Origin of the sequence: Nonomuraea sp. NPDC005650, from assembly GCF_040605375.1 — a bacterium.
Lineage (GTDB): Bacteria > Actinomycetota > Actinomycetes > Streptosporangiales > Streptosporangiaceae > Nonomuraea.
Window position 1 is genome coordinate 1 of sequence record NZ_JBEXCR010000026.1, and the last position, 112,580, is coordinate 112,580.

The 112,580-nt window shown below is 69.9% G+C and carries 109 protein-coding genes and 1 pseudogene (1 of these 110 running past the window's edge); 56 read left to right on the plus strand and 54 right to left on the minus strand.

Annotated elements, in window-relative coordinates; genetic code table 11:
• Positions 1–601: 601 nt before the first annotated feature.
• The 3 genes from ABZS69_RS38200 to ABZS69_RS38210 form a co-directional block, all read right to left on the minus strand.
• Positions 602–2,287: a ribonuclease J gene (locus ABZS69_RS38200; RefSeq protein WP_355380740.1), complete on the minus strand. Its 1,686-nt coding sequence runs from the start codon at positions 2,285–2,287 to the stop codon at positions 602–604.
• Positions 2,288–2,341: 54 nt separating this feature from the next.
• Entirely contained in the window at positions 2,342–3,259 is a 918-nt protein-coding gene (dapA, locus tag ABZS69_RS38205) for a 4-hydroxy-tetrahydrodipicolinate synthase (protein WP_355380742.1), read from the minus strand.
• A gap of 962 nt (positions 3,260–4,221) precedes the next feature.
• Positions 4,222–4,665 (minus strand): GNAT family N-acetyltransferase, encoded by a 444-nt coding sequence (locus ABZS69_RS38210; RefSeq protein ID WP_355380744.1) that lies wholly within the window; start codon positions 4,663–4,665, stop codon positions 4,222–4,224.
• Positions 4,666–5,393: 728 nt separating this feature from the next.
• Between ABZS69_RS38210 and ABZS69_RS38215 the strand changes: the two genes are divergently transcribed.
• Positions 5,394–6,110 (plus strand): GntR family transcriptional regulator, encoded by a 717-nt coding sequence (locus ABZS69_RS38215; protein ID WP_355380746.1) that lies wholly within the window; start codon positions 5,394–5,396, stop codon positions 6,108–6,110.
• 817 nt (positions 6,111–6,927) lie between these two features.
• On the opposite strand, the gene ABZS69_RS38220 is transcribed toward ABZS69_RS38215, so the two are convergent.
• Entirely contained in the window at positions 6,928–7,926 is a 999-nt protein-coding gene (locus ABZS69_RS38220; protein ID WP_355380748.1) for an NADP-dependent oxidoreductase, read from the minus strand.
• Between the two features lie 130 nt (positions 7,927–8,056).
• Between ABZS69_RS38220 and ABZS69_RS38225 the strand changes: the two genes are divergently transcribed.
• The 6 genes from ABZS69_RS38225 (at position 8,057) to ABZS69_RS38250 (ending at position 12,743) form a co-directional block, all read left to right on the plus strand.
• On the plus strand, positions 8,057–8,617 hold the full coding sequence (locus ABZS69_RS38225) for a TetR/AcrR family transcriptional regulator (protein WP_355380750.1): 561 nt from the start codon (positions 8,057–8,059) through the stop codon (positions 8,615–8,617).
• A gap of 99 nt (positions 8,618–8,716) precedes the next feature.
• Positions 8,717–9,373, plus strand: a complete 657-nt coding sequence (gene radC / locus ABZS69_RS38230) for a DNA repair protein RadC (RefSeq protein ID WP_355380752.1) — start codon at positions 8,717–8,719, stop codon at positions 9,371–9,373.
• A gap of 893 nt (positions 9,374–10,266) precedes the next feature.
• The gene (locus tag ABZS69_RS38235) at positions 10,267–10,743 is read left to right on the plus strand and encodes a GntR family transcriptional regulator (RefSeq protein ID WP_355380754.1); all 477 of its coding nucleotides are present in this window, start codon (positions 10,267–10,269) and stop codon (positions 10,741–10,743) included.
• Between the two features lie 41 nt (positions 10,744–10,784).
• Positions 10,785–11,273, plus strand: coding sequence for a winged helix-turn-helix domain-containing protein (locus tag ABZS69_RS38240; protein WP_355380756.1), 489 nt, complete (start codon positions 10,785–10,787; stop codon positions 11,271–11,273).
• Positions 11,274–11,743: 470 nt separating this feature from the next.
• On the plus strand, positions 11,744–12,232 hold the full coding sequence (locus tag ABZS69_RS38245; protein ID WP_355380759.1) for a GntR family transcriptional regulator: 489 nt from the start codon (positions 11,744–11,746) through the stop codon (positions 12,230–12,232).
• Between the two features lie 40 nt (positions 12,233–12,272).
• On the plus strand, positions 12,273–12,743 hold the full coding sequence (locus ABZS69_RS38250; RefSeq protein WP_355380761.1) for a GntR family transcriptional regulator: 471 nt from the start codon (positions 12,273–12,275) through the stop codon (positions 12,741–12,743).
• 10 nt (positions 12,744–12,753) lie between these two features.
• Here the strand turns inward: ABZS69_RS38250 and ABZS69_RS38255 are convergent, their stop codons facing one another.
• Genes ABZS69_RS38255 through ABZS69_RS38265 form a run of 3 tightly spaced genes read right to left on the minus strand, consistent with a single transcriptional unit; the run spans position 12,754 to position 15,278 of the window.
• Positions 12,754–13,158, minus strand: coding sequence for an ASCH domain-containing protein (locus tag ABZS69_RS38255; protein WP_355380763.1), 405 nt, complete (start codon positions 13,156–13,158; stop codon positions 12,754–12,756).
• An 11-nt stretch (positions 13,159–13,169) separates the two neighbouring features.
• Positions 13,170–14,192: a hypothetical protein gene (locus ABZS69_RS38260; protein ID WP_355380765.1), complete on the minus strand. Its 1,023-nt coding sequence runs from the start codon at positions 14,190–14,192 to the stop codon at positions 13,170–13,172.
• 45 nt (positions 14,193–14,237) lie between these two features.
• The gene (locus tag ABZS69_RS38265) at positions 14,238–15,278 is read right to left on the minus strand and encodes a DMT family transporter (protein ID WP_355380767.1); all 1,041 of its coding nucleotides are present in this window, start codon (positions 15,276–15,278) and stop codon (positions 14,238–14,240) included.
• On the opposite strand from ABZS69_RS38265, the gene ABZS69_RS38270 reads away from it, so the two are divergent.
• The 9 genes from ABZS69_RS38270 (at position 15,178) to ABZS69_RS38310 (ending at position 26,781) form a co-directional block, all read left to right on the plus strand.
• A complete protein-coding gene (locus tag ABZS69_RS38270) occupies positions 15,178–16,584 on the plus strand; it encodes a PLP-dependent aminotransferase family protein (protein ID WP_355380769.1) in 1,407 nt (468 codons plus the stop codon). The genes ABZS69_RS38265 and ABZS69_RS38270 overlap by 101 nt on opposite strands.
• Positions 16,585–16,702: 118 nt before the next feature.
• Positions 16,703–17,311: a GNAT family N-acetyltransferase gene (locus tag ABZS69_RS38275; RefSeq protein WP_192790985.1), complete on the plus strand. Its 609-nt coding sequence runs from the start codon at positions 16,703–16,705 to the stop codon at positions 17,309–17,311.
• Positions 17,312–17,328: 17 nt separating this feature from the next.
• Complete coding sequence (locus ABZS69_RS38280) at positions 17,329–18,204, plus strand: 1,4-dihydroxy-2-naphthoate polyprenyltransferase (RefSeq protein WP_355380771.1); 876 nt, start codon at positions 17,329–17,331, stop codon at positions 18,202–18,204.
• 10 nt (positions 18,205–18,214) lie between these two features.
• Complete coding sequence (locus ABZS69_RS38285) at positions 18,215–19,222, plus strand: adenosine deaminase (protein WP_355380773.1); 1,008 nt, start codon at positions 18,215–18,217, stop codon at positions 19,220–19,222.
• A gap of 90 nt (positions 19,223–19,312) precedes the next feature.
• Complete coding sequence (locus ABZS69_RS38290) at positions 19,313–20,548, plus strand: P-loop NTPase fold protein (protein WP_355381094.1); 1,236 nt, start codon at positions 19,313–19,315, stop codon at positions 20,546–20,548.
• Positions 20,549–20,663: 115 nt separating this feature from the next.
• A complete protein-coding gene (locus ABZS69_RS38295; protein WP_355380775.1) occupies positions 20,664–21,542 on the plus strand; it encodes a hypothetical protein in 879 nt (292 codons plus the stop codon).
• The gene (locus ABZS69_RS38300) at positions 21,535–24,234 is read left to right on the plus strand and encodes a hypothetical protein (RefSeq protein ID WP_355380776.1); all 2,700 of its coding nucleotides are present in this window, start codon (positions 21,535–21,537) and stop codon (positions 24,232–24,234) included. Before ABZS69_RS38295 ends, ABZS69_RS38300 begins: the two co-directional genes overlap by 8 nt.
• Positions 24,235–24,248: 14 nt before the next feature.
• A complete protein-coding gene (locus ABZS69_RS38305) occupies positions 24,249–25,526 on the plus strand; it encodes an FxsB family cyclophane-forming radical SAM/SPASM peptide maturase (RefSeq protein ID WP_355380778.1) in 1,278 nt (425 codons plus the stop codon).
• Positions 25,501–26,781: an HEXXH motif domain-containing protein gene (locus tag ABZS69_RS38310; RefSeq protein ID WP_355380780.1), complete on the plus strand. Its 1,281-nt coding sequence runs from the start codon at positions 25,501–25,503 to the stop codon at positions 26,779–26,781. Before ABZS69_RS38305 ends, ABZS69_RS38310 begins: the two co-directional genes overlap by 26 nt.
• 6 nt (positions 26,782–26,787) lie before the next feature.
• Here ABZS69_RS38310 and fxsT read toward each other — a convergent pair whose 3' ends face one another.
• The gene (gene fxsT / locus ABZS69_RS38315) at positions 26,788–29,310 is read right to left on the minus strand and encodes an FxSxx-COOH system tetratricopeptide repeat protein (RefSeq protein ID WP_355380782.1); all 2,523 of its coding nucleotides are present in this window, start codon (positions 29,308–29,310) and stop codon (positions 26,788–26,790) included.
• 190 nt (positions 29,311–29,500) lie between these two features.
• Between fxsT and ABZS69_RS38320 the strand changes: the two genes are divergently transcribed.
• Positions 29,501–29,698 (plus strand): hypothetical protein, encoded by a 198-nt coding sequence (locus ABZS69_RS38320; RefSeq protein ID WP_355380784.1) that lies wholly within the window; start codon positions 29,501–29,503, stop codon positions 29,696–29,698.
• A gap of 222 nt (positions 29,699–29,920) precedes the next feature.
• Here the strand turns inward: ABZS69_RS38320 and ABZS69_RS38325 are convergent, their stop codons facing one another.
• The 7 genes from ABZS69_RS38325 to ABZS69_RS38355 form a co-directional block, all read right to left on the minus strand.
• On the minus strand, positions 29,921–30,433 hold the full coding sequence (locus tag ABZS69_RS38325; RefSeq protein ID WP_355380786.1) for an MFS transporter: 513 nt from the start codon (positions 30,431–30,433) through the stop codon (positions 29,921–29,923).
• Entirely contained in the window at positions 30,349–30,822 is a 474-nt protein-coding gene (locus ABZS69_RS38330; RefSeq protein ID WP_355380788.1) for a GNAT family N-acetyltransferase, read from the minus strand. The genes ABZS69_RS38325 and ABZS69_RS38330 overlap by 85 nt, the downstream gene beginning before the upstream one ends.
• A gap of 150 nt (positions 30,823–30,972) precedes the next feature.
• Positions 30,973–31,710, minus strand: coding sequence for a 4-hydroxy-tetrahydrodipicolinate reductase (dapB, locus tag ABZS69_RS38335; RefSeq protein WP_355380790.1), 738 nt, complete (start codon positions 31,708–31,710; stop codon positions 30,973–30,975).
• 89 nt (positions 31,711–31,799) lie between these two features.
• A complete protein-coding gene (locus tag ABZS69_RS38340; protein ID WP_355380792.1) occupies positions 31,800–33,068 on the minus strand; it encodes a pitrilysin family protein in 1,269 nt (422 codons plus the stop codon).
• 121 nt (positions 33,069–33,189) lie between these two features.
• The gene (locus ABZS69_RS38345) at positions 33,190–35,538 is read right to left on the minus strand and encodes a polyribonucleotide nucleotidyltransferase (RefSeq protein ID WP_355380794.1); all 2,349 of its coding nucleotides are present in this window, start codon (positions 35,536–35,538) and stop codon (positions 33,190–33,192) included.
• Between the two features lie 305 nt (positions 35,539–35,843).
• Complete coding sequence (rpsO, locus tag ABZS69_RS38350) at positions 35,844–36,113, minus strand: 30S ribosomal protein S15 (RefSeq protein ID WP_111180641.1); 270 nt, start codon at positions 36,111–36,113, stop codon at positions 35,844–35,846.
• A 210-nt stretch (positions 36,114–36,323) separates the two neighbouring features.
• Positions 36,324–37,250, minus strand: coding sequence for a bifunctional riboflavin kinase/FAD synthetase (locus ABZS69_RS38355; RefSeq protein ID WP_355380796.1), 927 nt, complete (start codon positions 37,248–37,250; stop codon positions 36,324–36,326).
• 82 nt (positions 37,251–37,332) lie between these two features.
• On the opposite strand from ABZS69_RS38355, the gene ABZS69_RS38360 reads away from it, so the two are divergent.
• Positions 37,333–38,352, plus strand: coding sequence for an SAM-dependent methyltransferase (locus tag ABZS69_RS38360; protein WP_355380798.1), 1,020 nt, complete (start codon positions 37,333–37,335; stop codon positions 38,350–38,352).
• A 16-nt stretch (positions 38,353–38,368) separates the two neighbouring features.
• Here the strand turns inward: ABZS69_RS38360 and truB are convergent, their stop codons facing one another.
• The 8 genes from truB to rimP form a co-directional block, all read right to left on the minus strand.
• Positions 38,369–39,241 carry a tRNA pseudouridine(55) synthase TruB gene (truB, locus tag ABZS69_RS38365; RefSeq protein ID WP_355380800.1) on the minus strand — a complete coding sequence of 291 codons (873 nt, stop codon included), beginning with the start codon at positions 39,239–39,241 and terminating at the stop codon, positions 38,369–38,371.
• A complete protein-coding gene (locus ABZS69_RS38370) occupies positions 39,223–40,266 on the minus strand; it encodes a DHH family phosphoesterase (RefSeq protein WP_355380802.1) in 1,044 nt (347 codons plus the stop codon). The genes truB and ABZS69_RS38370 overlap by 19 nt, the downstream gene beginning before the upstream one ends.
• Positions 40,267–40,274: 8 nt before the next feature.
• Positions 40,275–40,733: a 30S ribosome-binding factor RbfA gene (gene rbfA, locus ABZS69_RS38375; protein ID WP_355380804.1), complete on the minus strand. Its 459-nt coding sequence runs from the start codon at positions 40,731–40,733 to the stop codon at positions 40,275–40,277.
• 39 nt (positions 40,734–40,772) lie between these two features.
• Positions 40,773–41,069 (minus strand): DUF503 domain-containing protein, encoded by a 297-nt coding sequence (locus ABZS69_RS38380; protein WP_355380806.1) that lies wholly within the window; start codon positions 41,067–41,069, stop codon positions 40,773–40,775.
• Positions 41,070–41,189: 120 nt separating this feature from the next.
• Positions 41,190–44,402 carry a translation initiation factor IF-2 gene (infB, locus tag ABZS69_RS38385; protein ID WP_355380808.1) on the minus strand — a complete coding sequence of 1,071 codons (3,213 nt, stop codon included), beginning with the start codon at positions 44,400–44,402 and terminating at the stop codon, positions 41,190–41,192.
• 125 nt (positions 44,403–44,527) lie between these two features.
• Complete coding sequence (locus tag ABZS69_RS38390) at positions 44,528–44,827, minus strand: YlxR family protein (RefSeq protein WP_355380810.1); 300 nt, start codon at positions 44,825–44,827, stop codon at positions 44,528–44,530.
• Positions 44,811–45,815 carry a transcription termination factor NusA gene (gene nusA / locus ABZS69_RS38395; RefSeq protein WP_355380813.1) on the minus strand — a complete coding sequence of 335 codons (1,005 nt, stop codon included), beginning with the start codon at positions 45,813–45,815 and terminating at the stop codon, positions 44,811–44,813. Before nusA ends, ABZS69_RS38390 begins: the two co-directional genes overlap by 17 nt.
• A 12-nt stretch (positions 45,816–45,827) precedes the next feature.
• Positions 45,828–46,313, minus strand: a complete 486-nt coding sequence (gene rimP / locus ABZS69_RS38400; RefSeq protein WP_355380815.1) for a ribosome maturation factor RimP — start codon at positions 46,311–46,313, stop codon at positions 45,828–45,830.
• 299 nt (positions 46,314–46,612) lie between these two features.
• On the opposite strand from rimP, the gene ABZS69_RS38405 reads away from it, so the two are divergent.
• Positions 46,613–47,083, plus strand: coding sequence for a hypothetical protein (locus ABZS69_RS38405; protein ID WP_355380817.1), 471 nt, complete (start codon positions 46,613–46,615; stop codon positions 47,081–47,083).
• Positions 47,080–47,571: a ferritin-like domain-containing protein gene (locus tag ABZS69_RS38410; protein WP_355380819.1), complete on the plus strand. Its 492-nt coding sequence runs from the start codon at positions 47,080–47,082 to the stop codon at positions 47,569–47,571. The genes ABZS69_RS38405 and ABZS69_RS38410 overlap by 4 nt, the downstream gene beginning before the upstream one ends.
• A 25-nt stretch (positions 47,572–47,596) precedes the next feature.
• Here ABZS69_RS38410 and ABZS69_RS38415 read toward each other — a convergent pair whose 3' ends face one another.
• A complete protein-coding gene (locus ABZS69_RS38415) occupies positions 47,597–48,664 on the minus strand; it encodes a DUF5937 family protein (protein ID WP_355380821.1) in 1,068 nt (355 codons plus the stop codon).
• 68 nt (positions 48,665–48,732) lie between these two features.
• On the opposite strand from ABZS69_RS38415, the gene ABZS69_RS38420 reads away from it, so the two are divergent.
• From ABZS69_RS38420 to ABZS69_RS38435, 4 genes are read left to right on the plus strand one after another with little or no spacing between them, the layout of a single operon-like run.
• Entirely contained in the window at positions 48,733–49,581 is an 849-nt protein-coding gene (locus tag ABZS69_RS38420) for a hypothetical protein (protein ID WP_355380823.1), read from the plus strand.
• Positions 49,578–50,564: a tripartite tricarboxylate transporter substrate binding protein gene (locus tag ABZS69_RS38425; protein WP_355380825.1), complete on the plus strand. Its 987-nt coding sequence runs from the start codon at positions 49,578–49,580 to the stop codon at positions 50,562–50,564. Before ABZS69_RS38420 ends, ABZS69_RS38425 begins: the two co-directional genes overlap by 4 nt.
• Positions 50,561–51,040 carry a tripartite tricarboxylate transporter TctB family protein gene (locus tag ABZS69_RS38430; RefSeq protein ID WP_355380827.1) on the plus strand — a complete coding sequence of 160 codons (480 nt, stop codon included), beginning with the start codon at positions 50,561–50,563 and terminating at the stop codon, positions 51,038–51,040. Before ABZS69_RS38425 ends, ABZS69_RS38430 begins: the two co-directional genes overlap by 4 nt.
• 1 nt (position 51,041) lies before the next feature.
• Complete coding sequence (locus tag ABZS69_RS38435; protein ID WP_355380829.1) at positions 51,042–52,544, plus strand: tripartite tricarboxylate transporter permease; 1,503 nt, start codon at positions 51,042–51,044, stop codon at positions 52,542–52,544.
• 266 nt (positions 52,545–52,810) lie between these two features.
• Here ABZS69_RS38435 and ABZS69_RS38440 read toward each other — a convergent pair whose 3' ends face one another.
• Together ABZS69_RS38440 and ABZS69_RS38445 are read right to left on the minus strand one after the other, a co-directional pair.
• On the minus strand, positions 52,811–54,553 hold the full coding sequence (locus ABZS69_RS38440; RefSeq protein ID WP_355380832.1) for a proline--tRNA ligase: 1,743 nt from the start codon (positions 54,551–54,553) through the stop codon (positions 52,811–52,813).
• Between the two features lie 93 nt (positions 54,554–54,646).
• Positions 54,647–55,318 carry a hypothetical protein gene (locus ABZS69_RS38445; RefSeq protein ID WP_355380834.1) on the minus strand — a complete coding sequence of 224 codons (672 nt, stop codon included), beginning with the start codon at positions 55,316–55,318 and terminating at the stop codon, positions 54,647–54,649.
• 132 nt (positions 55,319–55,450) lie between these two features.
• Here ABZS69_RS38445 and ABZS69_RS38450 point away from each other — a divergent pair, with 132 nt between their 5' ends.
• Positions 55,451–56,389: an acyl-CoA dehydrogenase family protein gene (locus ABZS69_RS38450; protein ID WP_355380836.1), complete on the plus strand. Its 939-nt coding sequence runs from the start codon at positions 55,451–55,453 to the stop codon at positions 56,387–56,389.
• Between the two features lie 112 nt (positions 56,390–56,501).
• Here ABZS69_RS38450 and ABZS69_RS38455 read toward each other — a convergent pair whose 3' ends face one another.
• On the minus strand, positions 56,502–56,987 hold the full coding sequence (locus ABZS69_RS38455; RefSeq protein ID WP_355380838.1) for a hypothetical protein: 486 nt from the start codon (positions 56,985–56,987) through the stop codon (positions 56,502–56,504).
• A gap of 91 nt (positions 56,988–57,078) precedes the next feature.
• Between ABZS69_RS38455 and ABZS69_RS38460 the strand changes: the two genes are divergently transcribed.
• From ABZS69_RS38460 to ABZS69_RS38480, 5 genes are all read left to right on the plus strand, one after another.
• Entirely contained in the window at positions 57,079–58,146 is a 1,068-nt protein-coding gene (locus tag ABZS69_RS38460; protein WP_355380840.1) for an LLM class flavin-dependent oxidoreductase, read from the plus strand.
• Positions 58,143–59,183, plus strand: a complete 1,041-nt coding sequence (locus ABZS69_RS38465) for a hypothetical protein (RefSeq protein WP_355380842.1) — start codon at positions 58,143–58,145, stop codon at positions 59,181–59,183. Before ABZS69_RS38460 ends, ABZS69_RS38465 begins: the two co-directional genes overlap by 4 nt.
• A gap of 45 nt (positions 59,184–59,228) precedes the next feature.
• The gene (locus ABZS69_RS38470; protein ID WP_355380844.1) at positions 59,229–60,737 is read left to right on the plus strand and encodes an AMP-binding protein; all 1,509 of its coding nucleotides are present in this window, start codon (positions 59,229–59,231) and stop codon (positions 60,735–60,737) included.
• A gap of 402 nt (positions 60,738–61,139) precedes the next feature.
• Complete coding sequence (locus ABZS69_RS38475) at positions 61,140–62,441, plus strand: FAD-dependent oxidoreductase (protein ID WP_355380846.1); 1,302 nt, start codon at positions 61,140–61,142, stop codon at positions 62,439–62,441.
• Positions 62,425–63,567, plus strand: a complete 1,143-nt coding sequence (locus tag ABZS69_RS38480; protein WP_355380848.1) for an aldolase — start codon at positions 62,425–62,427, stop codon at positions 63,565–63,567. Before ABZS69_RS38475 ends, ABZS69_RS38480 begins: the two co-directional genes overlap by 17 nt.
• 75 nt (positions 63,568–63,642) lie before the next feature.
• Here ABZS69_RS38480 and ABZS69_RS38485 read toward each other — a convergent pair whose 3' ends face one another.
• From ABZS69_RS38485 to ABZS69_RS38495, 3 genes are all read right to left on the minus strand, one after another.
• Positions 63,643–64,323, minus strand: a complete 681-nt coding sequence (locus ABZS69_RS38485) for a copper homeostasis protein CutC (protein WP_355380850.1) — start codon at positions 64,321–64,323, stop codon at positions 63,643–63,645.
• Positions 64,324–64,612: 289 nt separating this feature from the next.
• Positions 64,613–65,059 (minus strand): GNAT family N-acetyltransferase, encoded by a 447-nt coding sequence (locus ABZS69_RS38490; protein WP_355380852.1) that lies wholly within the window; start codon positions 65,057–65,059, stop codon positions 64,613–64,615.
• A 358-nt stretch (positions 65,060–65,417) separates the two neighbouring features.
• Positions 65,418–66,155, minus strand: a complete 738-nt coding sequence (locus tag ABZS69_RS38495) for a GntR family transcriptional regulator (protein ID WP_350724598.1) — start codon at positions 66,153–66,155, stop codon at positions 65,418–65,420.
• 149 nt (positions 66,156–66,304) lie between these two features.
• Between ABZS69_RS38495 and ABZS69_RS38500 the strand changes: the two genes are divergently transcribed.
• On the plus strand, positions 66,305–66,628 hold the full coding sequence (locus ABZS69_RS38500; protein WP_355380856.1) for a hypothetical protein: 324 nt from the start codon (positions 66,305–66,307) through the stop codon (positions 66,626–66,628).
• Positions 66,629–67,293: 665 nt separating this feature from the next.
• Here the strand turns inward: ABZS69_RS38500 and ABZS69_RS38505 are convergent.
• Together ABZS69_RS38505 and ABZS69_RS38510 are read right to left on the minus strand one after the other, a co-directional pair.
• Positions 67,294–67,737 (minus strand): OB-fold domain-containing protein, encoded by a 444-nt coding sequence (locus tag ABZS69_RS38505; RefSeq protein ID WP_355380858.1) that lies wholly within the window; start codon positions 67,735–67,737, stop codon positions 67,294–67,296.
• Positions 67,737–68,918 carry an acetyl-CoA acetyltransferase gene (locus ABZS69_RS38510; protein ID WP_355380860.1) on the minus strand — a complete coding sequence of 394 codons (1,182 nt, stop codon included), beginning with the start codon at positions 68,916–68,918 and terminating at the stop codon, positions 67,737–67,739. Before ABZS69_RS38510 ends, ABZS69_RS38505 begins: the two co-directional genes overlap by 1 nt.
• Positions 68,919–69,215: 297 nt before the next feature.
• Between ABZS69_RS38510 and ABZS69_RS38515 the strand changes: the two genes are divergently transcribed.
• From ABZS69_RS38515 to ABZS69_RS38540, 6 genes are read left to right on the plus strand one after another with little or no spacing between them, the layout of a single operon-like run.
• The gene (locus tag ABZS69_RS38515) at positions 69,216–69,737 is read left to right on the plus strand and encodes a flavin reductase family protein (RefSeq protein ID WP_355380862.1); all 522 of its coding nucleotides are present in this window, start codon (positions 69,216–69,218) and stop codon (positions 69,735–69,737) included.
• The gene (locus ABZS69_RS38520; protein WP_355380864.1) at positions 69,724–70,932 is read left to right on the plus strand and encodes an acyl-CoA dehydrogenase family protein; all 1,209 of its coding nucleotides are present in this window, start codon (positions 69,724–69,726) and stop codon (positions 70,930–70,932) included. The genes ABZS69_RS38515 and ABZS69_RS38520 overlap by 14 nt, the downstream gene beginning before the upstream one ends.
• Before the next feature lie 11 nt (positions 70,933–70,943).
• Positions 70,944–71,714 carry an SDR family oxidoreductase gene (locus tag ABZS69_RS38525; RefSeq protein WP_355380866.1) on the plus strand — a complete coding sequence of 257 codons (771 nt, stop codon included), beginning with the start codon at positions 70,944–70,946 and terminating at the stop codon, positions 71,712–71,714.
• A 32-nt stretch (positions 71,715–71,746) separates the two neighbouring features.
• Positions 71,747–72,133, plus strand: coding sequence for a PadR family transcriptional regulator (locus ABZS69_RS38530; protein WP_355380868.1), 387 nt, complete (start codon positions 71,747–71,749; stop codon positions 72,131–72,133).
• A complete protein-coding gene (locus ABZS69_RS38535) occupies positions 72,130–73,140 on the plus strand; it encodes a hypothetical protein (RefSeq protein ID WP_355380870.1) in 1,011 nt (336 codons plus the stop codon). The genes ABZS69_RS38530 and ABZS69_RS38535 overlap by 4 nt, the downstream gene beginning before the upstream one ends.
• 59 nt (positions 73,141–73,199) lie before the next feature.
• Complete coding sequence (locus ABZS69_RS38540; RefSeq protein WP_355380872.1) at positions 73,200–74,495, plus strand: DUF2252 domain-containing protein; 1,296 nt, start codon at positions 73,200–73,202, stop codon at positions 74,493–74,495.
• Positions 74,496–74,886: 391 nt separating this feature from the next.
• On the opposite strand, the gene ABZS69_RS38545 is transcribed toward ABZS69_RS38540, so the two are convergent.
• Together ABZS69_RS38545 and ABZS69_RS38550 are read right to left on the minus strand one after the other, a co-directional pair.
• A complete protein-coding gene (locus ABZS69_RS38545; protein ID WP_355380874.1) occupies positions 74,887–75,153 on the minus strand; it encodes a hypothetical protein in 267 nt (88 codons plus the stop codon).
• A 44-nt stretch (positions 75,154–75,197) separates the two neighbouring features.
• Positions 75,198–75,485 carry a hypothetical protein gene (locus ABZS69_RS38550; RefSeq protein ID WP_355380876.1) on the minus strand — a complete coding sequence of 96 codons (288 nt, stop codon included), beginning with the start codon at positions 75,483–75,485 and terminating at the stop codon, positions 75,198–75,200.
• A gap of 200 nt (positions 75,486–75,685) precedes the next feature.
• Here ABZS69_RS38550 and ABZS69_RS38555 point away from each other — a divergent pair, with 200 nt between their 5' ends.
• A complete protein-coding gene (locus ABZS69_RS38555; RefSeq protein ID WP_355380878.1) occupies positions 75,686–76,339 on the plus strand; it encodes an NIPSNAP family protein in 654 nt (217 codons plus the stop codon).
• A 64-nt stretch (positions 76,340–76,403) separates the two neighbouring features.
• Here ABZS69_RS38555 and ABZS69_RS38560 read toward each other — a convergent pair whose 3' ends face one another.
• Both ABZS69_RS38560 and ABZS69_RS38565 read right to left on the minus strand, forming a co-directional pair.
• The gene (locus ABZS69_RS38560; protein WP_355380880.1) at positions 76,404–77,306 is read right to left on the minus strand and encodes an SDR family oxidoreductase; all 903 of its coding nucleotides are present in this window, start codon (positions 77,304–77,306) and stop codon (positions 76,404–76,406) included.
• Positions 77,307–77,337: 31 nt separating this feature from the next.
• Positions 77,338–78,075, minus strand: coding sequence for an SDR family oxidoreductase (locus ABZS69_RS38565; protein ID WP_355380882.1), 738 nt, complete (start codon positions 78,073–78,075; stop codon positions 77,338–77,340).
• Between the two features lie 46 nt (positions 78,076–78,121).
• Between ABZS69_RS38565 and ABZS69_RS38570 the strand changes: the two genes are divergently transcribed.
• Genes ABZS69_RS38570 through ABZS69_RS38585 form a run of 4 tightly spaced genes read left to right on the plus strand, consistent with a single transcriptional unit; the run spans position 78,122 to position 81,360 of the window.
• Complete coding sequence (locus ABZS69_RS38570) at positions 78,122–78,850, plus strand: enoyl-CoA hydratase family protein (RefSeq protein WP_355380884.1); 729 nt, start codon at positions 78,122–78,124, stop codon at positions 78,848–78,850.
• An 8-nt stretch (positions 78,851–78,858) separates the two neighbouring features.
• On the plus strand, positions 78,859–79,629 hold the full coding sequence (locus ABZS69_RS38575; RefSeq protein WP_355381096.1) for a CoA-transferase: 771 nt from the start codon (positions 78,859–78,861) through the stop codon (positions 79,627–79,629).
• Positions 79,613–80,332, plus strand: a complete 720-nt coding sequence (locus ABZS69_RS38580; RefSeq protein ID WP_355380886.1) for a CoA-transferase — start codon at positions 79,613–79,615, stop codon at positions 80,330–80,332. The genes ABZS69_RS38575 and ABZS69_RS38580 overlap by 17 nt, the downstream gene beginning before the upstream one ends.
• Entirely contained in the window at positions 80,329–81,360 is a 1,032-nt protein-coding gene (locus ABZS69_RS38585; RefSeq protein ID WP_355380888.1) for a nitronate monooxygenase, read from the plus strand. The genes ABZS69_RS38580 and ABZS69_RS38585 overlap by 4 nt, the downstream gene beginning before the upstream one ends.
• A gap of 10 nt (positions 81,361–81,370) precedes the next feature.
• Here ABZS69_RS38585 and ABZS69_RS38590 read toward each other — a convergent pair whose 3' ends face one another.
• The 3 genes from ABZS69_RS38590 to ABZS69_RS38600 all read right to left on the minus strand — a co-directional run bounded on the left by ABZS69_RS38590 (position 81,371) and on the right by ABZS69_RS38600 (position 84,780).
• Positions 81,371–82,042: a pentapeptide repeat-containing protein gene (locus ABZS69_RS38590; RefSeq protein ID WP_355380891.1), complete on the minus strand. Its 672-nt coding sequence runs from the start codon at positions 82,040–82,042 to the stop codon at positions 81,371–81,373.
• A gap of 32 nt (positions 82,043–82,074) precedes the next feature.
• Complete coding sequence (locus ABZS69_RS38595; RefSeq protein WP_355380894.1) at positions 82,075–83,553, minus strand: glycoside hydrolase family 3 N-terminal domain-containing protein; 1,479 nt, start codon at positions 83,551–83,553, stop codon at positions 82,075–82,077.
• 66 nt (positions 83,554–83,619) lie between these two features.
• Positions 83,620–84,780, minus strand: a complete 1,161-nt coding sequence (locus ABZS69_RS38600; protein ID WP_355380896.1) for an acetyl-CoA C-acetyltransferase — start codon at positions 84,778–84,780, stop codon at positions 83,620–83,622.
• Between the two features lie 97 nt (positions 84,781–84,877).
• Between ABZS69_RS38600 and ABZS69_RS38605 the strand changes: the two genes are divergently transcribed.
• Positions 84,878–85,546, plus strand: a complete 669-nt coding sequence (locus ABZS69_RS38605) for a TetR/AcrR family transcriptional regulator (protein ID WP_355380898.1) — start codon at positions 84,878–84,880, stop codon at positions 85,544–85,546.
• On the plus strand, positions 85,543–86,223 hold the full coding sequence (locus ABZS69_RS38610; protein WP_355380900.1) for a DNA alkylation repair protein: 681 nt from the start codon (positions 85,543–85,545) through the stop codon (positions 86,221–86,223). The genes ABZS69_RS38605 and ABZS69_RS38610 overlap by 4 nt, the downstream gene beginning before the upstream one ends.
• A gap of 9 nt (positions 86,224–86,232) precedes the next feature.
• Here ABZS69_RS38610 and ABZS69_RS38615 read toward each other — a convergent pair whose 3' ends face one another.
• Positions 86,233–87,072: a LysR family transcriptional regulator gene (locus ABZS69_RS38615; protein ID WP_355381098.1), complete on the minus strand. Its 840-nt coding sequence runs from the start codon at positions 87,070–87,072 to the stop codon at positions 86,233–86,235.
• Between the two features lie 87 nt (positions 87,073–87,159).
• On the opposite strand from ABZS69_RS38615, the gene metE reads away from it, so the two are divergent.
• Both metE and ABZS69_RS38625 read left to right on the plus strand, forming a co-directional pair.
• Positions 87,160–89,307, plus strand: coding sequence for a 5-methyltetrahydropteroyltriglutamate--homocysteine S-methyltransferase (gene metE / locus ABZS69_RS38620; RefSeq protein WP_355380901.1), 2,148 nt, complete (start codon positions 87,160–87,162; stop codon positions 89,305–89,307).
• Positions 89,308–89,349: 42 nt separating this feature from the next.
• Positions 89,350–89,895 carry a TOPRIM nucleotidyl transferase/hydrolase domain-containing protein gene (locus ABZS69_RS38625; RefSeq protein ID WP_355380903.1) on the plus strand — a complete coding sequence of 182 codons (546 nt, stop codon included), beginning with the start codon at positions 89,350–89,352 and terminating at the stop codon, positions 89,893–89,895.
• A 9-nt stretch (positions 89,896–89,904) separates the two neighbouring features.
• On the opposite strand, the gene ABZS69_RS38630 is transcribed toward ABZS69_RS38625, so the two are convergent.
• The 7 genes from ABZS69_RS38630 to ABZS69_RS38660 all read right to left on the minus strand — a co-directional run bounded on the left by ABZS69_RS38630 (position 89,905) and on the right by ABZS69_RS38660 (position 96,261).
• On the minus strand, positions 89,905–90,456 hold the full coding sequence (locus tag ABZS69_RS38630; RefSeq protein WP_355380905.1) for a GNAT family protein: 552 nt from the start codon (positions 90,454–90,456) through the stop codon (positions 89,905–89,907).
• A 74-nt stretch (positions 90,457–90,530) separates the two neighbouring features.
• Positions 90,531–91,376, minus strand: coding sequence for an aminoglycoside phosphotransferase family protein (locus ABZS69_RS38635; protein WP_355380907.1), 846 nt, complete (start codon positions 91,374–91,376; stop codon positions 90,531–90,533).
• Between the two features lie 20 nt (positions 91,377–91,396).
• Positions 91,397–92,314 (minus strand): carbohydrate ABC transporter permease, encoded by a 918-nt coding sequence (locus ABZS69_RS38640; RefSeq protein WP_355380909.1) that lies wholly within the window; start codon positions 92,312–92,314, stop codon positions 91,397–91,399.
• Positions 92,314–93,225, minus strand: coding sequence for a sugar ABC transporter permease (locus ABZS69_RS38645; RefSeq protein ID WP_355380911.1), 912 nt, complete (start codon positions 93,223–93,225; stop codon positions 92,314–92,316). Before ABZS69_RS38645 ends, ABZS69_RS38640 begins: the two co-directional genes overlap by 1 nt.
• Positions 93,225–94,637: an N-acetylglucosamine/diacetylchitobiose ABC transporter substrate-binding protein gene (gene ngcE / locus ABZS69_RS38650; RefSeq protein ID WP_355380913.1), complete on the minus strand. Its 1,413-nt coding sequence runs from the start codon at positions 94,635–94,637 to the stop codon at positions 93,225–93,227. The genes ABZS69_RS38645 and ngcE overlap by 1 nt, the downstream gene beginning before the upstream one ends.
• Positions 94,638–94,656: 19 nt before the next feature.
• On the minus strand, positions 94,657–95,391 hold the full coding sequence (locus ABZS69_RS38655; protein WP_355380915.1) for an SIS domain-containing protein: 735 nt from the start codon (positions 95,389–95,391) through the stop codon (positions 94,657–94,659).
• Positions 95,392–96,261, minus strand: a complete 870-nt coding sequence (locus ABZS69_RS38660) for a MurR/RpiR family transcriptional regulator (protein ID WP_355380917.1) — start codon at positions 96,259–96,261, stop codon at positions 95,392–95,394.
• Positions 96,262–96,340: 79 nt separating this feature from the next.
• Here ABZS69_RS38660 and ABZS69_RS38665 point away from each other — a divergent pair, with 79 nt between their 5' ends.
• Positions 96,341–97,291, plus strand: a complete 951-nt coding sequence (locus tag ABZS69_RS38665) for a BadF/BadG/BcrA/BcrD ATPase family protein (protein ID WP_355380919.1) — start codon at positions 96,341–96,343, stop codon at positions 97,289–97,291.
• Here the strand turns inward: ABZS69_RS38665 and ABZS69_RS38670 are convergent.
• Together ABZS69_RS38670 and ABZS69_RS38675 are read right to left on the minus strand one after the other, a co-directional pair.
• Positions 97,281–97,775, minus strand: coding sequence for a carbohydrate ABC transporter permease (locus ABZS69_RS38670; protein WP_355380921.1), 495 nt, complete (start codon positions 97,773–97,775; stop codon positions 97,281–97,283). The genes ABZS69_RS38665 and ABZS69_RS38670 overlap by 11 nt on opposite strands.
• Before the next feature lie 59 nt (positions 97,776–97,834).
• On the minus strand, positions 97,835–99,070 hold the full coding sequence (locus ABZS69_RS38675; RefSeq protein ID WP_355380923.1) for a transposase: 1,236 nt from the start codon (positions 99,068–99,070) through the stop codon (positions 97,835–97,837).
• Positions 99,071–99,123: 53 nt separating this feature from the next.
• Between ABZS69_RS38675 and tnpA the strand changes: the two genes are divergently transcribed.
• A complete protein-coding gene (tnpA, locus tag ABZS69_RS38680; RefSeq protein ID WP_355380926.1) occupies positions 99,124–99,552 on the plus strand; it encodes an IS200/IS605 family transposase in 429 nt (142 codons plus the stop codon).
• Between the two features lie 127 nt (positions 99,553–99,679).
• Here the strand turns inward: tnpA and ABZS69_RS38685 are convergent, their stop codons facing one another.
• Complete coding sequence (locus tag ABZS69_RS38685) at positions 99,680–100,750, minus strand: acetyl-CoA acetyltransferase (RefSeq protein WP_355380928.1); 1,071 nt, start codon at positions 100,748–100,750, stop codon at positions 99,680–99,682.
• A gap of 161 nt (positions 100,751–100,911) precedes the next feature.
• Here ABZS69_RS38685 and ABZS69_RS38690 point away from each other — a divergent pair, with 161 nt between their 5' ends.
• Both ABZS69_RS38690 and ABZS69_RS38695 read left to right on the plus strand, forming a co-directional pair.
• On the plus strand, positions 100,912–101,760 hold the full coding sequence (locus tag ABZS69_RS38690; protein ID WP_355380930.1) for a LysR family transcriptional regulator: 849 nt from the start codon (positions 100,912–100,914) through the stop codon (positions 101,758–101,760).
• A gap of 15 nt (positions 101,761–101,775) precedes the next feature.
• A complete protein-coding gene (locus ABZS69_RS38695; RefSeq protein ID WP_355380932.1) occupies positions 101,776–102,396 on the plus strand; it encodes a MerR family transcriptional regulator in 621 nt (206 codons plus the stop codon).
• Here the strand turns inward: ABZS69_RS38695 and ABZS69_RS38700 are convergent.
• On the minus strand, positions 102,393–103,280 hold the full coding sequence (locus tag ABZS69_RS38700; RefSeq protein WP_355380934.1) for a hypothetical protein: 888 nt from the start codon (positions 103,278–103,280) through the stop codon (positions 102,393–102,395). The genes ABZS69_RS38695 and ABZS69_RS38700 overlap by 4 nt on opposite strands.
• Positions 103,281–103,357: 77 nt before the next feature.
• On the opposite strand from ABZS69_RS38700, the gene ABZS69_RS38705 reads away from it, so the two are divergent.
• A complete protein-coding gene (locus ABZS69_RS38705) occupies positions 103,358–103,771 on the plus strand; it encodes a TIGR03668 family PPOX class F420-dependent oxidoreductase (RefSeq protein WP_355380936.1) in 414 nt (137 codons plus the stop codon).
• On the opposite strand, the gene ABZS69_RS38710 is transcribed toward ABZS69_RS38705, so the two are convergent.
• Positions 103,761–104,435 (minus strand): ThuA domain-containing protein, encoded by a 675-nt coding sequence (locus tag ABZS69_RS38710; protein ID WP_355380939.1) that lies wholly within the window; start codon positions 104,433–104,435, stop codon positions 103,761–103,763. The two genes, ABZS69_RS38705 and ABZS69_RS38710, sit on opposite strands and share 11 nt — an antisense overlap.
• Before the next feature lie 194 nt (positions 104,436–104,629).
• On the opposite strand from ABZS69_RS38710, the gene ABZS69_RS38715 reads away from it, so the two are divergent.
• Together ABZS69_RS38715 and ABZS69_RS38720 are read left to right on the plus strand one after the other, a co-directional pair.
• Entirely contained in the window at positions 104,630–105,478 is an 849-nt protein-coding gene (locus ABZS69_RS38715; protein ID WP_355380941.1) for an RNA polymerase sigma-70 factor, read from the plus strand.
• A gap of 39 nt (positions 105,479–105,517) precedes the next feature.
• On the plus strand, positions 105,518–106,279 hold the full coding sequence (locus ABZS69_RS38720; RefSeq protein WP_355380943.1) for an SDR family oxidoreductase: 762 nt from the start codon (positions 105,518–105,520) through the stop codon (positions 106,277–106,279).
• A gap of 61 nt (positions 106,280–106,340) precedes the next feature.
• On the opposite strand, the gene ABZS69_RS38725 is transcribed toward ABZS69_RS38720, so the two are convergent.
• Positions 106,341–106,913, minus strand: coding sequence for a helix-turn-helix domain-containing protein (locus tag ABZS69_RS38725; RefSeq protein ID WP_355380945.1), 573 nt, complete (start codon positions 106,911–106,913; stop codon positions 106,341–106,343).
• A 77-nt stretch (positions 106,914–106,990) separates the two neighbouring features.
• Between ABZS69_RS38725 and ABZS69_RS38730 the strand changes: the two genes are divergently transcribed.
• From ABZS69_RS38730 to ABZS69_RS38740, 3 genes and pseudogenes are all read left to right on the plus strand, one after another.
• Positions 106,991–108,640, plus strand: a complete 1,650-nt coding sequence (locus ABZS69_RS38730) for an FAD-dependent oxidoreductase (protein WP_355380947.1) — start codon at positions 106,991–106,993, stop codon at positions 108,638–108,640.
• Entirely contained in the window at positions 108,637–110,073 is a 1,437-nt protein-coding gene (locus tag ABZS69_RS38735) for an ATP-binding protein (RefSeq protein ID WP_355380949.1), read from the plus strand. The genes ABZS69_RS38730 and ABZS69_RS38735 overlap by 4 nt, the downstream gene beginning before the upstream one ends.
• Positions 110,074–110,117: 44 nt before the next feature.
• A pseudogene (locus ABZS69_RS38740) lies at positions 110,118–111,270 on the plus strand (AbgT family transporter).
• A gap of 13 nt (positions 111,271–111,283) precedes the next feature.
• On the opposite strand, the gene ABZS69_RS38745 reads toward ABZS69_RS38740, so the two are convergent.
• A protein-coding gene (locus ABZS69_RS38745; protein WP_355380951.1) for a transposase crosses the window boundary here: on the minus strand, positions 111,284–112,580 show its 3' portion. The gene runs 35 nt beyond the window's last position; 1,297 of the gene's 1,332 nt are visible here — the last part of the coding sequence; the start codon falls outside the window, past its right edge — the gene reads right to left on this strand; the stop codon is at positions 111,284–111,286.

The following is a 112,580-nucleotide window of genomic DNA, read 5'->3' on the forward strand; positions in this document are numbered from 1 at the left end:
CCACGCGTTACGACAAACGCGCCTACATCTTTCACGGCACCATCACCCTGGCAGCCCTGATCATCTGGCTCCGCACCTGATCTAAGAAACAGCTCCTAGTGCTCACCCCGAAAGGCAAGCACACCAACTGCCCCTGACAATCGGCCACCACCCCAAAGAGCGGCGCCGCCAAGCACCCCTCACCGCTGGCGCCTACCCCTCCGGGCGAGGCCGCCAACGACTCCGGACAACCAGCGCCCACCCTGAAAAGCAAGCGCACCAACTGCCCACAACGGTCGGCACCCATGCCAAAGGGCGGGACCGCCAAGTGCCCCTGACGGTTGGGGCCCACGCCGAAGGGCGGGACCGCCAAACGCCTCTGACGGTTGGCGCCCACCCTGAGGGGCAAGGTTGCCGAAGCCCTCAGACCATCAGGGTCCGGGAGAGGCGACAACGCCGAATCGTCCAGGACGATCGTGCTGACGCGGAAGGGCGGAGGCAGCGAATCGCCCAGCTGACCATCGGCCTCGCGAAGGAGCGAGCAACGCGGTCAGCCACTCGCCCCACGCCTGCTCTCCCAGAGGTACGGCAGACGACATCGCCTGCCGTACCAGGGGGAGGCTCAGACCTCGAGAATTACCGGGATGATCATGGGACGACGACGATAGGTGTCGCTCACCCAGCGTCCCACCGTACGGCGGACCACCCGGCGGATCTCCTGCATGTCGACCACCCCGTCCGCGGCCTTCTCCGCGAGGGCTCGCTCGATCTGCGGGATGAACTCCTCGAACTGGGCAGGGTCGATGCCGGAGCCACGCGCGTGGATCTCTGGGCCGGCGGTGAGCTTGCCCGTGTTGGAGTCGACCACGACGACCACCGAGATGAATCCCTCGTCACCGAGGATCCTGCGATCCTTCAGCGAGGTGTCGGTGATCTCGCCCACCGACGAGCCGTCGACATAGACATACCCGGCGTGAACCGCACCGACGATCTTCGCACGGCCGTCGACCAGGTCCACCACGACGCCGTCCTCGGCGATCACGATGTGGTCCTCAGGCACGCCCGTGAGCGCGGCCAGCTTGGCGTGCGCGCGCAGGTGACGCCACTCACCGTGTACGGGCATGAAGTTCGACGGGCGGGTCAGGTTGAGCACGTACAGGAGCTCGCCGGCGGCCGCGTGCCCAGAGACATGCACCTTGGCGTTGCCCTTGTGCACTACGCGGGCGCCCCACCTGCTCAGTCCGTTGATCACCTTGTTGACGGCGGTCTCGTTCCCCGGGACCAGCGACGAGGCCAGGAGTACGGTGTCGCCCTCGGCGATACGGATCGGGTGATCGCGGTTGGCCATCCTGGACAGCGCGGCCATGGGCTCACCTTGAGAGCCGGTGCAGACGAGCACCACGTCGTGCGGCGGCCACTCCTCGATGTCGCGCGAGTCGACGATCAGCTCCGGCGGCACCTTGAGATATCCCAGGTCGCGGGCCACGCCCATGTTGCGCACCATCGAACGTCCGACCAGGGCCACCTTCCGGCCGTGCTTGGCCGCGGCATCCATCACCTGCTGAATGCGGTGCACGTGCGAGGCGAAGCTGGCCACGATGACCCGCTGTTCGGAGGTGCGGATCACCTCGTCGATGACCGGTCCGATCTCGCGCTCGCTGGTGACGAACCCCGGCACTTCGGCGTTGGTCGAGTCGGACATCAGCAGGTCGACGCCCTCGGTGCCGAGCCTGGCGAAACCGCCGAGGTCGGTGAGGCGTCCGTCGCTCGGCAACTGGTCCATGCGGAAGTCGCCGGTGTGGAGGACGATGCCCGCAGGCGTCCTGATGGCGACGGCCAGCGCGTCGGGGATCGAGTGGTTGACCGCGAGGAACTCGCAGTCGAACGGCCCGAAAACGTGCCGTTCGCCCTCGACGACCTCGAGCTTGGTCGGTTGGATCCTGTGCTCGGTGAGCTTGGCCTCGATCAGGGCAAGCGTGAGCTTCGATCCGATGAGCGGGATATCGCGCCGCTCGCGCAGCAAGTACGGCACCGCCCCGATGTGATCTTCGTGGGCGTGCGTGAGCACCACGGCTTCGACGTCGTCGAGCCGGTCTCTGATGTATTCGAAGTCAGGCAGGATGAGGTCGACACCCGGCTGATCGGGCTCGGGGAACAGTACCCCGCAGTCGACGATCAGCAGGCGGCCGTCGAATTCGAAGACCGCCATGTTCCTGCCGATCTCCCCCAACCCGCCCAGCGCGACGATGCGCAAGCCGCCGTCAGGCAGCACCGGCGGGGGACCAAGCTCAGGATGCGGATGGCTCATGCCTGGCCCCCACGGTCAGTTCGTGTTCTCAAAACTCCCGGTTCCTCCCCGTTCCTATGCGTCTGTCAACTTCACCCCGCCGGCTACCAGGCAAGCACGCAGCTCGGCGATTTGCGTCTCTGTTGCGTCCACGAGCGGCAGTCGTACCGGACCCACCGGTACGCCCACCATGCTCAGTGCCGCCTTTGCCATGATCGCGCCACCCGCACGCAGCATGATCCCGTCGACCACTGGGGTCACCTGGCTGTGTACGGCCAGGGCCTGGGCGACGTCGCCGTTCTTGTGCAGGTGGATCATGCGCGCCAATTCGGCGCCCACCACGTGCCCGACGACGCTGACGAACCCGACCGCCCCCAGGGAGAGCCAGGCCAGGTTGAGCAGGTCGTCGCCGGAGTAGAAGGCCAGATCGGTCGCGCTCATCACCTGACTGGCGGCGAACAGATCACCCTTGGCGTCCTTCACGGCCACGATGCGTTCGTGCTGCGCCAGTCTCAGCAGAGTCTCGGTCTTGATCGGCACGCCGCTGCGTCCCGGAATGTCGTACAGCATCACCGGAAGGCCGGTCGCGTCGGCGACGGCGGTGAAGTGCTGGTACAGCCCCTCCTGAGGGGGCTTGTTGTAGTAAGGCGTCACCACCAGCAGACCGTGCGCGCCCGCACGTGCCGCCTGCTTCGCGAGCTCGACACTGTGGCGAGTGTCGTTGGTGCCCGCCCCTGCCACCACAGTCGCGCGATCGCCGACCGCATCGAGGACGGCGCTGACGATGCGCTGCTTCTCCTCGTCCGAGGTGGTGGGCGACTCACCGGTCGTCCCGTTGACGATCAAACCGTCGTTGTGCTGCTCATCCACCAGATAGATGGCAAGACGTCGCACGGCCACATAATCGACCTCGCCGTCCGGAGTGAACGGCGTGACCATGGCGGTCAGCATGCGGCCGAAGGGCGCGTCTGTGGTTCCAGTTGGCGATGCCATAGTGCGAACGCTACCCGGATTCAGAAATCCATTGGACGCCGCCACCCCGCTTTGCCTGCCTGGAGCCGCTTTTTGCCCCCTTTCGCGGGCATCTCAGAGGCTTGCCTGACGACGACAACCATCTCACCTAGCATCAGAACGCGCTCAGCTGACCGCCAGGTTGCAGCGACCGCACCCACCAATCCTCGCAGAACTCCGCGCCTGGCTGCCACGATTGTATGGCGGGCAAGTGTGGAGCCCGGCCGCATAGCAAGCACGCGTAGTGCCCAGCCGCATGGCGCCCAGGCACGGCCCCCGGCTACATGGCCGCCAGGAATGAGGTCCGGCTGCCTAGCAAGCACGCGCGGCGCTCATCTGCATGGCACCCAGGCACGGCCCCCGACTGCATGGCCGCCAGGAGTGAAGTCCGGCTGCATAGCAAGCACGCGTAGTGCCCAGCTACACGGCGGGCAGGCGTGGCGCCCCGCTGCATGGCGGACAGACGTGGCCCCCGGCCACGCAGCGAGTGGGCGTGGCCGGGGGCCCACAGCAGCCAAAGGGCCCTCGAGGTCACAAAAGGTGCCGTCTCTGGTCGTCGCAGCCGAAAGGCAGTGGCGGCTGCTGGATCTTCCGACTCCCGCCAAGGGGCCATCGAGTCGCACGGGGTGTCACATCCGACTATCGCAACCAAAGGCGGCGTCGGCCATCAGACCTTCTCACGGCAGCCAAAGCACCCATTAGGCCGAATGGGGTGCCGCATTCGACCGTCGCAGTTGGCACCGGACCGACAGGCGCCGCCCGTGGTCGTCGCGTCCGCGGCGCCCGTCCGGCCATGGCGGAGAACCGAATCTGGCGGTCACAGCGGGCTCCTCCGCCCCAACGGGCGCCGCGGAGGAGCGCCGTTGCCGCTGCGCTCGCCGAGCTTTCGAAGGCGAGCCAGGCGGCGTACGCGCGGTTGCCCGGATGGCGTCAGGAAGCGGCTACTACGACAGTTCGATCTGGTACCTGATGAAACCGCGGTTCTCAGCCACTTTGTCGTACAGGCTGCGTGCTGTGGCGTTCGACTCATGCGTGTTCCAGTACACGCGGGAGCAGTCGCACTCCCTGGCCCAGTCGGTCACGGCTTCGATCAACGCGCGAGCCACGCCTCTACCCCGGACGTCCGGAGCGGTGAACAGGTCCTGCAGGTAGCAGACGTCGGTGTCGGGCGCCGAGGTGTTCGCGTGAGAGAAGAAGTGCGTGATGCCGACGAGCCGGCCGTCCAGCCTCGCGCCGAGGGCGTGCAGGCGAGTGTCCGCCTGGAACTCCTGCCATGCGCGGTCGTACATCTTGTCCGGTTCGACCCGCTTATAGAAGTCGATGTACGCGCGGAACAAGCCCTCCCAGGCATCTCGGTCGGACGGAAGGAGCCTGCCTATGTCGATCATGAAGCTTCCTCTTGCTTGGACATCTCCCAGGACGCCGGTCAGCGGCGGCTCGGCGCGGCAGTGTGGGACATGTCCTGGCGAGTGATTGATGGCGGAGTCTGTGCCGTCAAACCTAGGGAAAAGTGGTCCAGCGAGGTACGGCCACTTCGCGGCAATATCAGGAGACCACTTGCCCGCGACGGTTGCCCACCATGTGCACCCACGCGTGGACGGCGGATGCATGGCAGGCGTATCGAACAGCAGTGCATATCCACCATGCGCTCTCAAATGGCAGCGCATCCCGGACGCCCGCGCACCCCGCGGCTCGCGTCGAACGCCCGCGCCGATCGCGGGTCTCGCGAGTCGGCCAGCGGCAGACAGGTACCTCGTCGGTCAAAATGTCTCAAGGGCAGGGCGCACTCGCCGTACGTTGCAGAGTCAGCGCCGCTCGACCGGCAAGGACGGATGCGCCCGAAGATCCAGGCCAACGGCCGCGTTCGGCCAGGTCAGACGGGGCCAGCACCCCATGGTGCGCACATTGGAAGAGGCCGCCGATATGTGCTCGGGGGTACACACATCGACGACCTCTACCGGAGAATCGGTCCCTCTTACACCGGTGTTACAGGGTTTCTCCGATAATTTTCTGCCACCGCAAAGTTGGGGCTCCAACGACCATCGATGACGGTCGGTTACCTGCCGAATACGGCAACATGGGGCAACGCCTCACACGAACCCCCAGGGATGGACTAGTGGCCACCTCAGATCCGGTCTACCTGCGTGTCGTCGAAGACATTCGGCGACAGATCACCGACGGCACCCTTCCCCCCGGCGCGCCGATCCCATCGCGAGCGCAGCTGACCCGTAAATATCAGGTCGGAGAGACCGCCGCCCGGCACGCCCTGCGCGTGCTCGCGGGCGAAGGCCTCATCATCGGCCGCGTGGGCTCGGGCCATTACGTCAGGGAACGCCCCGACCTGACCCCGCTCTACCGATGGCGCTTTCTCGATCACCCCGCCCCGTTCGCGGCCGACTTGCAATCGCAGGGCAGACGGGTGACATGGGACTGGCATAGCGAACCGACCGAAGCAGGGCCTGACATCGCCAAACGCCTGCGCCTCAGCGAGTCGACCACGCTGACCAGAACGCATTACATCTTTCGCGGCGAGGGCAAACCCCTGCAGCTCGCCACGTCGTATGAGCCGCTGGAGTTCACACCTCATTCCGAGGAGGAACGGCGGAGCCTGGTCGCGAGGATGTACGCGCATGGCGTAAAGATCACCGAGGTCGTCGAGAGCGTGCACACCCGGGTTCCGCGCCCCGCGGAGAGTGACGCGCTCGATCTGGCGGCGGGCGTCCACGTGCTGCACATCGAACGTACCCACTGGGCTGGTGACCGTCCCGTCGAGACGAGCGATATCGTCGTTCCAGGCGACCGGTTCAGGGTCACCTACAGCATGCCCGTCTGACCTTTTGGACGCGGGCGTCTCCGGGCGAAGCCCCTTCTCGCCCGGAGCCCCAAGTCGGACACCTGGACATCTTCGGCGAGCGTGGCCGGTTTGTGGTGCGTTGAGCCTGTGCAAGGCCCGATCCGATGGGCAAATCCGTTCCCCTATCGCGTACACATCGGGCGTGGCGGGCGCGGGCCATCGGTCAGGTGCCTCGCGCAGGGCCGACAGCTGCGTGGACGTCATCCCGTCCGTGGATGTGGTCGTCCTGCTGCCTTCGTGGCGGAGCAGGAGGTTGTACGCGCCGAGCGAACTGCTGTCGGCGTCGAAGATCGCGCCGGACTCCTCGTCCGGCCCGCCATCAACCGCGTAGCCGATCACGTGGGCTGCACCGAGGTCACGGCAGAATCCGGTATTTACGGCGGTGGCATTGCCGCACATAGCACGCACGGCGGTGGGGACGTCGCCCACGCATGCACGGCGGTGGGGCGTCGGCCATGCAAGGGCCGGGCTGGGCAAGGGCCTGGCGCTGAGCGTGGAGGCGAGGGTTCGGCGGTGACAGTGTCGGCTGCAGCGCCTGTACGGCCGTAAACCCGTACATTCGCGAACTCCCTCCAGGAGCTCCACCCCCGCCGCCCGACCGCTTCACCCTCCCCCGCGAAGTCCATCCCCGAACTTCCGCCCCGACATCGTGCACATACCACCCGAGCAGATCTTCACGTCGTTCGGCTTCACACCGGAGCCGTGGACGCGGATGAACGCCTCCCCCGTTTCGGATCCAGCTTGGGTACGGTGCGCACGTTCAGCTCATCGGCGTCGTACGCGACGACCCACATCATCAAACAGCCCCTTCCCCCATCGAGACGACAAACTTCCCGCGATGCCGCATACCGGCAAAGCCCCGATAAGCCCTGACAGAATCCGCGAACCGGTACCGGTGGCTGATCGGGTCAGGCAGCGTGCCGTCGAGCAGGTACGCCGCGATGGACCGGAACGTATGATTCTGGACCTTCAACGCGCCCATCACCACGGCCACTGACAGATCGTCCCGGCCGAACACGGACTGTTCGGGCGTACCGGGCGTGGTGCTGAGCAGGCGCCCTCCAGGCCGGATCGCCCTCGCCGCCGCGATCAACGGTTCGCCCCTGAGCGCCAGGTTGACGATCGCGTCGACGCCACCCGGATGGCGCCGCAGACTCTCTTCGGCGACATCGGCCGCGAGGTAGTCGATGGAGCTCCCCGCTCCGAGCGTGCGGACATACTTCTCATCCTCACCGGCCGCCGTCGCGATGACCTCCACCCGCCCGGCCAGCAGCGGCACCACCACGCTGCCGATGCCCCCGCCCGCGCCGATCACCAGGACCTTCTCCCCCGGTTCGAACTCGCCGGCCTCGACCACCGCGAGCCCGGTCATCCCCGTGCTGGGCAGCGCCGCCGCCACCTCGGGGCTCAGCGCATCCGGCCGTTCAGCCAGGTAGTCACCCACGGTGATGACCGCGTACTCGGCCATCGTCCCCGAGGCGATCGAGGCGATCCCCACACCCTTCGCGTACGACGGCGGCGCGCCGAATCCGAACACCTCGTCCCCCACCTCGAACCCCTCCACATCGGGCCCGAGCCGCGTCACGGTTCCGGCGAAGTCGGTGCCCGGTATGTGCGGGAAGTCCAGCGGCACCTGGTCACGCACGGTGCCATCGGCCAACAGCAGGTCGCCGGGATTGATCGCGGCCGCGCGCACCCGTACCTGGAGCTGGCCGGGGCCGGGCTCGGGGATGGGAAGGTCCTTGATGGCGAAGAGGTCCGGCGGGCCGTACTGCTCGGCCACGAGTGCTCTCATGGTCATCCTCCCTGCGAGACAATGTGTCTCAATCCAGGCATGTTGTCCGGATGCCATGCTGCCGACGCCACCGGCGGGGTGACCAGTCGCAAATCCAGGGAGATGTACCGACCTGGACAAGGAGCGGGATTTGTCGCAGTCAACCGGCAATGTCCGGGTTCGCCGTACGCGAAAGCTGCTGAGGGACGCGCTGGTCGAGCTCATCGAGGAACGCGGGTTCGAACGCCTCACCGTGGGCGAAATCACCGAACGGGCCATGGTGAGCAGAGCCGCCTTTTATCGGAATTATCGCGACAAATACCACCTCGTGGAGCAGATCTTCGACGAGGCGATGGAGGCATTGCTGGGCAGCATGACCGAAGACGACGAGCGACCCCCGATCGAACGCTGGGCCGCCTTCTTTGAACATGTCGCCGAATATCAGCGTTTGTACGGCGCATTGCTCGGCAAGAAGGGCAGCCCGTGGTTCGCGGCGAAGATGCAATCCTCGCTCTCGAACATGGTCGCCCAGCACCTGGACCCATTCCCCACATCGGGCGGCCTGGTGGCGACGCTGGCGGGAGGGATGTTCGTGCAGGCGATCACGTGGTGGCTGGAGAACGGGCGGCCGATGTCACCGAACGAGATCGCCGCGCAGACGGGGCGGCTCGCCTCAGCCTTGATCACCGAGGCCAACCGCACGCCGGGCTGACACATTTCCCCCACCCCGGCGGCGAACGCTGGATTTCCGGCAAAACCGCAGGTCAGAGATTGTCGGTGCGCGCTGATACAACGGTCGCGGAGGTTGCCGATGCGAGTCAAAGACCTGTCCAAGAGCGACCGGCCACGCGAGCGGCTCATGTCCAGCGGCGCGGCCGCGCTGGCGGACCGCGAGTTGCTGGCCGTGCTGCTCGGCTCGGGATTTCGCGGGTCGAGTGCCCTGGACCTGGCCAGCCAGGTGATCAAGCATTGCGGAGATCTCGATGGCCTCCGCCGTTCGGACCCGCATCGGTTACTCGCCGTGCCCGGGATGGGCCCCGCCAAGGCCGCGCGAGTCGCCGCGGCCTTTCATCTCGTACGCCGTGCGGACGCGTGGCCGGAGCGCGAACGGATCACCAGCACATCCGACCTCGCCAACCACTGCGCCCCGCTGCTCCGCGGCCGCAAACAGGAGCGGCTCGTCCTGGTGGTGTGCGACACCCGCGGCAGGGTGCTGAAGCACTCGATCCTGACCGAAGGCGCATCCGACCACACGGCGGTGCCGATCCGGGAAGTGATCACGGAGGTGCTCACCGCGAGCGGAGCCATGTTCGGGCTCGCCCACAATCACCCGGCCGGCTCCCTCGAACCGAGCACATCCGACCTCGAGGCCACGGCCCAGCTCGTACGCGCCGCCGAGACGGTGGGCCTACGGCTCCTCGACCACCTGATCATCACGGACGCCGCCTGGCGGCGAATCCCCACATAAATCTATTCCTCTAGGGACCATGAACCCACCGAACACCAAAGGGAATCATCCTGCGTATAGCGCCGAACTGCAGTTTTCCAAGTGACGGCCATGAGAATCTAATACCGCGGGTAGGCCGTTACGGACGTCAGCCGGCCATTACTCGCAGTGGCATGGTCCCGTGCCTCCGGAGGGCTCGGGACCATGCCCGTCACTCGCACCGATTCCAGGCGCGGCCCGGCGCTCTTCGGCGGGCGTTCGGGCAGGCGCGTCGCCTGGGATCGCAAGGTGCGCCCCCGATGGCACCTTCGGGTGCCATCACCTAGGGTGTCCGGTTCGTGCGCTCGGCGGCCTATGCGCGAACCGGACACCTGTCCATCCCACTCTCCCCAGGCCTGCGCGCCCAAGTCGACGCAGCCGTTTGCGCCCACCCTCTTCGGCCTGCCCGACGTCGCCTCCGGGCGCACCCAGCACGGCTGGGTCGTCCCGCGGAGTGCAGGCAGGACGGCCAACTGCCCCGTCCAGCAATTGGGTCCAGGTGACCATGGCCTTTGCGTGAATGACCCGGGGGCCCTCGTCGATCACCGTCTTTCGACCAACGCGGCGGGTCCTGCGGATGAAGAACAGGCCGCCGCTCTCGCACAGCTCGTAGAACGTCGGCATGCAAGCGCACGTGTAGTCCCGGACCCGTACGCGTGTGGCGTTCGGCAACGCGGGGTCCCATCTGATGGTCACGTGGTCGGGCAGTGGGTCTGGTACATGAATGGAGAGCTGGCAGCAGAGCCAGTTGAGAGGCTTGGGCATGGTTGAAAGATACGTCTGGTCGTCTCCTCTCGTCTAGCGAGGAGGACCACTCTGTCTAAATAGACAGAACGATATGGGAGGTCTTGCACCTGTTGGTCTAAGTTGCAGGCGTGCTCGACTATGACGGCGACACCCACATCTACCTTCAGATCGCCGAGATCCTTCGGCAGCGAGTCTCCGGTCTGGCGTCCGGACACCCGGTGCCGAGTGAGGCGGACATTCAGCAGGAGTTCGGAGTCGCCAGGACCACTGCCCGGCGGGCGGTGCACGTACTTCGCGAGGAAGGACTCATCTACACCGTTCAGGGTGAAGGCACCTTTGTCGGCGGGCCAGACGAAGCACCTCGTAAGCAGCGGAAAGTCCCTCTATACCAGCAGATCGCGACGGACATCGCCGAGCAGATCAAGGAGGGACGTTTCCCGCCTCGGCGCTCTATACCGGGCGAGTCGGCGCTGGTGGAGCAGTACGACGTGGCCCGGGAGACGGTGCGGCGCGCGATGGTGCTCCTGCGGGAGCAAGGATGGATCTACACCGTCCCGCAGCGAGGCAGTTACGTGTCTCCGAAGGAGTCGTGGCCCCAGGCCTGACTCTGCTCGCCTGCTTGTATCCAGACGTCTACGCTGTGAGCATGCTCGACCGTGATGGGCCTGTCCCGATCTACGTACAGATTGCCGATGCGATCGAAGAGCAGATCGTCGGCGGGCGGTTGCGGATCGGCGAGGCCGTGCCGAGTGAGGCGGCGCTGGAGGCGAAGTTCGGCATCGCGCGATCGACTGCGCGCAATGTGGTTCGGGAGCTGCGTGCGCGCCGACTCGTCCACACGGTCCAAGGCGAAGGCACTTTTGTTGGGCCGATCGGCGTTCCCCGGATAAGGCGGACGAAGGCCCTCTATCTAGACATCGCCCACGACATCGCTGCGAAAATCAGGCGCGGCACGTTCCGGCCGAACTGCTCGATATCGAGCGAGGAGACTCTGATGCTGCGGCATGGGGTCGCCAAGGTCACGGTCCGGAAGGCTGTCGCGCTTCTCCGGGCGCAGGGGTGGGTGTTCACCATCCCTTATAGAGGGACATACGTGAATGAGCCCGGAAAGTGGCCCACCCGCGGGGGCGGCTAGCTTGATTGCTCCGCTCGCGCCTCACAGGGGGAGCTGGGTGGGTCCATGCCCAGCCAGGGCAGCCGAGGGGAAGGATCTCCACCGCGATTGCTGAGCGAGGCCGGCGGCTGCCCGGCGAGGCGAGGCTGCCCGCCGAGGCGGGGCGGGGCCACCCCGTGAGGCGGGGGTGGATGCAACCCGGTGGCCCAGCTACAGCTGATGGATGAGTCTCAGTCGCCCCGGAGTCGCAGTGGTCGAGGTGTGTTGCCTTGGTTCCGTGGGAGTGCGGTGACCGGGGCCCTGTTTGCTGACGCTGGGTGACGAAGAGGATCCTGGTGTCCCGGGATGGGCACCGGCGGTTGGTTTTGCCGCCGATGAGAAGGTCGGGGCTTCTCGCGGTGCGCTGACCCGTAGGTTTGGGGCATGTATCCGCCCCTCTACTAGACGTTTTCCTTGTGCAGGTCTGTACGGTTTCGTCTAACATCCGTACCGTGTTAGATCGCGAAGGGCCCGTGCCTATCTACAAGCAGGTCGCTGACCTGGTGCGCGATCAGATCGAGCGGGGTGAACTCAAAGCGGGCGATCCAGTCCCCAGTGAGGCGACGCTCGAAAAGGACTTTGACATCGCGCGCACCACGGCCCGGCGGGTGGCGAGGGAACTGCGGGAGCAGGGGCTGGCGCACACGATTCAGGGTGAGGGGACGTTCGTCGGCCGGCCCGGTACGCCGCGGTCGCCCCGGAAGGTGCCGCTGTATCAGAGGATCTCCGCGGAGGTCTCCACGCGTATCGTGCAGGGCGAGATCTCCCCTAATCGGGCTATTCCCGGCGAGAAAGTGCTGATGCGGCAATACGGCGTCGCCAAGGTGACGGTGCGGCAGGCGGTCGCGCATCTCCGGGAACAGGGATGGGTGTTCACCGTCCCCTATAGGGGCACTTTTGTGAATGAGCCGGAAAAGTGGCCCAGGAATAGGGGTTCTTAATCGCCCTCCCATTGTCAGGCCGCTTGTATATCATTGAGATGTGCTGGATCGCTCGGGTGACACGCACCTCTATCTTCAGATCAGCGAAGTCCTCAAGTCACGCATAACCGGCGAACTCTCCCCAGGAGATCTCGTGATCAGCGAGGCGGGAATCCAGCGAGAGTTCCGGGTGGCCCGGACAACGGCGCGCCGGGCAATTCGGGTGCTGCGAAATCAAGGGCTGGTCCATACCCGTCAGGGCGAGGGCACATTCGTCAGTTCTCCCGGGCAAGGGGCCGAGCAGGTTCCGCTTTATCGGCAGATCGCCGAGGAAATCAGGAAGAGCATCACGGCCGGCGAGCTGACGGCGCACCGGCCGTTGCCGCGTGAGGTGACGCTGGTGCGCCAGTACGGCGCCGCGCGCGAGACCGTACGACGGGCCATAGCGCTGCTGCGGGAGCAGGGATGGGTGTTCACCGTTCCGCATCGCGGCAGCTACGTCTCGCCCGAGGAGCGCAGGCCCGCTCCCTGACCCGCCCGGCTCACAGCCCGTGGTCCACGACGCGAAACCACAGGCACACCACCGTGGTCCCGTCGTCCACCTCGCACCCCTGCCCCTCCCAGTAACGCCGGTGGACCTCGCGCCAGTGCTCCACCGAGCGGAAGCCCTCGCCTTCGGCCTGGGCGAATTCCCAGGTGACCGCCGCGAACGGCGTCAGCCGCACCCGCGTTATCTCTATCCCGGCCACCCGTGCGCCCGAGTCGTCCACCAGGACCAGGCGCTCCCCGACGTGCTCCACCTCCTCCCCCTCGGCGTGATAGTCGAGGGGCAGCAGACCGGCCGTGGCCGTTTTCTCGCCCGCCAGGGTCAGCTCGGTCAGCCAGGCGCGGAGCTCGCCGGGCGTGCCCAGTTCAAGGACTCTGAGTCCGTCGATGCGTGGCCACATGGAACGGCATATTAGAAGACCGGGATGATGTCCTCAGGATCGATGAAATCCACCGGTACGCCTTCCAGATCCAGCTCGGGAATGGCGGGGAAAGCGATGCCCCAGCGTTCCACGATCGCGCGGATCCTGGCCATGGCCACCCGCCAGTTCTCCGCCTGCTCCTCGAACGACAGCACGCCCAGCCCCGCCTGCCTGGCGTGATCCATCAGGACGCGGTGGTTGGCCAGGAAGTACGGCGGCAGCTCCCAGAAACCCTCAGGAGGCTCCCAGAGAATCATGCTGAGGAACACGAAGCCCGCTCTGAGCTGGCGGGTGATGAGGATGCGGGTCTCGTCGGTGAGCCCCGGCCATTCGTTCTCCAAAATGGTCATGCAGATTTGGAGATGACGGGACTCGTCCCTGCCTATTCGCTGGAACATCTCGCGGAAGACCGGATGCTGGGTGCCCGACGACATGCCCCTGAACAACGTCGAGGCGGCCATCTCCCCCATCATGAAACTGGTGAAGAGAACCGGCAGCGAATACTTGCCGACGGCGGAGTTGTAGCCGGTCCAGTAACGGCCGCCGTTGTGATAGAGCCAGCCGATGTTGTTGTGGGCGGCCATTTCGAGGTCGTCCGAAGGGGTCCAGTCGAGCGGGCCGCCCGGCCACAGTTTTGCGATGGTGCGCTGGCAGCATTCCTCGTGGTTCATCTCGTCACGGGTGATCGAGAAGAAGCACTTCCTTACCGGGTCCTCTTCGTGCTTTTCGAAGGCCTGGATCGTGGCGCGGGCGAACACCGCCGGCCCCGACGCGTCGAAGTTCGCCAGGACCGCGAACCAGTACATGATGCCCAGCCGCTGCTCCCGGGTGAAGTCGCCCGGGTCGAGGCCGTCCCAGGGCAGGTCGGCCGGATTCCAGACCGTGCGCTTGGACTTTTCGTAGATCGCGGCGAGTTTCTCGGTCTCCACCCGCCATTCCATGGGATAGATGTTGGGTTGCGGGATCTCCGGCGCGGGCCAGAAGCCGCCCTCTGGGATCGTGAGGTCCGCCATGTTGTGACACCTCCTCCCCCATCCTGCTGGGCGGCGTCACGGCTTTCAAGTACGGGCACGCTGAGTAATGGCCACGCACACGAGAACGACCAGCGCGGCGGCCACCGTGGCCGGCCCGAATCGCTCCCCCAGCAGGAACCAGGCCCAGACCAGGGTGAGGAGCGGCTGGGTGAGCTGGGTCTGCCCGGCTCGGGCGATGCCGCCCCTCGCCAGGCCCGCGTACCAGGGGATGAAGCCGAGGAACATCGAGATCAGCGAGACGTACGCGAAGCCCGCTATCGCGTGCGGCGTGGGAGTGATGGGGGTGAGGAGGGCCAGCGCGACGGTGACGGGGACGGTGAGGGGCAGCGAGAGGACGAGGGTGTGGGAGATCACCTGCCAGCCCGGGGTTCGCCTGGACAGCCGGCCGCCTTCCGTGTAGCCGATCGCGGCCGACAGCAGGGCGCCCACCATGAGCAGGTCGGGCCAGGTGGGCAGGCCCTGGTTCTGGGTGAGGGTGAAGGCCGTGATGGCCAGGGCGCCCGCCCCGCAGGCCGCCCAGAAGAGGGGACGGGGGCGTTCGCCCGCCCTGAGGACGGCGCAGGCGGCGGTGGCGGCCGGGAGGAGTGCCACCACGACGGCGGCGTGCGACGTGCTGGCCCCCAGGGCCAGGGCCAGGCCGCTGAAGACGGGGAAGCCGAAGACCACGCCCAGGGAGATGAGACCGTACGCCGACCAGTCACGCTTTGGCGGAATTATGGGGATTTTTGCGAACTTAAGGCAGGCCAGCGCGATAAATCCGGCTACAACTGCGCGCCCGATCGCCACGAGCCACGGGTGGAAGCCTTCCATGGCGAAGACGGTGGCGGGGAGGGACCCGGAGAAGGCCAGGACGCCCAGGAAGGCCAGAGCGGTGCCTTGGCCGGCGCTCGCCGGTGACGCGGCGTGCCCCGGACCGGGAGGGAGTGCTACTCCATCGGGAGTAGTAGCGCTATTCTGACTCTTCATGGACAACGATAGCAGTATCGCCCAGATCGCCGCGATACTGCGCGAAGAGGCCGGACGGCTGGGGCCAGGGGCACGGCTGCCGTCCAGCCGGGAGATCATGCGGTTGCACAACGTCTCCCCCGTCACCGTGTCCAGGGCCATCGGGCAGCTGGCCGCCGAGGGCAGGGTGGTCGCGAGGCCCGGCAGCGGGGTGTTCGTGACCCCCCAGGTGAGCGCCGCACCGGAGGCCGTCGATCTCTCGTGGCAAACCGTGGCGCTCGGGGACCGGGTGGTCGACGAGGAGCCCGTGGCGACGTTGCTGGGCGCGGCGGCCGAAGGCGTGGTGCCGCTCACCGGCGGCTATCTGCGGGCGGGCCTGCGGCCGGACAAACAGCTGGCGGCCGCGGCGGCGCGGGCCGTGCGGAGGCCGGACGCCTGGGCCATGCCGCCCCTGGCGGGGCTGCAGGAGCTGCGCAGGTGGTTCGCGCGGCAGGCCGGGGGCGACGTGACCGCGGCCGACGCGCTGATCGTGAGCGGCGGCCAGGCGGCCCTCACGCACGCGTTCCGGGCGCTGGCGGCCCCGGGCACGCCGGTGCTCGTCGAGACGCCCACCTATCCGGGGGCGATCGCGGCGGCCAGGGCGGCCGGGCTGCGGGCCACTGCCGTGCCCATCGACCGGGACGGCGTACGTCCCGACCTGCTCGCCGAGGCGTTCGCCGTCACCGGGGCCCGGGTCTTCTTCTGCCAGCCCACCCTGCAGAACCCGACGGGCGCCACCCTCCCGATGGAGCGCAGGGAACAGGTGCTGCAGGTGGCCAGGGCGGCGGGGGCGTTCGTGGTCGAGGACGACTACGCGTGCTACCTGACCGATCAGGCGCCCGCGTCCCTGGCCTCCATGGACCGGCACGGCACGGTCGTCCACGTGAAGTCGCTGACGAAGATCCTGTCGCCGAGCATGCGGGTGGCGGCCGTGGTCGCCAGGGGGCCCGCCGCCCACCGGCTGCGGGCCAGCCAGCTCGTGGAGTCGTTCTTCGTGGCGCGGCCGTTGCAGGAGACGGCGCTGGAGTTCGTGGGGTCGCCGGCCTGGCCGCGGCATCTGGCGGCCGTACACCATGAGATCAGGACCAGGCGCGACGCCCTCGCGGCCGCGCTCGCCACCCACATGCCGCAGGCGGAGGTGCAGCTGCTGCCCATCGGTGGGATGCACCTGTGGGTGCGCCTGCCCGCCGAGGTCGACGAGAACGCGCTCGTCGAGACCGCCAGGCGGAACGGGGCGCTGGTGAGTCCGGGCAGGCTGTACTACGCGTCCGAGCCGCCGGGGCCGCGGATCCGGGTGACGCACATCGCCGCCGCCCATCTGGCCGAGTTGCACGAGGGGGTGCGGCGACTCGCCGGAGCGTTGGCTGAGGTGACGCAAACGGGCTGAGGAAGGTCTGGGCGAGATCGGCGGCGAAGAGGGGTTCGCGTCGTCTCCAAGGGTCAAACACCGATACGGTGTAACTCGTGCCTTGTGGCATGAACGGCAGGCGAAGGAGCGGGCCGAGATGGCAGACGTAGGCGTCCGGGCGGCCCGGCGCGAGGATGTGCTCCAGGTTGCGAATTGTCAGATCCGCGCCTGGCGCTACGGCTATCGGGATTTCCTCCCCGAGGGCCCACTCGAGCAGATGACGGGCGCGGCGGCCGAGAAGATGTGGCTGCGCCAGTGGGACGAGGCGATCGTCGCCCCGCCCACCCCCAGGCACCGGGTGCTGGTGGCGGTGGAGACCATCCTCGACACCGAGGGCTTCCCCGCCCTGGGCGCGGGCGGCAGCGCCGCCCTGACCACCCCGCGTGGTGGCGAGCGCGTGGTGGGGCTGGCCTCCCACGCCCCCGCCGAGGACCCCGACCTCGACCCCACTGTGGTGGCCGAGATGCTGACGCTGCTGGTCGACCCCGATTTCGTACGCCGGGGCCACGGCAGCCGGCTGCTCAACGCGACCGTCGACTACCTGCGCGAGGACGGCTTCCGGCAGATCGTCACCTGGGTGTTCGCCGACAACTACGCGGTGCTGGGCTTCCTGGAGTCAGCCGGCTGGGGCGAGGACATGGCCGAACGCGTGCTCGACATGGGCCGCCCGATCCGGATGATCAGGCTCACGACGGACATCAGCTAGAGGACGAACGGCAGATCATGGCAACCCCTGGCCAGTGGATCGCGGGCGCCCGTCCGCGCACGCTCCCGAACGCCGTCGTGCCCGTCATGGTGGGCACCGGCGTGGCGATCGGCGAAGGCGGATTCGTGTGGTGGCGGGCCGTCCTGGCGCTGTTCGTGGCGTTGTCGCTGCAGATCGGCGTCAACTACGCCAACGACTACAGCGACGGCGTCCGCGGCACCGACGACCAGCGGGTCGGCCCGATGCGGCTGGTGGGCTCGCGGGCGGCGAGCCCGCGCGACGTGCTGGTCGCCGCGCTCGGCTGTTTCGCGGTCGCGGCGGTGCTGGGGCTGATCCTGGTCGTGGTCACGCGGGCGTGGTGGATCCTGCTGGTGGGCGCGGCGTGCATCGCCGCCGCCTGGTTCTACACGGGCGGCAAGCGCCCGTACGGCTACCGCGGGCTGGGCGAGGTGGCCGTGTTCGTGTTCTTCGGGATCGTCCCCGTGGTGGGCACGGCGTATGTGCAGACGGAGTCGCTGAGCTGGCCGGCGTTCTTCGCGTCGATCCCGGTGGGGCTGCTCTCGTGCTCGATGCTCGTGGTCAACAACCTACGCGACGTCGGGACGGACGGCCAGACCGGCAAGCGCACGCTGGCCGTGGTGCTGGGGGCGGAGCGCACCCGTGCCCTCTACGTGGCCTGCCAGGTGGTGCCGTTCGTGGTGGCGCTGGCGATGGTCACGGTGACGCCGTGGGCCGCGCTCGTGCTGCTCGCCGCGCCGCTGGCGATCACCCCGATCAGGACCGTGCTGGGCAAGGCCGTGGGCCCCGCGCTGATCGCGGTGCTGCAGCAGACGGGCAAACTGCAGCTGGCGTACGGGCTCCTGTTCGCCGTGGGGCTCGCGATCGTCTTCTAAGCTTGGGCGTGTGAAGGACTTCATCGCGGGGCTGCCCAAGTGCGAGTTGCATCTGCACATCGAGGGCACATTGGAGCCCGAGCTCAAGTTCGAGCTCGCCGGGCGCAACGGCCTGGAGCTGCCGTACTCATCGGTCGAGGAGATGCGGGCGGCCTACGACTTCGACAGCCTGACGTCCTTCCTCAAGGTCTACTACGAGGGCATGCAGGTCCTGCGCACCGAGCCCGACTTCTACGACCTGGCCATGGCCTACCTGCGCAAGGCCGCCGAGCAGAACGTCCGCTACGCCGAGATCTTCTTCGACCCGCAGGCCCACACCTCGCGAGGGGTGCCGTTCGACGTGGTGATCCGCGGGCTGCGGCGGGCGCTGATGGACGCGGAGGCGCGGCTCGGGGTGCGGGCGCAGCTCATCATGTGCTTCCTGCGTGACTTCCAGGCCGAATACGCGATGGCGACGCTGCTGGAGTCGCTGCCGTACAAGGAGTGGATCGCGGGCGTCGGGCTCGACTCCGACGAGAGGGGCAACCCGCCGGTCAAGTTCGCGGCGGTGTACGAGCGCGCCCGGCAGGAGGGCTACCTCCTGACCATGCACTGCGACGTCGACCAGGACGATTCCGTCGAACACATCCGTCAGGCCGTCGAGGACATCGGCGTCAACCGCATCGACCACGGCGTCAACATCCTGGAGGACCAGCGGCTCGTCGAGGTCGTCCTGGAGCGGGGCATGGGGCTGACCTGCTGCCCGATCTCCAACGGCTACGTCACCGACTCGATGAAGGCCGAGGGCATCCGCAAGCTGATGGACCTGGGCGTGCGGGTGACGATCAACTCCGACGACCCCGCGTATTTCGCGGGTTACGTGGGCGAAAACCTCGAAGCGCTGCAGGCCGCGCTCCAGCTCACGCGTGAGGAGGTGGCTCAGCTCGAACGCAACGCCTTCGAGATCACGTGGCTGCCCCGGCACCTCAAGGACGCGTACCTGGCCGAGGTGGACGCGTACGTCGCCGCCACCGGCTGACCACCGCTATCACAGTTCAATAACCCGCGGTATTCCGCGGCACGATGGATGCATCCTCTTCCTGGGAGGGAGACGATGCCCGAAATCGCGATGCTCTCGGACGCACCCGCCAATTGGCGCGGCGATCTTCTTCAGTTCCGGCGCTACGTCGATCCGCTGGTTTCGATAATCACCAATCCGCACACCGAAACTCCGTTCACCATCGGCGTTTACGGTTCGTGGGGAAGCGGGAAATCGACCCTGCTGGAAATGCTGGACGAGCGGCTGCTCGATCGGCACGGCGACGAGTTCGTCCGTGTGCATTTCAACCCCTGGGTGCACCGCCGCGAGCCGGAGATGCTGCTCCCCCTGCTGAACGCGTTGCACGACAAGCTCGACGAGGACCCCGGGCACCGCTTCGCCGGCACGGTGCGGCGGCTCGGCGAGATCACGATGCGGCTGGCCGCCGACGAGGTGCTGAAGCGGCTCAGCCTAGGCTCCGTGAGCGTGGACAAGATCGACAAACTGGCCGAACGGTACGCGCTCATGCGCGGCCTGGTGGACAGCCAGACCGGCCGTCTGCGCGGGCTGCTGCAGCAGGAGGCCGACCGCCTGGCGGCACAGGGCAAGAGGATCATCTTCTTCGTCGACGACCTCGACCGGTGCGAGCCTGATCAGATCATCGACGTCCTCGAATCGATCAAGCTCTTCCTCGACCTCAGGAACGTCTTCGTGGTCCTCGCCCTGTCCAAGGACATGGTCGACCGCGGTGTCTCGGTGAAGTACCAGCCGTTCGGCTTCCCCGACCACACCGTCATCGGTGACGAGTATCTGGACAAGATGATCCAGCTGCCCCTGCACCTGTATCCGCTCGGGCCCGCGGAGGTCGGACGGTTCATCCGTCAGTCGCGCACGGGCGAGCTGGCCAGGACGCACGCGGCGCTGCTGGAGAAGATCGTCACGCCGAACCCCAGGAAGATCAAGCGGGTGCTCAATCTCCTCCGGGTGACGGAGGCCGTCATCGAGGGCACGCCCGGCCTGGCCACCCTGGACACGGATCTGGTCGTACGATTGGTCGTGCTACGGGTGCAGAGCCTGGAGCTCTTCTCGGACGTGGTGCGCTGCCCGGCGCTGCTGGTCGCACTCGAACTGGTCCATCAGAACAAACTCGTGGCCGATTCAGCACAGGGGTTCCAGGCGCGGTTCAAAACGCAGGCGCGCATGCTGCAGGACCTGACGCGGGTATATCTAGGGAAGCACGATTTCCTGGCACAGCTCTTCGCCGGATCCGCCTTCGAGGCGTCCGCCGAGGGGTTACCCGTCTATCTGACGATGATCGGCGGCTGAGATGGGTATAGGCGATGTCCGCTACGAACTTTACGGCCTGCTGTCCGGAAATCCCTACGTCAGCGGGCCGTTGGATTCTCTCGGCATCGAATCCGATCGCGCGCTCCTTCTTGAATTGGAGGGCTTCATCCGGCTGGCGGCGATCGAGAGCACGATGGAAAGGGCGATCAACGGGGACAAGCCCGCCCTTTTCCTGATCACCGGCGTGGGCAACAGCGGGCGCACCTCTCTGGCCAACCACATGCTGTACGCGTACCAGCGCGCCGCCACCGCCCGCCTGGCCGGCTACCGGTTCGTGGTGCACCGTGTGGAACGTGACGACATGACGCACGACGCGTACCAGTTGCTGCGCTCCACGTTGCTCTCGCTACGCAACAAGATGCACACCAGCAACATCGAAATCCCGCCCCGTCTCCAGCGCGGCTTCACCACGCTGAGCCACCGGGCCCCCACGAACCCGATGAACGAGTACGACCTGCAAGAGATCGCCGAGTTCGCGGCGACGGCCTTCGCCGCCCATGACGCCGGCTTCGGCATCCGGTACGAGGGCGTGTCGACCAAGGAACTGCTCACCCAGGCCGCGAAGGTGTTCGAGAACACCAGGACGGTCGTGGTGTTCACGATCGACAACTACGATCACGCGAGCACGGTCCAGCTCACGGATGCGGACAGACAGGCGTTCGCCCGGCGTGGCCACGTGATCGACCTGAGCGCGCTGACACCACGGCAGATAGCGGTGCTGGCCGACGGGCGGTGGACGGGTGAGCCGCCCTCCCCCTTCGACCTGGACGGCGTGCAGCGGGCCTTCAGCACCCGCCCGTACACCATCGGCCAGGCCATGCAGCATCTGGCGGTGCTCCTCGACTGCCGGCTGAGCGAGTACGACAGCGACGAGCCCTGGCCGACGGACGGCCTGCTCATGCACGAGATGTGGATGCAGCTCAAGATGTGGCAGGCCGAGAAGTGGAACGGGCTGGGAGACCCCCATGGCTGATTACCCGACGCGCAACCCGTTCCCCGCCCGCGGCACCTCCAGTGCCGAGGAGACCTCACTGCGGGCCTTCCTGAGCGACTGGCTGCAGAACACCCCGACCGCGCTGCTCCCGGGCGTGCGCGGCTCGGTGCGCCTGGCCGAGGACTACGTGCACCGCTTCGCCGACGAGGCCACCCGCGACGGCGCCCTCGCCTGTCTGTACGGCGCTCACGGAGTGGGCAAGACCCACACCGCCCGCCACATGATGGCCGTCGTGAACGGAGAGGAGGAGCAGACGGTCCAGCTCTACCTGAGGTTTCAGGAGGGCGATTTCGTCGCCGAGTACCGCCGCCTGGTCACTCAGCTGTCGCACAAACTCCTGGCGAACCTGAGCCAGCGTTACCTCGGCACCCTCGCCGGCGCGCGGGCGAGCGATGACGTCCGCTCGCGGCTCGATGAGGATCCCGCCATCGTGCGTGAGCTGTTCGACAGGCATCTGGTCGATGCCGGCGAGGTCCTGGAGGCCCAGGCCAAGGAGATCGCCGCCGTGGCGGGCAACGCGCCCCAGTTCCAGCGGGCACTGTCGTTCCTGCAGCGGCCGAAGTATTCCGACGCCGCTTACGACTGGCTGTGCGGCCGGCAGATCAGCCCCGGCGACGCGCGGGCCCTCGGCGTCAGCCGCCGCATCGACGACCCACTGACCTGCCGTTACGGCCTGCAAGTCCTGACAACCTTGGTGACCAGGGGCGGCCGGCCGTTCGTGCTGGTCCTCGACCAGTGCGAGAAGTTCGTGCTCGGAGACGGGATCCCGGTCCCCGGGAACATGGCGCTGCTGCAGAGCCTGGTCGAGGTGATCCCTCGGATCGGGGGGATGCTGCTGTTGGTCGTCAGCGACGCGGGCTGGGATTGCATGCCACCTGACCTGCGTCAGCGCATCGGCGCGGGGGCCATTCACATGGTGCCGCTCACCCCGGACGAGGCCCGGCAGGTGCTGGGCGCGTACATCAACGCCGCCCGCCCGGGACCCGACGCCGGCATCTGGCCCTTCTCCGACACCGGCCTGCAGGAGCTCCTTCGCCACAGCGGCGGCAACATCCGGCTGCTCCTGCAACTGAGCTGGGTGAGCTTCGAGGCCGCGCCGCCCGCGTCGACCATCGACGCGGAGCTGGTGGCGAGCGCGTCGGCCGGGCACAGCCGCGCGCCCCACCTCGCCGACCTGGCGATGCTCATCGAGGCCAAGCTGCTCGCGGCGGGGCTGCTCGCGGACAAGGTCGAGGACGAGGGCCGTGCGGCCGCGTTCCTCCTTCCCAGCCGCGACGATCCGCGCGCCGTCATCGAGCTGACTGTGGGCCTCTTCGACGAGAAGGCCGCCGGTGCCCGCGCCGCCCGGACCGACGGCCGTCCGATCCTCACGGCGGTGGTGGTCGCCGGATATGCCAGCCCGCCGGTTCTGGTTACGATGCGTAACGTGGTGCACTGGGTTCTGGTGGCCGACAAGTCGCCGGCGTTCTCCCGAGCGCTGGACGAAGTCGTAGAGCAGATCGCCTCCCTGCTCACGGGGCCGGCGTCCACGGAATCCGACGAGGCGCTGCGGGAGCTCAAGACGTATCTGGTAAGGGTGAGCTCCGAGCGCCGCGACGAGGCGGCCACGCTCAGCCGCAACCTCGCCGAGGTCGCGCAGCGGCTGGAACGCGAGGAGGACAAGCAACCGCCCGACTGGCCGATGCGGCGCCAGGGGCTGACCGACCGCATCTCCGAGGCCAGGGCCGCGCGGGCGGCGGCGGACTGGGAGGAGTTCCACAAGGCCCGTGCCAAGGTGGTCGCCGACTACAGGACACGTCGCACCGCGCTGGCGACCTCCCTCGGCGCCACGCTGCTGCTCGTCGCCTTCGGCGTCCTGACGGGCGTCTTCCTGACGTTCTCGCCGGCGTCTGCCCTGCTCGGGGCACTCATTCTCGCCACCGGGACGGCCGCCGCGCTTGTCGCGACCAAGCCGACCGGCTCGGTTCCCATGAGCCCGAGTGCGCCGCCGGCGACCACGCGCGACCTCGACCTGATCGCCCGCGCCCTGCGCCCAACCGCCCGCTTCGACGCCGCCGACCCTGTCGTCCGATACGCCTACGCGCTCGGAGAGAATCCCGACGAGGGCTACCGACGCCTGGCGGACGCCCTACTGTCGGAGCCGCTGGCGCTCGTGAGGCAGTCGATCGCCCATCGGATGTCCGTCTCCACCCGATCTCCGGCCGACTGCGTACCCGACGTGTTACGCGGCCTGCGTGAGGGTGTCCCCGAGGTGCTACTGCTCCTGGCGCGCAGGCAGCAGCTCGCCCGGCCGGACCAGCCGCGGGTGCTCCGGGACCTGCCGCCCGACCTGCGGATACTGGTCGCGCTCGCGAACCCCGGCGCGGTCGAACTGGCCGACGGCCCGGTCGCCCGGCACCCTGCCGAAGTCGTGCTCGCGGCACTCGGCGTGCGCGGGCCGCACCATCCGCTCGCGCGGGCGGTCCGGACCGGCGCAGGCGAGTTCGAGCCGGTCGAAATACCGCCGAGCGAGCTCAGGGCCGCCGCTCGCCTGCTCTCCCCGCTGGAGCGGGACGGGCTCGGCACGTACGACTGGCTCCCCTTTGTCGACCAAATCGATGAGCTCTACCTGTTCCTCGAGGAATTGCTCCATAGCCAAGAGAAGAACCGCTCTTATCGGCACAAATCTTGACTCCATTCAGAGTCATGAGAGAGAGGGACGGGTTGCCAGCTAGCCCTGACTCCGAACCGCTGCTCACCCGCGGATTCCCAGAGCTCCTCGACGTCGGCGCGCTGGTGGCGGGCGGCTGGGAGCCGTCCGCGTTCCAGCAGTTCATCCTGAAGATCCACAGCAGGTGCGACCTGGCCTGCCGCCACTGCTACGTGTACGAGATGGCGGACCAGAGCTGGCGCACCCAGCCGCGCAGGATGTCGGACGCCGTCGCCGACCGCACGATCGCGCGCATCGCCGAACACGCCGCCTCCCATGACCTGCCCGAGATCGACGTGATCCTGCACGGCGGCGAGCCGCTGCTGGCCGGCCCTGACCTGATCTCCAAGCTGGTACGCGGCATCCGCAGTGCGGTCCCCACCGGCACCCAGGTCAGCGTGAACATCCAGACGAATGGCGTACGGCTCGACGAATCGTTCCTACGCCTGTTCGACTCGCTGGAGATCCGCGTCGGCGTGAGTCTCGACGGCGATGAGGAGGGCCAGGACCGCCACCGCCGCTTCGCCAACGGGAAGGGCAGCCACAAACTGGTCAGCAAAACGTTGCGCAGACTCACGTCAGGCCCTTACCACCACCTGTTCAGCGGGCTCCTGTGTACCGTCGACGTGCGGAACGACCCGCTGCGCACCTACGAGGCCCTGCTGGAGTTCGACCCGCCGGCGATCGATTTCCTGCTGCCGCACGGCAACTGGGCGGCGCCCCCGCCGTTCCGCGACCCCGATTCGACGGCGACGCCGTACGCCGACTGGCTGATCCCGATCTTCGACCGCTGGTACGAGAGCCCAGTCCTGCAAACGAACGTCCGGCTGTTCCACGAGATCATCCGACTGCTTGTGGGCAGGCCGTCGCGGGCCGAGACGGTGGGGCTGTCCCCGGTGCGCATGGTCGTGATCGAGACCGACGGCAGCATCGAGCAGTCCGACATCCTGAAGAGCGCGTACCAGGGCGCCACGGAGACCAGCCTCCACGTGCTCACCGATCCCCTGGACGCGGCGCTGCTGCACCCCTCGATCGTCGCCCGCCAGATCGGCGAGCTGGCGCTGTCGCCCGCGTGCCACGAGTGCGACATCGTCTCCCTGTGCGGGGGCGGCCTTTACGCGCACCGCTACAGCCCGGCTGCCGGGTTCGCGGAGCGCTCCGTCTACTGCCCCGATCTGTACCGGTTGATCACATACATCGCGGCAAGGTGCACGCAAGACGTCGCCCGGCTCAAAGGAGCGGACCAGCTTGGCCACACATCAGATCTCCGATAGGGCATTCTCGGCGCTGGCGACGGGGGGCGGCGGCACCGCGGCCGTGGAGGAGCTGCGGGCCGCCCAGACCAGCAAGCACCGGCTGCTCGTACGGCTCGTCGTCGACGAATCCCACCAGGGCGGACATGCCCACGCCGCTCTCGCGGCACGGGCGTATGCCTCGCTGGCGGACCTGGAGGAGCACGCGCCGGAGGTGGTCGGCCGCTGCCTGCGTCATCCGCCGGTGGGCCAGTGGGCGCTGGACACCTGTCGGGCGATGCTCCGCGGCGGAGGCGATCCGGGGCGGCTGGCGGCGCTGGCCGTGGCCGCGGCCGTGCGCGCGGGCGCCGCCTGCAGCCTCAAGGTTCCGGTACGCGACCACGAGCTCATGCTCCCGTCGGTGGGCCGCCTGCTCGTCCCCGACGTCGCCTCCGAGGTGGTGGAGGTGACCGTGGAACCGACTGACGGAGGCGCGGAGCTCGGCGTCGGCCGGCGCACCCACAGAATCGACCTGCTACGCGATTCCCCTGGCTGGCACGTGTTGCACGACGTGTCCGGCCCTCTCGGGGTGCGGCTGACCATCGACGACCTCGACCCGTACCGCTGGCCGAGCGACGACGCCGACGGCCGTCTCACGGACCTCCGACGTGAGCGATGGGCCTCGTGCCTGCGCGAGGCCTGGCGCATCCTGGTGACCTGGCATCCGACGGTGGCCGAGGAGGTGGCCGCCGCGATCTCCGTGCTCACGCCGATCACCGCCGGAGCTGAGGCTCAGCGCAGCGCGTCCGCGCGTGGCATGTTCGGCACGATCGCGCTCTCCGATCCGACCGACGGGCTGGGGCTGGCCCTCATCCTGGCCCACGAGCTCGAACACGCCAAGCTCAACGCGCTCACCGAGGTCGTGGAGCTGGTCCGCCCCGACGACGGCCGCCGCTACTACGCGCCCTGGCGTAAGGACCCGCGCCCGCTCTTCGGGCTGCTCCACGGCGCGTACGCGCACGCGGGTGTGGCCGCGTTCTGGCGCCGCCACACCGAGGATCCGGACCTGGCCTCCCGAGCTCAGACGGAGTTCGCCCGGTGGCGCGAGGCCGCCCACCAGGTCACAGGGACGCTGCTGGACAGCGGCGCACTGACCGCAGAGGGGACACGCTTCGTCGGCATCCTGCGTGACACGCTCGGCCGCTGGCGAAGCGAGCCGGTGACGGCCGCCGCGTCGGCGCAGGCCCGGCGAGAGTCCGAACGTCATCAAGAGGCGTGGACCCGGCTCAACAGCTGACCGAGATCAGACGGGCGGCGGGTCGAAGTCGCAGTTGAGCCGCTCGCCCGCCATGGCCGCCAGCGTCTCGGGGTGCTCGCGCCCCATGATCAGGTCGAAGTGCCTCATCGACTCGGACTGGAGGCGCTTGGCGCCCTCCTCCGCGCCCGTCGCCTGCAGGTCGAGGGCCAGGTTGGTGGCGCAGACGAGGCTGAGGTAGTGCTCGGGGCTGAAGTACGTCTGGATGCGCCGGTAGTTCTCCTCCCCCAGCTCCCGGGCCCGGTCGTGCTCGCCGAGGGCCGCCAGGTCGTTCTGCAGGTTGATGGCGCAGGTCACCGAGTAGTCGTGCTCGCGGCTGACCCGCGTGGTGAGCCTGGCGAGAGCCTTCTCGTTGTCGTGCCGCGCCTTGGCGGGATCTCCCATCAGGCGAGTGAGCAGCGCCAGGTTGGTCGTGCACGCGTGGGTGAACGGGTGATCCTCGCCGAACACCTCCGGGTAGTCCCGCAGGGAGCGCTCCGCCATGAGCCTGGCCTCGTCGAGGTTGCCGCCGGCACGCAGGGTGTTGGACAGGCCCATGGCCGCCGCCAGCGTGTCGGCGTGCTTGTCACCGTACAGGCGATACAGGCGGGCGTGGGTGTCCTTCATGAGTTCCAGGGCCTCTTCCAGCCGGCCGCCCCTGCGCAGGGAGATCGCGTAGTCCTTGGCCGCCCGGAGCGTGTCGGGGTGGTCGGGCCCCAGCTCCTTCACGCCGTAGGCGTAGGCCTCCTCTCCCACGTCGGCGGCCTCGTTGAACTGGCCGCCCAGGCGCACCGTCCGGCCGAGGTTGCTCCACGACTGGAGCAGCAGGCGCTTGCCGATGCCCTCCCTGGCCTGGCTCAGTTTGAGGAAGATCTCCTTGAGCATGCTCTGCGCGTGCTGGTAGTTGCTGGTCAGCATGTGGTCGACGGCCAGGTTGTTGCTCACGCGCAGCGTGGTCATGTCGTCCGTGCCGTAGAGCCGCTCTTGGGCCTCGTGGGCCTGCTCGTCGAGCTCCCGCGCGCGCAGGAAGTCGCCGCGCCCGCGCAGGGTAGCGGCGTAGCCGTTGATCGCCCACAGCGTCTGCGCGTGCTCGGGGCCGAGGGACTCGCGCATCATCTCCAGGGTCACGGACTCGAGCTCGTACGCCCTGGGGTAGAGGGCCAGCGCCCGGTAGATGTTGCCGAGGTGGCCGCGCGCTACCAGCACGTCGATGTGCCGCTCGCCGTTCGTCCTGCTCCACTCGTCGATGCACTGCCCCACAAGCGACTGCGCCTGCCGGTAGCTGCCTCGTACGTAGAGGTAACGCACGATATTGTGCGCGAACTCGCGAACGACCGGATCCTCGCACTCGATCACGCCCGACCGCTCGAGGTGGGCGGCCAGTTCGTCGAAATAGGCCCACTTGCTCGTGTCGTCGGGATCGACGGGCGCATTGTCGGCGAGGAGGAGGTGGACCTCGTGGCGCATCTCCCTGCGCCCCTCCTCGGACAGCTCGTCGCGGAGCAGCGCCTGGTTGAGCCGGTGGACCTGGAGGGTGCGCGTGGCCTGATCGATCTTGACCAGTGCGAGGCGTTCCAACGTGCTCAGGGCCGTGGACAGCAGGATCGGGTCGGCCAGGATGGGCGCGAGCCGCGAGACGACCGCCTGGCTGCCGCGGCGGAAGACGTCGCGGGGGATGGGCTCGGGACCGAAGAAGGCACAGCACCGGAGCAGCTCGACCGCCTCGGGAACCTGGTCCTCGAGCCGCGCGACCGACAGGCGCCAGGCGGCGGTCATCGATAGTGGGTACGAGGGCGCCTTCTCCAGGTTGAGCAGCCGGCCCGTCTGTTCGTCCAGCAGGGCGATGTACTCGTCGAGGGGCATGAGGGTGCGCGCGAGGAGGGCAGCCGCCTGCACCAGCGCGAGCGGCAGGTCGCCCAGCTTTTCCGCCAGCCGGTCGGCGTTGACGTCGCTGATCGACCGGCCGAGGCGTTTGCGCAGGAACGCCACACTCTCGTCACGCTTGAAGACGTCGACCTCGATGGTGGCCTCATGGTCGCTCCAGCGCGTGTTGCGGGAGGTGATGACGACGTGGCCCGGGCCCCTCGGGATGTACTCCTTGATCTCCTCGGGCTCCTCGGCGTTGTCGAAGATGACCAGCCAGCTCCGGTACGGGGATCCGCTCTCCAGCGCGCGCAGCACCGCCTGGGTCGCCTGCTCGACCCCGGTGCTGGCCGACGGAGGCAGGCCCAGCACCGGGGCCATCGCGGCGAGCGAGGACGGGACGAGCAGCGGCTGGTCGGCCGACACCCACCACACCAGGTCGTAGTGGGCCCGGTACTGCCAGGCGTATTCGACGGCGAGCTGGGTCTTGCCGACGCCTCCGAAGCCCTGCAGGGCCAAGGGCTGCGCCACGACGGCCGTCACGGTGCCGATGCTCTTCCGCAGGGCGGCCAGCAGGTCCTCACGGCCGGTGAAGTCGGGGTTGCGCTTGGGAACCCGCTCCCAGATCTTTGGATCGTGCACCGGCATGAAATGTGAATTTTCCGCCATGTCGATCCTCCCGCTCCGCCGAAAGCGAACCGGCAGCCCGCTCGTAGTTGATTAGCCGACCCGCTTATCTCAGAATCTTCATAGCAGCGGTAAATACCCCGCGCAATCGCAACGAGGACATGACACACACGCTCGTATGTGCATGTGCGTCAATACGGTATTCGGGCGACCGAAAATGGATGGAGTGCATATGAGTAACGGGAACCGCGGGGCGAGCACGCTCATGGACGTCACCGACCTATCGCTGCACGACCTCGAGACGGTGGAAAGCGCCGCGCTGCGGGAGGCGCTGACCCTGTGCCTGAGCGACGACAAGGATCCGGTCGCCGCCTTCTCCAACTCGATAGCCGTTCCCCTCCAGCAAGGGCAGCGTCAGGATCGCCTGTAGTCGTGGCACGCCCGTGATCGCCACCGCCGGCGCCAGCATCGAGAAGAACAACACGGGCGTCGCCCCTGTCACGCCCAGCGAGGCGACCAGGATGCCCCCAGAGGCGCGCGCCCAAGGTCGAAGGCCGCGAAACACCGACGGTCCGGGCCAGCGTTCCCGGATCGATCCGCTGCATCTCCACGGACCTGATCGCCACATTGCTCAGCACGCCGCCGAACCCGGTCAGAAACAGGGCCAAGGCGAAGGATCCCCCCTGTAGGTCCAGGACCGCGCCCGCAGCCGCACCTTGACCACAGCATGCTTCCGCAGTTCAGGCCTGACCAGGTCGGACAGCAGCGCCGTCTCGGCCAGACCATACATGGCGAACAGGGCGCCCTCGACGAATGCCGCCGACACGATGTGCGCGAGCAGTGGGCCACCGAAGGCCGTTGAAAGGAGGATCGTAAAAACTGCCGCACAACGACCGGATTCGGCGAACAACATGATCGAACGACGTGGCAGGCGGTCGACCAACAGCCCACCAGGGATGTAGAACGCCAGGACCGCCACGATCATGGCGAACCCCAACCAGCCCACCGCCGACGGCGATCCCGTTACCGTCAGGCCCAGGAGTGGATAGACCACACCGAGCGTCCGGGTGCCCTCCCGGGTTAGTGGCGCATGACCACGCGGGGCGCGATCTCGATGCCGAGCTCCCGCTCGTTCTCCACCAGCGCGCGCAGCTCCGGCCCCCACTCCTCCTCGGGCATCACCGCGAAGCCGTGCCGCGTGTACCACGGCGCGTTCCAGGGCACGTCGCGGTAGGTCGTGAGGGTCACGGCAGGCGCCCCGGCGGCTCGCGCGTGCTCGAGGACCGCCGCGATCAGCCGCCCGCCGATGCCCCGGCGCATGTGGTCGGGATGCACGGCGAGCTGTTCGAGGTGCAGGTTGCCGTCCACCCACGCGATCAGCGCGAACCCCACGGGAGGTGTCCCCTCGACCAGGACGCTGAGCGGGTCGTCCGCCTCTTCGATCATCGTGGTGCCGGGCGGGAAGACGATGTCCACCTGTTCGAAGAGCTGGTCGGCCGCCAGCTCGATCGCGACCAGCCCGGGGAGCTCATCCGGCTCAGCCCATCGCACCATGCCGACACGATCTCATGGTGGAGCCGGATCGCGCCCCTCATATTTTAATGTTGATGATCGTATGGCCCGGCTGTGCGGAGCCGGGACCCTCTCCTCACGACGTGCCCACGACCGTACGGTTGTGGGCACGTCGTCCCCGGCGAGGGAACGTCAGAGGTCCAGGAGCGGTTCGAGGCCCAGCGTGAGGCCCGGGAGCTCGCGTACGCGGCGCACCCCGAGCAGCACGCCCGGCGTGAAGGACGCCCTGGTCATGGTGTCGTGCCGGATCGTGAGGATCTCGCCCTCGCCGCCCAGCAGCACCTCCTGGTGCGCGATGAGCCCGGACAGCCGCACCGCGTGCACGTGGACGCCTCCGACGTCGGCCCCGCGGGCGCCGTCGAGCGCGGTGCTCGTGGCGTCGGGCATCTGGCCGAGCCCGGCCTTGGCGCGCGCCTGGGACACCAGCTCCGCCGTGCGGGTGGCCGTGCCGGAGGGCGCGTCTGCCTTGTTGGGGTGGTGCAGCTCGACGATCTCGACGGACTCGAAGTAGCGGGCCGCCTGCTGCGCGAAGTGCATCATGAGCACGGCCGCGATGCCGAAGTTGGGCGCGATCAGGCAGTGGGTGCCCGGCGACTCGGCCAGCCAGCCGCGCACGGTCTCCAGCCGCCCCTCGTCGAACCCGGTCGTGCCCACCACCGGGTGGACGCCGTGCCGGATCGCCCATTCGAGGTTGCCCATGACGACGTCGGGATGGGTGAAGTCGACCACCACCTCGGCGCCTTCGAGCCCCTCGATGGAGTCGTCCTTGTCGAGCGCGGCCACCAGCTCCATGTCGGAGGCCGCCTCGACTGCCTTGCACACTTCGACGCCGACGCGCCCGCGGGCGCCCAGCACACCTACCCTGATCACAGGCCAACCCTATACCAGCGCGAAAACCCGCCCATGGGGCCTCAGGACCACTGTCGTGGCCGCTCAGGACCCATGTGGCGGGTCTGTTCTCACGGGCGGACGGCCTCGGTGAAGTCCTTGTCGCCGTACGGGCCGATCACGGCGAGCGTGAGCGGCCGCTTGAGCACGTCCCGCGCCACCTCGTCGATCTCGTCGGGGGTGACCGCCTCGATGCGCGCCAGCACCTCGTCCACCGACATCAGCTCGTCGTACACGAGCTCGTTCTTGCCGATGCGCGACATGCGCGAGCCGGTGTCCTCCAGGCCGAGCACGAGCCCGCCGCGCATCTGCCCCTTGCCGCGCATGATCTCGTCGGCGCTCAGGCCCTCGGCCACCACCCTGGACACCTCGTCCCGGCAGATCTTGAGCACGTCGTCGATCTTCGACGGCAGGCAGCCCACGTAGATCCCGAACTGGCCGGTGTCGGCGTAGGCCGAGGTGTAGCTGTAGGCGGAGTAGGCCAGGCCGCGCTTCTCCCGGATCTCCTGGAAGAGCCTGGACGACATGCCGCCGCCCAGCGCCGCGTTGAGCACGCCCAGCGCGAACCTGCGGTCGTCCGTACGGGACAGGCCGGTCGTGCCGAGCACCAGGTTGGCCTGCTCGGTCGGCCGGTCGAGCACCCGCACGCCGGAGCGCAGCTCGGCGCCGGGACCGCTGGTGCGCGGGGGCGCGAACTCGGCCGGGCCGCTCAGCGCGCCCGCCCGCTCGTACGCCCTCGTGACGAGCTCGACGACCTCTTCGTGCCGGATGTTGCCCGCGACGGACACGACCGTGCGGCGGGGCCGGTAGTAGCGGTGGTAGTACTCGGCGATCCGCTCGCGCCCGAGAGCGTTGATCGACTCGACGGTGCCCAGGATGGGCCGGCCGATGGCCGAGTCGCCGTAGAGCGCGGCCGCGAACTGCTCGTGCACCACGTCAGAGGGGTCGTCGTCGTGCATGGCGATCTCTTCGAGGATCACGCCGCGCTCGGACTCGACGTCCTCCTCGGTCACCAGCGAGCTGGTCACCACGTCGGCCAGCACCTCGACCGCGACCGGCAGGTCCTCGTCGAGCACGCGCGCGTAGTAGCACGTGTACTCCTTGGCGGTGAAGGCGTTGATCTCACCGCCGATGCCCTCGATGGAGGCGGAGATCTCCATGGCGTCGCGCGTGGGGGTGCCCTTGAACAGCAGGTGTTCGAGGAAGTGGGTGGCCCCCGTGTGCTCGGGGGCCTCGTCGCGCGAGCCGATGCCGACCCACATGCCGACCGCGACGCTGCGCACGGTCGGCATGGTCTCGGTCACCACGCGCAGCCCACCTGGGAGGACGGTGCGCCTCACGACCCCGGCTCCGTCCCTGCCGGGGTGCAGCGTGGTAGTACTCACAGGGCCTCCGGGGCGCCGAGTGGTCCGGCCATGGGCCCTCCGGAGAGGGCCTCATGACCGAGGTGCCTGAGTTCGCTCACGAGTTGCGGTCGTCGCCGTCGGCGCTGCCGCGCGTGCGCACACGGGTGCGGGTGCGGCGGGGCCGCTCCGACTTCTCCTCGGCAGGCGCCCCGGCGGCCTCCTCGGCCTCCGGGGCCTCGTCACCCTCGCCGCCTTCGGCGTCGGCCCCGGCCTTCGCCTCCTTCTCGGCGGCCTCCTTCTCGATGACCTCGACGGGCACCAGCGAGAGCTTGCCCCGGGCGTCGATCTCGGCGATCTCGACCTGGATCTTCTCGCCGACGCTCATCACGTCCTCGACGTTCTCGATGCGCTTGCCGCCGTGCAGCTTGCGGATCTGGGAGACGTGCAGGAGGCCGTCCTTGCCGGGCAGCAGCGAGACGAACGCGCCGAAGGCCGCGATCTTGACGACCGTGCCGATGTAGCGCTCACCGACCTCCGGCATGTGCGGGTTGGCGATGGCGTTGATCGCCGAACGGGCCGCCTCGGCCGACGGGCCGTCGGTGGCACCGATGTAGATCGTGCCGTCGTCCTCGATGGTGATCTCGGCGCCGGTGTCGTCCTGGATCTGGTTGATCATCTTGCCCTTCGGGCCGATGACCTCGCCGATCTTGTCGACCGGGACCTTGATGGTGATGATGCGCGGCGCGGTCGGGTTCATCTCCGCCGGGGAGGCGATCGCCTCCTGCATCACGTCGAGGATCGCCAGGCGCGCGCCCTTGGCCTGCTTCAGCGCGCCCGCGAGCACGCTCGCGGGGATGCCGTCGAGCTTGGTGTCGAGCTGCAGGGCGGTGATGACGTCCTTGGTGCCGGCGACCTTGAAGTCCATGTCGCCCATGGCGTCCTCGGCGCCGAGGATGTCGGTCAGGGTGACGTACGTGTCGCCCTCGCCGATCAGGCCCATCGCGATGCCCGCGACCATCTCCCTGAGCGGCACACCCGCGTCCAGCAGCGCCATCGTGGACGCGCAGACCGAGCCCATCGAGGTGGAGCCGTTGGAGCCGAGCGCCTCGGAGACCTGGCGGATGGCGTACGGGAACTCCTCGCGGGACGGGAGCACCGGGATCAGCGCCCGCTCGGCCAGCGCGCCGTGACCGATCTCGCGGCGCTTGGGCGAGCCCACCCGGCCGGTCTCACCGGTGGAGTAGGGCGGGAAGTTGTAGTTGTGCATGTAGCGCTTGGTGCGCTCGGGGTTGAGCGTGTCGATGACCTGCTCCATGCGCAGCATGTTGAGCGTGGTGATGCCCATGATCTGGGTCTCTCCGCGCTCGAACAGCGCCGAGCCGTGCACCCGGGGCACCACGTGGACCTCGGCCGACAGGGCCCGGATGTCCTTGGTGCCGCGGCCGTCGATGCGGACGCCCTCGTTGACGACCCGCTCGCGCATGAGCTTCTTCATCACCGAGCGGAACGCGGCGGAGATCTCCTTCTCGCGCCCCTCGAACTCGGGCAGGAGCTTCTCGGCGGCAACCGCCTTGACCTTCTCCAGCTCGTTCTCGCGCTCCTGCTTGCCCGCGATGGTCAGCGCGGCGGCCAGCTCGGTCTTCACCGCGGCCTCGACCGCGGCGTAGACGTCGTCCTGGTAGTCCAGGAAGACCGGGTATTCGGCGGTCTCCTTGGCGGCGACCTGCGCGATGCGTGACTGGGCCTCGCACAGCACCTTGATGAACGGCTTGGCGGCGTCCAGGCCCTGCGCGACGGTCTCCTCGGTGGGCGCGACGGCCCCCTCGGCGACCAGCTTGAGCGTGTCCTTGGTGGACTCGGCCTCGACCATCATGATCGCGACGTCGCCGTCCTCGAGCACGCGACCCGCCACGACCATGTCGAACGTGGCCCGCTCCAGCTCGTGGTGCGTCGGGAAGGCCACCCACTGGCCGTCGATCAGCGCGACGCGCACGCCGCCGATCGGGCCGGAGAACGGCAGCCCGGCCAGCTGCGTGGACAGCGACGCGGCGTTGATCGCCACGACGTCGTAGAGGTGGTCGGGGTTGAGCGCCATCACCGTGGCGACGACCTGGATCTCGTTGCGCAGGCCCTTCACGAACGACGGGCGCAGCGGACGGTCGATCAGGCGACAGGTGAGGATCGCGTCCTCGGAGGGACGGCCCTCGCGGCGGAAGAACGAACCGGGGATGCGGCCCGCGGCGTACATTCGCTCTTCGACGTCGACGGTGAGCGGGAAGAAGTCGAAGTTCTCCTTCGGGGACTTCGACGCGGTGGTGGCAGAGAGCACCATCGTGTCGTTGTCGAGGTAGGCGACGGCGGAACCCGCCGCCTGGCGTGCGAGACGACCGGTTTCGAACCGGATCGTACGAGTGCCGAATGAGCCGTTGTCTATGACGGCTTCAGCGGTGTGGACACCCTCCACGGGGGACCTCCTTGTGGTCGGTCTCCCGCGCCCTTTTTCTCACCGGCACCCTCGTTAGGTGCAGCGCCGGTCTTCGATCGAAGCGCCCGGTCACATTTTCACTGTCAAATTCCTACCGGAAGCCACTACCGAGGACCGGCCCGCAGGCGTCGCGGGTCGCATGGTGCTGAACGGACGCGGGGGCTGTGTGTCTCGGATCTTTAGTTGTGCGTCAGATGCGGCAACATTTCCACATTGCCGCTTATCCGACCATATGGCGCTAGCCATATGAGAAGGGAGCGGCGCGTTCGCCGCTCCCTTTCATGCTATCGGCGCAGGCCGAGCCGCTCGATGAGCGAGCGGTAGCGCTGGATGTCGACCTTCTGCAGGTACTTCAGCAGGCGGCGCCGGCGACCGACGAGCAGAAGCAGGCCACGACGGCTGTGGTGGTCGTGCTTGTGCGTCTTCAGGTGCTCGGTGAGCTCGCTGATGCGCTTGCTCAGCAGTGCGATCTGCACCTCGGGCGACCCGGTGTCGCCTTCGACCGTCGCGTATTCGCTGATGATGGACTTCTTGGCAGCGGTGTCGAGGGACACGGCTCTCCTTCGAGCTACGGGCACGCGTGAACGATGAATGAAAGTGCGAACGACCGTGCGTGCCTACAGTCGCCGCGTGAAGGCCGTCATGGGCAGCGCGCAGCGCCGCCGCTACAGAGCCGACATGCAAGGTTACCACTTCACGCGGCGTGCTCGGGCGCTCCTTCAAAGGGCCCGATTCGCGGCTCGATGTCACGAGGCGTGAGCGTTTCAGGTCGTGAGGCGGCGGGCGGCGTCGACGTCGGCGTGAATCTGCGCGATCAGCGCCTCGATGGAGTCGAACCGGGTGTTGCCGCGCAGCCGGGCGCGGAATTCAACCGCCACATGCACCCCGTAAAGCTCAAGGTCGTCCCGATCGAGGGCATACGCCTCGACTGTCCGAGGCACTCCCTCGAAGGTCGGATTGGTGCCGACCGAGATCGCCGCCGGCCACCGCTCCCCCTGGTAGAGCGCGGGCAGGTTGGCCATCGGCACGCACTCCAGCCACCCCGCGTAGACCCCGTCGGCCGGGATGGCGGTGTGCTGGGAGGTCTCGACGTTGGCGGTCGGGAAGCCGAGCTGGCGGCCCCGCTGGTAGCCGCGTACGACCACGCCCTCCACCCGGTGCGGCCGCCCGAGCTGCTCGTCGGCGCCCTCGACGTCGCCCGCGACGATCCGCTCGCGGATCGCGGCGGAGGAGACGGCGTCGAGCAGGGGCACGGCCTCCACCTCGAAGTCGTATTTGTCGCCCAGCGTCCGCAAAGTCTCGACATCTCCTGTGGCCTCGTGCCCGAACACGAAGTCCTCGCCCACCACGACGACGGCCGCGCCCAGCCGCTCGGCCAGCACGGCCTGGACGAAGTCGTCCGGGCTCGTCCGCGACAGGTCGAGTGTGAAGTCGACGAGGTCGATCTCGTCCACCCCCAGCCCGGCCAGCAGCTCGGCCCGGCGTCGCGGGCCGGTGAGCCGCAGCGGGTGCGTGCCGGGCCGCACGACCTCGTCGGGATGCGGCTCGAACGTGACGGCCACGCTACGCAGCCCCCGCTCGCGGGCGATGTCGACAGCGCGCTCGACCACCCGCCGGTGCCCGCGGTGGACCCCGTCGTACACACCGATGGTGACGACAGACCTTCCCGAACCCTGCACGCTAGGCCCCATTCGCTCGTGGCGGATCAATCCCCACACAAGCCTGCCACGGGCGTCACCGTTCGCTCCAATCGAGGGCTTAGGATCGGGCATCATGCCTCGTTACGCGCTTCTGATCCTGCCTGCCTTCAACCGGGTCTACGGGGAGAGCTCCATCCGGCTGACCAGGAGCGAGCTGGCGGTCTTCAGCAGGTACGGCCTGGACGGGAAGGTGCTCGCCAGCGAGGAGACGGCCATCGGCGGTGTGCCGTATGTGACGTTCGAGACCTCCGAGCCGCTGGCACAGTCGGAAATTTCGCTTTTGTCGAATCTTTCCTCTGTTTATGCGATTTTCGGGATGGAAGGGGAGCTGCTCCGGCCGCTCTCCATGACGTCGCTCGACCGGCTGAGCAGCGACCTGATCACCATCCAGAAATACGCGGGCAAGACCAACGAGCACTTCACCAAGCTGCTGCTCAACGTCACGCTGCTGGCCGGCGACAGGGGGCTGGGCGAGCGGCTCTCGGTCTTCGACCCGCTGTGCGGGCGCGGCACGACCCTCAACCAGGCCCTCATGTACGGCTACGACGCGTACGGGCTCGACGTCGACGGCAAGGACTTCGAGGCGTACTCCGGGTTCATCAAGACCTGGCTGCGTAACAAGCGGCTCAAGCACACCGCCGAGACCGTGCCGGTGCGGCGCGAGCGGGCCCTGGTCGGGCGGCGGCTCAACGTCACGTTCGGGCTGTCGAAGGACGCGGTCAAGGCCGGTGACGTGCAGCACCTGGCCGTGGTCAACGCCGACACCCTCAAGAGCCGCGACTTCTTCAAGCCGCGTTCGTTCGACGCCCTGGTGACCGACACGCCGTACGGCGTGCAGCACGGCAGCAAGGGCGGCGCAGGGCTGTCGCGCAGCCCGATGGAGCTGCTCCGGCAGGCCGTGCCCGTCTGGGCCGAGCTCCTGCGTCCCGGCGGCGCCATGGGGATCTCGTGGAACACCTACGGTGGCAAGAGCTCGGAGCTGGCCCAGATCCTCGACGGGGCCGGGCTCCAGGTGATGGACTACCCCGACTTCGAGCACTGGGTGGACCAGGCGATCGTGCGTGACATCATCGTCGCCCGCAAACCCTCCTGAAGGCCCTCAGAGGGCCCTAGGAGGCGAAGACGGCGAGGGGCTTGGCCACTCGCCCGTGCTCCTCCACCAGCGCCAGCAGCTCCCCCTCAGGCCCGAACACCCCGATCGGCCCCGCACCCAGCCCGGTGGACGCGAGCCGCCCCCCGTGCGAGATGACGCGCGCCTCCTCGGCCGTCACGTCCCGGCGCGGGAACGCCGCCGCCACCGCCTCCCCGATGGGCAGGATCACGCACTCCTCGGAGAGCTGGTCGATGGTCCTGGCCAGCGGCAGCCCGTAAGGCCCCACGCGGGTGCGCCGCAGCCGCGTCAGATGCCCGCCGACCCCGAGCGCCGCGCCCAGGTCGCGGGCCAGCGCGCGGATGTAGGTGCCGCTGGAGCAGGTCACGACCGCGTCCACGTCCACGACGTCGTCGTGCGCCCGGATGTCGAGCACCTCGAACGACCGCACGGTGACGGGCCGGGCGCGCAGCTCGACCTCCTCGCCCGCGCGGGCCATCTTGTACGCGCGCTGCCCGTTCACCTTGATGGCGCTCACCTGCGGCGGGATCTGCATGATCTCCCCGGTGAGCGCCGCCACGCCCTTGTGGATCTCGGCCGCCGTGACGCCGGACGCCGGGGCCGTGGCGATGACCTCGCCCTCGGCGTCGTCGGTGTTCGTGCGCACACCGAGCCTGATCGTGGCCTCGTACACCTTCTCGGTCAGCGTCAGGTGGCCGAGCAGCCTGGTGGCCTTCTCCACGCCGACCACCAGCACGCCCGTCGCCATCGGGTCGAGCGTGCCGGCGTGCCCCACCCGGCGGGTGCCCGCGATGCGCCGCATCTTGGCCACCACGTCGTGGGACGTCCACTCACCCGGCTTGTCGACGATGATCAGCCCGCTCTCGACCATCCAACCTTCCCAAGTTCGCGCCGGAAGGCGTCCATGGTCGCCTCCACGGTCTCGTGCGAGGTGTAACCGGCCGCGTTGTGGTGCCCGCCGCCGCCCAGGGCGGCGCACACGGCCCCGACGTCGGCCCCGCCCTTGGACCGGGTCGACACCTGCCAGTCGCCCTGGTCGTCCTCCTTGAGAACGACCGCGACCTCGGCCTCGTCGGTGCGCCGCACGATGTCGATGATGCCTTCCAGCTCCGCGTACGGGAGCCCGTGCGCGGCCCGGTCGACCCGCGTCACGTACGTCCAGACCAGCCCGTCCTCCAGCGCCGCCCGCTCGAGGGCGGCGGCCAGCACCTTGAGGTAGCCGAACGGGGAACGGTCCCACAGCTCGCGGGCGATCTCGTCGGTGCGCAGCCCGGTCGCCACGAGCCTGGCCGCCATCTGGTGCACGGCCGGGGTGGTCGAGGAGTGCCGGAACGACCCCGTGTCGGTCACCAGCCCGGTGTAGAGGCAGACGGCGATGTCGCGGTCGAGCCGCCCGCCGAGCCGGTACATCAGCTGCTCGGCCAGCATCGCCGTGGCGGCGGCCGTGGAGTCGATGAGGCTGAGCGTGCCGAACCCCTCGTTGGAGGGGTGGTGGTCGACGACGATGACCTCGCGGGCCCTGGCGGTGTTCTCGCGCAGGAGCCCGAGGCGCTCGAACGTCGAGGCGTCGAAGGTGATCATCAGCCCCGGAGCCGCCGGATAGTCCTCCGGCGGCACCAGCATGTCCTGCCCGGGCAGGAACCGCAGCAGCCGCGGCACCACGAAGTGGTGGTCGCCGAACGACGCGACGACCCGCTTGCCCATCGACCGCAGCACGAACCCCACGGCCAGCATCGACCCGAGCGCGTCGCCGTCGGGAGTCACGTGGCAGGCCAGCGCGATCTCGTCGGTCTGCCCGATCAGCCGCACGGCCCGGTCCCATGCGGCCTCGGGGATCGCCCCGCCGGAGACCACCCGGGCGTCCGCGCGGAACGGGCGATCCGCTCTGTCGCGCACGTTGGGCGTCACTCTCGGTCGTCCCCGCCCAGGTCCGTCTCGGGACCCTCGTCGGGCTTGCGGTAGGGGTCGGACTCGCCTGCGTAGGCGGCGTCCTGGGCCTGGCGCGCCACTTCGGCGTCCCGGCTCCGGGCGGCGGTGATCAGGTCGTCGAGGTGGCGCGCGCTGTCGGGCAGCGGGTCATGCTTGAACGTCAGCGTCGGGGCGAAGCGCACGCCGGTCTGGCGGCCCACCTCGGAGCGGATGATCCCCTTGGCGCTCTCAAGGGCGGCCGCGCTGTCGGACCGCTCGGCCTCGGAGCCGTACACCGTGTAGAACACGGTCGCCTCGCGCAGGTCGGCGGTGACACGCGTGTCGGTCACGGTGACGAAGCCCAGGCGCGGGTCCTTGATCCGGCGCTCCAGCATCTCGGCGACGATCTGCTGGATGCGGTCGGCGAGCTTCCGCGCTCGTGCGGCATCCACCATGTTCGCTCCCCCTCACGCACGACGTGGCCGTGCAGTCGTTCATTCTTCGTCGTTGTAGAGCCGGTGCCTGGCCGACAGCAGCTCGATCTCCGGGCGGAAGGCCACCATGCGCTCGCAGGCGTCCATGATCTCGTTGCAGTTACCCGCGGAGGAGGAGACCACCGCTACGCCGACCTCGGCCCTGCGGTGCAGGTCGAGATGGCCGGTCTCGGCCACCGCGATGCTGGGATAATGGCGCTGCAGCTCGGCGATCAGCGGCCGTACGACAGAGCGCTTCTGCTTCAGCGACCTGACGTCGCCGAGCAGGATGTCCAGGGTCAGAGCACCCACATACATCGTTGGCAACCACCGCTTGATCTGGTGTGGTGAACGCACGCCCGGCCTGCTGCGGTGGGGACCAGGCCAAGGCGTGCGAGAGGCGCCCGGCGGATCTCCCGCCGGGCGCCGAGCCGCGCGTCAGTCTCGCGGCTTCTCCCGCATCTCGAAGGTTTCGATGACGTCGCCTTCCTTGATGTCGTTGTAGCCGATGCCGATACCGCACTCGAAGCCCTCGCGGACCTCGGTGACATCGTCCTTCTCCCGCCGCAGCGAGGAGACGGTGAGGTTGTCGGTCACGACGACACCGTCGCGGATGAGGCGAGCCTTGCTGTTGCGCACGATCTTGCCGGAGCGAACCAGCGAACCGGCGACGTTGCCGATCTTCGGCACCTTGAAGATCGCGCGGATCTCTGCGGTGCCCAGCTGGACCTCTTCGAACTCGGGCTTGAGCATGCCCTTGAGCGCCGCTTCGATCTCCTCGATCGCCTGGTAGATGACCGAGTAGTAGCGGATGTCGACGCCCTCGCGCTCGGCCAGGTCGCGCGCCCGAGGCTCGGGGCGGACGTTGAAGCCGATGATGACCGCGTTGTCGTCGGCGACAGCCAGGTTGACGTCGTACTCGGTGATCGCGCCGACCGCGCGGTGCAGGACACGGAGCCTGACCTCGTCGCCGACGTCGATCTTGAGCAGGGCGTCTTCCAGGGCCTCGACCGAACCGGACACGTCGCCCTTGATGATGAGCTTGAGCTCGTCGACGCTGCCCTTCTCAAGGTCCTTGAAGATGTCCTCGAGGCTGCGGCGACGGCTCGACTTCGCCATGTCGGCGCTGCGCTTGCGCGCCGCGCGCTGCTGGGCGATCTGGCGGGCCATCCGGTCGTCGGTGACGACGATGAAGTTGTCACCGGCGCTCGGCACGGCCGTCAGACCCATCACCAGGACCGGACGGGACGGCGTGGCCTCATCGACCGCGTCGCCGTTGTCGTCGAGCAGCGCCCGGACGCGGCCGAAGGCCTCGCCACAGACGATGCTGTCGCCGACGCGCAGCGTGCCGCGCTGGACCAGGACGGTCGCGACGGGGCCGCGACCGCGGTCGAGGTGCGCCTCGATCGCGATGCCCTGGGCGTCCATCGTCGGGTTGGCCCGCAGGTCGAGCTCGGCGTCCGCGGTCAGCAGGATGGCCTCGAGGAGGTTGTCGATGCCCGTGCTGTTCTTCGCCGAGATGTCGACGAACAGCGTGGAACCGCCGTACTCCTCCGCCACCAGACCGTACTCGGTGAGCTGGGCGCGCACCTTGTTCGGGTCGGCGCCTTCCTTGTCGATCTTGTTGACCGCGACCACGATCGGCACGTCGGCCGCCTGGGCGTGGTTGAGAGCCTCGATCGTCTGCGGCTTCACACCGTCGTCGGCCGCGACCACCAGCACCGCGATGTCGGTGGACTTGGCGCCTCGGGCACGCATGGCGGTGAACGCCTCGTGACCCGGGGTGTCGATGAAGGTGATCTTCCGGTCTACGCCCTCGTGCTCGGCGGGGACCTGGTAAGCGCCGATGTGCTGGGTGATGCCACCCGCCTCGCGCGCCACCACGTTGGTCTTGCGGATGGCGTCGAGCAGCTTGGTCTTACCGTGGTCGACGTGACCCATGACGGTCACGACCGGCGGACGCGCGGCCAGGTCGGCCTCGTCGCCCTCGTCCTCGCCGAACTCGATGTCGAAGGCCTCGAGAAGCTCGCGGTCCTCCTCCTCCGGGCTGACGACCTGGATGTTGTAGTCGAGCTCGTTGCCGAGCACCTGCAGCGTTTCCTCGTTGACCGACTGCGTCGCGGTCACCATCTCGCCGAGGTGCAGCATGATCTGCACGAGCGAGGCGGGGTTCGCGCCGATGCGGTCGGCGAAGTCGGACAGCGACGCGCCGCGCGGAAGGCGGATCGTCGCGCCGTTGCCACGAGCGACCTGCACGCCGCCGATCGCCGGCGCCGACATGTTGTCGAACTCCTGGCGCCTCTGCCGCTTCGACTTGCGCCCGCGAGCCGGACGGCCACCGGGACGCCCGAAGGCTCCCGCGGTGCCGCCGCCGCGACCGCGACCGCCGCCACCGGGACGACCGGCGAAGCCGCCGCCACCGCCACCGGGACCGCCGGTGCCGGTGCGCTGACCGGTGCCACCGCCGCCGCCGGGACGACCGGCGAAGCCGCCGCCACCGCCACCGGGACGACCGCCGCCGCCACCGCCACCGGGACGACCGCCGCCGCCACCGCCACCGGGACGGCCACCGCCGCCACCGCCACCGGGACGACCGCCGCCGCCACCGCCACCACCGGGACCCGCAGGACGACCCTGCGGCATCATCATCGGGTTGGGACGCGGACCGCCGGGACGGGGACCACCCGCACCGGGACCCGGGCGCGGACCGCCCGCACCGGGCGGGCCAGGACGCGGACCGCCGGGACGGGGACCGGCGTCACCGGTGCCGCCACGGCCCTGCGGCGGGCGCGGCATGGCGCCGTCGCGCGGCGGGCCGTCACGGCGCTCGCGGCGGTCGGGACCGCCGCCGTCGCGCTGGCCGCCGGGACGCGGCGGCCGGGACTGGCCCATGCCGCTGGCGGTCGAGGAGAACGGGTTGTTACCGGGACGCGGACCACGCGGGCCCGGCCTCGGACCGGGACGGGGACCGCCACCGGTGGACGCGCCGGGACGCGGTGCCTGCGAGGCGCCGCCATCCCTGGAACCGCCGTCCCTGGAATCCCTGGAATCCCTGGAATCCCTTGAATCCCTTGAACCGCCGCCGTCCCTGGAGCCGCCACCGTCCCTGGGACCCGGACGAGGCGCGGGACCCGGCCTGGGGCCGGGACGGGCGCCGCCGGGGCCGGGACGCGGACCCGGAGCCGGACGCGCGGGCGCGCCGCTCTCGAAACGTGCCTGAGGAGCCCCGGACGTCTCACCGCGAGCAGCCTCGGGCTGCTGCGGCGGCTGGTGGGGCATGGGCACCGGCGGGCGCGGCTGACCGCCGCCCGCGGGGCCCGGACGCGGACCAGGACCGGGCTTGGGACCCGGACCAGGACGCGGTGCTGCTGAGGGGACCGGCGCCTGCGGGGCGCCATTGCCACCGGCCTGGCCTTCCGCCGGCCGGGGAGCAGCCCTAGGCGGCTGCGGCCTGTTGGACGGCTGTCCGCCGCCTCTGGAGGGCCCACCCTTCGATGCGCCCAGAGCTTCGGTGAGCCTGCGGACCACCGGCGCCTCGATGGTCGAGGACGCCGAACGGACGAACTCTCCCATCTCCTGGAGCTTGGCCATGACGACCTTGCTCTCTACGCCGAACTCCTTAGCGAGCTCGTATACCCGGACCTTCGCCACTGCACTCCCTTACTCGGCCCGGGAGGCTGGCTATGCCATCCGGACCGTCGCTAACTTGACGTCTTCATCGCCGCGTGCTCATCAGGCGCTCATAGCAATCTGACTCCGCCCATCAACTCGGCGTCCTACATGACATTTGCGTGGTCTCCCTCCAGTTGCGCCCGCACGCGCGAGACGTCAAGCGGCCCCGGCACGCGAAAAGCGCGCGGAAACGCTCGGCGACGCTCGGCAAGCTCCAGACAGCTCAAGGTCGGATGCAGCGATGCACCGCGGCCAGGAAGCCGTCCTTGCAGATCAGGGACCACATGGTCCTCGACCCGCACCAGACGGAGCAGCTCGGACTTAGCCGTACGACCCCTGCAGCCCACACAGGTGCGCTGTGGGGTCGCGTGGCCACCATATTCCAGCTTACCGTGTTGACGCATCTACGGAACCGGCGGCATCTTCGGCCTGTGTATCCGGCCGGATGTCGATCCGCCATCCGGTGAGTCTCGCGGCAAGCCGGGCGTTCTGCCCCTCTTTCCCGATGGCCAGCGAAAGCTGGTAGTCGGGCACGGTCACCCGCGCGACGCGCCCCTCGAGATCGAGCACCTCGACATGGGAAACACGGGCCGGCGACAGGGCATTCCCCACGAACTCGGCCGGATCTTCCGACCAGTCGATGATGTCGATCTTCTCGCCGTGCAGCTCCGTCATCACGTTGCGCACCCGCGAGCCCATGGGCCCGATGCAGGCGCCCTTGGCGTTGACGCCGGGCTTGCGCGACCGGACCGCGATCTTCGTACGGTGGCCCGCCTCGCGCGCCACCGCGGCGATCTCCACGGTGCCGTCGGCGATCTCGGGCACCTCCAGCGCGAACAGCTTCTTCACCAGCCCGGGATGCGTGCGCGACAAGGTGACGGAGGGACCCTTGTGGCCCTTCTTCACCTGCACGACGTAGGAGCGGATGCGCTCTCCGTGCACGTATTCCTCGCCGGGGACCTGCTCGGCGTGCGGCAGCACGGCCTCGATCTTGCCGAGGTCGACCAGCACCACCCGCGGGTCCTTGCCCTGCTGGATGACGCCGGAGACCAGCTCGCCCTCGCGGCTGGCGAACTCGCCGAAGTTGATCTCGTCCTCGGCGTCGCGCAACTGCTGCAGGATGACCTGTTTCGCGGTGGTGGCGGCGATCCGGCTGAAGTTGCCGGGAGTGTCGTCGTACTCCCTGACGACCTCGCCGTCCTCGTCGAGCTCGGCGGCCAAGATCGTGACGTGACCGCTGCTGCGGTCGAGCTGGGCGCGCGCCTTGGAGGCGGCGCCCTCGGTGCGGAAGTAGGCGATCAGCAGCGCGTCCTCGATCGCCTTGACGACCAGGTCGAAGGAGATGTCCTTTTCTCGCTCGAGGCTGCGCAGGACGCTCATGTCGATGTCCACGACGGCTCCCCCTTAGCCTTCGTCGCCGTCGACGTCGTCGATCCGGCGGAACTCCACCTGTACCCGTCCCCGGGTCAGGTCCTCGTAATCAAGCCTGCGTGCGGAGCCCTCGACGTCGACGTCGACACCGGCCTCGTCCGCGGCCAAAATGCGGCCCTCCACCACGGTGCCGTCTCTCAGCTCGGCCTTCACCAGGCGTTTCGCCGCGCGGCGCCAGTGCCGCGGCTCGGTGAGCGGGCGGTCGACGCCCGGCGAGGAGACCTCCAGCGTGTAGGCCGCCTGGCCCATCGCGTCGTCGCCGTCCAGGGCTGTGGAAACGGCCTGGCTCACGTCGGCCACGTCGTCGAGGCTCACGCCGCCGTCGCGATCGACGATCACGCGCAGCAGCCGTCTCTTGCCTGCCTGGGTGACCGTGATGTCCTCAAGATCGAGGCCCTCCGCGGCGACCACAGGCTCAAGGAGCTTCATCAGGTGGTCGCGGGGTGATGCGCTGCCCATATCGACCTCCCCTATTGTCATGTCTCAACCGGGCGGACCTCGCCTCTGGCTCTCCGCCGTCTGGCCGCTCAGCCAGCGACGACAGTTGACACCCTATCTGTATGGGGGCACGGAAAGAGCGCCACTCGTAATGGTCGAATGGCGGAGCGTCGCCTGACAGCGATCGCGGGCACCAGCCCGTACGATGCTACCGATGAGAAAGCCCCCGAAGGGCCTGCCGTCGCGGCGTCGATCGGGCGCGCCTGCCCATGGGCGGCTTTCTCCTCGATCGGCTCCACCGTCACTGGAGGTCCCAGCCCGTGCGCCCGCGTCACCTCTCCCGGCGAGTCGTGCTGGCGGGCGGAGCGGCCGCTCTCACCGCCTGCAGCGCCACCGGCCCGCCGCAGCCGTCCGTCCAGGCCCCCGACTCCCCTGAGACCACGCTGCTGAAGGACCTGATCGCGGAGAAGGAGCGGACGATCGCGCTCTACTCGTCGCTGATCTCGGGTGGGGCGCGGAAACTGGTGCCGTTCCGTGACCGCCACCAGGCCCACGTGAACGAGCTGCGCAAACACGTCACCGTGGCCTCGACGCCACCCGTCACCTCCACCCCCACTCCCACCCCCTCCGCCCCCAAGGCGTCCCTGTCCCGCCTGCGCGACCTGGAGCGCAGGGCGGCGGCCCTGCGGGTCCGCCAGCTCGACCGCGTCTCCCCCGGGGTGGCCCAGCTCATCGCCAGCATCGGGGCCTGCGAGGCCGCCCACGCGATCGCCCTGCCGAGGTCGCTGTGAACCCTGACGACGTCGAGAAACTCCGCAAGGCGCTGGCGGCCGAGCATGCCGTGCTGTTCGCGTACGGGCTGCTGGGCGCGCGGACGTCGGGGTCGCTGCGGGCCAGGATGAGCGCGGCCTTCGACGCCCACCGGGCACGCCGCGACCAGCTCCGCACGTTCATCACGGCGCGCGGGGGCCGGCCGGCCGAGCCCGACGCGTCCTACGCGCTGCCGTTCTTCCCCTCCGGGCCGGTGCTGGCGGCCAAGCTGGCGGTGCACCTGGAGACCGGCGTCACGGCCGCCTACCTCGAGCTGGCCGCCGCGCAGGACGTCTCGCTGCGCCGTTACGCCGCGCTGGCCATGCAGGAGGCGACGACCCGCTCGTACGCCTTCCGCCCCGCCCAGCCCCCGGCCTTCCCCGGCATGCCCGTGGCGGCGCCGCCACCGTCCCCGCCCTCGGCGTCCTCGTCGCCCTCGGCGCCCGCGGCGTCGCAGGAGGGCGGCTAGCCCTGCTCGTCCGGGGCCGGCCGCTTCACCGGTACAGGACGGAGAGCAGGTCCGGGCCGAGGCGTTCGACGGCTTCCGCGTCGAGCTGGTAGTAGACGACCGAGCCGCGCCGGTGGGTGTGCACGAGCTGGGCCTCCCTGAGCCTGCGCAGGTGCCTGGAGACCTGGGGCGCGGTCATGCCGAGCTGGGTGGCCAGCTCGGCGGTGGCGACGGGGTTGCGCAGGATCGCGTACACCAGCCGCAGTCTGGTCGGGTCCTGGAGCGCGGCGAGCCGGCGCCTGGCCGTCTCCAGCGTCGGCGTGGGGGCGCCGTCGGCGCTGTACTGGATGACGACCGGGTAGCCGGGGTAGTGCTTGATCACGAAGTGCGGCCGGCCGTGGACGGTCGGGACGAGCAGGCAGGGCCGGCCCTCGTCCACGCGGGCGGTGGCGTTGTAGAGCTTGTCGAAGACGATGCGCAGCGGCCCTCGCGCGCCGGACGACGTGGACGCGGTCGGGAGGTCGCCCAGGACGAGGGCGCCACGCCGGTGCAGGTCGCGTACGCGTTCCGCGCGGTCGCGGTCGAGGGCCGGGCGCAGCGACGGCCATTCGGCGTCGAAGGCCGCGGCGGCGAAGTCGGCGAGGAAGCCGAGCAGCTCGCCGCGGAACGCCTCGGGGTCGGCGCGCAGCCGGGCGCCGATCTCCATGCGGCTGGAGGAGATCAGCCGCAGCCGCTGCAGCACCTCGTCGCTGAGCCTGGGCGCCAGCTCGGTGTCGTTCTTGCCGATGAGGGCCTGCGCGGTCATGGCCACGAAGTCGCCGATGGGCAGCCCGGCCACCTCCCGCAGCTCGCCGGCCAGCGTACGCGCCGGTCCCGCGGACAGCGGCAGCAGGTAGCGGGCGCGGAAGGCGCCCCAGAGCGGCGCCCAGGCGGCGGCCGTGACCAGCAGCCCGCTGTCCAGCCGGGCGTGCGCCCTGGCCACCCAGCTCGCGCTGCCGGGGTGGTGGCCGGGCTCGTCGAGGGCGTGGAGGCAGGCGCACAGCTCGGCCAGCGGGGACTGCTGGACGGCGACGGATCCGGTGCCGGGGGAATCGAGGAGGAGCGTGACGGCCACCCTGCACATTACCGCGTTGACGTTAATCTGCTTGTGGGCCACCGAGTGTTTGCCCAGGCTGTGGCGTCATGGCTGAGCAACTGCACGTGGTCAAGCATCCGACCGGCTTCTATTCGGCGGGCGCGACGACCGTATTCGCGTCGAGATACGACCAGAGGTTGTCCTACTGCTTGTACGTGCCGTCCACGCACGACCAGGACGGAGCTCCCCTGCCGCTGGCCGTTCTCCAGCACGGCACGGGGCGACGCGGACCGCAGTACCGGGACAACTTCGCCGAGTGGGCCGAGAAGCACGGCTGCCTCATCCTGGCCCCGCTCTTCCCCGCGGGCCTCGGCGACGACCCGTACGACCTGCACAGCTTCAAGTTCCTCAAGTACGGCGACATTCGCTTCGACCACGCGCTGCTGGCCATGGTCGACGAGATCGGCGAGCGCTTCAACGTACGGACCGAGCGGTTCCTCCTGCACGGGTTCTCCGGCGGCGGCCAGTTCGTGCACCGGTTCGCGTACCTGCACCCCGACCGGCTCACCGGATTGTCAATTGGTGCACCAGGGCGGATAACGTACATCGATCACAACAGCCCGTGGTGGATCGGGCTGAAGGGGTTCGAGGAGGAGTTCGGCAGCGCTCCCAGATTCGAGGAGCTTCGTGACGTGCCGGTGCAGATGGTCGTGGGCAGTGCGGACGTGGAGACCTGGGAGATCAACAACCAGGGCGACTCCAACTGGATGGACGGCGCCGACGCCCACGGGGTCACCCGCATCGAGCGGCTCAAGGCGCTGCGCGACAACTTCGAGGCCCATGGCATCGAGGTGCGGCTGGACGTCGTGCCGGGCGTGGGTCACGACCCGATGTCGGTGCTTGAGCCGGTCAAAGACTTCTTCGCTTCGATCCTCACCCCCCGGGAGTCATCATGAAGATCAAATTGTTGGCCGCCGCCGCGGTGGCCGTGACGCTCACCGGCTGCGCCGTCGGCGAGGCCACCGATTCGGGCGGCGGTTACCCGAGCAAGCCCCTGTCGATCATGGCGCCGGGCAGCCCCGGCGGCGGCTGGGACACCCGGGCGCGCGGCATCGCCAGCTCGCTCAGCGAGTGCAAGGTGGCCGACGTGGACACCACGGTCACGAACGTACCCGGCGCGGGCGGCACCATCGGGCTGGCCCAGTTCGCCAAGAAGACGGGTGACCCGTACCAGCTCATGGTCATGGACAGCGTGACCATGCTGGGCGGCATCGTGAACAACAAGTCGCCGGTCGACCTGTCCACCCTCACCCCCGTGGCCGGGCTGAGCCGGGGGCCGACCGCGATCGTGGTGGCGAAGAAGTCGCCGTACGCGGACCTGAAGTCGGTGCTGGACGCCATGGAGGCCAAGCCCCACAGCGTCAAGTGGACGGGCGGCTCGCTCGGCGGGCCCGGCCAGATGACGGTGGCGGGGCTGGCCAAGGACCGCAACGTCGCCGCCAAGGACGTCAACTTCGTCCCCACGGCGGGCGGCGGCGAGTCCCTGAACCTGCTGCTCAGCGGCGCCGCCACGGCCGGCATCGACACGGTCGCCGAGCTGCGCGCGCAGATCTCCGCGGGCGAGCTGCGGGTGCTGGCGGTGGACTCGGAGCAGCGGGTCGCGGGCATCGACGCGCCCACGATGAAGGAGCTCGGCCTGGGCAACGCGGCGGTCTCCACGCTGGCCGGCGTGCTCGCGCCCGCGGGCCTGACCAAGGAGCAGCAGCAGGACGTCATCGGCCTGCTGGACAAGGTGCGCCAGACCTCCTGCTGGAAGAAGGTCCTCGAACGCAACAACTGGGTCGAGGACTGGCGGCCGGGCGACCAGTTCGGCCAGGTGCTGACCCAGCAGCGCACCCAGGTCACCACCATCCTGGGCGAACTGGGGCTCGGCAAGTGACTCAGCGGATCGTCTCGCTCGGGTTCCTGGCGACGGCCGTGGTGGTGCTGGCCCAGGCGTTCGCGATCCCGCAGGGCGAGGGCTACCAGGCGGTGGGGCCGCGCGCGTTCCCGCTGCTGGTGGGGGTCGGGCTGGCGGTGGTGTCCGTCATCGGGGTCGTCCAGGCCTTCAGACCGGGCACGCGGGAGCCGGCCCCCGCCACCACCGATGCCGGTGGTGAGGTGGCGGAGAAGCCGCACTGGCCCTCCGTCCTGCTCCTGATCGGCAGCCTGGCCGCCTACGCGCTCCTCCTCGTCCCGGTCGGCTACTGGCAGGCGACCACCGTCTTCTTCGTCGCCGTCGCCAGGGTGCTGGGCAGCAGGAGGCTGGTGCGCGACGTGCTCGTGGGGCTGGCGCTGGCGCTGGCCACGTACTTCCTGTTCGACCGGCTCCTCGGCATCTCGCTGCCGCCGGGCCTGGTCAGATTGGCGATCTGAGATGGACGTGCTCGGCAACCTGCTGGACGGCTTCGGCCACGCGCTGAGCCTGCAGAACCTGCTGCTCGCCATGCTCGGAGTCACCGTCGGCACGCTGGTCGGCGTGCTGCCCGGGCTCGGGCCCGCCACGACGATCGCGTTGCTGCTGCCGCTGACGTTCGTGTTCGATCCGGTGGGGGCGTTCGTGATGTTCGCCGGGATCTACTACGGCGGCATGTACGGCGGCTCGACGACCGCGATCCTGCTGAACATCCCGGGCGAGACCGCCTCCATCCCCACGACGCTCGAGGGCTATCCGATGGCCCGGCGCGGCCGGGCGGGGGCGGCCCTGGCCACGGCGGCCATCGGGTCGTTCGTGGCGGGCACGATCTCCACGGTCGTCATCACGTTCCTGGCCCCCGGCATGTCGAACATCGCCAAGCTGATCCAGCCGGCCGAGTACTTCTCGATCATGGTGCTCGCGTTCGTGACGGTGACCTCGCTCATGGGGGACTCGATCGTACGCGGGCTGTCGAGCCTGTTCCTCGGCCTGACGATCGGGATGGTGGGGATCGACCAGATGACCGGGCAGCCGCGCTTCGCCTTCGGCATGCCCGACCTCTACGAGGGGCTGTCGGTGGTGGCGGTCGCGGTGGGGCTGTTCGCGGTGGCGGAGGCGATCTCCACGGCCGCCTCCCGGAACCAGCCGGCGCAGCCTCCCGTCGCGGTCTCCGGGAAAGTGGGGATGACCCGCGAGGACTGGCGCAGGTCCTGGAAGCCCTGGCTGCGCGGGACCCTGTTCGGGCTGCCGATCGGATCGCTGCCGGCCGGTGGCGCCGAACTGCCCACGTTCCTGAGCTACAACGTCGAGAAGCGGCTGTCCAAGCACAAGGAGGAGTTCGGCCAGGGCGCGATCGAGGGCGTGGCGGGTCCAGAAGCGGCCAACAACGCGGCGTTCTCCGGGGTCCTGGTGCCGCTGCTGACGCTGGGCATCCCGACGTCGGCGACGGCGAGCATGCTGCTGATCGCGTTCCAGATCTACAACGTGCAACCCGGGCCGCAGCTCTTCGACCAGCAACCGGTGCTGGTGTGGACGCTGATCGCCAGCCTCTACATCGGCAACGTGATGCTGCTGGTGCTCAACCTGCCGCTGATCCGGGTCTGGGTGAAGCTCCTCAGCGTCCCCGCGGCCCTCCTCACGGCCGCCATCCTGACCTTCGCCACGCTGGGGGTCTACTCGATCTCGCAGAGCGTCTTCGAGGTGCTGGTGGCGTACGGGTTCGGCCTGCTGGGCTGGGTCCTGCACCGGGCCCGGTACCCGGTGGCGCCGCTGATCCTGGGAGCGGTGCTGGGGCCGTTGATGGAGGTCCAGTTCCGCCGCGCCCTGGCCTTCAGCGAGGGCGACCCCTCGATCTTCGTCACCCGCCCGGTCTCCCTGGCCATCCTGGTCATCGCAGCCGCCTGCCTCGTCGGCCCGCCCCTGCTGCGCCGCCGCACCAAAACCCCCGCCCTCCCCACCGCCTGACGCCCCGCCCACGCCGCCCAAGCGGCACGCACCCCAAGGGCGAGCGGCGGCGTCCGGGGCCGGGCGCGGTGTCCGAGGTCGGCGTCGGCGTTTGGGGCTGACAGCGGTCCCAAGGCCGGCGGCGGTCCCGAGGTCGGCGGCGAGCTGCGGAACGGCGGCTGCAACGTGCGGTGGCGGGATGGCAGCACGCTGCGCGGCAACGCAGGCAGCAGAAACCGCGCGCCGAGCCCCCGTCAGGACGGAGGCTCGGCGCGCGGCGGCCGGAACTAGGCGAGGGCGGCGACGATGCGGTCGGCGGCCTCGGACAGGGGGATCTCCGACTTCTCCCCGGAGACCCGGTCCCGAAGCTCCACGACCCCCTGCGACAGCCCGCGTCCGACCACCACGATGGTCGGCAGGCCCAGCAGCTCGGCGTCCTTGAACTTCACCCCGGGCGAAACCGAAGGCCGATCGTCCACGAGCACCCGCACCCCGCGCGACTCCAGCTCGGCCCCCAGCTCCAGGGCCGCCTCCACCTGGTTTTCCTTGCCGGTACCGACGATGTGCACGTCCGCGGGAGCGACCTCGCGGGGCCACACGAGCCCGAGCGCGTCGTGGGCCTGCTCGGCGATGACCGCCACGGCCCGGGAGACGCCGATGCCGTAGGAGCCCATCGTGATGCGGATCGGCTTGCCGTCGGGGCCGAGGGCGTCGAGGCCGGCGGCGTCGGCGTATTTGCGGCCGAGCTGGAAGATGTGGCCGATCTCGATGCCGCGGTCGATGGACAGCTCGGAGCCGCACCGGGGGCAGGGGTCGCCGGCGCGCACCTCGGCGGCCTCGATCGTGCCGTCGGGGGTGAAGTCGCGCCCGGCCACCACGTTCGCGGCGTGCTTGCCCGGCTCGTTGGCGCCCGTCACCCAGGACGTGCCGGTGACGACCCGGGGGTCGACGAGGTAGCGGATGCCGAGCGAGCGCAGGACCTGCGGCCCGATGTAGCCGCGTACGAGGCCGGGGTGCTTGGCGAAGTCGGCGGCCTCGAAGATGGCGGGCTCGCCGGGCGTCAGCGCCGCCTCCAGGCGCTTGAAGTCGACCTCGCGGTCTCCGGGCACGCCGATGATCAGGGTCTCGACCTTGTCGGAGCCCGGCGTGGAGACCTTGACCACGACGTTCTTGAGCGTGTCGGCGGCGGTGACGGACAGGCCGTGGTGCTCGTTGACGTACGACACCAGCGTCTCGATGGTCGGGGTGTCGGGCGTGTCCATGACCTGCAGCGGCGCCGCGTCGTCGATCGAGCGGGCGGCGGGCGCGGTCGTGACGACGGCCTCGGCGTTGGCCGCGTAGCCGCAGGAGTGGCAGGCCACGAACGTGTCCTCGCCCGTGGGCGTGGGCGCCAGGAACTCCTCCGACGCCGACCCGCCCATCGCCCCCGACTGGGCGAACACGATCTTGTAGCTGATGCCCAGCCGGTCGAAGGTGCGGATGTAGGTGTCGCGGTGCTGCTCGTAGGAGTGCTTGAGCCCGTCGTCGTCGAGGTCGAACGAGTACGAGTCCTTCATCAGGAACTCGCGCCCGCGCAGGATGCCCGCCCTGGGCCGAGCCTCGTCGCGGTATTTGGTCTGGATCTGGTAGAGGGTGACCGGATAGTCCTTGTACGAGGAGTATTCGCCCTTGACCATGTCGGTGAAGAGCTCCTCGTGCGTGGGCCCGAGGAGGTAGTCGGCGCCCTTGCGGTCCTGGAGCCGGAACAGCGTGTCGCCGTATTCGGTCCAGCGGCCGGTGGCCTCGTAGTATTCGCGGGGCAGCAGGGCGGGGAAGAGCACCTCCTGGCCGCCCATCCGGTTCATCTCCTCGCGGACGATCCTGGCGACGTTTTCCAGCACCATCTTGCCGAGGGGCAGCCAGGAATAGATGCCGGGCGCCACCCGGCGGACGTATCCGGCGCGGACCAGGAGCTTGTGGCTCGGCACTTCCGCGTCTGCCGGGTCGTCCCGCAGGGTGCGAAGAAACAACGACGACATGCGCAGCAACACGGCTACTCCTTGCTCGAACCTGGAAGTGGAGGACTACAGGCTATCGACTCCGGGCTGCGCCGCGCGCGACCTTATCCACAGGTCCGGAAGGACTCAGACCGGCAACGGGACCCAGCCGGACACGAAGGCGACCAAAACCGCCATGAACACACCGGCGAACACCGCGGAAAGCACCAGCGCGCGCACCCGGCCCCAGCCGTTCCTGCGCATCACCAGCACCAGGACGACGGACAGCAACCCGATCACCAGCGCGGGGACGGGCCAGAACGACCGCTCGCTGTCGATGAACCCCGGCGTCGCCCGGTCCGCCACGTCCGCGATCAGCGCAGCGCCGACCGCGCCCGCGGCGAGGTCGCCCCAGACGTCGTCCCTGCGGGTGGCGAACGCCAGCAGGCCCAGGCCGACGAGCAGGACGAGCGTCCAGTTGAGCCCGGCGGCGCTGCCTCCGACGACGTCGAAGGCCGGGTCGCCCTTCAGCGCGCTCGCGCCCAGGGCCGCGACCATCGAAGACGCCACCGCCAGGAACGTCGTCAGCAGCGCCCACCCGAACCCCGACGCCGTGGCGCCCACAGCCAGCGTCAGGCCGAGATAGGCGTACGGGTCGTAGATCTGGCCGACCCACTCGGGACCCTTGCCGGCCATGAGCATGCCGACGATCCCGACGGCGAGTCCCCCGAAGAAGGCCGACAGGAGGTGACGTTCGATGCCGCGCTGCCGCCGGTCGTACTCGGCGAGATCGGCATAGTCGATGCTGGTGTCGTTCATATCCATTTCCCTGGTCAACCCCTCCCCGGCTAACCCTTGGGATGACCACTTGCAGATTATGTGACTGTACAAAAAAGGCAAATTTCGGTCACCCGGATGTCAAACAAGCAATCGCTTGGTTAATATCGCTCCATGGCACTCCCCGATGAGCTGGGCGCCGTCGTCCGCGACTACCTCGCCGACCGGCCGGACGCACCGTGGCAGGCTTTCGCGCGCGACGTGGGGATCGCGGGGCTGCTCGTCCCCGAGGAACACGGAGGGGCGGGATGCGGTCCGGCCGAAATGGCCGCCGTGGCCGAGGAGCTGGGCCGGGCGCTGTCGCTCCACCCGTTCCTGCAGACGGCGGTGATGGCCGTCGAGGCGCTCAGGGCGAGCGGGGCGCACGACCTCCTCGCGGCGCTGGCCGACGGCTCCACGACCGCGACCGTGGTGCCGCCGGATGACGGCGCCCGCCTGCGGCTGGAGTCCGGCCTGCTCACGGGCGCGGCCCCGTACGTGCCGGCGGGCGAGCTGGCGCTGGTCTACGTGGACGGGCTGCTGGTGGCGGCCGTGCCCGCCGGGCGCAGGACGTACCGGACCATGGACGAGAGCCGGCCGCTGCAGGAGCTCTCCTTCCAGGACACCCCGGCACGGCGGCTCGGCGACGGCTCGTCGTGGACCCGCGTACGCGACCTCGGGATCGCGGCGCTGGCCGCCGAGCAGGTGGGCGGGGCGCAGCGCTGCCTGGAGATGGCGGTCGAGCACGCGAAGCGGCGGCGGCAGTTCGGGCGGCCGATCGGGTCGTTCCAGGCGATCAAGCACAAGCTCGCCGATCTGCTTCTGCTCGTGGAGTCGGCCAGGTCGGCGGCGGGGGCCGCGGCGGTGGACGAGGTGTACGCGGCGATCGCCGGGTCGTACTGCACGGAGGCCTATCTGGCGGCGGCCGGCGAGAACATCCAGATTCACGGCGGGATCGGGATCACCTGGGAGCATCCCGCGCATCGCTACCTCAAGCGGGCTACCTCGGACGCGCAGCTTTTCGGCCCGCCGCAGGCCCATCGCGCCCGGCTCGCGGCCCACGCCCTCGGCTAGCCCCCGGCCAGCGCCGCCGCCACCGGTCGCGCCTCCGTCCGGCCGCACTTCGGCGGAGGTCCCCGCTGGAAGCCCGGCCGCACCTCGGCGGAGGTCCCCCGCGGAAGCGGGGTCAGCCGCCGAGCAGTTCTTCCCAGGGGTGGCGGGTGTTGGTGCGGCGGGTGGTGTCGAGGGCCTCGGTGAGGCGCCAGAAGCCGGGCCGCTCCCGCACGGTCGCCCGCCCGATCGGGTCGATCGCGCGCAGCTCGAACCGCACGCCCATCACGTCGAGCACGGCCGAGCCGCTGCTCCCCGGGCCGGCCTCGGTGACGAGCGAGCCGTCGTAGTCGGGGTCGCGCACCTGCTGGGCCAGCAGCGAGGCCACCTCCGACGCGTACGGGCCGTCGCGCCATTCGATGTGCCAGCTGTGGTCGGCCCCGCGCCACCAGGTCAGGTCGCGGCAGGACTCGATGAAGTCGGCCTCGGTGGCGAGCGCGGCCATCACCCGGCCGAACGCCTCATACCTCCGGGCACTGGTGAGCGAGAAGTCGTCGTCGGCGGAATCGGGGAACGGACCGTCCTTGGGCCGCCGCAGCGCGCGATTTCGCTTCACAGGCATCCACTCTGATCGGGTCCGCGCCCTTCCCGCAAGTCTTCGCTGCTGATACGCTCAACCAAGCGAGCGCTTGGTTTACTACTTCGGAGGCGCGATGACGTCCCTACGGATCAGCCTGGGGTATGAGCTGGAGGTCCGCGGGCGCACCCGCGAAGTGGAGCAGCAGACGTTCCAGAACGTGGTCGACCAGGTCGTGCTGGGCGACCGGCTGGGGTTCGACACGGCCTGGTTCGTGGAGCACCACTTCACCAGGGGCTTCTCCCACTCCTCCGCGCCCGACCTGGTCCTGGCCGCCATTTCGCAGCGCACCGAGCGCATCCACCTGGGGCTCGGCGTGGTGCTGCTGCCGTTCCAGTCCCCGATCCGCACGGCCGAGCGCGTCGCCACGCTGGACGTGCTGAGCGGCGGCCGGGTGGAGTTCGGCACGGGGCGGGGGGCCTCGCCCCTGGAGTACCAGGCGTTCCAGCGGCCGTTCGAGAAGTCGCGGCAGATCTGGGAGGACTCGCTGGAGGCGACGCTGGCCATCTGGCAGGCCGACGGCGAGCCGGTCAGCCGGTCGAACGAGTTCTTCGAGATCCCCGACGTGGCCGTCTACCCGCGCCCGGCGCAGCGGCCGCACCCACCGGTGTGGGTGGCGTCGACCTCGCTGGAGGGCTATCTGGCGGCGGCCAGGCACGGGTACAACCTGCTCGGCATGACGATGCTCAAGGGCATCGACGACGTGGCCTCCGACATCACGAAATATCGGGAGTGTCTGGCGGAGCATGGCTTCGACCCGGCGAGCCGCCGCGTCGCCCTGATGATCCCCTGGCACGTCGCCCCCACCCGCGACGAGGCGACCGCCACGGCCGCCGACGCCGTCCTGTGGTACATCCGCCGCCAGGTCAACCTCGTCACCCCGCCCGACTACTACGACGCCCGCCACGCCACCCACCGGGTGCTGGGGCAACTCGCGGCCGGGATGCCGCCCGAGGAGTCCATGGCCACGCTGCGGGAGCACCTGATGGTGGTGGTGGACGACGTGGAGGGCTCACGCAAGGCCCTGGCCAGGATCGCCGAGGCGGGCGCGACGGACCTCATCATCCAGGCGCAGGTGGGCGGGCTGGCGCATGAGCGGGTGTGCGACTCGATGACGCTGTTCATGACCGAGGTGGCGCGTTGACGGCCCGCTGGCTCACCCGTGACGACCTCGGCGCCGCCGCGCGCTCGGCCACCGGGCTGCTGCTCGTCTCCCCCGACCTGTCGAGCGCCGTCCCGCTGGACCCCCGTGACCACGTACTGACCGTGAAGGCGCTGCGCGAGGCCGGGGTCGGCGAGCGCGAGCGCGTCGTGGTCGCCCTGGCCGAACCCGCCGGGGCGCTCTGGACGGCCGCCGCTGCCGACGCGGCCGAGGCCGCCGCGGACGTGGGCCCGCGCGGCAGGATGCGCCTGCACCACGCGCTGACCGCACTGAAGGCCACCACCCTGGTCACCACCCCGACGGGCGCGATGGACTTCCTGGCCCGCCTGCACCTGGAGTTCCTGCTGGACCCGCTGGACCTGGGGCTCAGGAACATCGTCCTCACCGGCGAGATCGCCTCCAGACGGACAATGGCCCACCTGGCGGGGGAGTTCGAGGCCAGGGTGACGGAGGTGTTCGGCAGCCCGTTCACCGGCGGCGCGCTGGCGTGGCGGGCGTCGGAGGACGACCCGCTCACCCCGCTCGCCGACGACGCGCTGGGCCTGGCGGCGCTGACCAAGGACGACTCCCCCGACCCCGCGGCCGGGCTCGCCGAACTGGTCGTCACCTCCGCGGCCGGCGACACCGTGCTCAGGACCGGCCAGGTCGCCAGGCTCGACGGCGCGGGCATACCCGCGCCGGCCCACACGGTGGGCGATCACGTGCTGGTCAGAGGCGTGTGGCTGGCGCTGCCGCGGATCGAGAAGGCGCTGTCCAAGGTCGACGGCGTGTCCGGCTGGGACCTGGCGGTCAGCCGTCAGGGGACGCTGGACGCGGCGGTGCTCACGGTCACGTTCGCGCGGGCGAGCCTGGTCCGGAACCCCATGTGGAAGTCGCGGATCCTGCAGGCCGTCCAGGCGCTGACGCCCATCTCGATCAACGTGGAGATCGCCCAGGACGTCTCCGAGGCCCCGGCGCCGGGCACGGTGAACGACCTGCGCGGCCACCATCTCGGAAGGGACCGCGCTCTCATCACCTAGGGGCAACCGATGGCACCGATGCCGGACTGGGGAACGCTCCCCCGCATGCTTCGCGACCAGGCAGCACACCACCCCGACGCCATCGTGGTCGCCGAGGGCAGCGCCCGGATGACGCTGTCCGGGCTGCGGGCCTCGGCCGCCGAGATCGCCCGCGGCCTCATCGCGCTCGGCGTCGGCCCCGGCGACCGGGTGGCGATGTGGGGGGTGAACTCGGCGTTCTGGGTGCGGCACGCGTACGGCGTCTGGGACGCGGGCGCCGTCATCGTGCCGCTCTCGTCCCGTTTCAAGGGCATCGAGGCCGCCCAGGTGATCGAGAAGACCGGCGCCAAGGTGCTCATCACCGGAGCGGGCCCGTCGTCCACTCCGCTCGCCGACCTCCTGCCGCCCCTTCCCGGCCTGCGCCGCCCGGACGACTTACCCGCCCTGGGCACGCGCGTCTCCGCGCGGGAGGCCGAGGAACGGGCGCTCGCCGTACGCCCCGAGGACCTGTGCGAGATCATGTCCACGTCGGGCACCACCGGTGTGCCCAAGGGCGTCATGCTCGACCACGCCCAGGTCCTGCGCGGCTACTGGGACTGGTCCGAGATCGTCACCCTGGACGAGCGCGACCGCTATCCGGTCATCGCCCCGTTCAGCCACGGGTTCGGGCTGAACGCGGGGCTCATCGCCTGCGTCCTGCGCCGGGCCACGATGTTGCCGATCCCCGTCTTCACGCCCGACGCCCTGATGTCGCTGATCTCCTCCGAACGGATCACGGTGCTGGCCGGGCCGCCGACGCTGTTCCACCGGATCCTGGACGAGCTGGACCGCGGGTCCTGGGACGTGTCCTCGCTGCGCGTGGCCATCTGCGGGGCCGCCGCCGTGCCGTCCAGCCTGATCACCCGGCTGGTGGAGCGGGTGGGGCTGGAACGGATGATCAACGCGTACGGGCTGATGGAGGGCACGGTCGTCTCCATGACCCGCGCCGGGGACCCCATCGACGTCATCGCGAACACCACCGGCCGGGCCGTGCCCGGGATCGAGGTGCGGATCGTGGACGACGACGGGAAGGAGGTCGCGACCGGGGAGCGCGGGGAGATCCTGCAGCGGGGCTACGGCGTGATGCGGGGGTACTGGGGCGAGCCCGCGAGGACGGCGGAGGTCGTCGACGGCGACGGGTGGCTGCACACGGGCGACGTGGGGGTGCTGGACCCGGCGGGCAACCTGGCCATCGTCGACCGGAAGAAGGAGCTCTACATCGTCAACGGGTTCAACGTCTCGCCGGCCGAGGTGGAGTCGCTGCTGCTGCGGGAGGGCTCGCCGGCGCAGGTGGCGGTCGTGGGCGTGCCGGACCCGGTCAGGGGAGAGGCGGGGGTGGCGTACGTCGTCCCCCGGCCCGGGGTCGCCGTCGATCCCGAGGGGCTGGTCGCCTGGGCGAAGGACAACATGTCCAACTACAAGGTGCCCAGGCGGGTGGTCGTGGTGGACGCCCTGCCGGTGAACGTGAACGGCAAGGTGGACAAGCTGACGCTCCGCACTTCGGCCGAGGCCCTTTTACGGGAAGAAGAGGGCTGAACCGGGGGCGCGGAGCCGTCTGCCGGGGCTCCGGGGTGGGTAGGGTCAAATTAGCGCCAATCGCCCCAGGAGCTGCAATGTTGCGCCTGTTGGCCGGGGAGGCCGCACGTAGGTTCGGGGACGCGCGCCGGCGCGCCCGAGGACGCCGAGGTCTGCGTCGGCAGGCCACGCCGCGGTGTGAACGTGTCGATCAGAAACGCCGGCGGGCGCGTACTGTCAGATGAGGACGAAGGCGAAGTGCTCCTCCGCTCCGGGCGGTGATGAGCCGCTACGTTGGCAAGAGCACCGATCATGCGGTATTCGCGAGAGACGGGTTCATCCGGACCGGCGATCGGGGATACCTGGATCACACCGGCCGGTTATACCTGGTGGGACGCGTGTAACCGAGTCTTAGGAGGCAGCGTGGCGTTGCACGTGGCGGTCATCGGATCGGGCCCCGCCGGGATCTACACGGCCGAGGCTCTGGTGAAGCAGTCGGCCGAGCCCGTCGAGGTCGATGTCCTCGAACGCCTGCCGACCCCGTACGGGCTGGTCAGATACGGCGTCGCGCCCGACCACACGTCGATCAAGTCGATCGCGAACTACCTGCGCAAGGTGCTGGAGCTGCCCGAGGTCCGCTTCCTCGGCGGCGTCACGCTGGGCGAGCACGTCTCCGTCGAAGACCTGCTGGGCGCCTACGACGCGGTGGTCTACTGCACGGGCGCGATGGTCGACAGGAAGCTCGGCATCCCCGGCGAGGACCTGCCCGGCAGCGTGGCGGCGACCGACTTCGTCAACTGGTACTGCGGGCACCCCGACGTCGATCCGGGGCGGTTCACGCTCGACACCTCCGAGGTCGCGGTGATCGGCGTCGGCAACGTGGCGGTCGACGTCGTACGCGTCCTGGCCAAGACCCACGAGGAGCTGCGGTCCACGGACGTGCCGCACGACGTGCTCGAACGCCTCGAGGAGAGCCAGGTCAAAGCCATCCACATGATCGGCCGGCGCGGCCCCGAGCACGCCAAGTTCACCCTGAAGGAGCTGCGCGAGCTGGGCGAGCTGGCCAACGCCGACGTCTGCGTCCGCCCCGACGAGGCCGTCGTCCTGGGCGTCGACTTCCCGCGCCAGGTCCAGGGCAACATCAAGGTCCTGCAGTCGTGGGCCACCCGCAACCCGGTGGGCCGCCCGCGCCGCCTCGACGTGCGGTTCTGGCTGCGGCCCGTGGAGATCCTCGGCACCGAGCGGGTGGAGGGCCTCAAGCTCGAACGCACCCGCCTGTCGGAGGAGGGGCGCGTGGTCGGCACGGGCGAGTTCGAGACGCTGCCGGTCGGCATGGTGCTGCGTTCGGTGGGCTACCAGAGCGTGCCGCTGCCCGGGGTGCCGTTCTCGGAGAAGACCATGACCGTGCCGAACGAGGCCGGGCGGGTGCGCGACCGCGAATACGTCGCAGGCTGGCTCAAACGCGGCCCCACCGGGGTGATCGGCACCAACAAGTCCGACGCGGCGGAAACGGTCCGCACGCTCCTTTCCGACCTCTCGGATGGCCCGCGGGTGGACGGCGGGGCCGTCGACGCGCTGCTGGCCTCGCGCGGGGTGCGTCCCGTGACGTACGAGGAGTGGCTGGCGATCGAGGCGGCCGAGGCCGAGCTGGCCAGGTCGCTGGGCCGAGGCGAACGCGTCAAGCTGGTCGGCCTGGAGGCAATGCTCCGTGCGTGCCGTCCCTGAAGGGTTCGACGAGGCCTACCGCCTCCAGCAGGCCCGCTACCCCTCCGCCGGCCCGGGCTGGCAGCCGGTCCACACCGTCTACGTCCCGGCCGACCGGTTCGCGGTCCGCACGCTCTCCGAGTGGAGCGATCAGGCGCTGTCCCTGGTCAAGGCGCACCTGCCCGATCCCGCCGCGCTGGCGGAGGTCTTCGGGGTGCCCGGCGGGCTGGCCGCCGCCGTGCACTCCAAGGTGATCCAGAAGCTCTCCTGCGAGCCGATCGAGGACGTGCGCATCGACTTCGAGGACGGGTACGGCGTACGTCCCGACCTGGTGGAGGACGAGCACGTGGCGCAGGCCGTCGAGGCGGTGGCCACGATGCACGCGGCGGGCACGCTGCCGCGGCGGTGGGGGCCGCGGGTGAAGTCGTTCGCCGACGGGAACCCCGGGCGGTCGGTACGCACGCTCGACCTGTTCCTGTCGGGGCTGATGGAGCGGGCGGGCGAGCTGCCGCCGGGTTTCACGGTGACCTTCCCCAAGATCCTCATGGAGGCCTACCTCGGTCAGTTCACGGACCTGCTGGCGCGGCTGGAGGATGAGCTGGAGGTGCGGCTGCGGTTCGAGATGCAGGTGGAGGCGCCGCAGACGCTGCACTTCCTGCGCGGGGACCTGGCGGAGTCGCTGGACGGGCGGCTCGTGGCGGCGCATTTCGGGGTCTTCGACTACACGGCCGCGATCGGGCTGCCGCCGCACGAGCAGCGGCTGGACCATCCGGCGTGCGACCATGCCCGGCACGTGATGCAGACGGCGTTCGCGGGCACGACTGTGGAGCTGTCGGACGGGTCGCTGGCCGCCGCGCCCGCCTCCGGGCTCACCCGTGACGTGCACGCGCTGTGGCGGCGGCACGCCGAGCTGGTCAGGCATTCGCTGGGGCATGGCTTCTACCAGGGGTGGGACATGCACCCTTCACACCTGGTGAGCCGCTTCGCCACCGTTTACGCCTTCCATCTTGAGCGGTATGAGGCGTACCAGGAGCGGGTGAGAGCGTGGGAGGAGCAGCGGGAGGTGGGGGGCGGGGTCATGGACGAGCCCGCCACGATCCGCACGCTGGCGGCCGCTCTCAGGCGCGCGGACGCGGCCTTGCCGTAACGGGCGGGGCGTTGCGCGTGGCGCCTTCCGCGTGGCGAGGGAGCCTCGGCCTGCCGGCGGCGGCCGGAGGGGTGTTCAGTCGCGTTCGACCAGGGAGCGCCACTGGCGTACCAGCCGCGACTCCACCGGGTCGTACCAGCTCCCCCGCACGGCGGACCCCACGTGGAAGGCGCGGATGCCGTAGTCGAGCAACGCCGGCACGTACGCCGGCTTCAGCCCGCCTCCGGCCAGGATGATCGAGCCGTCACCGGCGTCGGCGCGCCCCCTCAGCACCGGCAGCCCCTCACCCACCCCGTTGGGCGAGCCCGCGGTGAGGACGGTGGCGAGGTTGGGCAGCAGCCGCACCGCCCGCCAGGACGCCTGGACGTCGGCGGCGTGATCGACCGCCCGGTGGAACGTCCACGGGAGCGGCGAGACGGCGTGGATGAGCGCCTCCGTCGCCGTCAGATCGACCTTCCCTGCCCTGTCGAGGAACCCGAACACGAACCCCGCCGCCCCGGCCTGCGCCAACGCCTTGGCGTCCCGGCTCAGGCGGTCGAGCACGTCGGGGTCGGCGATGAAGTTGGCGTCACAGCGGAGCATCACCATCTGAGGGAGGGGGCACTCCGCGGCGATCGAGGCAACCGTCTCCGGGGAGGGGGTCAGCCCGTCGGCCGCCATGTCGGCGACGACCTCCAGCCGGTCGGCTCCACCCTGTTCAGCGGCCACGGCGTCACGCACGTTGAGGGCGATCACCTCGAGCAGGGATCCGGTCATGGAGGAGAGGTTATATGGTGCTCTGCACCGTTCCGCCGCCGATCACACCAAAAAGTCCCCGCCAGCGGCCCCTCTCCGTCGCCGCAGGGGCACCCGCCGGGCGCTCAGATGCTCTCACAGCGCCCGCGAGAGCGGTATCCGCTGCCGGACCACACCGCGGGACCTCTGCCCGCGCCAGCGAAGCACACAGCCGCCCGTCTCCGCACCCAAACCGGCACACACGCCACCCGGGTGGTCGGAAGGCGCGCTTGGCCCCGATCCCGGGGGACCGGGGCCGTGGGGCGGGGTGTCAGGCGGAGATGAGTTCGGCCATGGTCAGGTCGCGGAAGGCCGTGGTGCCCAGGTCCGCCGACGGGCGTTCGAAGAGGGCGCCGGACGCGCGGTGGGGCAGATCCACCGTGCGGACGTGGCGGAACCCGCGCCTGCGGTAGTACTCCTGCAGCCGCCGGTTCCCCTTGGCGCAGTCCAGCCGCAGCCAGGGCAGCCCGGCCGCGTGGGCGGAGGCGCAGGCCCAGTCCAGGAGGGCGTCGCCGAGGCCGCTGCCGGACCAGGGACGGGCCACGGCGAGCTTGTGGACGTAAAGGGCGGCCCCGGGGTCGTCGTCGAGCGTCCAGAACTCGGGGTCCGCGTGGTCGTCGAGGGCTATGGTGGCTACCGGCGGGGCCGATTCGTCGGGGTCGAGGTATCTGAGCTCGTCGTCGAGCAGGAACAGCACCCGCTCCTCAATGAGCGGCACGATGCGCTCCGGGCCGAAGCCCCCGCGCGGCCACTGCCGCACTCCTCGCCTGTAAAGCCACTCGGAAGCGTCCGCGAGCAGCGTGAGTACGCCGGGAAGGTCCTCTGGCTCCGCTCTGCGGAGAGCGAGCGGGTGAAGCAGCGTGTTGGTGTGCATAATGAAACTCCCGTTGCATTGGGTGTACGCGCACATACAAAGCGTGATGAAGCAATGGTGCGCATAGCCGAAAATGGGGCCTAGACCCGATATATATGGATAAATGGCGATTTAGGGGAGTATGCACGACTCCCCTAGGCCAGCGAGGCGGCTAATTTCTCGCTGCACCCGGCCGGCGGGATCACCCCTTCAACAGAGCTCGCTAGCGGCCATCGAGCTCGTATCTGATCAAATGTTTGTCGGCGGGCAGCACCGACACCGCAACACGCACCGGCATGTCGGCCCCGTCGTATCCAACTCGGACATACACCATGACTGGCGTCCCGAGTTCGAGTTGAAGGCGCTCGGCCTCCTCCTGGTTGGGCATGCGGGCCCAGATGTCGTCGGTGACGCGCACCTGCGCATGGCCCAGCTCCTCCAGCACCCGGTTCGCCCCTCGCGCGATGTCTCCGGGCCTGGCGATCTCAGAGTCGGCAACCATGTCACGGGGAAAGTAGGAATCGTTGGTGTTGTATGGCTGGCCGTCCACGAAACGCAGACGACGTCTCACCACCGCCAATTCCCCATCAGCCAACTCCAGCCTGCTGGCGATCTCCTCGACGGGAGAAACCGTCAGCACCTCGATGTACTGGCTTGGCTCGCGGCCTTCCTGCGCCACGGCATAGGCGAAGGCTTCCCGCAGTTCCCCAGAAGGTTGTGGCTCCAGCTCCCGCTGCGGATAGATCAGCAGCGGTCTGCGGTCTCTGACCACGGTTCCGCGCCGCGGCGTGCGCGTAACGAGCCCCTCATTGACGAGCTCTCCCAGGGCCAGCCTTACGGTGTTCCTGCTCACCCCATGGTCTTCCATGAGCTGCGCCTCGGTCGGCAGCTGTGACCCCGGGCCGAGGACGCCCGAGTAGATGGCTCGACGCAACTCCGCAGCCACCTGCTGATACAGCACCGACCTTGCCACTTTCACCCCTTTTGTTCCAACAATTTAGACGATCTGGTTCTAGCAGGCCACAACCCCTTGACCGAACCGCCTCCACCGGCCCATCATCCATTCGTTGGTACAAATCCATCTAAAGGCCGGTGAGGGGGTGAAGGCCAGTGTTGCCGGTCCGCACGGGTACGCCGTACCTGCCCTGGCATGCCCCTTGCGAAGCAACACGTTTACTGCGTTACGGGTTGCGTCGCCAGGGGTTCACCCACACCTACCAGAGCATGGGCGTCGGTGTGCGCGAGCTATCGGTGTTGACTGAGCTGACCGTGTGGTGCAATGACGGATCCTTTGTCTGGAATGAGGAGGGTGGCGCCCCCGTCACGCACCCCATCGATGACCCGGTTGGTGCAGCTCAACGCATCGCCGCACGTTACCGGCAGCAGGAGCTTTCACACTCCCCCATCGACTCCGTGCGCGAACTCACGGTCTAGGACTCCATCCCTCGCCGGAGTCCTGGCGCCGTCGCGCACGGGACAGGAAGCGCGTCCTGGCGGGTCCCCCACGCCCGCCAGGGCGCGTTTTCCTCCAAGGGACCAACGCAGGGCAGCGCGCCTCTTCCCGCTTCAGGCGGGGGCCGCGCCCTTCCAGGCGGATCTCGCGCCGCCGGCGCGCCGGTGAGCACCGGCTCCCAGGCACTCGCCGCACTTCGGATCCCCGCCGATCCCCAGGTGCCCGCCGCCCTCCGGATGCGGACGTCACCAAAGGTCCTCGCCGACCCCGAAGCACTCGCCGTCGCCCAGGACGGCCGTTCACAGCTTTTACGGTCACCACGGGCGACCCCACCCGCCGACCATGGCCGGGCCCCGTCCAGGGAGACGCTTCTCCGGTGTGCGGGGCCAGGCGACGTGACGGCACGGCACAACCGGCTGGATGGCTTCATCGAGAGCCGGCGGGCAGGCGGGATCGACACTCGTGACCCCGAGGTCACACCCGCCACCGACTTCCCGTCAGTCATCGTTCGCCGCCAGTCCGAGCCGTCCGCGTCGACGTCTACTTCCATCATCATCAACCCTCGGAGCCAAACCTGGGGGCCCCTTCGTGATGGTGGGACTGGTGGGATTTTCCGGTACCAATCCAATTTCCGGAGCAAGGTCAACTAGCGGGAGAATTTGCGCTCGGCCGGATGAGCATCCAGATTCCCGTCGTCATCCACCGGCGCCCAGTCCACCAGGGTCAGCCGTTCGTCGACCGGGCGGTAGGCGGCCCGGACCCGCCGGCCGCGCTCCGGAGGGCCGTCGCCGCGCCAGTTCCCGTACACGAAGCACCCCGGCACCGCCGCCAGCCGGACCATCACCACCACGTACGGCACCCCGAACCCCGGCATGAACGGCTGATGGTTGACGATCCAGCTCTCGACCACCCCCTCGGGCGGGACCTCCCGCCAGTGCCACGCCTCCGTGCGGCACTCGGAACAGAACGCCCGCGCCGGGAAACGCACCGCCCCGCACCCGTCGCACTCCTGCACGGCGAACTCCTCGCCCGCCACCCGCTCCCACCACTCCCTGGAGTCCCGATCGGGTTCGGGCCGGTACGCCGCCATCACGACCTCCTCAGAATCAGGGCGGAGGTGGCGGGGAGGATGTAACCGGGCTGGGCCGTGGACAGCGCGACCTCGGCCCCCGCCACCTGGCGGTCCCCCGCGTCGCCTCTGAGCTGGGAGACGGCCTCGGCGATGTGGTTGATGCCGTGGACGTAGCCCTCGGACAGGAAGCCGCCGTGGGTGTTGACCGGGAGCGGGCCGTCCGGCGCCGTCGCGCCCGAGGCCACGTACGGGCCGCCCTCGCCCTTCTCGCAGAACCCGTAGTCCTCCAGCTGGACGATCACCGAGTACGTGAAGCAGTCGTACAGCTCGGCCACGTCGACGTCCTCCGGCCCCAGCCCGGCCTGCGCGTAGAGGCGCGGGGCCAGCGCGGCGGCCGCGGTCACGGTCGGGTCGGCGGACGGGCCCGAGAGGTGGCCCGAGAGATGGGATGTGCCGCCGCCCCAGGCCGCGGCCGAGATCAGCACCGGGGGGCGGCGGAGCGAGCGGGCGCGTTCTGCGGTGGTGACGACCACGGCGCAGGCCCCGTCCGTCTCCAGGCAGCAGTCCAGCAGCCGGAACGGCTCCGCGATCCATCTGCTCGCCAGGTAGTCGTCCAGCGTGATGGGGGTGCGCATCAGGGCGCGTGGGTTCTTGGCCGCGTTGGCGCGCTGGGTGACCGCCAACTGCCCGAAATGCTCTTCCTGAGTGCCGTATTTCAGCATGTGGGCTCGGGCGAACATGGCGTACTGCTGCGGCGGCGCCACGTACCCGTACGGGGCCTGGTACTGCACCTCCGGGCTCACCGGCACGCCCCGGCCGGTGCCGCCCATGCGGAACTCGGAACGGGCGTTGATGGCCCGGTAGCAGACGACCGTGTCGGCCACCCCGGCCGCCACCGCCAGCGCCGCCTGTCCGACGACCGCGTGCGAGACGCTGCCGCCGCCGAACTGGTCGAGGTGCCAGGCGAGGTCGGTCATGCCCAGCGCGGGGGCCACCAGCGTGGGGGCGGCGGAGTCGCCCACGCGATGCGTGGCCAGGCCGTCCACCTCGTCCACCGACAGCCCGGCGTCCTCCAGCGCGGCGAGCACGGCGCGGCAGGCCAGCGTGAGGGTGCTGACACCCGAGTCCTTCGCGAAGGGGGTGTAGCCGACCCCGGCTATCGCGGTGCGATTTCGGATGTCAAGCAAGCGCTTGGGCACAACCGTCACGTTAGGCAGGAAATTTCCCCCATGTCAACGCACCCCGCCGCACGGAGGGCGAGGCACCCCGCACGAAGCGGGCCCGTACGACCCGGGCCGTCGCAGCACGTGTGGCATGCGAACTTGACATGGTTTCCCCGTTCGCCCTAGCGTCCAAGCAAGCGCTTGGTATGATAGGGCGCAGACGGTGGACTAGGAGGCGGACCCATGAGCACACACGCTGCCCGGCTCGTCGCGCCGGACGGCTGTCGCGGCCTTCCGACGCCCCCTCAGCGCAGGATTCGCAACGGAGCCCCCATGCCGACCGGCCCTTCACCTCACAGCGCGAACGGTCACCCCGACAGCCGCCGGTTCCGGCAGGTGCTCGGCAGGTTCGCGACCGGGGTGGTGGCGATCACGGCGGTCGATCCGGTGAGCGGCCAGCCGTGTGGCCTGGCGGCCAACTCCTTCACCTCCGTCTCGCTCGACCCGCCCCTGGTGGCGTTCTGCGTGGCCCACACCAGCACGAGCTGGCCCAAGGTGCGCGGCGCCAAGGTCGTCACCGTGAACGTGCTGGCCGAGCACCAGCAGGCGGTGTGCGCCCAGATGGCGACCAAGGGCGGCGACAAGTTCGCGGGCCTGGAGTGGACGGGCTCCCCCGGCGGCAACCCGGTGCTCGAAGGCGCGCTGGCGTGGATCGACTGCGCGGTCGAGGCCGAGCACGCGGCGGGCGACCACATGATCGTCGTGGCCCGGGTGCTCCAGCTCGACACGCACGCGGACGGCGGCCCTCTGGTGTTCTTCCGCGGCGGGTACGGGGGCTTCGTTGAGCCTGCCTGAGCCGGCGGGCCAAGAGGGAAAAGAGCCACCCGGCACGCCGGGGCTGCGGGAACAGGCTCGGGCCTGGCTGGAGGAGGCGCTGAGCGGCGAGTTCGCGCCCGCCAGAGGGCTCGGCGGGCCCGGGCGCGAGCACGAGGGCCACGAGCTGCGGCAGGCGTGGGAGCGCCACCTCGGCAAGGCCGGATGGACCTGCCTGGGCTGGCCCGAGCGGTACGGCGGACGCGCCGCCTCCCTGGAGGACCAGGTCGCCTTCTACGAGGAGTACGCCAGGGCCGACGCCCCCGCCAGGGTGGGCCACATCGGCGAGGGGCTGATCGGCCCGACCATCCTCGAATTCGGCACCGACGAGCAGAAGGACCGCTTCCTGCCGCCGATCCAGCGCGGCGACGAGCTCTGGTGCCAGGGCTACTCCGAGCCCGAGGCGGGCTCCGACCTGGCCAACGTCCAGACGAAGGCGCACCTGGAGGGCGGCGAGTGGGTCGTCACCGGGCAGAAGGTGTGGACGTCGCTGGCGCACGTGGCCGACTGGTGCTTCGTGCTGTGCCGTACCGAGCCCGGCTCGCAGCGGCACAAGGGGCTGTCGTACCTGCTCGTCCCCATGGACGGGCCGGGCGTCGACGTGCGGCCGATCACGCAGCTCACCGGGACGTCGGAGTTCAACGAGGTGTTCTTCGACGGCGCGCGCACGGCGGCGGGGAACATCCTGGGAGCGCCGGGCGAGGGCTGGCGGGTGGCGATGGCCACGCTCGGTTACGAGCGCGGCGCCTCGACGCTCGGGCAGCAGATCGGGTTCAGGCGGGAGCTGGCCAAGGTCGTCGAGACCGCCGGAAGGACGGGCGCGATCGACGACCCGGTGCTGCGCGACAGGCTGGTCCAGTCGTGGCTGGAGCTGGAGATCATGCGGCTCAACGCGCTCAGGATGCTGCGCCCGGACCCGGGCCCCGAGGTGTCGATCGCCAAGCTCTACTGGTCGGAGTGGCATCGGAGGCTGGGCGAGCTGGCTCAGGCCGTACAGGGCAAGGCCGGGCTGGTGGCCGAGCCCTCCCGGACCGCCCGCCCCGACCGGCCCGATGAGCCCGAGCTCAACGACTTGCAGCGGCTCTACCTGTTCAGCCGCGCCGACACGATCTATGCCGGATCCAGCGAGATCCAGCGGAACATCATCGCCGAGCGCACCCTGGGACTCCCCCGCTGATTGGAGCACGGATGCCCCCATATCCGAAGGCGCACGGACTGCTCGACGGCAAGGTGACGCTGGTGACGGCCGCCGCAGGGGCGGGCATCGGCTACGCGACCGCCAGGCGCTGCGCCGAGGAGGGCGCGACGATCGTCCTCTCGGACCGGCACGAGCGCCGCCTGGCCGCCGCCGCCGACGCGCTGACCGAGCTCACCGGCGTCAAACCGCTGGCCGTGCCGTGCGACGTGACGTCAGAGGCGCAGGTGCTGGCGCTGTTCGACGCGGCGGTGGAGGCGCACGGCAGGCTGGACGTGGTGGTCAACAACGCCGGTCTCGGCGGCACGGCCCCGCTGGCCGAAATGTCCGACGAGCAGTGGCACGCGGTCATCGACGTCACCCTGAACGGCACCATGCGCTGCACCAGGGCGGCGCTCAGGCAGATGACCGCCCAGGGCTCCGGCGTCATCGTGAACAACGCCTCGGTGGTCGGCTGGCGCGCCCAGCGGGGCCAGTCGCACTACGCGGCCGCCAAGGCCGGGGTGATGGCGCTGACCAGGTGCGTCGCGCTGGAGGCCGCCGAGCACGGCGTGCGGGTGAACGCGGTGGCGCCCTCGCTGGCGGTGCACCCGTTCCTGGCGAAGGTGACCAGCGAGGAGCTGCTGGCGGAGCTGGCGGCCAAGGAGGCGTTCGGGCGGTCGGCGGAGCCGTGGGAGGTGGCGAACGTGATCGTCTTCCTGGCCAGCGACTACTCCTCGTACATGACGGGAGAGGTGGTCTCGGTCTCCTCGCAGCATCCGTGACGATATCCTGAGTGCCAGGATATAGTGGGGCCGTGAATATAACGGAGCCCATGTTCCTGGCGCTGATCGCGCTGGTGGACGAGCCGCGCCACGGCTACGGGATCGTCCAGGAGGTCGATCGCCTGTCCGAGGGGCGCGTGCAGCTCAAGATCGGGACGCTCTACGGCGTGCTCGACCGGCTCTCGGCCGAGGGCCTGGTCGAGCCGGACCGCGAAGAGGTGCAGCAGGGGCGGCTGCGGCGCTACTACCGGCTGACCGACGAGGGCGCCGACGCGCTGGAGCAGGAGGCGGCCAGGCTGGCCGCCAACGCCGAGGCCGCCAACGCCCGCCTGCGCGCCAGACGCTCCCCGGAGCCATCGGACGCGCCCACCCGGACGCCGTCACATCCGCGACAGCTACCCGCCGGGGGTGCCGCGTGAGTCTGCTCGAACAGCGTTATCGCAGCGTCCTGCGCCTGCTGCCCGCCTTCTACCGCGCCGAGCGCGAGGAGGAGATGGTGGCCGCGTTCATGGAGATGTACGGCGACGTGCCCGACGACGTGAACCCGCGTCCGAGCTGGGGCGAGGTCGCCAGCGTCGCGGCACTGTCCGTCCGGCTGCGGCTCGGCGCCGGGCGCGACCGGCCGCGGGCCTTCGCCTGGGGCGAGGCCGTCCGGCTCGCCGCGCTGCTGGGGCTGGCCTACCAGGCGGTGTACGGCGTCCTCGTCGCGGCGGACGTGCTCCATGCGCTCAGCCTGGGGACCACCCCGTTCTCGGGCGCGCCCGAACCCGCCGAGCTCCTGATGGCGCTCCGGGACCTGGGGACCGCCCTCTGCGCCGTGGTGGCCTTCACGGCGATCATGCGGGCCCGGCCGCGCCCGGCCAAGGTCGCGGCGCTGCTCGGCACGATCCCCCTGCTCGCCCATGACGCGATCACGCTGGTCGCGCCCGGCCCCGTCGGGGGCGGGCCGTGGATGGAGACGGGCCGCATGCTGGTCACGGCGGCGCCCGTGATCGCGCTCCTGCTGGGCTTCCACCGCGACGTCGCCCCGCCGCGCCGGCCGTGGTGGCTGACCCTGGCGCCGCCGGCCGCCGGCCTGACGATGCTGGCCTGGGCCGAGGTGTGGCTGGCCCTGCGGCTCTACGAGTCGGAATGGCTGGCGATGTGGCTGGACCTCGACGGGACGGCGATCGCCGCGCTGGTCGTGGGCTCGGCGTTCGCGGTGGCCCGCGGGCCTGCCCCGTCCGTGGCGCTCGGGCTGTCGATCGCCGGCCTGCTCCTGCTGCTGAGCCGGCTGGGCCTGCTGATCGACCTCCAAGGGTCGGCGATCGGCGACGTCACGACGGTGGTCGCCACGCAGTGCCTCCTGCTCACCGTGGTGACCGGCGCGCTGGCCGCGGCGGGGCTGCGGTCGCTGCCCGGCGCACGTGCCGCCACCCTGACCTGAGCCTGTCAGGGAAAGATCAGGGTGGTCGGCAAGGTCCCAGGGGATCTAGTGTCCGAGGCATGGGCGCACGCTCTTCCTTCCTGCTCGATGTCCTCATGGCAGAGTTCGGCGAGTCGATCAAGCGAGACCCCGCCGCTTTTAGGCGGAAATTTCGGAAAATGGCGGCTTCCCCGTTCGCGTTCTACCGGGGCAGTGCCTGCCTGTTCTACGCGGACATGGCCGAGTCCTACGCGGACCGTTCCTACCTGGACGAACCGACCAGCCGGGTGTGGATCCACGGCGACCTGCACGCGGAGAACTTCGGCACGTACATGAACGCCTCCGGCGTCCTCGTGTTCAACGTCAACGACTTCGACGAGGCCTACGTGGGCCCGTACGTCTGGGACCTCAAGCGGTTCGCCGCCAGCGTGGCGCTCATCGGGTACGCCAAGGCGCTGTCCGACGACTCGATCAGCGTGCTCGTCACCGACTTCGCCGGCGCGTACCTGGTCGAGCTGGGCGCGCTCGCGGCCGGCGGGGACGACGCGATCGGCTCGCTCACGCTGGACACCACCACCGGCGTGCTGCACCGGGTGCTCCAGACCGCCCGGCTCAGCACGCGGGTGGCGCTGCTGGACGTCGAGACCGTGATCGACGACTACGACCGGCGGTTCGCGCTCATGGAGGGGCGGGAGCCGGTGGACGCGGCGACCAGGCAGGCGGTGGTCGCCGCGTTCGAGGAGTACCTGAACACGCTGCCGGTGCAGGCCAGCCCGGTCGAGCACGTGATCAAGGACGTGGCGCTGCGCAAGGGCGTGGGCATCGGGTCCGCGGGGCTGCCGTCGTACAACCTGCTGCTCGAAGGGCGTTCGCAGGCGCTGGAGAACGACGTCATCCTCTACATGAAGCAGGCGGCCGTGCCCGCGGTGGCCCGTTACGTCACCGACGAGAAGGTGGCCTCGTACTTCCTGCACCAGGGGCATCGCACGGCGGAGTCGCAGCGGGCGCTGCAGGCGTACGCCGATCCGTGGCTCGGGTACACGACGCTCAACGGGGTGGGGCAGCTCGTGGCCGAGGTGTCGCCGTACTCGGCGGACCTCGACTGGGACGACGTGAACGAGCCGGCCGCGCTGCGCTCGATCGTGCAGGACCTGGGACGGGCGGTGGCGCGCATGCACGCGGTGGCCGACGACGAGTCCAGTCACGACCTCGTCGACTTCTCGACGGAGGAGGCGATCGTGCGGGTCATCGGCAACGACAAGGCCGGATTCATCGGGATGCTGGTGGATTTTGCCCACCGGTACGGGGCCCAGGCCCGGGAAGACCATCAGCGGTTCGTCGACCTGTTCCGCAACGGCCGGCTCCCCGGCGTCTGATTCCGGCGACCGCGCGGGCGGTCGGGCGGGAGGAGACGTCGTACGACATCCGATCGGGCTGCTGCCAGGGACGGAGGAGGCCTGGCCGACGGCGTTCGAGACCGTGCCGCGGCGGCCGTCCGCGGGCGAAGAGGTGGTGGCCGGGCCAGGCCGATCCGTGCGTGGAGAAGGGGCTGAGGTACGGCGGCGAGCGCCCTCTCCACGAGATCGACCTGGTCCGGGGCTCATGTGCGCCGATCGGCCCGCGCGCGCTCCAGTCGGCGGCGGGGTCGTCCCAGCGCATCGACCCGGCCCTCGATGCCGCCTCGCGCCAGGCGGTCAGGACCGGGTCGCGCTCGTCGTCGGCGTGGCGCGGGTCAGGCCCTCGCGGACCCGACCCGCGCCCCTCCGGCTAGTCGATCTCGACGACGTCCTCGATGCCCACGGCGCCGCGGTTGGTGGCGGTCACGGCGTTGCCGTTGACGTTGTTGACGCTGGTCGCGCCACGGCCGCTCACGTTGCTGTTGACGACGTTGCCGAAGTTGTTGCCCGACTGCGAGGAGCCGCGGTTGGAGCTGGAGTTACCCGCGTTGACGTCCGCGTAGGCGGGAGCCGCCAGCAGGGTCACCCCGGCAGCAGCGGCGGCGACGAGACCGGTCACGCAGAGCTTCTTCACCATGGTCGTGGTCCTTTCAGATCGTATTGGCTTTGGACGTCAGCCGGTCAGTAGAAGATGTAGGTCACCGTGATGCCGCCGTTGGTGGCGGTCGGAGCGATGCCGTTGACGTTGTTGACGTTGGTCGAGCGATCCCTGCCGTGGTTGACGGAGGTGACGTCGCCGAAGTTGTTTCCGGACTGGGACGAGTCGCTGTTGCTGCTCCAGTTGCCGGCCCGGGTGTCGCCGCTCAGCGGCCCCAACCAGTCGTCGTCAGCGTGAGCCGGGGCAGCCATGAGTGCGCCGCCGACGGCCATGGCCAGCACGGCTGCGGCGGCGCACGCTCTTTTGATCAACTTTCCGCTCCTTCACCGGTAGGGTTCAGGGCCGGCGAGCACGGGCGCGCCGCCCCTTTGACCTCCCTTGACCCCTGGAGATCAAGGTCACTGCGAGCATATAACCGTGAGTTGTCGATCGGTAGCTCTGGGTTACCAGAATATTATTCGACCAATACGCTGACGGAGGATGTCAGTGACCCGGGCCTAACGTCCGCCGCATGATCTTTGAGCTGCGCCAGTACACGCTGCTGCCCGGGCGGCGAGACACGTTGATCGAGCTGTTCGAGCGCGAATTCGTGGAGACCCAGGAGGCGGTGGGCATGCGGGTCACCGGCACCTTCCGCGTCCAGGACGCGCCCGACCGGTTCGCCTGGCTACGCGCGTTTCCGTCCATGCCGGCCCGCAAGGACGCGCTGGAGGCCTTCTACGACGGGCCCGTGTGGCGCGCCAACCGGGACGCCGCCAACGCCACCATGGTTGACAGCGACGACGTGCTGCTCCTGCACTCCGTCGGGGCCGAGCCGCCCGCTTGGGAGCGGCCGCCGGCGGGCGCGACCGAGCTGCCCCCGTCCCTGTACGCCGCCACGATCTACCACGTCGAGGACGGCTTCTCCGCCTTCTTCGCCCGGGAGGTCGCGCCCATGCTGGCCGAGGCGGGGGTGCCGCCCGTCGCGTGCCTGGAGACCGAGCACTCGGAGAACAACTTCCCCCGGCTCCCGATCCGGACCGGGGAGAACGTGTTCGTGTGGTTCGCCCGCTTCGATCCGGCCGCGGAGGAGCGGGAGGTGGACCTCCCCAGGCTGAAGGACCGCCTGACGGCCGCCCCCGAGCGGATCCTGCTCCGCCCGACCGCCCGCTCGGCCATGCGCTGACCCACCCGGCCCCCACCCGGCTCATACGCCGCCCGACACACGCCCAGCTCACGCCCCGCCCGGCTCACGCCCCGTACACGGGCTCGGGGGGCGGGGCGGCGGCCAGGAGCTCGGTGACCGCGTCGCCGACGGCCGTGGGGTCCCAGCGCGCGCCGCGGTCGGCCCGCTCGCCGTGGCGCCAGCCCGTGGCCAGGGCGATCGAGCCGCCCTCCACCTCGAACACCCGCCCCGTCACGTGACCCGACCCCTCGGAGCCGAGCCAGACGACGAGCGGGGCGATGTTCGCGGGGTCCATGGGGTCGAAGCCGGACTCCGGCCTGGCCATGGTCGCGGCGAACACCGCCTCGGTCATGCGCGTGCGGGCGGCGGGGGCGATGGCGTTCACCGTCACGCCGTACCTGCCCAGCTCGGCCGCGGCCACCTGCGTCAGCGCGGCGATGCCCGCCTTGGCGGCCGAGTAGTTGGCCTGCCCGACGCTGCCGAGCAGGCCCGCGCCGGACGAGGTGTTGATCACCCGGCCAGTGACGCGCTCGCCCGCCTTGGCACTCTCCCGCCAGTACGCCGCCGCGTGGCGCAGCGGCAGGAAATGTCCCTTGAGATGGACGCGCACGACGTCGTCCCACTCCTGCTCGGTCATGGAGACGAGCATCCTGTCGCGGAGGAAGCCGGCGTTGTTCACCAGGACGTCGAGGCGGCCGTACGCGCTGACGGCGGTCTTGACCAGGCGGGCCGCGCCGCCCCAGTCGGACACGTCGTCGCAGTTGGCCACCGCCTGCCCGCCGAGCGCCTCGATCTCCGCGACCACCTCCAGCGCGGGGCCTCCCGAGCCGCCCTCGCCGCCGGGGCCCGTGCCGAGGTCGTTCACCACGACGCGGGCGCCCTGCCTGGCGAACTCCAGCGCGTGCCCCCTCCCGATCCCCCGTCCGGCACCCGTCACGATCACCACGCGGCCAGCACAGATTCCCACACAGACCTCCCAGAAGGATCATGCAGAGATATCAGGAAATGTCGCTGGAGGCCAGGTGCCGCCAGGCGGGGATCTCGCCGCCGCCGTCCACCCGTACCTCCGCGCCCGTGACGTAGCCGGGCGCGGCCAGCCACAGGCACGCGGCGGCCACGTCGGCGGGCGTCGCCATCCGGCCCGCCGGGATGGCCGCCCCCATCCCGTCCTCGCGCCCGCCGTAGTGGGAGGCGGCGTTCTCGGTGGCGGCCAGGCCGACGACGACCGTGTTGACGCGTACCTCCGGGGCCCACTCTGCGGCCAGGCAGCGGGCCAGGTGGTGCAGCCCGGCCTTGGCGGCGCCGTACGCGGCGGTGCCGGGCGAGGGGCGGGCGCCACCGGCGCTGCCGATCATCACGATCGCCCCGCCGGCGGCGGCGAGCAGCGGGTACGCGGCCTGCGAGACCAGCAGCGGGGCCGTCAGGTTGAGCTCGATGACGCGGGCGTGCAGGCGCGGCGAGGTGCCGTCGAGCGGCGCGTGCGGCGAGCCGCCGGCGTTGTTGACCACCACGTCCAGCCGCTCGAACCCGGCCATCAGCCGCTCGACGTCCTCGGGCGCCCGCACGTCGGCCCGCGCGAACCGGACCCCCGGCACAGGGACGGCCGGCTCGCGCCGGGCGCAGACCGTCACGTCGGCGCCCGCCTCCCGGAAGGCGCGGGCGATCCCCGCGCCGATGCCCTGGGTGCCGCCGGTCACCAGGACGGCCTTGCCCGCGTAGTCGTAAGTCACGGTCACGGGTGCTACCGTACCAAGCAAGCGTTAGGTGCAACCAGGGAGTCCTATGGGGATCACGCTGCGGGCCGGGCCGATCGCCGAGGTGGTCGTGGACGTGCCGCCGGTGAACGCGTTGACCGTGCGGGGCTGGGAGGAGCTGGCCTGGACCGTCCGGCGGGCCGGGGACGACCCGGAGACCAGGGTGGTGGTGCTGCGGGCCGAGGGGCGCGGGTTCAACGCCGGGGTCGACATCAAGGAGCTGCGGGACGCCGAGGGGTACGAGGCGCTGGTCGAGGTCAACCGGGCGTGTTACGCGGCGTTCGCGGCGGTCTACGAGTGCGCCGTGCCGGTGGTCGCGGCCGTGCACGGCCACTGCCTGGGCGGCGGCGTCGGCCTGGCGGGGAACGCCGACATCGTGGTGGCCAGCGAGGATGCGTACTTCGGGCTGCCCGAGGTGGACCGGGGCGCGCTGGGCGCGGCCACGCACCTGGCCAGGCTGGTGCCGCAGCACCTGATGCGGGCCATGGTCTACACGTGCAGGAACGTGACGGCCGCCGAGCTGCACGCGTTCGGATCGGTGCTGGAGGTCGCGCCGCGCGACAAGCTGCGCGACACGGCGCTGGAGGTGGCGGGGCAGATCGCCGCGAAGGACCCGTACGTGATCCGCCGCGCCAAGGAGTCCCTGAACGGCATCGACCCCGTGGACGTGAAGCGCAGCTACCGCTTCGAGCAGGGCTTCACCTTCGAGCTGAACCTGATGGGCGCCGGAGACCGGCACAGGGAGCGATTCACGTGACCAAGCTGATGTCGGCCGAGGAGGTCGCGGGCACGGTCGAGAGCGGGATGACGATCGGGATCGGCGGCTGGGGCTCGCGGCGCAAGCCGATGGCCCTCGTCCGCGCCCTCCTGCGCTCCCCCGCCACCGACCTCACGATCGTCTCGTACGGCGGCCCCGACGTGGGCATGCTGTGCGCGGCGAAGAAGGTGCGCAAGGTCGTGGCCCCGTTCGTCACGCTCGACTCCATCCCCCTGGAGCCCCATTTCCGGCGGGCCAGGCAGGCCGGGGAGATCGAGTTCGTGGAGTACGACGAGGGGATGTTCATGTTCGGGCTGCTCGCGGGGGCGCACCGGCTGCCGTTCCTGCCTACGCGGGCGGGGCTGGGGTCGGACGTGCTGCGCGTCAACCCCGGGCTGCGGACGGTGCGGTCGCCGTACGCGGACGGGGAGGAGCTGGTCGCGGTGCCCGCGCTGACCATGGACGTGGCCCTGGTCCACCTGAACCGGGCCGACGCGCGGGGCAACGCCCAGTACCTGGGGCCCGACCCGTACTTCGACGACCTCTACGCCAAGGCGGCGCGGCGGTGCTACGTCTCGTGCGAGCAGGTCGTGGAGAACCTGCTGAAGGAAGGACCCGTGCAGTCGCTGCTGATCAGCCGGTCGATGGTGGCGGGGGTGGTTGAGGCGCCCGGCGGGGCGGGCTTCACCTCGTGCGAGCCCGACTACGTGCGCGACGAGGCGCTGCAGCGGCGTTACGTGGAGACGCCCTGGGAGGAGTTCGATGAGCGACAGGGCTGACGTGTGCGTGGTGGCGTGCGCGGAGGCGTTCCGGGGCGACGGCGAGATCGTGGCGGCGGGCATCGGCGGGCCGGTCACGGTGCTGGCGGCGCGGCTGGCGCGGCTGACGTTCGAGCCGGAGCTGCTCACGCACGACGGCACCTGCCTGCTCACCGGCGACGTGCCCGCGCTGGGCGAGGTGCCCGAGGTGGTGGAGGGGTGGCTGCCGTTCCGGGAGCACCTGTGGCTGGTGCTGAACGGGCGCCGCCACGTCATGCTCGGAGCGAGCCAGATCGACCGGCACGGCAACACGAACATCTCCTGCATCGGCGACTGGGCCCGGCCCAAGGCGCAGCTGCTGGGCGTGCGGGGCGCCCCGGGGAACACCCGCTGCGACCCGACCAGCTACTGGATCCCCCGCCACTCCCCCCGGGTGTTCGTGCCCGCGGTGGACCTGGTCAGCGGGGTCGGGACCGACAGGGGCGCCTTCGACCTGCGCCGCGTCGTCACGAACCTGGCCGTCCTCGACTTCCGCACCCCCGGCGGGTCCATGCGCCTGGTGTCGACGCACCCCGGAGTCCAGGTGGACGACGTGGTGGCGGCAACCGGCTTCGAGCTCGACATTCCCGAGCACGTCCCCCAGACGCGCGGGCCGACCGTCGAGGAGCTGGAGGTCCTGGACCGGCTCGACCCCGGACGCCTGCGGGACCGGGAGCTCGCGTGAGGACCGCGCTGACGTCCCTGGTCGGGTGCCGCCACCCGATCGTGCAGACCGGCATGGGGTACGTCGCGGGCGCCCGGCTGGCTGCGGCCACCTCCCAGGCCGGCGGGCTCGGCGTGATCGGCGCCGCGACGATGTCGACGGCCGAGATGACCGCGGCGATCAGGCGGGTGAAGGAGCGCACGGACGCGCCGTTCGGCGTGAACCTCCGTTCCGACGCCGACGACGCCGCCGAGCGGATCGAGGTGCTGATCAGGGAGGGTGTGCGGGTGGCGTCGTTCGCGATGGCGCCCAAGCGGGACCTGATCGCCCGGCTCAAGGACGCGGGCGTGGTCACGATCCCGTCGGTCGGGGCGCGCCGGCACGCGGAGAAGGTGGCGGGCTGGGGCGTGGACGCGGTGATCGTCCAGGGCGGCGAGGGCGGCGGCCACACCGGCTCCGTCGCCACGACCCTGCTGCTGCCCCAGGTCGTGGACGCGGTGGACATCCCGGTGATCGCGGCCGGGGGCTTCTTCGACGGTCGCGGGCTGGTGGCGGCGCTGGCGTACGGGGCCTGCGGGATCGCCATGGGGACCAGGTTCCTGCTGACGAGCGATTCGCCCGTGCCCGACGAGGTGAAGAAGCTCTATCTGGCGACGGGGGACACGGTCGTCACGACCAGGGTGGACGGGGTGCCCCACCGGGTCCTGCTGACTCCGTTCGTGGCGTCGCTGGAGCGCTCGCGCCTGGTCAGGGCGGTGCTGAACGGGGCCAGGTTCAAGCGGCTGTCGGGGCTGTCGTGGGGCGAGATGCTGCGCGAGGGCCGCCGGATGAGGCAGGCGCGCGACCTGACCTGGGCCCAGGTCCTGCAGGCGGCCAACACGCCGGTGCTGCTGCGGGCCGCGATGGTGGAGGGCAGGGCGGACCTCGGGGTGATGGCGTCCGGCCAGGTGGTGGGCGTGATCGACGACCTGCCGTCCTGCCGGGAGCTGATCGAGCGCATCGTGGCCGAGGCCGAGACCGCCCTGACCCGCCTGCGCGAGGAGCGCTGAGGCGCCGGGGTCAGAGCACGGTGATGCCGCGGGCCGCCAGGATGGCGTTGGCCTGGGCCTGGTTGATGACGGCGCCCGCGAACGCCCGCAGCTTCGCGTCGTCCGGCTCGCCCAGGTCGGCGCCGCGCAGATCGGCCTTGTTGAACTTGGTCTGGAGCAGGCGCGTCCCGATCAGCCGGCAGTCGCTGAACGTGGCCTCCGTGAAGTCGCACCCCGACAGATCGGCGTCGTCGAAGCGGACTCCCTCGATGACCTCCCCGCGCAGGGAGCACCCGCCGAGGTTGGCCAGGGTCAGGTTGGAGCGGGCGATCTTGAAGCCAGTGCCGCGCGAGGCCGTCAGGGCGGTGCCGATCATGCGGCACCCCGTGAAGGAGACGTCCGTGAGGAGCGCGCCGCCGAACTGGGCCGAGGACAGGTCCACGTCGGTGAACGTCACGTCGATGAGGTCGGCGTCGTTGAAGCGGGTCCGCATCCCGCCCCCGCCCGTGAACGAGGCCCCGTCGAGGTCGGCCTTGCGGAAGTCGGTCTGGTCCAGCACGCACGACTCGAACCTGGCCCCCGCCAGCGGGGCGCCCCACAGGTCGGCCTCCGTCAGGTCGCACTCGCGGAAGACATGCGTCTCGTCCGCGGAAAGCCGGTCGCCCAGCGCTTTGCGTGAAAGATCCTCGCCGTCGAAGTTCACGGGATGACACCCTACCGATCGCACCAGACCGGTCAGGCCCTACCGGTGAGCACCTCGGCCGCGGCCTGCCCGCAGACCCGGGCGGAGCCGTACGTGGCAAGGTGCACGGCGCCCAGATCGGACCGCTCGGGCAGCCCCATCTCCACCACCACGGTGTCGGGCCGGGCGCTGAGCAGGTGCCGCAGCGCCTGCTCCTGCCAGGCATGGCGGTGCACGTCCCGGACCACGACCACCAGCGGCCGTCCGGCGGCCTCCGCGAGCAGGCGCTCCAGCTCCGACCCCGTCGAGTCCCCCACCGTCAGCCGCATCACCGCCGTGCCCGGCAGCAGGCGGGTGAGCGGCTCGCCGACGCCCCACGGCGTGTGCTTGTCGATGGCCAGGTTCATCTCCGGGGCCAGCTCCACCACCGAGGCGGCCGAGGTCAGCGGCAGCACGGGGGCGGTGGAGCGGCGGGTGATCCGGATCGCCCGGCGCGCGGCGGTCAGGCCGACGGCGCCGTCGCCGGACGTCTGGCTGCCCGAGGAGACGGCCCATGAGGCCAGCTCGCGGACCCTACGAGCGGCGTCGGCCAGCCGCTCCTCGGGCAGCAGTCCCTGGGTCACCGCCGTGGCGATGGCGTCGCGGATGCCGGCGGCGGTGCCCTCGTCGGCCCGCTCGCCGCCCACGCAGATCGCGTCGGCACCCGCGGCGATGGCACGGGCGGAGGCGCCCCCGATCCCGTACGCCCCCGACACCGCGGCCATCTCGATGCCGTCAGTGACGATCATCCCTTCGAAGCCGAGCTCTTCCCGCAGCAGCCCGGTGAGCACCTTGGGGCTGAGCGTGGCGGGCAGCCCGGCGTCGTACGAGGGCACGAGGAGGTGTCCGGTCATGACGGCCCGGACGCCCTCCTTGATCGCCTCCCGGAAAGGGAGCAGCGCGTCCTCGATCCCGCCCCCGGCCACCACGGGCACGCCGTGATGCGAGTCGACCGAGGTGTCCCCGTGCCCGGGGAAGTGCTTGGCGCACGCGGCCACGCCCGCCGACTGCAACCCGCGGACGAACGCCCTGGTGTGCCGGGACACCAGGGCCGGGTCCGCGCCGAAGGCCCGCAGGCCGATGACCGGGTTGTCCGGGTTGGAGTTCACGTCGGCCGAGGGGGCGAAGTCGATCGTGATGCCCGCCGCCGCCAGGTCGCCCCCGAGGTCCCTGGCCAGGGCCTCGGTCAGGGCCACGTCGTCCACGACGCCCAGCGCGTACGCACCGGGGCGGCTGCTCCCCGTGGCCGCCTCCAGCCGCGTGACCTCCCCCGACTCCTCGTCGGTGCCGACGAGCGCCGAGGGGTTCTCCGCGCGCAGCGCGGCGGTCAGCCGGGCCAGCTGATCCGGGCCGGCGATGTTGCGCGAGAACAGCACCACGCCGGCCAGCCCCTCGCCGAGCCTGCGGCGCAGCCAGTCGGGAGGCGTGTGCCCGGCGAAACCGGGCAGGAGGACGGCGTCGGCAAGGCGAAGCAGGTCACCGCTCAAGGGCATGACCCGAAATCTAATAGGAAAGTTTCCTATTTGCCAGAGTCATTTTCTGATGTCAGCGCCTTCTTTTCAGGAAGGCAGCCGCTCGATGACGGTGACGTTCGCCTGACCTCCCCCCTCGCACATGGTCTGCAGGCCGTACCGTCCGCCCGTGCGCTCCAGCTCGTGCAGCAGCTTCACCGTCAGCACGGCGCCGGTCGCGCCGAGCGGGTGGCCGAGCGCGATGGCGCCGCCGTTCGGGTTCACCTTGGCGGGATCGGCGCCGGTCTCCTTGATCCAGGCCAGCACGACCGGCGCGAACGCCTCGTTGATCTCGATCGCGTCGAAGTCGTCGATGGCCAGGCCGGTCATGCCGAGGGCGTGGGCGGTGGCCGGGATGGGGGCGGAGAGCATCACGATCGGGTCGCCGCCGCGGGCCGACAGGTGGTGCACGCGGGCGCGCGGGGTCAGGCCGTGCTCCCGTACGGCCCTGGGCGAGGCGACGAGCAGGGCCGCCGCGCCGTCGGAGATCTGGGACGCCAGGGCCGCGGTGAGCCGGCCGCCCTCGACCAGGGGCTTGAGCCCGGCCATCCGCTCGAGCGTGGTGTCCCCGCGCGGGCACTCGTCCGTGGTCACGCCCTCGTAGGGGGCGATCTGGCGCACGAAGTGCCCGTCGTCGATGGCGTGCAGGGCCCGGCGGTGCGACTCGTACGCGTACCGCTCCATCTCCTCGCGCGAGAGGTCCCAGGTCGCGGCCATCTGCTCGGCGCCGGTGAACTGGGAGACCTCCTGCGTGCCGTACCGCTCGACCCAGCCCTTGGACCCCCCGAACGGCGTCTCGTGGCCGTACGCGCGGCCCGCGAGCATCGCGGCCGAGATGGGGATCATGCTCATGTTCTGCACGCCGCCCGCCACCACGAGGTCGCTCGTGCCCGACAGCACGGCCTGGGCGGCGAAGTGCAGCGCCTGCTGGGACGAGCCGCACTGGCGGTCCACCGTGACGCCGGGCACCTCCTCGGGGAGCCCGGCCGCGAGCCAGCAGGTGCGGGCGACGTCCCCGGCCTGCGGGCCGATCGTGTCCACGCAGCCGAAGATCACGTCGTCGACGGCCGCGGGGTCGGCGTCCGTCCGGTGCATCAGCTCCCTGAGCACGTGCGCGCCGAGATCGGCGGGGTGGGCCGCGGCCAGGCCGCCGTTCCTGCGCGTGACGGGGGTGCGGACGGCTCCGACGATGTACGCCTCGTTTGCCATCTCCGCATCGTAGCAAGCGCTTGGTACGCCACGAAATGCCGCATGAGCTGCGTCAGTTAGGTGAACAAGCGATTGTGCGAGGGCTCATAATGGTGTCGTGACCACGCGTAAGAACTCCGGCTCCACGACCACCCCGGCCAAACGCCAGCGAGCGAGCTCATCGGGGTCCGCCTCCGAGCGCCGCGACCACCTCGTCAAGCTCGCCGCGGAGCTCTTCGCACGCAAGGGCTTCCAGGCCACGACAGTACGTGAGATCGCCGACGAGGCAGGCATCCTCTCCGGAAGTCTCTACCACCACTTCGACTCCAAGGAGACGATCGTCGACGAGGTGCTGTCCACCTTCCTCGACGACCTCATCGCCCGCTACCGCGCGGCGGTCGACACCAGCGCCGACGCCCGCACGGTGCTGTCGGAGATGGTCCGCATCGGCTTCGGCACGCTGGAGCCGCACCGCGCCGCCATCACCGTCATGCAGAACGACTGGAACTACCTGCGGCAGTTCGAGCGGTTCAACTACCTGGTCAAGGCCGAGGACGAGGTCGAGCAGATCTGGGTGACGCAGATCAAGGCGGGCCAGGCGGCCGGGCTGTTCAGGTCCGACGTCGATCCGAAGCTGACCTACCGGATGATCCGCGACACGATCTGGGTCGCGGTGCGCTGGTTCCGCCCCGGCGGCAGGCTCAACACGACCGGGCTGGCCGAGCACTACATCACCGTGCTGTTCGACGGCCTCGCCACGGGCGAGCGCACCACGCAAAAGGGATGAGCATCGACAAGGCGGTGCGGATGGCACTGCAGGAGGTCGCGGAGCCCGGCAAGGCCGAGGCGATGCGCGCGTACATGAAGTCGGCGATGCCGTTCCTGGGCGTCCAGGCGGTGCGCCGGCGGGCGGCGCTGCGGCGGGTGTTCGCCGAGCACCGGCTGGAGAGCGCGCCCGCGTGGCGGAAGGCCGTGCTGGCGCTGTGGCGGGAGGCCGAATACCGCGAGGAGCGCTACGCCGCCGTCGAGCTGTCCGGCTACCACCTCTACCGCGACTACCAGACCCTCTACACGGTGCCGATGTACGAGGAGATGATCGTCACCGGGGCCTGGTGGGACCTCGTCGACGAACTGGCCACCCACCGCGTCGGCGGGCTGCTGGCCACCTACCCCGACTCGATGCGGCCGCTCATGCTGGAGTGGGCGCACGACGGCGACCTGTGGAAGCGGCGCACCGCCATCCTCAGCCAGAACCGGTTCAAGGAGCGCACCGACACGGCCCTGCTCTTCGCGTGCATCGAGCCGAGCCTGTCGGACAACGACTTCTTCGCGCGCAAGGCGATCGGCTGGGCGTTACGCGAATTCGCCAAGTCCAACCCCAGCGAAGTGCTCCGCTACGTGAACGCCAAGGGCATCACGGGCCTCAGCCGCCGCGAGGCACTGAAGAACCTCTCCGTCACCTAGTCCACCCTGTCACCTAGTCCATAGGGCGTCCTGAACGGCCTGCACCAGGGCCATCAGCTCGGGCGTGACCCGCTCCTTCGACCAGGCCAGCGCGTACGTGATGCGCAGGTCGCCGGCGTCCAGCGGCACGAAGCGCACGTCGTCGCGACGGATGGTCCTGGCCAGCAGCTGCGGGATCGGCAGCAGCCCGGCGCCCGCGGCCACCAGGTCGAGCGCGGCGGCGAAGTCGTCGTCGGCCGCCATGCGCGAGCGCCCCGGCAGCCCCGGCCACGGGCGGCTGCCCGGCGTGAGCAGCACCTGCCCGCCCAGCTCGGCCGGGGCGACCTTGGGCCGGGCGGCCAGCCGGTGACCCGCGGGGACGGCCAGATGGTCGACCGTGACGTGAAACCTGGCCGCCGTCACGAACTGCGCCGGCGCCGGAGTCGCCAGGATCGCGGCCGAGACCTCGCCGCCCGCCAGCGCCTGCACCGCCGCGCCCCGGCCCGCCGCCCGCAGCTCCACGCCGATCGCCGGAGTGCGGCCCGCCAGCCGCCTGACGATCCGCGCCGCCAGCGTCCCGACGAGCGGTGGATAAGCCAGGTGAATGGTCGGCCTGGCCAGCCGCGCCGACTCGGCCTCGAAGGCCCTGGCCGACTCGATCACCTGCTCCGCGTACGGCAGCAGCGCCTTGCCCTCCGCCGTCAGCCGCACGTCACGGGCGGTCCGCTCGAAGAGCCTGACCCCGGCCGCGCGTTCGAGCCGGGTGATGGCCTGGCTCATGGCGGGCTGGGACATCCCCAGGTCGGCGGCGGCTCTGGAGAAGCTGAGCCGGTCCGCGACTCTGACGAAGCAGTGCATCTCCTTGAGCATAAGCAGCACCAATCCATGATGCACGAGCTCCCGAGTGCTCGGCAGGATGCCTGCGATCAGCCGAACGAGATCAAGGGAGCCAGAGACATGTCGCCATTCCCCAAGTCCACGATCCTCGGATACCCGAGGATCGGGCCGCGCCGGGAGCTGAAGCGGGCGCTGGAGTCGTACTGGGACGGGCGGTCGAGCCGGGCGGAGCTCGAACAGGTCGGTGCCGGCATCAGGGAGCGGACCTGGCGCAGGCTGGCCGAGCTGGGGCTGGAAGGGCTGCCGTCCAACACGTTCTCCCTGTATGACCAGGTGCTGGACACCGCGGTGCTCCTGGGCGCGGTGCCGGCGCGCTACCGCGAGGCCGGCGACCCCTACTTCGCGATGGCCAGGGGCACCGAAGGGCTGGCGCCGCTGCGGATGACGAAGTGGTTCGACACGAACTACCACTACATCGTGCCGGAGATCGGCCCCGACACCGTGTTCAAGCTGGACGCGGCCAAGCCCCTCTCCGAGGTGCGCGAGGCGCGGGCGCTGGGCCACGAGACGCGGCCCGTGGTGGTGGGGCCGGTGACGTTCCTGCTGCTGGGGTCGGCGCTGGAGCGGCTGGACGACGTGCTGGCCTGCTACGAGGAGCTGCTGTCCGCGCTGGCCGCCGAGGGGGTGGCGTGGGTGCAGCTCGACGAGCCCGCGCTGGTGGGCGACCGGAGCGCGGAAGAGCTGGCCGCCGTGCGCACCGCCTACTCCCGGCTCGGCTCCCTCGCCGCCCGGCCCGGGCTCTTCGTGGCCTCCTACTTCGGCGACCTCGGGGAGGCCCTTCCGGTTCTGGCCGAGACCCCGGTGGAGGCCATCGGGATCGACCTCGTACGGGGCGCCGTGCCCGCGCTCGACCTGACCGGCAAGACCGTGGTGGCGGGCGTGGTGTCCGGGCGCGACGTGTGGCGCACCCCGCCCGGCCGCGCCCTGGCCGCCCTGGGCGCCGTGCGCGCCTCGGAGGTGGCGGTCAGCACGTCGTGCTCGCTGCTGCACGTGCCCTACGACGTGGAGGCCGAGCCGGACCTGGACCCCGCGCTGAAGGGGCGGCTGGCGTTCGCGGAGCAGAAGGTGGCGGAGGTGGTGGCGCTCGCGCGCTCCCCGCTGCGGGACGCCCCCCACACCGCGCCCTCCGTGGCGCTGCCCGCGCCCGTGGTGCCGGAGGAGCGCAGCCCGTACGCGGTGCGGGCGGCGGCGCAGGCCGAGCACCTGCGGCTGCCCGCGCTGCCGATCACCACGATCGGCTCGTTCCCGCAGACCGGCACGCTGCGCGCCGCACGGGCCGCGACGGCTTCGGGCACGCTCTCGCAGGCCGACTACGAGCGGCAGGTCGAGGCCGAGATCGAGCGCGTCATCCGGGTGCAGGAGCGTCTCGGGCTCGACGTCCTGGTGCACGGGGAGCCCGAGCGCAACGACATGGTGCAGTACTTCGCCGAGCACCTCGACGGGTTCGCCGTCACCAGGAACGGCTGGGTCCAGTCGTACGGCTCCCGCTGCACCCGCCCGCCGATCCTGCACGGGGACGTCGGCCGCCCGTCGCCGATCACGGTGCGGTGGGCCACGTACGCGCAGTCGCTCACGGACAAGCCCGTCAAGGGCATGCTCACCGGCCCCGTCACCATCGTGGCCTGGTCCTTCGTCCGCGACGACCTGCCGCTGCGCGACGTCGTGTTCCAGGTGGCGGACGCCGTACGGGAGGAGGTCCGCGACCTGGAGGCCGCCGGGGTGTCGGTCATCCAGGTGGACGAACCCGCCCTGCGCGAGCTGCTGCCGCTCCGGCGGGCCGCGCAGGCCGACTACCTGGAGTGGGCGGTGGCCGCCTACCGCCGGGCCACGTCGGGGGCCGGCGACCGCACCCAGATCCACACGCACCTGTGCTATTCGGACGCCGACCAGATCCTGGCCGCCATCGACGGCCTGGACGCCGACGTGACCACCATCGAGTCGGCCCGCTCGGGCGCGCGCATCCTCGGCACGGTCGGGGCCTTCGGGCGGGGGCTCGGGCCCGGCGTCTACGACATCCACTCGCCGCGGGTGCCCGCGGCCTCGGAGGTCGAGGACCTGCTGCGCCGGACGCTGGCGGTGCTGCCGGCGGAGCGGGTCTGGGTCAACCCGGACTGCGGGCTGAAGACCCGTACGTACGAGGAGGTAGAGGCGTCGCTGGCGAACGTCGTCACGGCCACGCGGCGGGTGCGCGCGGACCTACAGCCATAAAACCGGATGAAGCTCTCCAGGGTTCGGTGCGAGGCTGGGCCCGTGAGCGACACGCATACCGTGGTCCTGGTCGAGGGAGTCAGCGACAAGTCGGCCGTCGAAACGCTGGCCGAGCGCCATGGCCGGAACCTGGCGGCCGAAGGCGTCTCCCTCGTGGCGATGGGCGGCGCCACGAACATCGGAACGTACGCCGGCAGGTTCGGCCCTCCAGGCCGCAACCTCCGGCTGGCCGGTCTGTACGACGTCGGGGAGGAAGCCGACTTCCGCAGGGGCCTGGAGCGCGCCGGCCTCGGATCCGATCTGGAGGCGCTCGGGTTCTTCGTGTGCGTCGCCGACCTGGAGGACGAGCTGATCCGCACCCTCGGCACCGACACCGTCGAGCGCGTCGTCGACGCCGAGGGCGAGCTCCGGTCGTTCCGCACGCTCCAGAGGCAACCCGCGTGGCGCGGCGGCACCACTCATGACCAGCTGCGCCGGTTCATGGGAGCGGGCAGCGGCCGCAAGATCCGCTACGCCGGCCTGATGGTCGCGGCACTCGATCTCGATCGCGTGCCGCGGCCGCTGGACAGGCTGCTGGCCCACCTGTGAGGCGGGCGCCTAGGCGTGGCGTTCGGTGAACTCCTCGATCGTCATGCCGAACAGGAACTCGTCGTCGTAACGGCCGTTGGCGTAGCGGCTCCTGCGCCGGCGGCCCTCCTCCACGAACCCCAGCCGCCGGTGCAGCGCCAGCGACGGCTCGTTGGAGCTGTAGACCCATGCCTCGGCCTTCTGGAAACGGCGCTCGAAGAACATGTATCTCAGGAGCAGGACGACGGCGTCGCCGGCGTAACCCTTGCGGTGGTGGGGCGTCCCGATGCCGATCCCGTACGCGAAGGTGCCGTGCACCCGGTCGACGTCGTGCGTGTTCATCATGCCGACCGGGAGGTCTCCGTCCCGGGTGGCGATGACCAGGCGCACGGCGTCCAGGTCCTGCTCCTCCTCGGCCAGCTCGGCGGCCCACTTCCTGGCCCGCGCCGCCGACCGCGGCGGGTGAAGCCGGTGGCCGTTCCTGACCGCGTCGGAGTATTCGTCGAAGGAGCGGAACGCCTCCCAGTCCTCCGGCTCGATGGCCCGCAACCGTACCCGCTGCCCCACCCACACGGACGTCATGCCCGGCAGCAAACCACGCCCCCGCACCTCACCGCGAACGGTTTTCCGGCGCGGGCGGGTGGCTCCTGCGCGACCTACGAGAACGTCCAGGCCAGGTGGGCCAGGGCGGCCTCGGCGTACTGCCGGGGGCCGGTGCTCAGGCCGTAGGCCAGGTCCTCGATGAGCGCGCACCTCGCGTAGAAGAGCACCCGGGCGCGGGCGGCCTCGTCCAGGTCGAAGGCGTAGTGCGACACCGTCAGCTCGAAGATCTCCGGCCCCAGGTCGCGGTGGATCAGGGCGAAGTCGTGGGCCGGGTCGGTGATGGCGGCGTCGGTCCAGTCGATGACGCCGGTGATCGTACTGGTGGCCGGGTCGACCAGCAGGTGCTCGGCGCCCAGGTCGTTGTGGCAGAAGCGCGGCGAGCCGGGCTCGCCCGGCGGCGGCTCCCGGAGGAAGCGCTCCACCAGGTGGCGCTGTCCCTCCGGGACGTGCTCCTCGACGTCGCGGTAGTCGAGCTCGGCCTCCTGCAGGAGGGTCGGCGCCGGGTAGTCGTCCAGCGGCGCGAGGTCGCGCATCCGGTCGGGCGAGGCGCCGTGCAGGGCGCTGAGGAACTCGCCCAGGGGCTCGGCCAGGAGCCTGGGGTCGTCCACCGGGTGCCGGTTGAGGGGCTCGCCGGGCAGCTTGCTGTACGCGATCACCCCCGACTCGTCGTCGGCGAAGACCACCTCGGGGACCGGCAGCGGGGACAACTCCCTGAGGGCCGCCAGGCGGGCGACCTCCTGGCGGTTCTCCTCGGGGGTCGTCGCCTTGTTACGCCGTACCAGTAATTCGTTGTTGACCTCGTACACCGTGTTGTCGAGGCCCTGGCCCAGCCGATCGATGGAACGCACCCGGTAGTCGGGGAGATGGCGGGCCAGCAGCGCGCGGATTTCGCCAGTCACACCCGCAGCCTAAGCCCCCGCTACTTCAGGGCTCCAGAGGTAAGGCCGCTCTGGATCTGCCGCTGGAAGACCGTGTAGACCACCAGCATCGGCAGGATGGCCAGGGTCAGGGCGGCGAAGAGGGCGGACCAGTCCTGGTCGTATCCGGCGGCGGTGGAGATGTCGGCGATGCCCTGGGTGAGGACCCACTTGTCGCGCTCCTGCAGCAGCACCAGAGGCAGCTGGTACTGGTTCCACTGGCCCAGGATGTTGAAGATCGTGATGCTGATGATGCCCGGCCGGGCCATCGGCAGCATGATCTGGAAGAAGACCCGGGTGTGCGACGCGCCGTCCACCATCGCCGCCTCCCCCACCGCCGTGGGCAGCGTGCGGAAGAACGCCGACAGGAAGAAGACGGTGAACGGCATCGAGTACGCGATGTAGACCAGGACCAGGCCCGCGTGCGTGTTCAGGCCGATGAAGGGGCCGACCAGCGGCACGTTGCCCATGTTCTGGACGACGAAGAAGAGCGGGGTCAGCGCCAGGTAGACGGGAAAGGCCAGGCCCGAGACGAAGAGCAGGTAGATCGCCCGGTTGCCGCGAAAGGGATAACGCGCCAGCACGTACGCCGCCATCGACCCGATGAGCATCGTCCCGAACGTGCTGAACGACACCACGATGACGCTGTTGAGCATGTACTGCCCGATGTGCGCCTGCTCCCAGGCCCTGGCGAAGTTGTCCCAGTGCAACGTGGAGGGCAGCGACCAGGCGTCGCCGAAGATCTCGTCCTCGCTCTTGACCGAGGCCAGGAACGTCCACAGGATCGGCACCATCACCAGCAGCGTCCAGATCACCAGCGCGAGGTGCGTCAGCACCCCGAGCGGGCCGAGCCGCCGTCTCCGCTCCTGGCGGGCGAGCTTCCGCGAGGTCGCCGCCGTCCACGAGATCATCGTTGTCATCAGTACTCGATTCGTTCGCGCCGCGAGAGGCGCAGCGAGAGGATCGCGAAGCCGACGGTGAAGAAGAACATGATCACGCCCAGGGCGGAGGCGTAGCCGAAGCGGAAGTACTGGAACGCGTTGCGGTAGATCTCGGCCGCCATGACCGTGGTCGACCAGTCGGGGCCGCCGTGCTGGTCGGTCATCACCCAGACGATCGCGAACACGTCCAGCGCCAGGATCCCCAGATAGACCCAGGCCACCTGTACGGTGTCCCAGAGCAGCGGCAGCGTGATGCGGAAGAACAGGCTCACCCGGCCGGCCCCGTCGATCTGCGCGGCCTCGAACATGTCCCTGGGGATGGAGGCCAGACCGGCGGAGAAGAGCACCACGTAGAAGCCGACCGCCTGCCACACCATGACGCCCAGCACCGACCAGAACGCCACGTCGGGATCGGACAGGAAGCCGATCGGCTTCACCCCGAGCGCCATCAGCGGGCCGTTCAGCATGCCGCTGCCGTCCGGCCGGAACACCTGCTGGAACAGCACCGCCACCACCGCGACGGCCAGGACCTGCGGGAAGAAGAACACCACGCGGTAGAACTTCGACCCGCGGATCCCCGACGTGCCCTGCGCCCCGCCCACGTTGAGGAGGAAGGCGAAGAACAGGGCGATGACGATCGTGATCAGCGGCAGCAGCACGAGCAGCGCGCCGTTGTGCGTGACGGCCTTCCAGAACGTACCGTCACTGAAGAGCCGCTTGAAGTTGTCCAGGCCGATGAACGTGGGCGTGGCCGTCACGCCGCGCCAGTCGGTCATCGCGATGTAGAACGCCTGAAGGTACGGCGAGATCACGTAGACCAGGTAGAGGATCACCGGGGCTGCCAGGAACGAGGTGATGAACAGCCCGCGGCGATACCTGTTGAAGATCATCAGCGCTTGTACTTCTTGATCGAGGAGTCGTTCTTGAGCTCGTCGGCCTTCTTCTGCAGGCGCTCCAGGTAGGCGTCCGGCTTGAGCCCGCCGGTCATCAGCTCACCGGTGGCGGCGATGGCCTCGTCCTTGAGCTGGGCGTACCAGGTCTGCCAGCGGTAGTAGACGACGTTCGTGCCCGCCGCGGCGAACGCCTTGGTCGCGCTCTCGGCGCCCGGCGACAGCTTCCGCCCCTCGCCCGCGCCCTTGACCACGGAGACCGTCTTGACCATCTCGCTGAAGTCGCCCGCCGCCTTCTTCGACAGCATGGCGCGCAGGTACTCCATGCCGGCCTGCGGGTTGGCGGACTTGGAGGGGACGATGAAGTTCTCGCTCGGCTGGCTGTGCAGCGTGCCGTACGGCAGCTTGTCCGAGCCGCCGAAGTCGGGGATCGGGAACATGCCGTACTCGAAGTCGGCCGGGGTGGTCGTCTTCTGCTCGTTCTCCAGCCAGGAGCCGGAGGGCAGCATGGCGACCTTGTACTTGTTCTGGGCCGTCTGGGTCTGCACGTGGTCGAGGCCCGCGGTGCCCTCCATGAGGTACTTGGCGCCGATCTCGGCCCAGGCGGTGGCCGAGGTCTTCATGGCGTCGGTCTTCCAGGCGCCGTCCTCGAGGTTGTCGATGTTGACGAGCACCTCGGGGCCGCCGATCTTGGCGGCCATGGTGAGCAGCGGCTCGTACAGGTATTGAGGGAACTTCCCGGCGTAGGTGAACGGCGCCATCCTGCCGGACTTCTTGATCGTCTCGCAGAGCTTGAGGAACTCGTCCCAGGTCTTCGGGGCTTCCCAGCCGTTGTCGCGGAAGGCCTTCTGCGAATACCAGATGCCGAAGATGTAGTTCACGTAGCCGAGCACGCTGAAGGTGCCGTCGTACGTGCCGAGGTCGATGACGGCCTGGTCGATGGTGTCGCGGACCTTGGTGTTCGGGTCGTCCCAGCTGGGCGCGTCGAGCAGCGGGGTCAGGTCCTGGAGCTGACTGTCCTGGGCCAGCGCGCCGAAGTCCATGGCGTTGGCGCCGGAGTTGTCGATCACGTCCGGCGGGTTGCCCCCGGCGAAGCGCGGCTGGAGGACCTTCGTGATCTCCTTGGTCGCGTTGTGCTTGATCTCGATGTTCGGGTGCTTGGTCTTGAACAGCGGCTGGTGGATGGTCTTGGCGTAGTCCTGGCCGAAGCCGCCGTCGAAGATCCACACCTCCAGCGGCTTGTTGTCCGCCATGCCGAACGGGTTGGCCGCGCTGGTCGCGACCGGCGCCGCCGAGGACGACGCGGCGGGTTTGGCGGCGGGCGTGGCGCAGGCGGCCAGCGCACCCGCCACGGGTACGAGCGCCGCGCCGCGAAGGAGCTCGCGCCTGCTGAGATGGGGGGTGTTAGGCATATGACTGCTCCAGACTTGTCTATGATCCGCGTCGGATACGGCCTGCGTAACGGCTCTCCAGCGCCTTGTTGTGCTCATCGCCGCCGGTCACGTTGACCGACTTGTAGACGGGGGGCGTCTCGCCCATGGCCACGAGCTCGTCCACCGCCTCGGTGACCACCATCTGCGCGAGCAGCGCCGAGGTGACCGTGGACACGGCGCCGTACGTGCCGCCGCCGGGCAGTTCGAGGATGGCGTCGCCGTACGGCGAGCCGTTGTCTAGCACGACGTCGGCCAGGTCGAGCAGCTTGCGGCCCGACGGGTGGCGCGAGGTCATCTGGGTGCTGTGCCTGACCGAGGTCAGCGCGATCAGCGGGTGGCCGCGCTCCTTGACGAGCGTGGCCAGCTCGACGACCGTGCCGTTCACGCCGGAGCTGGAGATCAGCACGAACACGTCCTGCGGCGCCACCGGCGCCAGGTCGTAGATCTCGTGCGCGATGGCCGGGTCGCGCTCCAGCTCGGAGGTCAGCACGCTTGCCGGGTGGCCCCCGTACAGGACGAGGTCCCTGGGCGAGAGGCGGTTGCTGGGGACGAGGCCGCCGGCCCGGCCGGCGATCTCCATGGCGATGGCCTCGGAATGTCCCGAGCCGAACGCGTTGACCACGCCGTCCGCCCGGATCGAGGCCACGATCAGCGCGGCCGCCCGCTTCACCGGCTCGGCCTGGCTCTCGGCGACCTGGCGTGCCAGATCGAGGACCTGGGTTGCGTACGTCATTCAGCCTCTCTCCACCCGATGGCTCTCCACGGCGCTGATCGTGCGTTCGAACGCCTCGTTGGTGCGTTCGTAGGTGCGTTGGGCCACTGCCACGTACACGGCGTCCAGGACGAACAGCTGCGAATGGACGGCGGCCAGCCCGCCGAGCCGGAACGTGGTCTCCCTGCTGGCGGTGGTCAGCACCAGATCGGCCAGCTCGGCCAGCGGGGAGCGGGCGAAGGAGGTGACCGCGACCGTCAGCGCACCGTGGCTGCCGGCCTCGGCCAGCGCCTCCATGACCTCCCTGGTGCGGCCCCGATGGCTGATGCCGATGGCCACGTCGCCGTCCTTGAGCAGGGCCGCCTCCGACAGCGCCACGTGCGCGTCGCCGGCGCTCCAACCGGGGACGCCGATGCGGCGCAGCCGGCCCTCGAACATGGTGGCCACGTTGCCGCTGGTGGAGACGCCGACCAGGAGCACGCGCGGCGCGGCCACGATCGCGTCGGCCACCTTCGCCACGATGTCGAGGTCGAGCTGCGCGGCGGTGTCCTGGATGAGCCTGGCGTCGGCTGCGGCCATCACCTCGATGGCCGAGTCGAGCGGGTCGTCGGGCCCGATCTCGTGGCCGACGCCCGCCCCCCAGCCCGCCTGCGCGGCCCGGCCGGTCTCGGTGGCCAGCGCGACGCGCAGCTCGGCGTACCCCGAGAAGCCGAACGCCCGGCAGAACCTGGTCACGGTCGCGGGTGAGCTGCCGGCCCGCTCGGCGAGCGCGATGATGGTCGAGCGCGCGGCCTCGGCCGGATCGCCGAGAATCACCTCGCCGACCCTGCGCAAAGCCTCCGGCAAACCGGGTAGTTCTGTTTCGACGCGCCCGAGCGCTCCTGAAGTCACGAATATTCCTTCCGAATACCCGGTCTTCTGGCGAAAATTATTCTTGCTTCCGGTCCGCGTCAACCCCCAGACTCGGACCGTGACTGAATCGCTAGTGGTCGGTGTCGACGCCGGGGCCACGTCCACGCGGGTCGCCGTCCACGCGCTCGACGGCACCAGGGTCGGCTACGCGCGGGCCGGCGCCGGCAATCCCACTGCTCACGGGCTCGCCAAGGCCGTGGCCAACGTGGCCGCCGCGCTCGGTGAGGCGCTCGGGACGCACGACGGCCGGCGGGTCGTGGCCTCGCTGACGGGGGTGGCGGGGCACGTCGCGGAGATGGTGCCGGAGCTGGCGAAGGTCTGGGCCGGGCACGGCATCGCGGAGGAGCCTCGCTACATGGGCGACACGGCCATCGCCTACGCCGCGGGCTCGCCGGAGCCCGACGGCTCGCTGCTGCTGTCGGGAACGGGCGCGGTGGCGGCCAGGATCGTGGACTTCCGGCTCGACGCCATCGCCGACGGGCTGGGCTGGCTGCTGGGCGACAAGGGATCGGGCTTCTGGATCGGCCGCCAGGCCGTCAAGAGGGTGGTCGACGCCCTCGACCGCGGCGCGCCGCCCACCGGCGCGCTGGCCGAGCTCGTGGTGGAGCACTTCCTCGGCGACGAGCGGCCCGCCGGGCCGCGTGCCGTCGCCGACCGCATCGTACGGCTGGCGCAGGCCGACCACATGCGGCTGGCCGCGCTGTCCTCGCTGGTCAGCCAGGCCGCCGAAGCGGGCGACGGGGCTGCGCTCAATGTCACGTGGGAGGCGGCCGAGCACCTGGTCGCCACGCTCGGGCGGGTGCACGTGTCCGGCCCGGTGGTGCTCGCCGGGAGCGTGCTGACCAGCGAGGGTCCGGTACGCCAGGCGGTGGTGACGCTGCTGCCGGACGAGAACGTCATGACGGCGGGTGACGCGGCGGGCGCGGCGGCCTGGCTGGCGGCCCGCGACCTGCTCCCGGAGGCGGACGCGAAGGCCCTGCACGCCGCGTTCACCGCTGTCAGCCCTTGACGGCTCCCGCCGTCATCCCGGTGCCCACCCGGCGCTGCAGGAACAGGAAGAGCAGCAGCGCGGGCAGCGCGAACAGGCTGGCGGCGGCCATCGTGGCGCCCCAGTCCGTGCCGAAGACGTCGCGGAACGACGACAGCCACACCGGCAGCGTGCGCTTGTCCTGATCCTTGATGATCAGCACGTTCACGAACGCGAACTCGTTCCACGCCGTGATGAACCCGAACAGCGACGTCGCCATCAGCCCGGGCGCCAGCAGCGGGAACACCACCCGCCGGAAGGCGGCCGACCGGCCGCACCCGTCCACCAGCGCCGCCTCCTCCAGCTCCGGCGGGATCGCGGCCAGGAACCCGCGCAGCGTCACGATCGTGAACGGCAACGTGATCATGAAGTAGACGCCGGTCAGCATCGCCAGCGAGTCCAGCAGCTCGGTGTCCCGGGCGATGATGAACACCGGCACCAGCAGCGCCGGTGCGGTCAGGAACATCCATTGAACTCCTCCCCGGCCTGAAGCTGAAGGCTGGAGGTTCTCCCGTCGCGTCGTGGTTAAGCGGCGTGCGGGGGTTGACGCTTCATCGACCGGGTAACCCCGAGGTCTCCACGTCCTGACACCGCAGTCCCTGCGGCGTTTTCGATATTGATCGCAGCGTTGTGGTCGGCGTTGCCGATCCAACCGCAGGCCGGGTTGGTGCAGGAGAACACCGCCTGGCTGACACGGGCAGAGGGGTCACGGTGCCCACACCGGTGGCAGGTCTGCGACGTCCCGGCGGCGGGGACCTTCACCATTTGGCCGCCGCGATCGGCGGCCTTGTATGCGAGCAGGATCACTGTGCGGCCCCACGCCTGTTCGCTGATGGCCCGGTTCAGCCCGGCCTTTTGGGCAACGTTGTGGCCGGGTGCCTGGGCGGTGCCTTTCGCGGAGCGAACCATGTTGGTGATCCGCAGGTCCTCCACCTTGATCACGCTGAAGGTGCCGGCGAGTTCGGTGGTGGTTTGGTGCTGCCAGTCGATAGCCCTGCGCTTGGCTGTCGCGCGAAGCCTGGCGATCTGGCCGTAGGTGCGGATGATCCGCTTGGAGCGGGGTGTTCCTGCGCGGTGGGATGCCCTCTGGCGGGCAGCTTTCTTCTCCAACCGGCGCAGGCGTTCCCGCTGCCCGCCGGTTAGCCACGGACCATGCTCGCGGGTTGTGGCGTCCGACAGCGCAAGCGCGACCGTGACACCCCTGTCGATGCCGACCCGCTCACCCCGATGTGAGGCGGGGATCGCATGCCGGGTTTCGGTCCGGAAGATGATCCGCCAGCCGAAGGCGTCCTTAACCAACCTGGCCCCAGTCACCCGCCCACTCACTCCGCCCTTGGTGACGCCGGGCAAGTCTTTGGTCCAGCGGAAGCGGACCCGGCCGACTTTCGGCAGGTTGATCGCACCCCACCGCCGATTCAACCGTTTGATCTGCAAATCGCGAGCTTGGGGCACGTCCACCGCCATCCGGCAGCGGCGGTTCTTGAACGCCGGGCGTTGCGCCGGGTGATCGGGATTGAAGTAGTTGGCCCAGGCTTGCCGGTAGGTCTTCAACACCGCCTGGGCTGCCTGGGCGGGCAACTGTCCCATCCAGTCGATCTCTTTGCGCGCCGCTCGGATCGCCTCGTCACACTTATTCACGGCGGCAAAGCGGCCCTGGCGGAAGGTGAAGTACTCGTGCAGCAGGTTCCACAACGCGCGGGCGGTATGGGCTTGGCCGTCCAGCACGGCAACCTGCGCCACACTGAGGTCAAGTCGCGCCACGTGCGCCCTAGCCCGGTTCCCCTTCTCCACAACGCGATCGTATCGTTTGGTTTATGTCACCGCGATGGGAACCGAATCCCGATGTACGCACTGGACGACATGTCGTCTACAACCTCCATGCCCATTTGGTGTTCGTCACGAAGTACCGGCGCGGAGTCTTCACGGACGAGATGCTCACCCGATGCGAGGAGATCATGCGCGAGGTCTGCGCCGACTTCAAAGTCGAACTCCGCGAGTTCAACGGCGAGCACGACCACGTGCACCTACTCGTCCATTACCCACCCAATGTCACTCTGTCCAGACTCGTCAACAGCCTCAAGGGCGTCTCGGCACGCCTACTTCGTAAGGAGTACGCCCCTCATGTCCGCCAGTATCTATGGGGTGGGCACTTCTGGTCCGGCTCATATTTCGCCGGGTCGGTGGGCGGCGCGCCCCTCACTGTCCTGCGCCAGTACATCGAGCAGCAGAAACAACCGGTCTGAACCAGGTACACACCGGTCCGACTGACGGCGAATCGCCTGTTCATGCCCCGGCGGCCCGCGAGTTGCTCCCCGAGGCCGGCGCGCGGGAGCTCCACGCGGCGTTCACGGATTCTCACCCCACGGATTTTCACCGTACGAGCAGGGCGGCGCTCCCGTAGCTGCCCCCGAACCCCGTCACCAGCGCCACCTCGCGCCCGTCCCGCAGCTCACGCACGGCCTGGGCCACGTTGTTCAGGCCGTGCACGTAGCCCTCCGAGAGCAGCCCGCCGTGCGGGTTCACCCAGGCGTGGCGGCGCTCCAGCAGGTACGCCCCCAGGTCCCCGCGCGGGACCAGCCCGAAGTCCTCCAGTTGCCGGGGCACCAGCCACGAGTACGCGTCGTACGGCAGCGCCACGTCCACGTCCGACGGCCGCATCCCGGACGCCTCCCAGAGCATGGGCGCCACGTACGCCGAGAAGATCGCGGTGACGTCCGGGGCCCGGTCCATCGACGAGCAGCCCGGGCCTCCCCCGCGTACGACCGCTCGCACGCGCGGCCCGTCGAGCACGCCGCTGACCACGAGGGCGCAGGCCCCGTCGGTCTCCTGGCAGCAGTCGACCGTGCGGAGCGGGGTGCTCACGTACGGCCTGGCGAGGTAGTCGGCGAGCTCCAGGGGCTCGCGGCGCAGCGCCCGGGGGTTGGTCTTGGCGTTCTCCCTGGACTGGGCGACGACCGCGTGCAGGTGCTCCTCCGTGAGGCCCGTGTCGTGCAGGTAGCGGGTCGCGGCCAGGGCGAACAGCGGGATCGGGCCCGCCAGTCCGTACGTGAACCGCTCCTGTGGGCCGGTGGAGACGGCGTTCATGCGCTTGCCGGAACGGCCGTTGAGCGCCCGATACACCACGATATTTCGCGCTAAACCGGCGTGTATGAGCATCGCCGCGTCGCCCAGGATCGACGCCGCCTGCGTGCCTCCCCCGGCGATGTCGTTGTGCCACCCGAGCCGCTCGATCCCCAGCGCCCGCGCCACCTGGACGACGGGCGCGGAGTCGTTCAGGTGATAGCTGAGCACCGCGTCCACCTCCCGCGGCCCGACCCCCGCGTCCGCGCACGCCGCCCGGCACGCCTCGACCGCCAGCTCCAGCTCGCTCCGCCCGGACTCCCTGGTCAGGGCGGTCATCCCGACCCCGGCCACGGCTGCCCGCCCCGCGAACGGCTGCATCCTCCGCCTCCCGCGTTCCAGACAAGCGCTTGCTCGGCAAGCGTAATCAATCCGGAAATGTCGCCGCCAGTAGATAACTGAATATCTTCACGGGAGGCAGGTCCTCTTGTAATACGGAGGAGTGATCAACCGATAAGTCCATCATCACGCTGAGGTGGGGGATGGATCTACGCTACGTCCGGTACGCGATGGCGATCGCACGCGCAGGCAGTCTCCGCCGCGCCGCCACCGCGCTGCACATCGCACAGCCGACGCTGTCGGAGCAGCTCAGAGCGCTGGAGAAGGAGATCGGCGTCGAGTTGTTCAGCCGGTCGTCCAGCGGCGTACAGCTGACCGAGGCGGGTGAGGCCTTCCTGGCCCAGGCCACCGTGGCGGTCGACGCCTTCGACCGCGCCGTGGCCGCCGCCAGGAGCTCGGCCGAGACCGCGCGCCTGGGCGTGGCCGACGGGCTGGCGGACGTGGTCGCCCGGCTGCTCTCCCAGCTCCAGACCTCCAACCTGCGCGTGGCCCCCATGGGGACGGCCGAGCAGATCGTCTCCATCGCGGACGGCACCCTGCAGGCCGGGCTCGGCTACGCGCCGGGCTCGCTGCCCAGGGGCGTGGCCCGCATGCTGGTCCACCGGTTCCCAGTGCGCGCGCTGCTCCACCGCGAGCACCCCCTGGCCTCGTACGAGGCTCTGTCGCTGGCGGACCTGGCGGGCGAGCCGCTGGTCATGCCGGAGTCCGACGCCGTGGCCGGGGCCCGCCGCTTCCTGGAGGGTTTCGTACGGCACCGCCTCCACCCCCGCCTCGGCCCGGCCGCCGCCACGCACGACCTGGTGCTCAACATGGTGGAGGAGGGCGCGGGCTACGCGCTGTGCGTCCATGAGGGCACCACGATCCCCGACACGCTCGCGTTCGTCCCGATAAAAGAGGACGTGCCGCCACTGGAGGTGGTCTTCCTCTGGAACCGCCAGACGGACGTCCACGAGCTCCTCAGCGCGGCCCGGCACCTCGCCCGCTCTGGATAGCGCTATTATCTAGCGATGCGCATCTCCGAACTCAGTACCAAGTCCGGTGTGGCCATCCCGACGATCAAGTATTACCTCCGCGAGGGCCTGCTGCACCAGGGCGAGCAGACGGCCGCGACCAGAGCCGAGTACGACGAGTCCCACCTGCGCAGACTCCGCCTGATCAGAGCCCTGCTCGAAGTGGGCCGGCTCCCCGTGGCCTCGATCAAGAAGATCATCGAGGCCGTCGAGGACGAGTCGCTCCCCATCCACCTGATGCTCGGCACCGCCCACTACGCCCTGAGCGCCGCGGTCGAGCCCGAGCCCGGCGAAGAGTGGCAGATCGCCCGCGACCAGGTGGACCACCTCATATCCGACCAGGGCTGGGACATCTCGCCGGCCGCCCCCGCCCGTGACGAGCTGGCCCAGACGATCGTCCGGATGCGCCAGCTCGACCTGCCCGTGGACCTGAAGCCGTACGTCGAGGTCGCGCAGAAGCTCGTGTCCGAGGTCGAGATGGACACCATCCCCTTCCACGGCCCGCGCGACGCCGCCGTGGAGGCCCTGGTGCTCGGCACCGTCCTGTACGGCAAGGCGTTCGAGGCGCTGCGCCGGATGGCCCAGGAGTCGGAGTCGGCCCGGCGCCTGTCCCCCTAGACGAGGCCGTTCTCGCGCAGCAGCGCGAGTTTGTCCACGGTGACGACCCCGCGCCAGTCGAGCGACCCGGCCGGGGAGATACGCGCGTAGTCCGTGTCCCATCCGCCGTCGTCCTTCTGCTCCCCGGCCAGCCGGACGAGGTCCGCGGCGATCACGTCGGGCTCGAAGAGGTCGCGGGCGGGCCGCCCCGGGTGGGGCGCGAAGTCCAGCGGCCGCAGCGACTCGCCCTCGGTGCCGCCCTCGACCGGCACCCGCCCGTCCGCCGGGATCTGGGCGGCCAGCCGCTTGAGCAGGTCGGCCGCCCTGGGCTGGGTCTCGTACACGGCGTCGAGGAAGCGCACCGCGAACACCAGCACGTACGCGTGCGGCGCCTTGTCCAGCGCCTGGATCGTGTCGAGGCAGTAACGGGTGGCCCGCTCCAGCCATGGATGCGCGGCCACCCCCGGGTCGTGGAGCGCCACGCGGTGGGCGGCGGCCGCGGAGATCGAGGTGATCTGCAGGGACGAGGTGTGCGGGTCGCCGCCCGACCACCAGGGCGCGGTGGCCTCGCCGACGGTGAGCGGCAGCGAGAACGGCACCCCGCCGTCCGGCAGCGTGACCGAGTCCAGCCAGTCGCACAGCGCCGCGGCCCGCGGCGAGGTCACGGGGGCGACGTCCGCGAACGCCTCGAAAGCGTGCAGCGCCGCCCCTGGCTGGCTCTCGGGTGAGCGCAGGTCCGGCTCCAGGCCCCAGCCGTAGCCGCCGTCCGGGTTGCGGTAGGCCTCCATCGCTCCCAGTACGGAGGCCGCGTCGCCGTCGCCCATGAGCAGGTCGTAGCGCCGGCGGTCCAGAACACGTGCGTGCCCGGCGAGGAAGCCGGGAATCGCGGAAAGGTTCACGTTCATGAGCTCATCGTGCCCACGTCCGCGACATGCGGTCTTGTAAGTTCCGGACCGATTGCCCGGCGGTGAGAATGGGGCGCATGAACGGCGACCGGGCCCGTGCCAAGTTCCGGGCGGAGCGGGTGGCGCGGCTGGCCACGGCGAGCGACGACGGGACACCGCACCTGGTGCCCGTCACCTTCGCCGTCGTCGCGGACCGGGTGGTGACCGCGATCGACCACAAGCCGAAGACCACCGCCGACCTGAGACGGTTGCGCAACATCCGGGAGAACCCGCGGGTCAGCCTGCTGGCCGACCACTACGAGGACGACTGGGCCCGGCTGTGGTGGGCCCGCGCCGACGGCCTGGCCACGGTCGTGGAGGAGGGGCCGGAGCGCGAGTCGGCGCTCGACGCGCTGGCGGCCAAGTACGGCCAGTATCGCGAGCACCGGCCCGGCGGCCCCGTGATCCTCGTGGACGTGACCCGCTGGAGCGGCTGGTCGTTCACTCCGTGACGGTGACGGGCCGCTTCAGCAGCCACAGCGCGGCCCGCTGGAGCATCGCCCGGTGCACCTCGTTGTCGTACGACCTGGTGTCGTGGCCCAGCGCGTCGTAGAACACCCGGCCGCGCCGCACCGGCCGCGCCCACACCAGCGGCTGGCCGTTCGAGGACGCCAGCGGCTCGACGTCCGGCAGGATGTCGAGGTCGCTGTAGACCTCGTCCACCACGTCGAAGTCCCGCAGGCCGTCGACCACCGGATGACCGCCGTGCACCCGTACGCCCGTCCACCCGAGCGGCGGGTGGTGGGACTTGGGCCAGGTCCAGCAGCCGCCCAGGACGCGCGGCCAGCCCTGCCAGTCGTCGAAGCAGATCGACGCCGAGTGCATGCACAGCAGCCCGCCGCCCCGGTCGAGGTGGTCGAGGAGCGTGGTGCGGGCCTGCGCCGGTAAGGCGAAGCTCCACTCGTCACGCAGGTCGGCGAAGCGGTCATGGCCCATCTGCCAGCGCAGCGCGTTGATGGTGATGAGCTGGACCTCCGACGGCTCGCTCAGCGCGCCCGCGATGTCCTCGGTGATCTCCGACTCGACCCCCACCTCGGCCAGCACTTCCGCGAGCGCTGCCGACGTGGCGGCGAAGTCGTGGAACAGGCCTCCTGACAGGATCAGATTTCTCGCCACTCGCCAAGCTCATCATGCTTACCGCGGCTTTTCCACCCCGTGAGCTGTCACATTCCGCGCGGCCGCCCCGTCCCGCTCCCCGTCGGCGCCGTCCGGCAGGTCGCGCGCCGGACTCGGTGGTGTGCGCGGTGGTGCGCGGTGGTGCGCGGCCCCCGGCACGGCACCCGCTCCGGCGACCAGGCATGATTCGGGCCGTGGAGGATTTCGAGGAGCACCGTCCCATGCTGCTCGGGCTGGCCTACCGCCTGCTCGGCAGCATGTGGGACGCCGAGGACGTGGTGCAGGAGGCCTGGCTGCGCTGGCAGGGCACCGACCGGAGCGAGATCAGGGAGCCGCGCGCCTTCCTGGTGACCGTGGTCTCGCGGCTGGCGCTCGACCAGCTGCGCTCGGCGCGGGTCAAGCGCGAGGCGTACACGGGGCCGTGGCTGCCCGAGCCGGTGATGACGGCGCAGGCGGGCCCGCTGGACACGGCCGAGCTGCGTGACACCGTCTCGTACGCGACCCTGCACATGATGGAGCGGCTGTCGCCGCCCGAGCGGGCGGTGTTCGTGCTGCGGGAGGCGTTCGAGCTCCCGTACGACGAGATCGCGGAGATCGTCGGCATCTCCGTGGCCAACGCCAGGCAGCTGCACCACCGGGCCTCCACCCGGCTCGCCGAGGGGCGCGACCGGTTCCGTCCCACGACCGAGGACCACACCAGGCTGCTGACGAAGTTCATGGACGCGGCGGCGGGCGGCGACCTCACGGCGCTCACCGAGCTGCTCCACGAGGATGTCGTGTCCTACAACGACGGCGGCGGCAAGGTCAGGGCCGCGCTGCGGCCGATCTTCGGGCGCCGCAAGGTGCTGGCGTTCCTCAACGGCCTGCTCAGCCGGTACGACTTCTCGGACGCCCGGTTGATCGAGGTCAACGGCCAGCCCGCGGTCTGGACACGGGTCGCGGGCCACCGCCAGGTGGTGCTGATCGACATCCGCGACGGCCTCATCACGGACATCTACGGCCTCCTCAACCCCGACAAGCTCACCCGCGTCGGCCCCGGCTGAACGTCACGGACGCCGACTTGCCGATCTATAGTCGCCCCTATGGATCTCGGCATCTCGGGCAAGGTCGCCCTCGTCACCGGAGGCAGCGCGGGCATCGGGCTCGCCGCCGCCAAGAGCCTCGCGCGGGAGGGCTGCGACGTCTGCGTGGTCGCCCGCAACCCGGAGCGGCTCGCGGAGGCGGTCGTGCAGCTGCAGGAGTACGGCAAGGTCGTGCACGCCGTGCTGGCCGACGTGGAGGACCCGGCCGCGGCCCGGCGGGTGGTCGAGGAGACGCGTGACGTGCTCGGCCCGATCGACATCCTGGTGGCCAGCTCCGGCGGGCCGCCGGCCGGCCGCTTCGACGAGACGAGCCTGGCCGACTGGGACGTCGCCGTCCAGCGCAACCTGCTCGGCACCGTACGCCTGATGTACGCGGTCCTGCCCGAGATGCGCTCGCGCGGCTGGGGCCGCATCGTCACCATCACCAGCAGGTCGGCCCGCGAGGCGCTGGACGGCCTGGCGCTGTCCAACGCCACCCGCTCGGCCGTGGCGGGGGTCGTGCGCACGCTGGCCCGCGAGGTGGCCGGCGACGGCGTGCTGGTCAACAACGTGATGCCGGGCCCGATCGACACCGACCGGCTGCGGGAGCTGGCGGGCGACGAGGAGGCGCTGGCCCGGCGGGGCGAGGCGGTGCCGGTCGGGCGCGTCGGCAGGCCGGAGGAGGTCGGTGACGTGGTGGCGTTCCTGGCCAGCGAGCGGGCCTCGTTCGTGAACGGGATCTCGATGCTGGTGGACGGCGGCGAGAGCCGCGTCATCGCGTAACGGGGGGCGATTCTTTTAGCAGCCGTCACTTACGCACTCACGCGCGATCCTTTAGCAACCGTCACTTACGCACCAGCGTGCGCACGATCGCGGTGGCCCAGACCTCGTCCGCCTCAGGGAGCTCGACGAAGTAGGACAGGTTCGCCCGGTGGAAGCACGCGCCCATCAGCATCGACGCGGCGGCGTCGGCGTCGATCCCCGCGTCGAGCCGGCCGCCGCGCTGCTCGGCCCTGAGGACCTCGGCCAGCGCCAGGATCGGCAGGTGCGGGCCCATGTCGTTCGCGGCCAGCATGCCCCTGAACCCCGCCATGAGCGTCGGGTCGGCCAGCACGCCGGAGGCGATGCCCACGGCCTTGGCATAGAACTCCAGCGCCGTCAGCGCGAACTCGGTGAGGTTGCCCGTCAGGTCGCCCTGCCCGGTGCTCGCCCGCAGCCGCGCCAGCGCGGGGCCGAGCGCGGGCAGCCGCTCCAGCAGGACCGCCAGGAAAAGGGCCTCTTTACCGGCGAAGTGCTTGTAGAGCAGCGCCTCTGAGCAGCCTGCCTGCTGGGCGATACGCTTGGTGGTGGCACCCGCGATGCCGAACTCCCGAATTGCCTGCTCGGCGGCGTCGACGATGCGATCGCGTGTACCCATCCGACCATGATATGAGCGAGCGCTTACGGACTCCCCCGCACATGACATGCTTCCTGTAGGACGAGTGGGGAGAAGACATGGACAAGCCGGTCATCGTTACAGTTGATGACGATCCGGGCGTCTCGCGGGCGGTGGCCCGCGACCTTAGACGTCGCTATGGCCAGGAATACCGGATTGTCCGCGCCGAGGCGGCCCGGGACGGCATCGAGGCCGTCCGGGAGATGCGGCTGCGGGGTGACGAGGTGGCGGCCATTCTGGCCGACTACCGCATGCCGCAGATGAACGGCGTGGAGTTCCTCGAGGCCGCCATGGACATGTATCCGTACGCGCGCAGGGTGTTGCTGACCGCCTACGCCGACACTGACGCCGCGATTCAGGCGATCAACGTGGTCGACCTGGACCATTACCTGCTCAAGCCGTGGGACCCGCCGGAGGAGAAGTTCTACCCCGTGATCGACGGGCAGCTCGACGCCTGGATGCGCACGGACCGGATCGAGCGGTCCGAGCTGCGGGTGGTGGGCGACCGGTGGTCGGCCCAGTCGTACAAGGTGCGTGATTTCCTGGCCCGCAACCATGTGCCGTACCGGTGGATGTTGTCGGAGGACCCGGAGGGCGCGCAGCTGGTGAAGGCGGCCGGCGAGGGCTGCCACCTGCCGCTCGTGGTGACCGCCGAGGGCGCCACGCTGGAGTCGCCCGACCAGGCCACGCTGGCGGCGGCGGTGGGCCTGTCCACCACGCCGGCCACCGACTTCTACGACCTGATCGTGGTGGGCGGCGGCCCGGCCGGGCTCGGCGCGGCCGTCTACGGCGCTTCGGAGGGGCTGAAGACCGTGCTGGTCGAGGCCTACTCCTCGGGCGGCCAGGCGGGACAGAGCTCCAGGATCGAGAACTACCTGGGCTTCCCCGACGGCGTCTCCGGTCAGCAGCTCGCGGACCGGGCGCGCAGGCAGGCGCAGAAGTTCGGGGCGGAGCTGCTGACCGCGCGCAAGGTCGTCTCGCTGGAGCCGCGCGGGCAGGCCCGGGTGGTCGGGTTCCAGGACGGCGGGGAGATCGCCGCGCACGCGGTCATCCTGGCGACCGGCGTCACCTACCGCCGGCTGGACGCGCCGGGGCTCGACGACTTCACCGGCCGGGGCGTCTTCTACGGCGCCGCCCTGACCGAGGCGCCGTCCTGCCAGGACACCGACGTCTACATCGTGGGCGCGGCCAACTCGGCCGGGCAGGCGGCCGTCTACCTGTCGGGATTCGCGAGCAAGGTCAATTTGTTGGTGAGGGGTGACGGTTTGGAGAAGTCCATGTCGCACTACCTCATCGAGCAGATCGCCGCGATCCCCAACATCGAGGTGCACCTCCAGACGGAGGTCGCCGGCGGCGACGGCGACGGCCACCTGGAGCGCCTGACGCTCTCGACCAAGGGCGAGACCCGCACGGTCGACGCCCAGTGGCTGTTCGTGTTCATCGGCGCGGAGCCGTACACGTCGTGGCTGGGCGAGACGGTCGAGCGCGACGAGAAGGGGTTCGTGCTGACCGGGCCCGACCTGGTGCAGGGCGGGAAGCGGCCGCGTAACTGGCCGCTGCGGCGCGAGCCTTACTTCCTGGAGACGAACGTGCCCGGGGTGCTGGCCGCGGGTGACGTACGCGCCGACTCGATCAAGAGAGTGGCCTCCGCCGTCGGCGAAGGCGCGATGGCCGTCGCGCTCGTGCATCGGTACTTGGAGAAGCAATGACCAACATCGACATCGATGAACTGCGCAAACTCTTCCTCTTCGAGCGGCTGAACGACGAGCAGCTCACCAAGCTCGCCAACAGCGGGCAGGTGCGGACGTTCGGCACGGACGAGGTGATCCTCCAGCAGGGCGAGCCGGCCGAGTGCTTCGCGGTGCTGCTCGAGGGCGAGATCCAGATGATCAGCGAGACGGTCAGCGCCGGGACCGTGGCGATGCCCCGTGCGTCGCAGCCCGGCGTCTACGGCGGCGCCACCAGCGCCTACCTCGGTGACCGGGCGCCGCAGACGTACCAGCACACGCTGCGCACGACCGCGCCGACGCGGATGTTTCTGCTGCCGGCCAAGAAGTTCGCCTACATCGTGGCCGAGTGGTTCCCGATGGCGATGCACCTGCTCGACGGCATGCTGTCGGGCGGGCGGATGCAGCGGGAGATCATCGACCGGCGGCAGCGGCTGACCGCGCTCGGCACGATCACGGCCGGGCTCACGCACGAGCTGAACAACCCGGCCGCGGCGGCGGTGCGCGCCGCGAGCGAGCTGCGCTCGCTGCTCAGGACCTCGCGGCTGCAGCTCGCCCAGCTCGCCGAGGAGGGCATCCCGCCGGAGAAGCTGCGCACGCTGATCGAGTGGCAGGAGTCCTGCACGGCCAACCTGGGCAAGCGGCCCCAGCTCTCCCCGCTGGAGATCTCCGACGCCGAGGACGAGCTGGGCGACGCGATGGAGGAGCTGGGCATCGAGGACCCGTGGGACCTGGCCCCCGCGCTGGTCAACGCCGGGTTCACGCCCGAGGCGCTGGAGAAGATCCGCGGCAAGGTGGGCGAGGAGCGCGCTCCCTCCGCGGTGCAGTGGCTGGCCAAGGCGATCGAGATCTCCCAGATGCTCAACGAGGTGACCGAGGCCACCGAGCGCATCACGTCGCTGATCAGCTCGGCCAAGCAGTACTCCCAGATGGACCGGGCGCCGTTCCAGCAGGCCGATGTGCACGACCTGCTCGACAGCACGATCGCGATCTTCCGCGGGAAGATCCCTCCGGGCATCAGCGTGGTCACCGACTACGACCGCACGCTGCCGGCCATCCCCTGCTACGCGGGCGAGCTCAACCAGGTCTGGACGAACCTCATCCACAACGCGCTCGACGCGATGGGCGACCAGGGCACGCTCACGATCCGGACGGCGCACGACGAGGACGAGGCGATCATCGAGATCGGCGACACCGGACCCGGCGTCCCCGAGGCGTTCAAGGACCGGATCTTCGAGCCGTTCTTCACGACGAAGAGCGTGGGTCAGGGCACCGGTCTCGGCCTGGACATCTCGTACCGGATCGTGGCCGGACGGCACGGCGGGGAGATCAAGGTGCGCTCGGTTCCGGGCGAGACCTGGTTCGAGGTACGGCTGCCGCTCCGGGAGCCGGTACCCGCTGTCTCCGTGACCTGACTCTTGTCAAGACGCTTCCTTACCGCATGTAATGGTTGACCGAAATGCGGGAAGGAGGCGTGTCGGTGAGCGCGTCCGAGACGGTGGCGGGTTCGCGTTCCCTGAACGCGCTTCTCCGGGTTCTGGGCGGCATCGAGCGGCTGGGCAACCGGCTGCCTCATCCGTTCTGGCTGTTCGTCATCCTGGCCGCGTTACTCGCGCTGACCAGCTGGGGGCTGGCGGCGGCAGGGGTGTCGGCGGTCAACCCGGCGACGGGCAAGACCGTCGTGGCCAAGAACCTGCTGTCCGCCGACGGCGTCCGGATGATGGTCGGCGACGCGGTCACGAACTACACCTCGCTCCCTCCGCTCGGCACGATCCTGGTCGTCATGCTCGGCGTCGCGGTCGCCGAGCGCTCGGGGTTGCTGGCCGCCGTGCTGCGCTCAGGGGTGTCGAAGGTGTCGCCGAAGTGGGTGACGTTCGCGCTGGCGTTCACCGGCATGGTGGCGCACGTGGCCTCCGACGCCGCGTACGTCGTGCTCATCCCGCTCGGCGCGCTGGCCTTCCGCGCGGTGGGGCGCAGCCCGATCCTGGGCATCGTGGTGGCGTTCGTGTCGATCTCGGCGGGCTACGACGCCAGCCCGCTGATCACGCCGACCGACGCCATCCTGTCGGGGCTCACCACGGCCGCCGCGCACACCGTCGATCCCGCCTACACGGTCACGCCGCTGGCCAACTACTTCTTCTCGCTGGTCTCCTCCCTGGTGCTGGCCGCCACGATCACCGTGGTCACCGAACGCGTGCTGGCGCGCCGGGTCGAGTCGATGCCCGTCGACCCCGAGGCCCCCTCCGGCGACGACCTGGGCACGCTGGCGCTCAGCGCCTCCGAGCGTCGGGGGCTGCGCGCCGCAGCGATCGCCCTCGTGGTGTACGTGGCCGCCGTGGTGGCGGCCGTGCTGCCCGCCGGGTCGCCGCTGCCGCGGCAAGGACGGCGGCATCGTGCAGTCGCCGCTGCTCACCTCCATCGCGATCTTCCTCGCGCTGGCGTTCCTGGCCGTCGGGTGGGCGTACGGGAAGGCCGCAGGGACGATCAGCGGCAGCCGCGACATTCCCGGCTTCATGGCCCACGGGCTGCGCGAGATGGCGCCGATCCTGGTGCTGTTCTTCGCGATCTCGCGCATGCATTTCCATTTCCATTTCCTGGCGTACTTCAATTGACACCCTCCCCCTCTTAAACGAGGGGGATTCCAACCCATTTGGGCTGAGGTTCACGGACGTTCTTCGACCGCGTGAGCGGTGTCGTCCCTCCGGCACCGGCTGCTCGCCGGGGGCGGGGGATCCCGCCCTGTCCTGCCGCGACGTTGGTTGCTGCGTTAGTGTCCGCGTTACAGGTGAAGCCGCAGGATACGCAGACGAACTCGGCTTGGCTCTTGCGCGAGTTCTTCTCGATCCATCCGCAGGCGCTGCACCGCAGACTCGTGTACGGGGCCGGTACGTCCTCGACACGACCGGGGGCCTTGTGTTCCGTGCGCTGGCGCAGGAGGCCCCAGCCCTGGGCGAGGATGGCCCGGTTCAGCCCGGCTTTGGCGCGTACGTTCCGGCCGGGCTGGTCGAGGGTCCCCTTGGCGGAGGCGGTCATGTTCTTGATGTTCAATTTCTCGAACCGCACCAGGTCGTACGACCTGGCGAGCATTGTCGAGGTCTTCTCACACCAGTCCTTGCGCCGGTTCGCCTCCCGCGCTTTGAGCTTGGCGACCTTCGCGTAGGCAGCGGTCTTCTCCGGGGCGCCTTTCTTCGCTCGTGCCGCCCGGCGCTGGTGCTTGCGGATCTGGGCGCGTTCCTTGACGGTGAGCTGCGGACAGTTCAGTTTCCGGCCGTCGGACAGGGCGGCGGTGATCTTCACGCCCCGGTCGATACCGATGGCCTCACCCATGCCGGGCGCCGCGACGGGCTCGGGGATGAGCGCGAAGGCGATGTGCCACTGCCCGTTGCGGTAGGTGACGCGGAACGTCTTGGCCGCCGGGAGCTGCGGGCGGGTGAGGCGGAAGCGGACCCAGCCGCAGCCGGGTACCTTGACCTGCGCCCACCGGCGGTTGAGCTTCTGCACCACGACCGAGCGGCCCATGACCTGCTTGCCGGTCTTGGCGTTCAGTTTCGCCGAGCCGTCCGGCTCAAACTCCGGCACCCGGTCGGTGCCGATGACGCGGAAGCCCTCGTGCACGTATTTCTTGCGCCAGGTCGGCTCGCCGAACCCCGAGGTGAACCGGGCATTTTTGGCCTTGGCGAAGTCCTTCAGCGCCTGCTGCTGCACGTCGGCGTTGCCTTCGCGCAGCCACTCGTTCTCCGCACGGGCTTCAGTGAGCTGGCGGCACTGCTCGGCGAAGCCGGGCGCGGACTTGCGGCCCGGCTGCCAGCGCGAGTGCTGCTCGACCGCGAGGTTCCACACGTACCGGGCGTGCGCGCAATGCAGCAGCATCTGCTGCTCCTGCTCGCTCGTGGGGTACATCCGGAACCTCGATATGCCGCCA

Coding starts and splice junctions, on each gene's coding strand:
- ABZS69_RS38305 (WP_355380778.1), top strand. CDS start 24,249: ATGAGAGAGAGGGACGGGTTGCCAGCTAGCCCTGACTCCGAACCGCTG.
- ABZS69_RS38470 (WP_355380844.1), top strand. CDS start 59,229: ATGCTTCGCGACCAGGCAGCACACCACCCCGACGCCATCGTGGTCGCC.
- ABZS69_RS38355 (WP_355380796.1), bottom strand. CDS start 37,250: ATGGGGCCTAGCGTGCAGGGTTCGGGAAGGTCTGTCGTCACCATCGGT.
- ABZS69_RS38455 (WP_355380838.1), bottom strand. CDS start 56,987: ATGCCTGTGAAGCGAAATCGCGCGCTGCGGCGGCCCAAGGACGGTCCG.
- ABZS69_RS38330 (WP_355380788.1), bottom strand. CDS start 30,822: ATGGTGCGATGGGCTGAGCCGGATGAGCTCCCCGGGCTGGTCGCGATC.
- ABZS69_RS38640 (WP_355380909.1), bottom strand. CDS start 92,314: ATGACAACGATGATCTCGTGGACGGCGGCGACCTCGCGGAAGCTCGCC.
- radC (WP_355380752.1), top strand. CDS start 8,717: ATGCGAGTCAAAGACCTGTCCAAGAGCGACCGGCCACGCGAGCGGCTC.
- ABZS69_RS38630 (WP_355380905.1), bottom strand. CDS start 90,456: ATGACGTCCGTGTGGGTGGGGCAGCGGGTACGGTTGCGGGCCATCGAG.
- ABZS69_RS38685 (WP_355380928.1), bottom strand. CDS start 100,750: ATGCAGCCGTTCGCGGGGCGGGCAGCCGTGGCCGGGGTCGGGATGACC.
- ABZS69_RS38600 (WP_355380896.1), bottom strand. CDS start 84,780: ATGGCAAACGAGGCGTACATCGTCGGAGCCGTCCGCACCCCCGTCACG.
- ABZS69_RS38595 (WP_355380894.1), bottom strand. CDS start 83,553: ATGCCCTTGAGCGGTGACCTGCTTCGCCTTGCCGACGCCGTCCTCCTG.
- ABZS69_RS38720 (WP_355380943.1), top strand. CDS start 105,518: ATGGATCTCGGCATCTCGGGCAAGGTCGCCCTCGTCACCGGAGGCAGC.
- ABZS69_RS38485 (WP_355380850.1), bottom strand. CDS start 64,323: ATGACCGGATCCCTGCTCGAGGTGATCGCCCTCAACGTGCGTGACGCC.
- ABZS69_RS38735 (WP_355380949.1), top strand. CDS start 108,637: ATGACCAACATCGACATCGATGAACTGCGCAAACTCTTCCTCTTCGAG.
- ABZS69_RS38700 (WP_355380934.1), bottom strand. CDS start 103,280: ATGAACGTGAACCTTTCCGCGATTCCCGGCTTCCTCGCCGGGCACGCA.
- ABZS69_RS38300 (WP_355380776.1), top strand. CDS start 21,535: ATGGCTGATTACCCGACGCGCAACCCGTTCCCCGCCCGCGGCACCTCC.
- ABZS69_RS38380 (WP_355380806.1), bottom strand. CDS start 41,069: ATGTATGTGGGTGCTCTGACCCTGGACATCCTGCTCGGCGACGTCAGG.
- ABZS69_RS38670 (WP_355380921.1), bottom strand. CDS start 97,775: ATGTTCCTGACCGCACCGGCGCTGCTGGTGCCGGTGTTCATCATCGCC.
- ABZS69_RS38725 (WP_355380945.1), bottom strand. CDS start 106,913: ATGGGTACACGCGATCGCATCGTCGACGCCGCCGAGCAGGCAATTCGG.
- dapA (WP_355380742.1), bottom strand. CDS start 3,259: ATGGCATCGCCAACTGGAACCACAGACGCGCCCTTCGGCCGCATGCTG.
- ABZS69_RS38570 (WP_355380884.1), top strand. CDS start 78,122: ATGGGGATCACGCTGCGGGCCGGGCCGATCGCCGAGGTGGTCGTGGAC.
- ABZS69_RS38615 (WP_355381098.1), bottom strand. CDS start 87,072: ATGCTCAAGGAGATGCACTGCTTCGTCAGAGTCGCGGACCGGCTCAGC.
- ABZS69_RS38210 (WP_355380744.1), bottom strand. CDS start 4,665: ATGATCGACATAGGCAGGCTCCTTCCGTCCGACCGAGATGCCTGGGAG.
- ABZS69_RS38525 (WP_355380866.1), top strand. CDS start 70,944: ATGCCCCCATATCCGAAGGCGCACGGACTGCTCGACGGCAAGGTGACG.
- ABZS69_RS38270 (WP_355380769.1), top strand. CDS start 15,178: ATGGACAACGATAGCAGTATCGCCCAGATCGCCGCGATACTGCGCGAA.
- ngcE (WP_355380913.1), bottom strand. CDS start 94,637: ATGCCTAACACCCCCCATCTCAGCAGGCGCGAGCTCCTTCGCGGCGCG.
- ABZS69_RS38390 (WP_355380810.1), bottom strand. CDS start 44,827: ATGCGTCAACACGGTAAGCTGGAATATGGTGGCCACGCGACCCCACAG.
- ABZS69_RS38580 (WP_355380886.1), top strand. CDS start 79,613: ATGAGCGACAGGGCTGACGTGTGCGTGGTGGCGTGCGCGGAGGCGTTC.
- ABZS69_RS38265 (WP_355380767.1), bottom strand. CDS start 15,278: ATGATCTCCCGGCTGGACGGCAGCCGTGCCCCTGGCCCCAGCCGTCCG.
- rbfA (WP_355380804.1), bottom strand. CDS start 40,733: ATGGTGGATGCCGCACGAGCGCGGAAGCTCGCCGACCGCATCCAGCAG.
- ABZS69_RS38260 (WP_355380765.1), bottom strand. CDS start 14,192: ATGGCGGACCTCACGATCCCAGAGGGCGGCTTCTGGCCCGCGCCGGAG.
- metE (WP_355380901.1), top strand. CDS start 87,160: ATGTCGCCATTCCCCAAGTCCACGATCCTCGGATACCCGAGGATCGGG.
- ABZS69_RS38645 (WP_355380911.1), bottom strand. CDS start 93,225: ATGATCTTCAACAGGTATCGCCGCGGGCTGTTCATCACCTCGTTCCTG.
- ABZS69_RS38435 (WP_355380829.1), top strand. CDS start 51,042: ATGGACGTGCTCGGCAACCTGCTGGACGGCTTCGGCCACGCGCTGAGC.
- ABZS69_RS38200 (WP_355380740.1), bottom strand. CDS start 2,287: ATGAGCCATCCGCATCCTGAGCTTGGTCCCCCGCCGGTGCTGCCTGAC.
- ABZS69_RS38555 (WP_355380878.1), top strand. CDS start 75,686: ATGATCTTTGAGCTGCGCCAGTACACGCTGCTGCCCGGGCGGCGAGAC.
- ABZS69_RS38730 (WP_355380947.1), top strand. CDS start 106,991: ATGGACAAGCCGGTCATCGTTACAGTTGATGACGATCCGGGCGTCTCG.
- ABZS69_RS38320 (WP_355380784.1), top strand. CDS start 29,501: ATGAGTAACGGGAACCGCGGGGCGAGCACGCTCATGGACGTCACCGAC.
- ABZS69_RS38240 (WP_355380756.1), top strand. CDS start 10,785: ATGCTCGACCGTGATGGGCCTGTCCCGATCTACGTACAGATTGCCGAT.
- fxsT (WP_355380782.1), bottom strand. CDS start 29,310: ATGGCGGAAAATTCACATTTCATGCCGGTGCACGATCCAAAGATCTGG.
- ABZS69_RS38545 (WP_355380874.1), bottom strand. CDS start 75,153: ATGGTGAAGAAGCTCTGCGTGACCGGTCTCGTCGCCGCCGCTGCTGCC.
- ABZS69_RS38695 (WP_355380932.1), top strand. CDS start 101,776: ATGCGCATCTCCGAACTCAGTACCAAGTCCGGTGTGGCCATCCCGACG.
- ABZS69_RS38610 (WP_355380900.1), top strand. CDS start 85,543: ATGAGCATCGACAAGGCGGTGCGGATGGCACTGCAGGAGGTCGCGGAG.
- ABZS69_RS38420 (WP_355380823.1), top strand. CDS start 48,733: ATGGCTGAGCAACTGCACGTGGTCAAGCATCCGACCGGCTTCTATTCG.
- ABZS69_RS38690 (WP_355380930.1), top strand. CDS start 100,912: ATGGATCTACGCTACGTCCGGTACGCGATGGCGATCGCACGCGCAGGC.
- ABZS69_RS38220 (WP_355380748.1), bottom strand. CDS start 7,926: ATGAGAGCACTCGTGGCCGAGCAGTACGGCCCGCCGGACCTCTTCGCC.
- ABZS69_RS38445 (WP_355380834.1), bottom strand. CDS start 55,318: ATGAACGACACCAGCATCGACTATGCCGATCTCGCCGAGTACGACCGG.
- ABZS69_RS38290 (WP_355381094.1), top strand. CDS start 19,313: ATGCTCTCGGACGCACCCGCCAATTGGCGCGGCGATCTTCTTCAGTTC.
- ABZS69_RS38360 (WP_355380798.1), top strand. CDS start 37,333: ATGCCTCGTTACGCGCTTCTGATCCTGCCTGCCTTCAACCGGGTCTAC.
- ABZS69_RS38425 (WP_355380825.1), top strand. CDS start 49,578: ATGAAGATCAAATTGTTGGCCGCCGCCGCGGTGGCCGTGACGCTCACC.
- ABZS69_RS38505 (WP_355380858.1), bottom strand. CDS start 67,737: ATGGCGGCGTACCGGCCCGAACCCGATCGGGACTCCAGGGAGTGGTGG.
- ABZS69_RS38450 (WP_355380836.1), top strand. CDS start 55,451: ATGGCACTCCCCGATGAGCTGGGCGCCGTCGTCCGCGACTACCTCGCC.
- tnpA (WP_355380926.1), top strand. CDS start 99,124: ATGTCACCGCGATGGGAACCGAATCCCGATGTACGCACTGGACGACAT.
- ABZS69_RS38280 (WP_355380771.1), top strand. CDS start 17,329: ATGGCAACCCCTGGCCAGTGGATCGCGGGCGCCCGTCCGCGCACGCTC.
- rimP (WP_355380815.1), bottom strand. CDS start 46,313: ATGGGCAGCGCATCACCCCGCGACCACCTGATGAAGCTCCTTGAGCCT.
- truB (WP_355380800.1), bottom strand. CDS start 39,241: ATGGTCGAGAGCGGGCTGATCATCGTCGACAAGCCGGGTGAGTGGACG.
- ABZS69_RS38705 (WP_355380936.1), top strand. CDS start 103,358: ATGAACGGCGACCGGGCCCGTGCCAAGTTCCGGGCGGAGCGGGTGGCG.
- ABZS69_RS38460 (WP_355380840.1), top strand. CDS start 57,079: ATGACGTCCCTACGGATCAGCCTGGGGTATGAGCTGGAGGTCCGCGGG.
- ABZS69_RS38655 (WP_355380915.1), bottom strand. CDS start 95,391: ATGACGTACGCAACCCAGGTCCTCGATCTGGCACGCCAGGTCGCCGAG.
- ABZS69_RS38255 (WP_355380763.1), bottom strand. CDS start 13,158: ATGTGGCCACGCATCGACGGACTCAGAGTCCTTGAACTGGGCACGCCC.
- ABZS69_RS38275 (WP_192790985.1), top strand. CDS start 16,703: ATGGCAGACGTAGGCGTCCGGGCGGCCCGGCGCGAGGATGTGCTCCAG.
- ABZS69_RS38515 (WP_355380862.1), top strand. CDS start 69,216: ATGCCGACCGGCCCTTCACCTCACAGCGCGAACGGTCACCCCGACAGC.
- ABZS69_RS38540 (WP_355380872.1), top strand. CDS start 73,200: ATGGGCGCACGCTCTTCCTTCCTGCTCGATGTCCTCATGGCAGAGTTC.
- ABZS69_RS38575 (WP_355381096.1), top strand. CDS start 78,859: ATGTCGGCCGAGGAGGTCGCGGGCACGGTCGAGAGCGGGATGACGATC.